Origin of the sequence: Cupriavidus alkaliphilus (genome assembly GCF_014191175.1) — a bacterium.
GTDB classification, from domain to species: domain Bacteria; phylum Pseudomonadota; class Gammaproteobacteria; order Burkholderiales; family Burkholderiaceae; genus Cupriavidus; species Cupriavidus alkaliphilus.
The window spans coordinates 168,851-281,703 of the sequence record NZ_JACHWE010000004.1 but is presented as its reverse complement, the minus strand read 5'-3'; the positions used below and the strand labels follow the sequence as shown (position 1 = coordinate 281,703).

Here is a 112,853-nt window from a genome sequence, read left to right as displayed (position 1 = left end):
TGGACCCACAGGATCGGCATCGCGATCCAGTCGGCCCGGTCCGGCAGCTTGATCCAGATGCGCGGCGTGGTCTCGTCCTCCAGCCGGATCTCGGTGCCTTGCGGCAGGCGGCTGATGAACTGCTCGACCAGCCGGCGCGAGCGCCCGCCCTTGGGCGCGGTGGCGTGCTCGTCGGCATCGGCGGTGTTGGCGGTTTCCACCAGGCTGGGCAGCCTGGCGGGCGGGCGCGCATCGAGCGCGCGCTCGATGCTGTCGAGCTGGAACAGCATCTGCTCCACCGAATAGTCGACCTGCTGCTGGCGCCGGTCCATGCGCAGGATGGCCAGCCACGAGAAATGGCTGATCACCAGCACCGCGGCGATCAGCAGCGCAATGCGGCCGAACAGGGTATCGATACGTCGCAACTTCATCGGAAAGCAGGTCCTCGCCGGGGGCTATTCGTGGCGCCGGCGCCGGGTTATTCGGGCAGGCCCGCGGGAATCTCTTCCGCTTCGTCGGGCACGAAGGTGTAGCCGCGGCCGCGCACGGTCTGGATGTAGCGCGGGCGCTGCGCGTCCTCGTCCAGCAGCCGGCGCAGGCGCCAGATCTGCACGTCGATGCCGCGGTCGCTGATGCCGCTGGCGCTGCCGTACATCAGCTCGACGATGCGCTCGCGCGACAGCACTTCGAGCGGATGCATCAGCAGCAGCTTGAGCAGCGCGAACTCGGTATCGCTGATCGACAGCGCCTGGCCGGCACGCGTCAGCATGCGCTGGCGGAAGTTGACGCGGAACGGCCCGAAGGCCACCGACTCGCGGTCCTCGGGCGCCGCCGCCGGGCGCGCCAGCTTGCGGCGCAGCACGGCGTTGATGCGCGCCAGCAGCTCGCGCGGCGAGAACGGCTTGCCGAGGTAGTCGTCGGCGCCGATCTCGAGGCCGACGATGCGGTCGATCTCGTCGCTGCGGGCGGTGAGCAGGATCACCGGGATATCGTCGTTCCGGGCGCGCAGGTTGCGCAGCGCGGTCAGGCCGTCGACCTTGGGCATCATCAGGTCCAGCACGATCAGCGCCGGCCGCTCGCGCTCCAGGCGCGCCTGCAGGCCGTCGCCGTCATGCATCACCGAGACCGCGAAGCCCTGCTGGGTCAGGTACTCGCGCAGCAGGTCGCGCAGTTCGGGATCGTCGTCGACGACAAGGATCTGGGTAGGCTGGTTCGTTCGCATAGGCACATGATAGTCAGCCCGGGCGGCGCACACGCCGGATCGGCCGGGCGGTATTGTTTCCGGAGGTTACACCCGGGCCGCTGGTAATCCTCTGTAATAAAAGCGCCGGGCGCCGAAATACGGGCGTCCGCGCCCGCACATTATCCTTGCCGCATGACTTGCCGTCAGCGCCGCCCGATGCGCGCCGCACGGCACGCGCCGGCACGCCGGCGGCCCTTGCGCGCGCTGCCCCGCCGGGCCGGCCGGCGCCCATGGCGATGCGGCATACTGCGGCATCGTCACTTGCCAGCAGAACACGACGGTGCGCCGCGCGCACCGTTTCCAGGATTGCGTACATGTCCAACCCCGAACCAGGCCAACCTAACCCCTCCCCCTCCCCGTCTTCGCGCCCGCCGCGCCGGAACCGGCGCCGGCTCTATGCCGGGCTGCTGGTGCTGTTGCTGGCCGGGGGCGGCTGGTACTGGTATGCGCACCGCGGCGACGCCCCCCGGGGCACTGCGGCGGGCCCCGGTGCCAGCGGGCCCGCGGCGGCAGGCCCCGGCGGTCGTGCCGGCATGCCGCGCTCGCCGGTGGTGGTCGCCACCGTGGCCCAGCGCGACATGGACGTGGTCCTGAACGGGCTCGGCAACGTCACCCCGGTCTCGAACGTGACCGTGCGGGCGCAGGTGTCCGGGCCGCTGCTCAAGGTGCTGTTCAGGGAAGGCCAGATGGTCAAGGCCGGCGACGTGCTGGCCGAGATCGACCCGCGCCCGTTCCAGGCCGCGCTCGACCAGGCCGTGGGCCAGCTGGCGCGCGACCAGGCGCTGCTGCAGAACGCACGGCTGGACCAGCAGCGCTACCGCACGCTGCTGGGCCAGGATTCGATCTCCAAGCAGCAGGTCGATACCCAGGACGCGCTGGTGCGCCAGTACGAGGGCGTGGTCAAGACCGACCAGGGCAATGTCGCCAACGCACGCCTGCAGCTTGGCTACACCCGGATCGTGGCGCCGGTGTCGGGCCGCATCGGCCTGCGCCAGGTCGATCCCGGCAATATCGTCAATACCAGCGACACCAACGGCATCGCGCTGATCACGCAGATCCAGCCGATCGCAGTGATGTACACCATCCCCGAGGACAACCTGCCCTCGGTGCTGAAAAAGCTCAACGCCGGCGAAAAGCTGCCGGTGCAGGCCTGGGACCGCCAGGTGCGCAACCAGCTCGGCGAAGGCGAGCTGCTGACCACCGACAACCAGATCGACACCACCACCGGCACGGTCAAGCTCAAGGCGGTGTTCCCCAACGCCGACGGCATGCTGTTCCCCAACCAGTTCGTCAACGTGCGCACGCGCGTCGATACGCTCCGGGATGCCACCGTGATCCCGGTGGCGGCGATCCAGCGCGGCCAGCAGGGCACCTTCGTCTACACCGTCGACCAAGCCAGCAAGGTCAAGGTGCAGGTGGTCGAGCTGGGTCCCGGCGACGGCACCCGTACCGCGGTGCTCAAGGGGCTCGAGCCGGGCCAGCGCGTGGTGGTCGACGGCGCCGACCGGCTCAAGGAAGGCATGACGGTCGAAACCGTCGACCCGGCGGCGCGTGCCGCCGCGGTGGTGCCGGCCAGCCAGCCGCGCGCGCGCGGGCGGCGCCATCGAGATGGTGCTGGCGGTGCCAGCGCTGCGCAGGCCGATGCCGGCGCGGCGGGCGCTTCGGCACCGCAAGGCGAACGCCGCCGCCAACGCGAAGCCGGCGCCAGCGCACCGGCCGCGCGCACGCCGCAGCAGTAAGGACGCCGCATGAACCCGTCCCGCCTCTTCATCGAGCGCCCGGTCGCCACGGCGCTGCTGATGCTGGCCATCCTGCTGTCCGGGCTGGTGGCCTACCGGCTGCTGCCGCTGTCGGCGCTGCCCGAGGTCGACTACCCTACCATCCAGGTCACCACGCTCTACCCCGGCGCCAGCCCGGACGTGATGACCTCGTCGGTGACCGCGCCGCTGGAACGCCAGTTCGGCCAGATGCCGGGCCTGAAGCAGATGTCGTCGTCCTCGTCGGGCGGCGCCTCGGTGATCACGCTGCAGTTCGAGCTGACGCTGCCGCTGGACGTGGCCGAGCAGGAGGTGCAGGCCGCCATCAATGCCGGCAGCAACCTGCTGCCGTCGGACCTGCCGATGCCGCCGGTCTACAGCAAGGTCAACCCGGCCGACGCGCCGATCATGACCATCGCCATGACCTCCGACACCATGCCGCTGCCCAAGCTGCAGGACATGGTCGACACGCGCGTGGCGCAGAAGATCTCGCAGATCCAGGGCGTGGGCCTGGTCACCATCAGCGGCGGCCAGCGCCCGGCGGTGCGGATCCAGGCCAACCCGGCCGCGCTGGCGTCGCTGGGCATGTCGATCGACGACCTGCGCACCGCGATCGGTTCCGCCAACGTCAACGGCGCCAAGGGCAGCTTCGACGGCCCGCAGCGCGCCTCCACCATCGACGCCAACGACCAGCTGCGCTCCGCCGACGAATACCGCCAGATCATCCTGGGCTACAAGAACGGCGCGCCGATCCGCATCACCGACGTGGCCGAGATCGTCGACGGCCCCGAGAACAGCCGCCTGGCCGCGTGGGCCAACGACAAGCCCGCGATCGTGCTGAACATCCAGCGCCAGCCCGGCGCCAACGTGATCGAGGTGGTCGACCGCATCAAGGCGCTGCTGCCGCAGCTGCAGAACGCGCTGCCGGCGTCGGTCCACGTGCAGCTGCTGACCGACCGCACCACCACCATCCGCGCCTCGGTCGAGGACGTGCAGTTCGAGCTGCTGCTGGCGATCGCGCTGGTGGTGCTGGTGATCTTCCTGTTCCTGCGCAATATCCCCGCCACCGTCATCCCGGGCGTGGCGGTGCCGCTGTCGCTGGTCGGCACCTTCGGCGTGATGTACCTGGCCGGCTTCTCGATCAACAACCTGACGCTGATGGCGCTGACCATCGCCACCGGCTTCGTGGTCGATGACGCGATCGTGATGATCGAGAACATCATGCGCTACATCGAGAAGGGCGACTCGCCGATGCAGGCGGCGCTGAAGGGCTCGAAGCAGATCGGCTTCACCATCATCTCGCTGACCTTCTCGCTGGTGGCGGTGCTGATCCCGCTGCTGTTCATGGGCGACGTGGTCGGCCGGCTGTTCCGCGAGTTCGCGATCACGCTGGCGGTGTCGATCCTGATCTCGGCGGTGGTGTCGCTGACGCTCACGCCGATGATGTGCGCACGGCTGCTGCACCATGTGCCGGAAGCAAAGCTGTCGCGCTTCCACCGCGCCACCGGCCGCTTCTTCGACAACGTGATCGAGCGCTACGGCCGCGGGCTGGAGTGGGTGCTCGAGCGCCAGAAGGCGACGCTGGTGGTGGCAGTGGCTACGCTGGCGCTGACCGTGCTGCTGTACCTGCTGGTGCCCAAGGGCTTCTTCCCGGTGCAGGACACCGGCGTGATCCAGGGCATCACCGAGGCCGCGCAGACCACCTCGTTCAGCGCCATGGCGCGCAAGCAGGAGGCGGTGGCCAAGGTGGTGATGCAGGACCCGGCGGTGGCAAGCCTGTCGTCGTTTATCGGCGTGGATGGCAGCAACACCACGCTCAACGCCGGGCGCATGCTGATCAACCTCAAGCCCAAGGGCGAGCGCGACCCGATCGACGTGGTCACGCAGCGCCTGCAGCAGTCGGTGCAGAGCCTCGGCGGCGTGTCGCTGTTCACGCAGCCGGTGCAGGACCTGACCATCGAGGACAAGGTCTCGCGCACGCAGTACCAGTTCACGGTGGAAGATCCCGATCCGGCGACGCTGGCGACGTGGGTGCCGAAGCTGGTCGAGCGCCTGCGCCAGGAGCCGGAGCTGCGCGATGTCACCAGCGACCAGCAGAACAACGGCCTGCGCGCTTATGTCGATATCGACCGCGACGCCGCGGCGCGCTTCGGCATCACCACCGCGGTGATCGACAGCGCGCTGTACAGCGCCTTCGGCCAGCGGCTGGTGTCGACCATCTTCACGCAGTCGAGCCAGTACCGCGTGGTGCTCGAGACCATGCCGGAATTCCGCACCAGCCCGCAATCGCTGGCCGAGCTGCGCCTGCCCTCCTCTTCCGGCGGACAGGTGCCGCTGGGCGCATTCGCGCGCATCACCGAGCGCACCGGGCCGCTGGTGATCAACCACCAGGGGCAGTTCCCGGCGGCGACGATCTCGTTCAACCTGGCGCCCGGCGAATCGCTGGGCGCGGCGGTCGACAAGATCACCAAGGTGGAACAGGAACTGGGCCTGCCGATCTCGATGCAGACCAGCTTTCAGGGCGCGGCGCTGGCGTTCCGCGCGTCGCTGTCGAACACGCTGTGGCTGATCCTGGCCGCGGTGGTGACCATGTATATCGTGCTGGGCGTGCTGTATGAAAGCACCATCCACCCGGTCACGATCCTGTCGACGCTGCCGTCGGCCGGCGTCGGCGCGCTGCTGGCGCTGCTGGTGGCGGGGATGGACCTGGGCATCATCGCCATCATCGGCATCATCCTGCTGATCGGCATCGTCAAGAAGAACGCGATCATGATGATCGACTTCGCGCTCGAGGCCGAGCGCGAGCAGGGCATGTCGCCGCGCGACGCGATCTTCCAGGCCTGCCTGCTGCGCTTCCGCCCGATCCTGATGACCACCATGGCCGCGCTGCTGGCGGCGCTGCCGCTGATGCTGGGCTCGGGCATCGGCAGCGAACTGCGCCGGCCGCTGGGCGTGACCATGGTCGGCGGCCTGCTGGTCAGCCAGGTGCTGACGCTGTTCACCACGCCGGTGATCTACCTGGCCTTCGACCGCGTGGCGACGCGCGTGAAGGGCTGGCGCAAGCGCCGCTTCGGCGATCCGGAGGAAGGCGGCACGGGCGAGGAGCCGGTCTGACCATGAATCTCTCGGCCGCCTTTATCCATCGCCCGGTCGCGACCGCGCTGCTGACGCTGGGCATCCTGCTGGCGGGGCTGGCCGCGCTGCGGCTGCTGCCGGTGTCGCCGCTGCCACAGGTGGACTTCCCCACCATCTCGGTCTCCGCGTCGCTGCCCGGCGCCAGCCCGGAAACCATGGCCGCCACCGTGGCCACGCCGCTGGAGCGCGCGCTCGGCACCATCGCCGGCGTGACCGAGATCACCTCGAGCAGCTCGCTGGGCTCGACCCGGGTGACGCTGCAGTTCGACCTGTCGCGCAATATCGACGGCGCCGCGCGCGACGTGCAGGCCGCCATCAACGCCTCGCGCGCGACGCTGCCGACCAGCCTGCCCAACAACCCGACCTACCGCAAGGTCAACCCGGCCGACGCGCCGATCATGATCATCGCGCTGACCTCGCCGACCATGACGCGCGGACAGCTCTACGACGCGGCCTCGACCATCCTGGCGCAGAAGCTGTCGCAGGTCGAAGGCGTGGGCCAGGTCACCATCGGCGGTGCCTCGCTGCCGGCGGTGCGGGTCGAACTGAACCCGACCGCGCTGAACAACTACGGCATCTCGCTCGAGGACGTGCGCAACACCATCAGCGCGACCAACGCCAACCGGCCGCTGGGCACGCTGGAAAACGCCCGCAACAACTGGCAGGTCTACGCCAACGACCAGGCCATGAAGGCGGAAGACTACATGCCGCTGATCATCCGCTACGCCACGCCGGGCACGTATTCGTCGGCGTCGGCGGGCGCGCTGATCGCCAGCACCGCCAACGCCACCGCCAGCGGCGGCGTCAGCACCAAGGTGGTCAACGGCGTCACCGTGACCACGCTGACCACCAGCAGCGGCACCACCACCATCACCAGCGGCGCCACCGGCGGCACCAGCGCCACCAGCGGCCCGAATTCGTTCGCGGTGCCGGTGCGGCTGCGCGATGTGGCCAACGTGGTGGATTCGGTGCAGGACATCCGCAATGCCGGCTCGGCCAACGGCAAGCCGTCGGTGCTGCTGGTGCTGAACCGCTCGCCCGGCGCCAACATCATCGAGACCGTCGACCGCGTCAACGAGATGCTGCCGCAGCTGCAGAAGATGATCCCGGCAGCGATCTCGATGGACGTGATGATGGACCGCACGCCCACCATCCGCGCCTCGCTGCGCGAGGTCGAGCACACGCTGATGATCTCGGTGGCGCTGGTGATCATGGTGGTGTTCGTGTTCCTGCGCAACGTGCGCGCCACCCTGATTCCTAGCGTGGCGGTGCCGGTATCGCTGATCGGCACGTTCTCGGTGATGTACCTGGCCGGGTTCTCGCTCAACAACCTGTCGCTGATGGCGCTGACCATCGCCACCGGCTTCGTCGTCGACGATGCCATCGTCGTGCTTGAGAACATCTCGCGCCATATCGAGGCAGGCATGAAGCCGCTGGCGGCGGCGCTGCGCGGCGCGCGCGAGGTCGGCTTCACGGTGCTGTCGATGAGCCTGTCGCTGATCGCGGTGTTTATCCCGCTGCTGATGATGGGCGGCATCGTCGGCCGGCTGTTCCAGGAATTCGCGATCACGCTGTCAGTGGCGATCCTGGTGTCGCTGGTGGTCTCGCTGACCACCACGCCGATGATGTGCGCGCGCATGCTGCGGCCGGTGGAGCCGGAACGGCAGGGACGCTTCTTCCGCGCCACCGAGCGCATGTTCCAGTGGCTGCATGACGGCTATGCGCGTTCGCTGTCCACGGCGCTGCGGCTCAGCCCGCTGGTATGGCTGGTGCTGCTCGCCACCATCGCGCTCAACGTCTACCTGTATGTGATCGTGCCCAAGGGCTTTTTCCCGCAGCAGGACACCGGGCGGCTGATCGGCTTTATCCGCGCCGACCAGGCCACCTCGTTCCAGGCCATGCGCGGCAAGCTCGACAACTTCATCAGGATCGTCCAGTCCGACCCGGCGGTGGTCAACGTGACCGGCTTTACCGGCGGCTCGCAGCGCAATACCGGGCAGATGTTCGTCACGCTCAAGCCGCTGTCGGAGCGCAAGGAATCGGCCGACGCCATCATTGCGCGGCTGCGCGGCAAGCTGGCCAAGGAGCCCGGCGCCAGCCTGTTCCTGCAGTCGGTGCAGGACATCCGCGTGGGCGGGCGCCAGAGCAGCTCGCAGTACCAGTTCACGCTGCAGTCCGACGACCTCGAGGTGCTGCGCGCGTGGGAGCCCAAGGTGCGCGCGGCGCTGTCCAACCTGAAGGGGCTGGAGGATATCGACACCGACACCAACGACAAGGGCCTGCAGACCTCGGTGATCATCGACCGCGACGCGGCCTCGCGCCTGGGCGTGACCGCGCAGCAGGTCGATGCGGTGCTGAACGATGCCTTCGGCCAGCGGCTGGTGTCGACCATCTACCATCCGCTGAACCAGTACCGCGTGGTGATGGAACTGAGCCAGGAATACCTGCAGGGGCCCGATGCGCTCAAGGACATCTATGTCGTCACCGGCAACGGCAACCGCGTGCCGCTGGCCGCGTTCGCGCGCGTGACGCCGAGCAGCACGCCGCTGGGCGTGAACCACCAGGGCCAGTTCGCGGCCTCGACGATCTCGTTCAACCTGGCCGAAGGGACTTCGCTGTCGCAGGCAACCGACGCCATCAACCGCGAGATGGCGCGCATCGGTGCGCCCGAGACCCTGCGCGCCAACTTCCAGGGCGGCGCCAAGGCGTTCCAGGACTCGCTCAAGAGCCAGCCGATCCTGATCCTGGCGGCGCTGATCACGATCTATATCGTGCTGGGCGTGCTGTATGAAAGCTATGTCCACCCGCTCACCATCCTGTCGACGCTGCCGTCGGCCGGCGTGGGCGCACTGCTGGCGCTGCTGGCCTCGAAGACCGACTTCAGCATCATCGCGCTGATCGGCGTGATCCTGCTGATCGGCATCGTCAAGAAGAACGCGATCATGATGATCGACTTCGCCATCGACGCCGAGCGGCGCGAGGGGCTGTCGCCGCGCGACGCCATCTACCGCGCCTGCCTGCTGCGCTTCCGCCCGATCCTGATGACCACCATGGCCGCCCTGCTGGGCGCGGTGCCGCTGGCACTGGGCCGCGGCGACGGCGCCGAGCTGCGCGCGCCGCTGGGCATTTCCATTGTCGGCGGGCTGGTGGTGAGCCAGCTGCTGACGCTGTACACCACGCCGGTGGTCTACCTGACGCTGGACCGCTGGCGCCTGAAGGTCAAGACCTGGCGCCAGCGCAGGCGTGGCACCGGCGGCGCCGGCACGCCCGACCAGCCGGCCGCCGTTTAGTAATGCAGAGATTCGCCATGATTGCCATTTCCCGCTTGCTGACCCATGCCCTGCCGGTACCCCTGGCGTGCGCGCTGCTGCTGGCCGGCTGCGCCGTGGGTCCCGACTACCAGCGCCCCGATGCACCGGTGTCCGAATCCTTCAAGGAAGCCGATGCCGCCACGCCCGCCTGGACCGGCGACTGGAAGCCCGCCGAGCCTCAGGATGCGCTGGCGCGTCCCGACTGGTGGACCGTGTTCGGCGATGCGCAGCTCGACGCGCTGATGGCCGAAGTGCAGATCTCGAACCAGAACATCAAGGCCGCCGAGGCCCAGTATCGCCAGGCAGTGGCATCGCTGCAGGCCGCGCGCGCCGGCTTCTTCCCGCTGGTCGATGCGCAGGCTGGCGCCTCGCGCGCACGCAATGCCAGCGGCAACACGCTCAACGGGCAGAACGCCACGCTGGGCGCGACCTGGGAGCTCGACGTCTGGGGCCGGGTGCGGCGCCAGGTCGAGAGCAGCGAGGCCAGCGCGCAGGCGAGCGAGGCCGACCTGGCCTCGACCCTGCTGTCGACGCAGGCCACGCTGGCGCAGAGCTACTTCCTGCTGCGCGTGGCCGATGCGCAGAAGGCGCTGCTGGACCGCACCGTGGCCGACTACCAGAAGTCGCTGCAGCTGGTGCAGAACCAGTACGCGGCGGGCACCGCGCAACGCTCCGACGTGCTGCAGTCCGAAACTCAGCTCAAGAGCGCGCAGGCGCAGCAGATCGACATCCAGATCACGCGCGCGCAGCTGGAACATGCCATCGCCGTGCTGGTGGGCAAGCCACCGGCGGCGCTGTCGCTGGCCGCCGGCGAGTTCCGTGCCGCGCCGCCACGCGTGCCGGCGGCGGTGCCGTCGCAACTGCTGGAGCGCCGCCCCGACATCGGCGCGGCCGAGCGACGCATGGCGTCGGCCAATGCGCAGATCGGCGTGGCGCAGGCGGCCTACTATCCGACCCTGTCGCTGTCGGCCAGCGGTGGGCTGACCGCCAGCACGCTGGCGCGCTGGATGTCGCTGCCGGACCGGATCTGGTCGATCGGCGGCGGCCTGGCCGGCACGCTGTTCGACGGCGGCGCGCGCCGCGCCGCCAAGGCGCAGGCGGTGGCCGCCTACGACCAGACCGTGGCCAACTACCGCCAGACCGTGCTGGGCGCGTTCCAGGAAGTCGAGGACAACCTCGCCGCGCAGCGGCTGCTGGAACAGGAGGCGGTGGTGCAGAACGACGCGCTGCGCTCGGCGCGCGAGGCGCTGGCGCTGGTGAACAACCGCTACCGCGCCGGCACCGCCGGCCTGCTCGACGTGCTGACGGCGCAGACCAGCGCCTACACCGCCGAGCGCACTGCGCTGTCGATCACCGGCCGCCAGTACACCGCGGCGGTGGTGCTGATCAAGGCGCTGGGCGGCGGCTGGCACGCGCAGCCGGCGGCGGATGGTGGCAGCGGCAGCGCCGGCGGGCCAGCCGCCACGCCCGCCACGCCCGCCACCGTCGGGCAACGCTAGGCGCCGCGCTGCGGCGCGCTTGGTAGCGACTGCGCGCAGATGCGCTCGCGCAGCCAGGTGGCGGCCTTGCCGAGCGGCCGCTGCTTGTGCCAGACCAGCTCCATCGCCACCGGCCAGTCCTGCTGCTGGAACGCCAGCGGCGGCGACACCAGCTGCGCCGCGGCCGGCGAATTGGCGACCACGTGCCAGGGCACGAAGGCCCAGCCCAGGCCGCGCTTGACCAGCTCGACGATCACCCACTGGCTTTCCACCCACCATACGTCGGCGGCCACGCGCAGGCGCATCTTTTCCTCGCTGTCGGTGCGGGTCGCGACCATCAGCTGGCGGTAGCGCTTGAGCTCTTCCCAGTCGACCCGCTGCGACGCCAGCGGATGGTCGGGCGCGCACAGGATCTGCATCGGCATCCAGCCGAGCGCATGGAAGCCCAGCTCTGGCGGCAGTACCTCCTGGCGCCACATGATGCCGAGGTCGGCACCCCCCGCCAGGACCAGCCGGCTGACGTCCTCCATCAGCGGGAACAGCAGTTCCAGCTCGACCGCCGGGAAGCGCCCGGAAAACTCCACCAGCAGCGCACCCAGCGTCTCTTCCGGATAGAGCTCGTCGACCGCCAGCACCAGCCGCGTCTCGACCCCCTCGCCCAGGCTCTTGGCCACGCCGCGAAAATGCTCGCAGCGCTCCAGGATCACGCGCGCCTCGGCCAGCAGGCGCTCGCCGGCCGGGGTCAGCACCGGGTAGCGGCCGCTGCGGTCGAACAGCGCGTTGCCGGCATCGATCTCGAGGTTGGACACGGCCGCGCTGACCACCGACTGGGCCTTGCCGAGCCGGCGCGCGGCGGCCGAGAACGAGCCCGTGTCAGCCGCCGCGACAAAGGCCTGCAATTGTTCCAGCGAGAGACTCATTGGTACCTCCGCCCCCATCATCTATCGGTCAAACCGATAGTATCCAACTTGGCAATCCCTGCCCAGCAGATAGACTAGGCCCCATCGTGTTTGCCCGCAAGGAGAAACCATGCGCAATACCTGGGACCGGATCCGCCATGCCGTTGGCTTCGAGGTGGTCGGCCTGCTGATCTTCGCCCCGCTGGCGAGCTGGGCCTTCGGCTATGAACTGCACCAGATGGGGCTGATCGGCGCGGTCGCCTCGCTGATCGCCACCGGCTGGAACTACCTGTACAACGTGCTGTTCGACAAGGGCATGCTGCGTTTCACCGGCCAGCTGCGCAAGTCGGTGCCGGTGCGGGTGCTGCACGCGCTGCTGTTCGAACTGGGCCTGCTGGTGGTGTTTTTGCCGTCGGTGGCGTGGTACCTCGATATCAGCCTGGTCGACGCGCTCATCATGGACATCGCCGTGGCCGGCTTCTACATGGTCTACGCGCTGGTGTACAACTGGCTCTACGACATCGTGTTCCCGGTGCCGTCGCTCAAGGCCCCGGCCAACTCCCAAGCCAAGCCGGAAAGCGCCGCGCTGGGCTGAGCGCGGGTTTTTCCCGACCCCGGACGCCAGTTGCCGGGGTCTTTCCCGTCTTGCCGCCACCGGTCGAATCGTTATACTCCATAACAAATTCGATCCGCCGGCGGTGGCGCCCTGCGCGCGGCCCCCGGCACGACCTGTACGCGGGGAGACACCAATGAAGATCGCAATCGCCGGGGGCGGCATCGGCGGCCTGACGCTGGCGCTGTTGTGCCACCGCCACGGCATCGAGGCCGAGGTCTGGGAGGCCAGCGAAACGCTGCGTCCGCTGGGTGTCGGCATCAACCTGCTGCCGCACGCGGTGCGCGTGCTGTCCGAGCTGGGCCTGCGCGATGCGCTCGCTGCGATCGCGGTCGAGACCTCGTCCCTGTCGTACTACAACAAGCTGGGCCAGCGCATCTGGCATGAGCCGCGCGGGCTGGCCGCCGGCTATGACTGGCCGCAGTTTTCGATCCATCGCGGCGAATTCCAGATGCTGCTGCACCGCACCGTGGTCGAGCGCCTGGGCCCCGCTGCGGTCCATACCGGCCACAGCTTCGAGTCCGTGCTGGACACCGGCGCGCAGGGACAGGCGCGCTTCGTGCTGCGCCGCCGCGGCGACAACGCCGAAGTCGAGTCCAGCGCCGACGTGCTAGTCGGCGCCGACGGCATCCATTCGGCGGTGCGCCGCCATTTCTATCCCGCCGGCGACCTGCCGCGCTTCTCGCGCCGGCTGCTGTGGCGCGCGGTGAGCGAGGCGCCGCCCTACCTGGATGGCCGCTCGATGTTCATGGCCGGGCACCAGGACCAGAAGTTCGTCGCCTACCCCATCTCCGAACCGCTGCGCCGCCAGGGCCGCTCGCTGGTCAACTGGATCGCCGAGCTGCGCGTGCCCGACAGCGTGCCCGACACCCCGCCGCGCAGCGACTGGAACAAGCAGGTCGATAAATCCGTGTTTCGCGCGCGGTTTGCCGGCTGGCAGTGGGACTGGATCGACATCCCCGCGCTGATCGACGGCGCCGAAGCCATCTACGAATTCCCGATGGTCGACAAGGACCCGCTGCCGCGCTGGACCTTCGACCGCGTCACGCTGCTGGGCGACGCCGCGCACCCGATGTACCCGATCGGCTCCAACGGCAGCGCGCAGGCCATCCTCGACGCGCGCTACCTGGTCGACAGCCTGCTCGGCACCCGCGACACCGGCTACGCGCTGCGCGAATACGAGGCCGAGCGCCTGCCGCGCACCGCCGGCATCGTGCTGCGCAACCGCATGAATGGGCCCGAGCAGGTGATGCAGCTGGCCGAGGAGCGCGCGCCACAGGGGTTCAGCGATATCGACCAGGTGATCCCGCGCGCGGAGCTGGAAGCGATCTCGCTACGGTACAAGCAGCTGGCGGGCTTCGACCGGCAGTCGATGCAGGGTAAGGCGTAACCCGAGGGATTACACCGACGGGGATTGAAAACACATAAGATCATTCAGCATCGAGGAGAACTCCCATGGCGTTTCACCCCCCCGCCAGGCTCACCCGCCTCGCACTCGGCATCGCCGTAGCCTTCGCCGCCGCCACCGCCCGCGCCGACATCACCGTCGGCGTCAGCCTGTCGACCACTGGCCCGTCCGCGTCGCTGGGCATCCCGCAGAAAAACTCGCTGGCCTACCTGCCGCAGCGGATCGGCGGCGAGCCGGTGCGCTACATCGTGCTGGACGACGCCTCCGATCCGACCCAGGGCGCCAGGGCGGCGCGCCGCTTCGTTGCCGAGGACAAGGTCGACATCATCCTGGGCTCGTCCGCGGTGGCGCCGTCGATCGCGATTGCCGAGGTCGCCGACGAAGCCCAGACCGTGCAGCTGGCGTTTTCGCCGATCGAGCTGAAGCCCGGACGCGGCGCCTGGACCTTCCGGCTGGCGCAGCCGGTGCGGCTGATGGCCAATGCCGTGGCCGCCACCGCCAAGACCCAGGGCGTCAAGACCATTGGCTTCATCGGCTTTGCCGATGCCTACGGCGAGACCTGGCTGAAGGATTTCACCGCCGCCGCCACCGCCAACGGCATCCGCCTGATCGCCACCGAGCGCTACGGCCGCGCCGACACCAGCGTGACCGCGCAGGCGCTCAAGCTGATCGCCGCCAAACCCGATGCGATCCTGATCGCCGGCGCCGGCACCGGCGCGGCGCTGCCGCACACCACGCTGCGCGAGCGCGGCTACGGCGGCACCCTCTACCAGACCCACGGCGCGGCCACCAAAGACCTGATCCGCATCGGCGGGCGCCTGGTCAACGGCGCGATCCTGCCCGCCGGCCCGGTGATCGTGCCGGAGCAGCTGCCCGCCGGCGATCCGGTGCGCAAGCCCGGGCTGGACTACGTCACCCGCTATGAAAAGCAGTACGGGGCCGAGACCCGCACGCAGTTCGGCGCCCACGCCTACGATGCCGGGCTGGTGCTGGAGCGCATCGTGCCGGTGGCGCTGAAGCAGGCCCGCCCCGGCACGCCGGCCTTCCGCCAGGCGCTGCGCCACGCGCTGGAAACCGAGCGCGACATCGTGGTCTCGCACGGGGTGCTGAACTTCAGTGCGCAAGACCACTATGGCTTTGACCAGCGTGGTCGGGTTATGGTGACAATAGAGAACGGCAACTGGAAACTGCTCAAATGATTCCCGACGCATCCGCCACATCGCCCGCCACCCCCGCGCGGCGGGCCCGCACCGCCGCAGCCCCCGCGCGGCGCAGGACGCGCGATGCGCTGGCGCCCGACCCGGCCGCCGGCGACGGTGCCGGGGGCGGCTTCGACCCGCATGTGCCGAACATCGACTACGGCGTGCTCGACAACCTGGTCGGCTACGCCATCCGCCGCGCGCAGATCCGCATCTACGAAGACTTCGTGCAGTCGCTGGCGCAGTGGCAGATCACCCCGCCGCGCTTCTCGGCACTGGTGATCATCTCGCGCAACCCGCACCTGAAGCTGACCGAGCTGGCGCAGATCCTGGGCATCGCGCGCTCCGGCGCGGTGCTGCTGGTGGATGCGCTTGAAGCCATGAAGCTGGTGGCGCGGCGCCCCGCAGCGGCCGACCGGCGCGCCTACAGCCTGGTGCTGACCCCGGCCGGACGCCGCACGCTGGAAGCCGCCACGCAGGCGGTGCTGGCGCACGATGCCCACGTCAGCTCGGCGCTCGGCGATGCCGAGCAGGCCACGCTGAAAGCCCTGCTGGCACGGCTGGCGCCGCCGCGCGCCGGCTGAACCGCCGCGCCGCCGTAACTGTCATCCGCTTGCGGACGGCCATGCGTTAACATGGCCGCCATGCCAAGAACCCTCGCCGCGCCCACCGCAGCGCGACCCGGCGCGCTGCTGCGCCGCCTGTCGCCACTGCTCTCGCCTCTCCTTGCCGCCGTGCTGCTGGCCGGCTGCCCGGCACTGACACCGGCCTACGCCAAGCCGCCTGCCAAGGCGACCAAGGCGACCAAAGCCACCAAGCCCGCCAAAGCGCCGAAAGCCGCCACCAAGGCCGCCGCCGATCCGGCGCTGGTCGGCGCCGGCGTGCCCGCCCCGGTGGCCGCGGCCCTGCGCCGCGCCGGCGTGCCGGCCGCGGCCGCCAGCTTCTACGTGGTGCGGCTGGGCGACACCACCGCGCGCGCCAGCTGGAACGCGCAGCAGCCGATGAATCCGGCCTCGACCATGAAGCTGGTCACCACCTTCGCCGGCCTGCAGCTGCTCGGGCCGGACTACCGCTGGCAGACCTCGCTCTACGCCGACGCGCAGCCAGGCTTCGACGGCACCGTCAACGGCAACGTCTACCTGCGCGGCCATGGCGATCCGAAGCTGGTGCCCGAGGAAATGGCCAAGCTGGTGGCGCGGGCGCGCGCCGCCGGCGCCGGCACCATCAACGGCGACCTGGTGCTCGACCGCAGCTACTTCGCCGATGGCCTGGACAGCAACGGCACCATCGACGGCGAGGTGCAGCGCGCCTACAACGTCGGCCCCGATGCGCTGCTGTACGCGTTCAAGACGCTGTCGTTCACGCTGACGCCGGACCCGGCCTCGCAGACCGTGGCGGTCAGCGTCACGCCGGAGCTGGCGCAGCTCAAGCTGGACAACCGCCTCACGCTGACCAACGGCCGCTGCGGCGACTGGCAGAGCAGCGCCAGCCCGACCGTGCTGCCGCAAGCCGACGGCACCGTGCTGGCCTCGTTCTCGGGCGACTATTCCAGCGACTGTGGCGAGCACGTGCTCAATATCGCCACGCTGTCGCACGCGGAATTCACCTGGGGCGGCTTTGTCGCCGAGTGGCAGCGCGCCGGCGGGCGCTTTGCCAGGCTGCCCGCGCTGCGCAGCGGCAAGGTGCCGCGCGGCGCGGTGCTGCTGGCGCGCCACTACGGCCTGCCGCTGGCCGATATCGTGCGCGACATCAACAAGTTCTCGAACAACGTGATGGCGCGGCAGCTGTTCCTGACCCTCGGCGCGGAGATGGACCGCGGCGGGCCCGCCAGCACCGGCCGCTCGATCCGCGTGGTGCAGCGCTGGCTGGCGCGTCAGGGGCTGGACATGCCGGGCCTGGTGCTCGACAACGGCTCGGGCCTGTCGCGCGCGGAACGCATCAGCGCCTATGACATGGCGCGGCTGCTGCAGCAGGCCGCGGCCAGCCAGGTCGGGCCGGTGCTGATCGACTCGCTGCCGGTGCTGGGCGTCGACGGCACGCTGCGCAATCGCCTGACCCGCGCCAGCGCAGCCGGCAGCGGCTACCTGAAGACCGGCACGCTGGCCGATGTGCGCGCGCTGGCCGGCTACGTCGACGCCGCCGAAGGCGGCCGCTACGTGGTGGTGAGCATGATCAACCATGCCAACGCCGCGCAGGCGCAGGAGGCACACGACGCGCTGCTGCAGTGGGTGTACCGCGGGGCGCACTGACGCCGCTGCGGCCGGGCCGCGGCGCGGCGCCGTGGCCTGCCGCCAACGCCGCGGCGGCATTTTGTTAAGCGCTCGCTTACCAGCCCGCCATCCCACCCTATAATGCCAGGGTGCCGGCCGCGTCCTGCGGCGGCAGCCTTCCGGGCCGGCCTTCGGCCCCGGGCCGCATCGCCCCCGCTTCCTCTGACATGACTTCCCGACAACCCCCGGTGTGGTTGCGCCTCTGGCATCGCTTCGCACCGGCCGAACGCGCCGGCTTTATCGACGGCGCGCGCCGCTTTGCCCCGTCCCTGCCCGCGGTATTTTCGTGGGGCCTGGTGACAGGCGTGGCCATGAGCAAATCCGTGCTGACCGTGCCCGAGGCCATCGGCATGTCGCTGCTGGTCTACGCCGGCTCGGCGCAGCTGGCGGTGCTGCCGCTGTTCGCCGCGGGGCTGCCGCTGTGGACCATCTGGCTGACCGCGGCCATGGTCAACCTGCGCTTCGTCATCTTCAGCGCCGGCATGCAGCCGCATTTCAGCTACCTGACGCTGGCGCGGCGCACGGTGCTGGGCTTCTTCAACGGCGACCTGCATTTCGTCTACTTCCTGCAGAAGTACAGCACGCCCGGCTATGAGCCCGGCAAGGAAGGCTACTTCTGGGGCATGGCGCTGACCAATTTCTGCATGTGGCAGGTGTCGTCGATCATCGGCATCGTGCTGGCCAGCCTGTTCCCCGACAGCTGGGGGCTGGGGCTGGCCGGCACCATGGCGCTGATCCCGGTGATGATCGCCACCATCAACTCGCGCTCGACGCTGATGGCGGTGGTGATTTCCGCGGTGCTGGCGCTGCTGTGCTTCGACCTGCCATACCGGCTCGGGCTGGTGGTGGCCGTGGTGGGCGCGATCGCCGCCGGCATGGCCAGCGACGAACTGGCCGCGCGCGCCGCGCTGCGCGGCATCCAGCGGCGCAGGGAGGCACCGCTCGCCAAGCCCGCGCCCAAGCCCAAGCCGGCACCGGGGCCTGCGGACGTACCCGGAGACCGCGCATGAGCCATACCGAAGTCTGGATCGCCCTCGTCGGCATGGCGGTCGTCACCGTGATCACCCGCGCGCTGTTCCTGATGGCCGGCGAGCACATCACCGTGCCGGACCGCATCCAGCGCGCGCTGCGCTATGCGCCGGCAGCAGCGCTGGCCGCCATCATCCTGCCGGACCTGATGACCTGGCAGGGGCATTTCACCGTGGCGTTTTCGAACTACAAGCTGATGGCAGGCGTGGCGGCGACGGTGTTCTACCTGCTGACGCGCAAGATGGTGGGGATGATCGTGGTGGGGATGGCGGTGTATACGGCGTTGCGGTTGTTGGGGGGGTAATGTCGACGGCAGCGTGCCTGGCATATGCCTGCCCTCACCCCGGCCCTCTCTCGCACGCGGGAGAGGGAGCACACAGGCGGTAAGCGAGAGCAACCGAACTGGCTGACCACTGGGGGAGTGCCGGCGTATCGACGAAGTGAGGCGAGCGGCAAGCCGCCGCCCGCCCTACCCGGCGAACGCTGCCGCCGCCCGCTCCAGCCGGTCGCGCACACCGGCCCAGTCCTGTCCCTCGGGCAGCACCTCGAACACCAGCTGCGTATAGCCCTTCTTGTCGAGCGTGCGCAGCAGCCGGTACAGCTCGCGCGCGTAGGCGCTGGCGTCGGCGGGAGCCTGCACCCAGGTGCAGCGCTGGTCCGCCAGCGGCGCGCGCCCGACCCAGGCCACGCGGGCATCCACCGGCAGCGCTTCCAGGCGCGCGGCGGCGGCCTGTGCATCGGCCAGCAGCAGCGGCGTGTGCGGGGCGTAATGGGCCTTGAGTGTGCCCGACGCGCGCGGTGCCGCGGCGTCCGGCGGCAGCGGGGCTTCGCCCAGCACCTGCGCGAGCATCCCCACCGTGACGGCACCGGGGCGCAGCAGCACCGGGCCGATGCCCTGGTCCAGCCGCGACAGGTCGACGATGGTCGATTCGATGCCGACCTCGACGCCATCGCCCTCCAGCACATAGACCGCATCGCCGAATTCATCGCGCACATGCTGCGCGGTGGTCGGGCTGACCTGGCCGAACTTGTTGGCGGAAGGCGCCGCAATGCCGCCGCGGCCGCGCTTGAAGCGCGACAGCAGCGCCTGCGCCACGGGATGCGACGGGCAGCGCAGGCCGATGCTGTCCTGCCCGCCGGCCACGGCGGCGTCGATATGCGCGGCGCGCTTCAGGATCAGCGTCAGCGGGCCGGGCCAGAAGGCATCGATCAGTTGCTGCGCGGCCGCGGGGACGTCGTCGGTCCAGTAGCCGATGTCGGCGCCGTCGACCACGTGCACGATCACCGGATGGTTCGACGGCCTGCCCTTGAGCGCGAAGATGCGGCCGACCGCCGCGGGGTTTTCTGCATCGGCGCCAAGGCCGTAGACGGTCTCGGTCGGGAAGGCGACCAGTTGCCCGGCCTCGAGCAGGCGGACGGCTTCATCCAGTTCGGCGGCCGTGGGCGTGCGCGGCGACATCGTGTTCCTTCAAAGGGTGGCGTGGCGGTCGACGGAAACTCAGAGCGGGATGTGCAGCGCCTGCGCGGCCGCCCGGAACGCGGCGTCGGCGGCTTCGGCATGCTCGCCGATGCAGTTGACGTGCCCCATCTTGCGCGACGGGCGCGCATCGCTCTTGCCGTACAGGTGCAGCTTGGCGCCGGGTTGCGCCACCACTTCGTCCCAGGCCGGGGTGCGCTCCAGCCCGAACTCGAACCACACGTCGCCCAGCAGGTTCAGCATCTTGCCGGCGGAATGCTGGCGCGTGCTGCCCAGCGGTAGCCGCGCCATGGCGCGTACCTGCTGTTCGAACTGGCTGGTCTCGCACGCGTCCATGGTGATGTGGCCGGAATTGTGCGGGCGCGGCGCCATTTCGTTGGCGACCAGCGAACCATCGGTCAGCACGAAGAACTCGATGCACAGCACGCCGACATAGCCCATTTCGGTGGCAATGGCGGCGGCGGCGGCGCGGGCGCGCTCGGCGATCTCGGGCGAGACGCTGGTCGACGGCATCTCGGTCGAGAACAGGATGCCGTCGCGGTGCACGTTCTCGGCCAGCGGCCAGGTCGCGGTGGCGCCGTCCGCGCCGCGCGCGGCCAGCACCGACACCTCGTACGCCAGCGGCAGCATCTGCTCCAGCACGCACGGCACGTGCTGCATCGCCTTCCACGCGGCGCGCACGTCGTCGCGCGTCTTCACGCGCGCCTGCCCCTTGCCGTCGTAGCCCATGCGCGCGGTCTTGAGGATGCCCGGCAGCACGTGGTCGGGCAGCTGGTCGACGTCGGCGTCGTGCTGGATCACCCAGTGCGGCGCTGTCGGCACGCCGGTGCGCTCGGCGCAGGCGGCAAAGAACTTCTTCTCGCCGATGCGGTTCTGCGCGATCGACACGCAGTAGCCGCGCGGCGCGACGAACGCGCCCAGCTGCTCGAGCCGGTCCAGCGACAGCGACGGCACGTTCTCGAACTCGGTGCTGACCGCCTGGCACAGCTTGCCCATCTCGGCCAGCGCGGCCTCGTCGGTGTATTGGGCGCAGATATGCTTGTCGGCGACCACGCCCGCCGGGCTGTCCTGGTCCGGATCGAGCACGCACACGCGATAGCCCATCGCCTGCGCCGCATGCGTGAACATGCGGCCGAGCTGGCCGCCGCCCAGCATGCCCAGCCACGCGCCAGGCAGGATGGGCGCGTCGGGACGGTCGACGCCGAACTCGGCGCGCGATTCCGGCGTGTGGGCTTCGGAGAGGTGGGGATGGATATCGGTAGGCATTGCTCGGTTCCGTGTGGGTCCGGAGAGTGGCAGGTTACAGCGGCAGCGTCATCGCGCGCGCGGCTTCGGTCTGCTTCGCGCGGAACGCTTCCAGCGCGCCGGCCAGCGCCTCGTCGGTCGTGGCCAGGGTGGCGATCGCGTGCAGCGCGGCGTTGGCCGCGCCCGCCTCGCCGATGGCGAAGGTGGCCACCGGCACGCCCTTGGGCATCTGCACGATCGACAGCAGCGAGTCCTCGCCGCGCAGGTACTTCGACGGCACCGGCACGCCGAACACCGGCACGATGGTCTTGGCGGCGATCATGCCGGGCAGGTGCGCGGCACCGCCGGCCCCGGCGATGATGGCGCGCAGGCCGCGGCCGCGCGCGCTCTCGGCATACTGGAACATGTCGTCGGCCATGCGGTGCGCGGACACCACCTGGGCTTCGAACGGCACGCCGAAATCCTTCAGCATGGCCACGGCGTGCTGCATCACGTCCCAGTCGGAACTGCTGCCCATGACGACGCCGACCAATGGCTTGTTTTGCTTGCTCACGTTTGATCCTTGCTTGTTTGCTCCCCTCTCCTCATGAGGAGAGAGGGGAGCAGCGCCGGCTTGCGGGAAGCCGGAGGAAAACTTACTTCAGTTCTTCACCCGTCAGGCGCGTCAGCGCCTCGCGGTACTTCGCCGCGGTCTTCTCGATCACGTCGTCCGGCAGCTGCGGCGCCGGCGCGGTCTTGGGCCACGGCTTGCCGTCGATGCGCACGGCTTCCAGCCAGTCGCGCACGAACTGCTTGTCGAACGACGGCGGGTTGGTGCCCACCTGGTACGAATCGGCCGGCCAGAAGCGCGAGGAGTCGGCGGTCAGCACTTCGTCCATCAGCGTCAGCACGCCGTTGTCGTCCAGGCCGAATTCGAACTTGGTGTCGGCGATGATGATGCCGCGCGTGGCCGCGAACTCGGCCGCTTCCTTGTACAGGCGGATCGAGATCTCGCGCATCTGGCGTGCCAGCGCGATGCCGATGCGGGCCTCGACCTCGGCGAACGAGATGTTCTCGTCGTGCTCGCCCATCTCGGCCTTGGCCGCGGGGGTGAAGATCGGCTCGGGCAGCTTCTGCGCATTCTGCAGGCCCGGCGGCAGCTCGATGCCGCACACCTTGCCGGTGGCCTGGTAGTCCTTCCAGCCGCTGCCGGCAAGGTAGCCGCGCACCACGGCCTCGACCAGGATCGGCTTCAGGCGCTTGACCACCACCGCGCGCCCCTTGACCTGCTCCACTTCATCCGCGGCCACCACGGTCTCGGGCGCGATGCCGGTCTCGTGGTTCGGCACGATGTGGGCGAGCTTGCGGAACCAGAAGTTCGCCATCTGGTTCAGCACGCGGCCCTTGTCGGGGATCGGCTCGCCCATGATGACGTCGAACGCCGACAGGCGGTCGGTGGTGACGATCAGCAGCTTGTCGTTGCCGACGGCGTAGTTGTCGCGCACCTTGCCGTGGCCCAGCAGCGGCAGCGAGTTGATGGAGGACTGGTAGAGAGCGTTGGACATGATGGTTCCGATAAAACGGCGAAGCCGCCGGGCGCTGGAAGCGTGCCGCGGCGGCCGGAACTGCAAGCCGCCTTCCCCTTGCGCGGAAGGCGGACACGGGACATTACTGCACGACCTGCGCCAGCTTGCCCGACTTGTACTGCTGCGCGATGTCGCTCAGCGCCATCGGCTTGATCTTGCCGGCCTGGCCTTCGCAGCCGAACGCGAGGTAGCGCGCCTTGCACACCTGCTTGGCGGCTTCGCGGGCCGGCTTCAGGTATTCGCGCGGGTCGAACTTGCTCGGGTTCTCGACGAAGAAGCGGCGGATCGCGCCGGTCATGGCCAGGCGGATGTCGGTGTCGATGTTGATCTTGCGCACGCCGTACTTGATCGCTTCCTGGATTTCCTCGACCGGCACGCCGTAGGTTTCCTTCATGTCGCCGCCGAACTTGCGGATCTCTTCCAGCAGTTCCTGCGGCACCGACGACGAGCCGTGCATCACCAGGTGGGTGTTGGGGATGCGGGCGTGGATTTCCTTGATGCGGTTGATCGCCAGGATATCGCCGGTGGGCTTGCGGGTGAACTTGTAGGCGCCGTGCGAGGTGCCGATGGCGATGGCCAGCGCGTCGAGCTGGGTGGCCTTGACGAAGTCGGCGGCCTGCTCGGGGTCGGTCAGCAGCATGGAGTGGTCCAGCTTGCCTTCGGCGCCGATGCCGTCTTCCTCGCCGGCTTCACCGGTCTCGAGCGAGCCCAGGCAGCCCAGTTCGCCCTCGACGGTCACGCCGATGGCGTGCGACAGCTGCACCACCTTGCGAGTCACGTCGACGTTGTATTCGTAGTCGGCCGGGGTCTTGCCGTCTTCGCGCAGCGAGCCGTCCATCATCACCGACGAGAAGCCCAGGTCGATCGCGGCCTGGCAGATCGCCGGCGACTGGCCGTGGTCCTGGTGCATCACCACGGGGATGTGCGGATAGGCTTCGACCGCGGCTTCGATCAGGTGGCGCAGGAAGTGCTCGCCGGCGTATTTGCGGGCGCCGGCCGAGGCTTGCATGATCACCGGAGCGTTGACCTCGTCGGCCGCCTGCATGATGGCCTGCACTTGCTCGAGGTTGTTCACGTTGAAGGCCGGCAGGCCGTAGCTGTTTTCGGCTGCGTGGTCCAGCAGCTGGCGCATCGAAACGAGTGGCATGTCTAACTCCTAAATGAAAATGGGATGTCTCGGTATTGTTCTGTCGGCGCTCAATGCCCCACCCTGACGATCTTCAGGGTGTTGGTACCGCCCGGCTGCCCCATCGGCTCGCCGATGGTCAGCACGATGAAATCGCCCCGCTGCACCACGCCCTGCGCCAGCAGCAGTTCCTCGGCCTGCTCCAGCGCGGTATCGCGGTCGGTGCTCGACTGCAGCGGCAGCGGCACCACGTTGCGGTAGAGCTGCATCTTGCGCTGCGACGCCAGGTTGGGCGTCATCGCGTAGATCGGTACATGGATGCGGTGCCGGCTCATCCACAGCGCGGTCGCGCCGGAATCGGTCAGCGCCGCGATCGCCTTCACCTGCAAATGATAGGCGGTGAACAACGCCCCCATCGCCACCGACTGGTCGATGCGCGAGAAGGTCTGGTTCAGGAAATCGGTGTCGAGCTGCACCACTTCGGACTTCTCGGCCTCGATGCAGACCGCGGCCATGGCCTCGACGGTTTCCACCGGATAGCGGCCCGCGGCGGTCTCGGCCGACAGCATCACGGCGTCGGTGCCGTCGAGCACGGCGTTGGCCACGTCCGAGACCTCGGCGCGGGTCGGCACCGGGTTGACGATCATGCTTTCCATCATCTGCGTGGCGGTGATGGTGAGCTTGTTGGCCTCGCGCGCCAGCCTGATCATGCGCTTCTGCAGCGCCGGCACGGCGGCGTTGCCGACTTCCACGGCAAGGTCGCCGCGCGCCACCATGATGCCGTCGGAGGCCTGCAGGATTTCTTCCAGCACGCCCGGATGGATGGCCTCGGCGCGCTCGATCTTGGCGATCATGCGCGCCCGGTGGCCGTGCGGCTGGCCGGCCACGGCCGCCAGCTGGCGCGCCATTTCCATGTCGGTGGCGTTCTTGGGGAAGCTGACCGCGAGGTAGTCCGCGCCCAGGGCCATGGCGGTCTTGATGTCTTCCATGTCCTTGGCCGTCAGCGCCGGCGCCGACAGCCCGCCGCCCTGGCGGTTGATGCCCTTGTTGTTGGACAGCTCGCCGCCCACGCGCACGGTGGTGAAGATCTCGTTGCCCAGCACGCGGTCGACCACCAGCACGATCAGGCCGTCGTTGAGCAGCAGCAGGTCGCCCGGGCCGACGTCGCGCGGCAGGTCCTGGTAATCCAGGCCGGCGCGCTCTTCATTGCCGAGCTTGCAGCTGGAATCGAGGATAAAGGGCTCGCCCGCCTTGAGCAGGACCTTGCCGTGCTCGAACTTGCCCACGCGGATCTTGGGACCCTGCAGGTCGGCCATGATGGCGACCTCGCGCCCGCATGCCTGCGCCGCCTCGCGCACCAGCCGGGCGCGGTCGAGATGGTCCTGGGCGGTGCCGTGCGAAAAGTTCAGCCGCACCACGTCGACCCCCGCCGCGATCATGCGCGTCAGGATCTCCAGCGAGCTGGAGGCGGGGCCGATGGTGGCGACGATCTTGGTGGAACGGGTCATGCGGGGTTTCCTGGTTTCAGCGCTCGATGGCCCGACGGCCGGTTGACGCGACCGGCGGGCCGACGGCTCCGCCAGGCGCGGGCGGATGCGTCAGCCTGCGGCGCGCTGCTCCAGCACTTCGAAGGCGGGCAGCGTCTTGCCTTCCAGGAATTCCAGGAACGCGCCGCCGCCGGTGGAGATATAGCCCACGCGGTCGGCGATGCCGTACTTGGCGATGGCGGCCAGCGTGTCGCCGCCGCCGGCGATCGAGAAGGCCTTCGATTCGGCGATGGCCGCGGCCAGCACCCTGGTGCCGTTGCCGAACTGGTCGAACTCGAACACGCCCACCGGGCCGTTCCAGACAATGGTGCCGGCGGCCTTCAGCTGATCGGCCAGCATCGCGGCGGTCTTCGGTCCGATGTCGAGGATCATGTCGTCGTCGGCCACATCCTTGACGTCCTTGACGGTGGCCGTGGCGGTCGCGCTGAATTCCTTGGCGCAGACCACATCGACGGGAATGGGCACCGAGGCGCCGCGCTGGGCCATGATGTCGATGATGGCCTTGGCGTCGCCGACCAGGTCGGCTTCGGCCAGCGACTTGCCGATCTTCAGGCCGGCGGCCAGCATGAAGGTGTTGGCGATGCCGCCGCCGACCACCAGGTTGTCGACCTTGTCGGCCAGCGACTTCAGGATGGTCAGCTTGGTAGAGACCTTGGAGCCGGCCACGATCGCCACCAGCGGGCGCGCCGGCTGGCCCAGGGCCTTGCCCAGCGCGTCGATCTCGGCGGCCAGCAGCGGGCCGGCGCAGGCGATGGGGGCGTACCTGGCGATGCCGTGGGTGGTGGCTTCGGCGCGGTGCGCGGTGCCGAAGGCGTCGTTGACGTAGACATCGCACAGCCGGGCCATCTTCTGCGCCAGTTCGTCGCTGTTCTTCTTCTCGCCTTTGTTGACGCGGCAGTTTTCCAGCAGCACCACCTGGCCGGGCGCCACTTCGACGCCGTCGACCCAGTTCTGGACCAGCTTGACCGGCTTGCCAAGCAGTTCGGACAGGCGCGCGGCGATCGGCGCCAGCGAGTCTTCAGGCTTGAACTCGCCCTCGGTCGGGCGGCCCAGGTGGGACGTGACCATCACCGCGGCGCCGGCGCCGAGGCAGGCCTCGATGGCAGGCACGGAGGCGCGGATGCGGGTGTCTTCGGTGATGTTGCCGGCGTCATCCTGCGGCACGTTCAGGTCGGCACGGATGAACACACGCTTGCCGGAGAGTTTGCCTTGGGAAATCAGATCGGAAAGACGCAGGACAGAGGTCATGACGGTGGATGGCGCGAGATTTCGCTGCGGACTCGGGGAAACCGGCATTTTACCTGAACGCGATCGGGGCTTTGCCGAATCCCGACCGGTGCCTGCCATGATGAGCACCGCAAGGCACAAACCGGCCCGCCAGCCAGCGCGGACAGGCGCCCCGCCTGACCTGACTCCCCACCAAAGAAGGGGCGCTCGCGTTTTCCGCGAGACCCCCAAGTGCGGTAATGTACGCAACGTCTGCTACATCAGACACGCAATCACGCCAGAGCCGGTCTACAAACGGCCAAGACAAGCGGCGGCCGACAAGAGGCTAACAATACGGCCCAATACCAGCAGCCAGAACAACAAAGCATGCCGGGGTGCGAGCGGACGCACCACCGGCGCCGCGCATTATTTTGTCGCGAATGCAAGAGGTAAGTCAGATGAATGAAGCCGACATGCACGGAGCCATCCGCGGCTTGTACGAGGGCATTCTGGATCCCGGGGCCTGGCAGGACAGCCTGCACGCCCTTACCGGGCTGGCGGGCACGGCGCACGCCTCGATGATGGTGTGGGACACGGTGCGCGACCAGGTCACGGTCAACGAGATCGTCAATCCGGTGGTCGAACTGTTCTCCGAATACGAAGCGGATTACCAGGCCATCGATCCGGCCAAGCAGTTCGCACCGCGCATGCAGCCGGGCGACTGGTACATCGACGCGCGCGAACTCGGCGAAGGCACCATGACGCGCCATCCGTTCTACCGCGACTTCTTCCACCGCTATGGCCTGCGTTCCTACGTTGCCTGCCTGGTGGAGCGGCAGCCCCATTACGAAGTCTATTTCTCGATGCAGCGCGCGCGCCGGCAGCCGCTGTTCTCGGCCGCCGACACCAGTGGCCTGGACTGGATCATCCCGCATATGCGCAGCGCCATGGCGATGCGCGACCGCACGCTCGGGCTGACCGTGCTGGCGCGGCTGTCGACGCAACTGGTGGAGCGGCTCGATTTCGCCCTGTTGGTGTTCTCGCCGCAGCGCCACGTGCTGTTGTGCAACCGCGCCGGCGAACGCTGGGCGCGGCGGCTGGACCCGGCCGGCAAGGTTTCGGAGTGGACCCTGTCGCGCTCGTTCGCCGACATGATCCAGGCCGCCTGCGACCCGCGCCACGCCGTGGCCGCGCAGGCGGCGCGCGCCACCAGCGGTGGCGCCTGCGCGCAGGTCATCGTGCTGCCGCTGCCGCCGTCGCATGCCTTTGCCGCGCAGTGGCAGGAACCGGCCGCGCTGGTGCTCGTGCACGAGCAGGACCGCGCGCCGCTGCTGCTCGGTCCCGTGCTGCGCGACCTCTACGGGCTGACGCCGGCCGAGACCCGGCTCAGCGTCCAGCTGGCGCACGGCCAGGGCCTGCCCGAAGCCAGCGCGCAGCTGGGCATCCGCCACGAAACCGCGCGCACGCAGCTCAAGGCGGTATTCCACAAGACCGGCTGCAACAGCCAGGCCCAGCTCACGCATCTGCTCTCGCGCCTGGGCGCGGCGCTGGAACAGGGCTGAACACGCAAGCCTTGCGACGTGCCGGCGCCGCGCCGGCGGCACGCGCGCTGCCACGCGAGTAAAGTGCTAAAAATACAAGAAGTAAAAAGAAGGGAAGCCATGAGCGACACACAGATGCACGACACCATTCGCGCGCTGTACGAGGGGATTTTCGACGCCGATGCCTGGCAGCGCAGCCTGAGCGCGCTGTGCCAGGCCAGCGGCAGCAGCCACGCCCACCTGCTCGTGCTCGACACCGTGCACGAGCGCGTGCTGGTGCACCAGGAGGTCAACCCGATGCCCGAGGCCGTGGCGGCCTACCGCGAGCAGTTCGCCGCGATCGATCCGGCCCTGCCGTTCGCGCGGCGCATGGCGGTGGGCAGCTGGTATATCGATTCGCGCGAGCTGGGGCCGCAGGTCATGCGGCAGTCGCCCTTCTACGGCGAGTTCCTGCGGCCGATCGAACAGTCGTCGGTGATGGCGTGCCTGATCGAGCGCCAGCCGCATTACGACGTGTTCCTGTCGCTGCAGCGCCCGCACGGCCACGACCATTACTCGCCCGAGGACGCGCGCGCGCTCGACTGGGCCATCCCGCACGTGCGTCAGGCTATGGCGCTGCGCGAGCGCACCCACCAGGTGTCGGCGCTGGCGCATGCGTCGTCGCAGCTGATGGAGCGGCTGCCGTTCGGCGTGATCGTGTTCCGCGACGATGGCAAGCCGCTGCTGGCCAACAGCATCGGCGAAACCTGGGTGCGCCGGCTGCTGCCGGCGGTGGCGATCGAAACCAGCGCCGCGGCGCCGCTTTCTGCGGCGCGCGACGATGGCGGCTGGACCCTGTCGCGTCCGTTCGCCGACGCGCTGCGCGCGGTGGGCAACCCGGCCAGCGCGCAGCCGGCGCAGGCCCTGCGCGCCGTCGACAGCGCCGGCCGGCAGGCGCAGGTGATCCTGCTCCCGCTGCCCCCGGCGCATCACCTGGCGCTGGACTGGCAGCGCCCCAGCGTGCTGGTGGCGATCCATGAACCCGGCGCCGCGCCGATGACGCTGCCGGCCGTACTGCGCGACCTCTACGGCCTGACGCCGGCGGAGATCCGGCTGGCGCTGCAATTGTCTTCGGGCATCGGCCTGCCCGAGGCCTGCGAGCTGATCGGCATCCGGCGCGAGACCGGGCGCACCCAGCTCAAGGCGATCTTCACCAAGACCGGCACCGGCACGCAGGCGCAACTGGCGCACCTGCTGACACGGCTGGGGGTTCGCGCCTAGCGGCGCAGGCAAGCTCCAGCCGCGCCGGGGCGGATCAGTCGATCGACGCGCCCACGGTTTTGACCACGCCCGCCCACTTCTGGCGGTCGGCCTTCACCGTGGCCTTGAACTGGTCCACGGTCTCGACCCGCGGCGTGTTGCCGGCATCGATCAGCTTCTGGCGGATCGCCGGCGTTTCCAGCGCCACCCTGACCGCGTCATTGACCTTGCGCGCGATCTTCGGGTCCAGCCCCTTCGGCCCGAACAGGCCGAACCAGATGGTGCTGTTGAAGCCGGGCAGGCCGCTTTCGGCAATGGTCGGCACGTCGGCGATCACCTGCACGCGCTGCCTGGTGGTCACGCCCAGCAGGCGCACCTTGCCGGCGCGGAACTGCGGCAGCACGCTCTGCACCTGGTTGAAGATGCAGCAGACCTCGCCCTTCACCACCGCCTGCAGCGCGTCCGGGCCACCCTTGTAGGGTACGTGCACCATGTCCAGCCCGGCGCGCGCATTGAACTCGGCGAACGCCAGGTGCGTGCCGGTGCCGTTGCCGGTGGAGGCAAAGTTGTACTTGCCCGGGTTGGCCTTGACCTTCTCGATGAATTCCTTGACCGACTTGACGTCGAGCACCGCCGGGTTGACGGTCAGCACGTTGGAGACCTCGACCAGCGGCGCGATCGGGGTGAAGTCGGCGTCGGCATCGAACGGCAGGGTCTTGTACAGCGCCGGGTTGATGCCGTGCGTGGCGGCGGTGCCGAGCAGCAGCGTGTAGCCGTCCGGCTTGGCATGCGCCACCACCTCGGAGGCAACGTTGCCGCCGGCGCCCGGCCGGTAGTCATAGACGATGGTGGTCTTGAGCGACTTCTGCAGCGATTCCTGCAGCGTGCGGCCGACGATGTCGACGCCGGAGCCGGCGGTGAAGCCCATCAGGATCGTCACCGGCTGCGTCGGCCATTCGCCCTGCGCGTGGGCGGGCAGGCTGGCCGTGCCGGCCACGGCGGCGCACAGCGCGGCCACGCGGGCGGCCAGACGGGCGGCGGAATGGAAGGACAAGCGCGGAAGCAGGCGGGACGAGTCAGTCATGGGGGCACCGTCGGTGAATGTCAGCAAAATGCGTCAGCAAGAAAGCGGCCCGGCGCGGCGGGTCGGCGCGATGGCCGGGGTCTGAGCCCCGGGCCAGCGCAACAAGATAGCAAGGTTCCTGCCAAATCCAAACGACTGAGTTTGCCTGAAGGTATGCCGTGCGGGCATATGGCAGCAACGCGGCGCGGTCTGCGCTTCAGCGCTTCAGCGCCGCAGCAGTCCCACCAGTTCATCGACATCCGGCAGCGGCGCGCCGGTGCCGGCGGTGTGGTCGTCGTCGGCCTCCAGCAGGCCGTCGGCGAGCGCGCGCTTGTCGCGGTGCAGCTCGACGATGCGCTCCTCGATGGTGCCCGCGTTGATCAGCCGGTACACCGTGACCGGGCGCTGCTGGCCGATGCGGTGCGCGCGGCCCATGGCCTGGTCTTCGGCGGCGGGGTTCCACCAAGGGTCGGCAATGATCACGTAGTCGGCCGCGGTCAGGTTCAGGCCGAAGCCGCCGGCCTTCAGGCTGATCAGGAAGACATCGCCCTCGCCCGCCTGGAACGCGGCCACGCGGCGCGTGCGCTCGGCCGCGGGGGTGGCGCCGTCCAGGTATTGCAGCGCCAGCCCGGCGCGCTCCAGCCCCTGGCGCAGCAACTGCAGGAAATCGACGAACTGGCTGAACACCAGGGTCTTGTGGCCGCTGGCGGCCAGTCCGCTGGCCAGCTCGACGAAGGCGCGCACCTTGGCGCCTTCGCTCAGTTGCCCACTCACTTCCGGCGTGACCAGGCGCGGGTCGCAGGCGGCGCGGCGCAGCCGCATCAGCTGCGCCAGCACGTGCAGGCGCGCCTGCGCCTGGTGCTGGGCCTGCGCCCGTGCCCTGGCGCCGGCGGGCGCCTCGCGGGTGGCCTTGCGCGCGGCTTCGACGCGTGCCAGCGCGGCCTCGGCCTCGGTCTGGGCCTGGCGGCGCAGCGCCTCGTAGTGCGCGGCTTCGACCGGCTCGGGCTCGACCCGGATCACCAGCTCGGTACGCGGCGGCAGTTCGTCGAGCACCTGCGCCTTGGTCCGGCGCAGCACGAACGGCGCGATCATGCGGCGCAGCCGCAGGCGCGCCTCGCGGCTGCCGGCGCGTTCGATCGGGTTGGCAAAATGCTCGTTGAAGCGCGCCAGCGAGCCCAGCAGGCCCGGATTGCAGAACCGCATCACCGACCACAGCTCGGCCAGCCGGTTTTCCACCGGGGTGCCGGTCAGCGCCATGCGAAAGTCCGACGGCAGCGCGAACATTGCCTGCGCCCGCCGCGTAACCGCGTTCTTGAAGGCCTGGGCCTCGTCGGCCACCACGGTATGCCAGGCGCGCGCGCAGAAATCGTCGCTGGCCTGCTGCAGCAGCGTGTACGAAACGATCACCAGGTCATGCGGGCCGGCCTGCGCCAGCAGCGCGTCGCGATCGCCCTCGGCATAGACGTGGACGTTGAGCGTGGGCGCGAAGCGCCGCGCCTCGGCGGCCCAGTTGCCGCACACCGAGGTCGGCGCGATCACCAGCGCCGCGCCGCCGGCGGCGCGGGCGACCAGCACGGCCAGCGCCTGCAGGGTCTTGCCCAGGCCCATGTCGTCGGCCAGGCAGGCACCCAGGCCGGAGGCGGCCAGCGTCATGGCCCAGCGGTAGCCGGCTTCCTGGTAGGGCCGCAGCTCGGCCGCCAGCGTGGCCGGCAGCGCGATCCCGGTCTCGCGCGCGGCGCGCAGCCGGGCGATACGCGCGCGGAAATGCGCGTCGGGATCAACGCCCGCGCCGGCCAGCACGTCGTCGAGCCACGGCGTCGCCATCTGCGGCACGCGGATGCCGTCGGGCACCCGCTCGCCCACGCCGGCGAGGTCGCGCAGCCGGCCGCGCAGCACCTGCGTCAGCGCCACGTAGACGCCCTGCCCCATCGGCACGAAGCGCCCGGCATGGCTGCCGGTCCAGTCGATCAGCTTGCCCAGTTCCAGCACCAGTCCCTCGGCCACGCGCAGCTCGCCCGCCAGCTTGTACCACGCGCCGCGGCTCTCGATCTGCACGCCCAGCTGCGGCAGGTCGGCGGGCAGCACGCGCAGTGCCTTGCCGCGCGGCCATTCGACCGCCTGCACCGCGGGCAGCGCCGGCAGCGCCTCGACCACCGCGAGCGCATCCTCGGGATCGTCCAGCGTCCAGGTGTATTCGCCGCCAGGCGGCGACAGCGCCACCAGCTGCGGCAGCGTGGCGAAGACTTCGGCCACGCTGGCCAGTTCGGCGTCGAGGTCGCGTTGGGTGGACAGGGTCTCGCCGCGCACCGTCGCCATCAGCCGTTCGCGCCCGGCGCCGGGCGCCAGCCGCGGCCCGAGCGGGCCCAGCGGCGTCACCACCAGCCGCAGCGAGATGCCGCGCCCCACCGGCGCCACTTCGGCGCGCAGCCGTGCCTCGGCCTCGACCGCACGCGTGCCGGCCGCGGCATCGGCCTGGATCTGGAACTGGCCGGCCAGCGCGCGCAGGGTCTGGTCGAGCCGGGCGTGGCCTTCCTCGGGAATCGCCAGGCCGTTGCCGATCAGCCGCGCGGCCTCGAACTGCGCCGGGGTATAGCGGATCAGCCGCAGCCGGTGCGGGCCGTCACGCAGCAGCGTAAGCTGGCGCAGCGCCTCGGCCTCCTGCCGCGCGGCGGCGGGCAGCAGCGCCTCCAGCGCGGGCGCCTCGCGCACCGGCGGGAACAGGCGCAGCACGTAGCGGCCGGCACTGCGCACCGCCTCCAGCGCGGGCGCGTCCTCGACCACCTCCAGCGTTTGCGTGGGCGCGTGGGCCAGCACCACGCCCGGGTGCCCGGCCAGCGCCATCAGCGCCATGGCGCGGTCGAGCACGTAGCGTCGGTTGTGCGAGGCATCGCGGCGGATGGCGCGCGCCACGCGTGCATCCCACGGCTCGAGCCGGTCGTCCTCGGCGATGCGCGCCAGCGGCACCGGCCGGGGCTTGCCCCAGCCCTTCGGGCCGCGCACCTGCTCGAGCGGCTCGATCGTGCCGGGCGCGCCGTCGGCGTCCAGCGTCAGCGCCCACAGCAGGCGCCGCGCAGGCCGGGCCGCGCCAGCCGCAGCGTCGGGAACAGCGCCGGCAAGGGCGCGCAGCGCATCCAGCGCCTGCTGCCAGTCAACCTCCGGCGCGCCAGGGGCGTCCGGTAGCGCGTCAGGCTGGCGGTCGGGGCTGGAATGTGGGCTCGGAGGCACGGCTTGCAAGAAGGTCGGCTGGCGGCATGCCGCCGCCAGCGCGGCGACAATGCCCGGAAAAAGCGCATTCTAGACCGCCGCGGCGCCCGCGCTGCGTTGTGACCCATGCCCCCGGGGCTTACAATATCGTTTTTGCTACTTTCACGGCGCAGGGAGAACAGACATGTCGATGGCGGATCGCGACGGCAAGATTTGGATGGACGGCAAGCTGATCGAGTGGCGCGATGCCAAGATCCACGTGCTGACGCATACGCTGCACTACGGCATGGGCGTGTTCGAGGGCGTGCGCGCCTACAAGACCCCTGAAGGTACCGCCATCTTCCGCCTGAAGGAGCACACCCGCCGCCTGTTCAACTCGGCCAAGATCTTCCAGATGGCGATGCCGTTCGACGAGGCCACGCTGGAAGCCGCCACGCGCGAAGTGGTGCGCGCCAACAACCTGGAATCCTGCTACATCCGCCCGATCGTGTGGATCGGCTCGGAAAAGCTGGGCGTCTCGGCCAAGGGCAACACCATCCACGTCGCCATCGCCGCGTGGCCGTGGGGCGCCTACCTGGGCGAGGAAGGCATGGAGCGCGGCATCCGCGTGAAGACCTCGTCGTTCACCCGCCATCACGTCAACGTGTCGCTGGTGCGCGCCAAGGCCAGCGGCTACTACATCAACTCGATCCTGGCCAACCAGGAAGCCACCGGGCTGGGCTACGACGAAGCGCTGCTGCTCGACACCGACGGCTACGTCAGCGAAGGCTCGGGCGAGAACGTCTTTATCGTGCGCAACGGCGTGATCTACACCCCGGACCTGGCCTCGTGCCTGGACGGCATCACCCGCGACGCCACCCTGACCATCGCGCGCGACCTGGGCATCGAAGTGCGCGAGAAGCGCATCACCCGCGACGAGATGTACTGCGCCGACGAAGCCTTCTTCACCGGCACCGCCGCCGAAGTCACGCCGATCCGCGAGCTGGACGACCGCATCATCGGCGAAGGCCGCCGCGGCCCGGTGACCAAGCAGATCCAGGACGCCTTCTTTGCCGCCGTCGGCGGCACCGACGAAAAGTACAAGAAATGGCTGACGCTGGTCTGAGCACCGGCCGGCAGCGCGCGTGCCAGCCGCCCGCCCGTGCGGGCGCGGCACGTCCCTTGTTTTGACGAACGATAAGTTTTATTCCCTGCAACACCATGACGCAAACCGCGACCATCATCGAAATCGGCGCCGAAGACATTCCGCTGCACTGCCCGACCGCCAACACCCCGGCCTGGAACTACCATCCGCGCGTGTTTCTCGACGTGGCCGACACCGGCGAAGCCAAGTGCCCGTACTGCGGTACCGTGTACAAGCTCAAGCCGGGCACCGTGCTGAAGGGCCACCACTGACCCGAGCCGCCTGCCATCGCACCACCCTGACGCTCCGGGCCGCCCACAGGCGCCCCGGAGCGTTGGCGTTGCCGGCGCCCGCGCCGCTGCGCCCGTGCCGGCTCCTTGCGCCCCTTCCATGAAGAAAGCCCTCGTCATCGCCCCCAACTGGATCGGCGACGCCCTGATGGCGCAGCCGCTGTTCGCGCTGCTCAAGGCGCGTCATCCGCGCCTGGTCATCGACGCCCTCGCGCCCAAGTGGGTCGCGCCGGTGCTCGCGCGCATGCCGGAAATCGGCCGCGTGTTCCCGTCGGACCTTGCGCACGGCAAGCTGCAGCTGTCGGCGCGGCTGATGTTCGCGCAGCAGCTGAAGAACGAAGGCTACGACCTCGCCTACGTGCTGCCGAACTCGCTCAAGTCGGCGCTGATCCCGTGGCTGGCCGGCATTCCGCTGCGCATCGGCTATCGCGGCGAAGCGCGCTTCGGCATGCTCAACGTGCGCCACGCCAATCCGCCGCGCGACCACCGCCCGCCGATGGTGGAGCACTACGCCCGCCTGGCGCTCAAGCCCGGCGCGCGCCTGCCCGAGAACCTGAGCGAGCCGCGCCTGCGCGTGGACCCGGCGCGCGTCGCCGCCACCGCCGAGCGCTTCGGCCTGGCGCCGCACACGCGCGTGATCGCGTTCTGCCCGGGCGCCGAGTTCGGCCCGGCCAAGCGCTGGCCCGCGGCCCATTTCGCGAAGCTGGCGCAGATGCTGCGGCGTTCCTACCCGTATGCGCAGATGATCACGCTGGGCTCGGCCAAGGACGCCGAGATCGCCGCCGAGATCGTCAGCGAGGCGCCGTTCGTGCGCAACCTGTGCGGCCAGACCTCGCTCGACGACGCGGTCGACCTGCTGGCGCTGTCCGAAGCCGCGGTCTGCAACGATTCGGGCCTGATGCACGTGACCGCGGCGCTGGGCCGGCCCCAGGTGGCGGTGTACGGCTCGAGCGATCCGCGCCACACGCCGCCGCTGTCAGAGGCAGCGAGTATCATGTGGCTGCAGCTGGAGTGCAGTCCGTGCTTCAAGCGCGAGTGCCCGCTGGGCCACCTGCGCTGCCTGAAAGAGATCGAACCGGAAATGGTGTTCGTCGAGTTGCGCAAGCTGCTGCACCGGCCCTGACATCCCCGCCCTAGCCACGTCCATTGCCAACATGCCTCGCTTTGCCCGCCTGTTCGATTCCGCCGAAGACATCGTCGACGCTTTCCGCGAAGCGCTGAAGCTGCGCGACGCCGAAGGCGCGCTGCGCCTGTGGCTGGACGAAGACTCGATCACCTGCGTGCTGCCCGACGGGCAGCGCCTGATCGGCCATGAGCAGCTGCGCCAGGCATTCTCGCAGCTGCTGGAAGAACAGCCGGTGCTGGTCGACGCCATCGAAACCAGCAGCCATGCGTCGATGGCCGTGTCGATCTTCGACGTGACCGAGGCGCTGCGCTTCGGCAGCGACCGCGTCGAGGCCGACCTGTACGTGCACACCACCTACGTGCTGATGCAGAACCACGAAGGCTGGCGCCTGGCCCACATCCACTGCAGCCCCGCCAACGCGGTGCAGGTGGCCGCGGTGGCCGCCACGCCGGGCCAGGCGCTGCACTGAACCCGCGGCCGCGCAGCGGCCTGCTGCAACACAAGCCGGCATGACGCAGCTTCCGCACCACCGACTGCCCTACCCCATCCAGGCAGATCCCGCCAGCGCGCATGGCTATGGCGAGGACACGCCGATGCCCTGGTGGCTGCGCGGCGGCCACGCCCAGACCATCATTCCCGCGCGTTTCACGCGCCGCCCGCCGCGCGTCGGCTTTCGCCGCGAACGCTGGGCCACGCCCGACCAGGACTTCATCGACCTCGACTGGACCACCCATGCGGTGCAGGCGCAGACGCCGCTGGTGGTGATGTTCCACGGCCTCGAGGGCGACTCCGGCAGCCACTACGCGCAGGCGCTGATGCATGCGCTGTCGCTGCGCGGCTGGCAGGGCGTGATCCCCCATTTCCGCGGCTGCTCGGGCGAACTCAACCTCGCGCCGCGCTTCTACCACTCGGGCGATTCGGCCGAGATCCGCTGGGTGCTGCAGCGCATGCGCCAGCACCACTGCGCCGGCGGGCGCAAGCTGCTGGTGGTGGGGATCTCGCTCGGCGGCAATGCGTTGCTGCGCATGCTGGGCGAAGACGGCAGCGGTGCCGGTTACGTGCACGCGGCCGCGGCGATTTCCGCGCCGCTGGATCTCGCCGCCGGCGGCGCGGCGCTGTCGGCCGGCTTCAACCTGGTCTACACGCGCATGTTCCTGCAGACGCTCAAGCGCAAGTCGCTGGCCAAGCTGGCGCAGTTCCCGGGCCTGTTCGACCGCGACACCATGCTGGCCAGCCGCGACCTGTACGCCTTCGACAACGTCGTCACCGCGCCGCTGCACGGCTTTGCCGATACCGACGACTACTGGCGCCGCGCCGCCAGCAAACCCGTGCTGCGCGACATCGCCGTGCCCACGCTGGTGCTCAACGCGCGCAACGATCCCTTCCTGCCGGCGCGGCATCTGCCCGGCCCGGCCGACGTCAGCCCGCAAGTCTGGCTGGAACAGCCCGAGCACGGCGGCCATGTCGGCTTCATGACCCCGCCCGCGGGCTGGCGCCGGCACCTGCCGCTGCAGGCCGACGGACGCTTCGGCGGCCACATCGAATGGCTGCCGGCGCGGATCCTGCAATTTTTCGACAGCATGATGTAAGGCGGGCACCGGTCCGCCGGGAGGCAATGATGGACGACATCGTCAGGCAGGCCATGGCACGCTGGCCCAACGTGCCCAATGCCTATGGCTGGCTCACGCTGGACCGCCGCGGGCAGTGGCGCCTGCGCAATGAATATGCGCAGCAGCACGGGCTCTCGGGCGACCCCATCCGCCATGAGGCGCTGATCGGCTTTATCGAGCGCAACTACCAGTGCGACGAGCGCGGCTGCTGGTACTTCCAGAACGGGCCGCAGCGGGTGTTCGTGTCGCTGGGCTATGCGCCGTGGATCGTGCGGCTGCATGCCGGCGCGTTGCGCACCACCACGCAGCAGGCCTTCACGCTGCACGCCTGCTACGCCGATGAGCATGGCAACGTGGTGCTGGCAGGTACCGTGGACGGCGTCGACGGCCTGCAGGCAGCCCTGCTGCATGACCACGACCTGGAGCAGTTCAGCGGCGCCAGCACCTGGCATGGCGAGGCCTGCGGCGCGGACCTGGGCGTGTTCCACCACGATGGCGTCGACCTTCCGATCGAGCCGATTGCCGAGAGCGAGGTGCCCAAGCGCTTCGGCTTCGCGCGCCAGCCGGCGGCGCCGGCCGACTGAGCCGCCCGCGTCAGTTCGGCATGCCCTTGTTGTCCTGCTTGTCCTCGCGGTACTGGCGCTCCAGCTGGTGCAGGCGCGCATCGACCTCGGACAGCGTATAGAAATCGCCGTCGCCGGCCTTGCGCGCGATCTGCAGCTGTTCGATCGCGGCCTGGTAGGCGCCGTCCATCGCATATTTCTCCGCCAGCGCCTGGTGTTGCTGCAGCCGCTTGCCCTGGCCGGCGTAGGCGCGCGCCAGCATCTCCCACCATTCGCTGCGGCCGGTCTCCTGGCGCGTGCGCTCGCGCAGGAAGCGCACGGCTTCGTCATGGCGGCCGGAACCGATCAGGGTCTCGGCGTAGACCACCGCCACGGCGTGCGACAGCGGGAAGGCCTTCATCGACGCGCTGGCCTGCGACAGCGCCTCGGGCACGCGGCCCTGCGCGCGCGCCAGTTCCACCGCCATCACGTCCAACATCGGGCTGCCCGAGCTGGCGCCGGGAATATTGCCGTACAGGCGGCGGGCTTCGGCCAGTTCCTGTTCGGCGGCCGGATAGCGGCGCAGGCGCTGCTCGACGAACGCCAGCGCGTAGTGCAGCGCCGGCGCGCGCAGCGCGGATGCCCCGGCCAGTTGCGTGCGCAGCGCCGCGCGCAGGTTCTGCAGTTCGCTCGGCGACGCTTCCTGGATCACGCGGGCGCGCATGCGCGCGAACTCGTACTCGGGCGTGTTGGGCACCTTGCGCTGGCTGGCATGGCTGACGCGGTCCTGCATGTCGGCGATGCGCTCGGAGGTCAGCGGGTGGGTGCGCACATAGGACGGCACCGAATTCTCGGCGGTGCCTGAAGCGCGCTGCAGCCGCATGAAGAAATCTGGCATGCCCTGCGGATCGAAGCCCGCCGCGGTCAGGATCTGGAAGCCGACCCGGTCGGCCTCGCGCTCCGCGCCGCGCGAGAACGACAGCTGGTTGGCGATGGCGGCGCCCTGTCCGCCCATGGCCAGCGCCGCCGCCGCATCCGGGCTGCGCGTCGCGGCCAGCCCCGCCAGCACCATCGACGCCAGCGCAATCCACATCGACTGGTCCTGCTGGGTGATGCCGCGCGCGATATGCCGCTGCATCACGTGGCCGATTTCATGGCCCAGCACCGAGGCCAGCTCGGACTCGGTATCAGACTGCACCAGCAGCCCGGTGTGCACGCCGATATAGCCGCCCGGCAGCGCAAAGGCGTTGATGCTGCGGTCGCGCACCGCGAACAGGTCGAAGCCGGTGGCGAAGGTGCCGGCGCCGGTCGAGCCGGAGATGCTCTGGCGCCGCGCCGCCTGCACCAGCCGGTAGCCAAGCGCGTTCAGGTAATCGGACAGCAGCGGATCGGGCACGTACAGCGGATCGCGCCGGATATCGCGCATGATGCGGTCGCCCAGGCGTTTTTCCATGTCGGGCGACAGCGACGCGGTGGACGGGTCCCCCAGGTCCGGCAGCTGCACGCCGCCGGCCTCCACCACCGCGTTGTTGGTGCGCAGGCCGAACTCGGATTTCTGGCCCGCCTTCACGCTGCGGTTCAGGTTGTCGTAGACCTGGTCCGCCGCCTCGGCCGTGGTGGCGGGCGCCGGCGCACGGGGTGCAGCCACCGGCGTCACTGGCGCCGCTGCCGTGCGCGGCGTACCCTGTGGCCAGGCCGGTGCCGCGAACGTCAGCGCCAGCAGCGCCGCCAGTGGCCGCCGCCAGGGCGCCCAGGCGCCGCCGGCGCGGCGGTGGCTGCCGGCTTCGCGATGTGACGCGGAACCCGCAGGAGCGGCATCTGCCACGGCGCCACGGCCATATGCGGCAGACCTGCGAAGCGATGGGTGTTTTGGCATGTTGCTATGATAGCGGCCTCCCGTGGCCGTTCCCATCGGACGCGTCTCCCGCACGCTCCCGGTGGCTCCATGCACGCAGTTCGCCCGAAGCTCTCGATCATGACCCAGCTCACCCATTTCGACACCGCCGGACAAGCCCACATGGTCGATGTCGGCGCCAAGGCCAGCACCCATCGCGTCGCGGTGGCCACCGGCACCATCACCATGCAGCCCGCCACCTTCGCGCTGGTGCGCGACGGCAGCGCCAAGAAAGGCGACGTGATCGGCATCGCCCGCGTGGCGGCGATCATGGCCACCAAACGCACCGCCGACCTGATCCCGCTGTGCCACCCGATCGGCCTGACCAAGGTGGCGGTCGAGTTCGCCCTGGACGAGGCCACCGCCACCGTCGCCTGCACCGTGCGCACCGAGACCCGCGGCCAGACCGGCGTGGAGATGGAGGCACTGACCGGTGTGCAGGTCGCGCTGCTGACGATCTACGACATGTGCAAGGCGGTGGACCGTGGCATGGTGATCGGCAACGTGAAGCTGCTGGAGAAGCATGGGGGCAAGTCCGGGGATTGGGTGGCGGCCGGTTGATACCTGCCCTCGCAGCACGGCTTACGTGATGCCCGCGGTACGCCCGGCGAAGGCGGACGCGGCCTCTTCTTACGCCATATTCGTTCCCTGGTAATAAAGGTAACGACGCATTTCCACACGCGCCGTCCCCGGCATCCGCGCGCGACAATTTGGTATTCAATATGATTGCGGGCCGCCGCGGGATCGCGGCCGGCTGACCCTGCCCGCGGCGCGCGCGGGGATGAGGGGGATACCATGAACGGGCGCATGCTCTGCCAGATCGCCCTGGCACTCGCGGCCACGGCCGCAAGCGGCGCCGCCCTGGCCGGGCGGGCCGATCTCCACGATGCCGCCTGGCATGGCGGCGACCTGCGCGACGGCATGGTCAGGACGCGCGCCAGCGTAGGCGTCGGCATCTATCTCGGGCCCGGCGCGTTCTACGGTGGCTATCCCTACGGCTACCCCGCTCCGTACTATTACCCGCCGGCCGTGGTGGCGGTACCTGCCGTGCCCGCGGCGCCGCCGCAATACATCGAGCAGGGACCCAATGGCCCGGTGCCCGCTCCCGGCCCCGACGGCGTCATGCCGCAGCAGGGCTGGTGGTACCACTGCAACCAGCCTGAAGGCTACTACCCCTACGTGGCGTCCTGCCCCGGCGGCTGGCAACGCATACCGGCACAGCCGCCGGCCAATTCCTGACACGGGGTGACACCATGCATGCCCTGATCCGCGCCACGCTGGCCGTGGCCACCCTCGCCCTCGGCGCCTGCGCCGTGCTGCCCTCCGGGCCCAGCGTGATGGCGCTGCCCGGCACCGGCAAGAATTTCGACCAGTTCCGTGCCGACGACTACAACTGCCGGCAATTCGCCTTCGGACGCGTCGGCGGCGTGTCTTCGGCACAGGCCGCCAACAATGCCGCGCTCGGCAGCGCCGCGGTGGGGACCGCGCTGGGCGCCGCCGCGGGGGCGGCATTCAACGGTGGCTCGGGTGCGGCGGTGGGCGCGGGCATCGGCCTGCTTACAGGCGCGGCGGTGGGCGCGGGCAATGCGCAATACGCGGGCTACGGCACGCAGCAGCAATACGACGCCGCCTACGTGCAGTGCATGTACGCCAGCGGCAATCGCGTGCCCGTGCCGGGCCGCGTGGCCGCAGTCCCGGCGCCGGCGCCGCGGTACTACTATCCGCCGCCCCCGCCGCCGGTCTACTACAGCCCGTACCCGTACTACTAGGTCAGTCCCGGCCCAGTTCCGCAAGGCGGCGCGAGCGATCGGCCACCCAGCCGCAGAACGCCTGCGGGCGCTGGTCCGCCTTCACGCCGCGGCATGCCTGCGCGATCGTCGCGTACTGCGCGGCCTCGTCGCCAAGGTAGTACCACCTCAGGCGCTCCATCCACAGCCGGCCTTGCGCGGCATCGCCCGTCAACGCCAGCAGCCATGCCGTGCGCGCGATCATGGCCGGCGTCGGCAGCAGGTGCACCGCCGCGACATGCGCGGGCAACAGTACCGCGGCATTCTCGGGCGTGATGGCGGCCTGTCCGGCCGCATCGGCCTGCGCATGCTGGCGGAACCAGAAGCGCGGCATCGGCAGGGCCTGGCGGCCTTCGCTGCTGGCATACTCGCGCGCTTCGGCACGGCGATAGTCCTGCCACATGGTGCCCAGCACCACCGCGGCTACCGCGGCCAACGCCAGCGCCAGCCCGCGCGCCACCGGCAACGGCACCCGCCAGCGCCCGAAGCCCGACGGCTCCAGCCAGCCCAGCATGAAGCAGAACGGCAGGAAGAAATACAGGTAATGCAGCGGGTATTCCAGCATCGAATGCGCGCACAGCATCGCCAGCCACGTCAGCACCAGCACGGTCTGCCTGCGTTCCTCCCCATCGCCATGCCACAAGCGCACCCGCACCACGCGCCACAGCCACGCCAGCAGGATCACACCCACGCCGGCGGTGCCGACGATGCCGGTCTTGGCCAGCAGGTCGAGAATCGCGTTGTGGGCGTGCAGGGACATCTCCACCTTCACGCCGACCTGATCCAGCTGCTGGAACTGCGCCCAGCCGAACTCGCCCCAGCCGACGCCGAACCACGGATGAGCGCGGAACATCGCGATGGCGTGCGCCCACAGCGCACCGCGCGCCGAAATCTGGTCTTCGGCTTCGAGTTGGGCGATGGTGTCGAACAGGCGCCAGTCAAAGGCCTGCCCCGCCGCCTTGATGGCGGGCTGCAGGGCCAGCAGCATTGCCACCATGGCAACGGCAGCCACCACAAGCCCCACCGGACGCTGCATGGGATCCGGACCGCGGCGATCGCCTCGCGCCAGCCACGCCGCAATCAACGCGTAGCACGCGGCAAGGCCGACATGCAACACGCCGGTGCGCGAGCCAGACAGCACGATGCCGCTTTCCAGCAAGGCCACCGCGGCCAGCCACATCGGAAAACGCAGACGGCCACGCGAGGCCAGCCACACTGATGCGGCCAGTGCGAGGCCGTGCACGGTGGCCTGGTGGTTGGGCTGGTTCAGGTTGCCCCAGAGGCGGCGGTTGGTGTCGTAGAAGTAGGTGGAGACCAGGCCGAAGGAGCGGGGTTCGAGTTGGAACAACTGCACCCATTGCGAAACGGTACCCAGCAGCCCCGCGATCAGGGCCGCAACGGCAAGGGCGTCGCCAGCATCCGATTCGCTGCCAGCCGACGTATGGCGGTACCACCATGCGGCAGAAGCCACGGCGGCGCCGAGCAGCAACGTGAGGACAGTCGTCAGGCGGCTGCCCGTAATATCGGAATGCCCGAGGCCCGCGACGATCAGGCTGACGATGACGAGCCAGAGGAACAACAGCGAGATTGACGGCAGGTACGCGGAAGGCGCCGATCTGCTGGTCGCCCGCATGGCAACCGCTGCGACCGCGGCAACGCTACAGAGCGCGGCGGCCCATTCGCCGTAAAACGTCGCTAGAGGCAGCGTGTGCCGGGAGACCAGCAGCGGGATGACGATTGCTGCGATGAGAACAGCCGAAGACAGGTTGGGCCGGGACGGCGGCATTGCGGCGCCTGGGTTGGGGAAAGGCGCATGATAGCTTGGACGCCAGATAAAGAAAAAGCGCCCGAAGGCGCTTTCTCATTCGTTCTAAAAACGATTAGGTACGGCAGCTAACCGGTGCGACGTTACCCGGGAGAGTCGCTGCTGCTGCGGGTGCCGGACCAGGAGCGGGCAGAGTAGAGGCCGCCTTTGCCGCCGAAAAGCACTCCCAATCCACAGAGCCGCCAGCAGGCGGAGTGCCTGCGACAAGTGCGGCGCCGCCAGACGACGGCACCAGCACGAGCGTACCGTTACCCGCACGGGCGGCATAAGTAATGGTGATTTGACCGTTTGCCGCAATTGCAATAGCCGTAACGTTTTGAGTGGCGGCAGGGGCCGCCCAACCGTTCGCAAGAGCGACACCGTTCGCGGCATTCTCGGTCACCGAAGTCTTCGCTGCGTCAGCCAGCGTCAAACCTTCCGTAACGCGAGCGCGAATCACGTAGTCTTGGTAAGCGGGAATCGCAATCGCCGCCAGGATACCAATGATCGCCACCACGATCATCAGTTCGATCAGCGTAAAGCCCTTCTGGACGCGGCGGCCCAGCTTCTTCAGTTGTTGTACCCGTTGCATGATTTGACCCCTCGAAGAGATTTTGGTTAAGCGTTGCACGTCTTCGGTTTCGTGACGCGGGGACGATTGAGCAGCAAGTGTGCCAGCGGCATCCCCCATCGGTAGGGGGTGGAAAGCGACAAATTTCGTCACCCGTCGGGGTGAAGCTCGCCGTTTGCGCCAAAAATTGTCACCTGGGACCGCCATCACAGGCAAGCGCGACAAAAAGTGCGATCACTCACATGAGTTAGTTGGCATGGACACCGACACGCCCGTCGTCGTGCCCAATGAAAAAGGGCGGCCAGTTGGCCGCCCTTCCGCATCCGGCAGATCGACGTCAGGCCGTCTGTGCCGACCGGCGGCTCAGCAGCTTGCCGAGGATCACCACCAAGATCGCACCGGCGGCGCCGAAGACCAGGTGGGCGTGCGGCACGTGGACTTCGAACCAGGCGGCGTCGACCGGGTCGCTGACCAGCATCTCACCGGCCAGGTAGCCGAGCAGCGCGGCGCCCAGCACGATGATGACCGGGAAGCGCTCCATGACCTTGAGCAGGATGGTGCTGCCGAACACGATCAGCGGGATCGACAGGCCCAGGCCGATGACCAGCAGCAGCAGCTGGCTGCCCTCGGGACCCTTCTGCGCGGCGGCGGCCACGGCGACCACGTTGTCCAGCGACATCACCAGGTCGGCGATCAGGATGGTGCGGATGGCGGCCCAGATATTGTCCTTGCCGTCGTGGCCTTCCTCGTCGTCATCGCCGGTCAGCAGTTGCACGCCGATATAGACCAGCAGCACGGCGCCGACGATCTTCAGGTACGGCAGGCTCAGCAGCTTGACCGCGGCCACGGTCAGCACCACGCGCATGATGATGGCGGCGGCGCTGCCCCAGAAGATGGCCTTTTTCTGCTGGGCGGGCGGCAGGTTGCGCGAGGCGAGCGCGATGACCACCGCGTTGTCGCCGGACAGGACGATATTGGTCAGGATGATCGATCCCAACGCAATCCAGAAAGTGGTGGAAGACAGCAGTTCCACGGGGAGGCTCCTCGAGTTTCTATGTGGTGGCGCGCCCCGTCATCCGACGGGATTTTGGATGTCTGAAAGCGCAGACATGACTGTTTAACGCATCAACCTTTCGATTAGATTTCAATTTTGTAATCTTCAGGTCAGGCGTAGCAGCCAGGCCACTTCGGGAGCCGGAAAAGACAATGCCCCCGCGGGGCGGGGGCATTTCAAGCCGGGGCCTTCTCCGCAACGGCGGAGCAAGGCTGGACTGCCTGTTACAGCATTGCCTTCAGCAGGCGGCCCATTTCCGACGGGTTCTTGGTCACCTTGATGCCGCAGGCTTCCATGATTTCCAGCTTGGCCTGGGCGGTGTCGGCACCGCCCGAGATCAGCGCGCCGGCGTGGCCCATGCGCTTGCCCGGAGGCGCGGTCACGCCAGCGATGAAGCCAACCACCGGCTTCTTCATGTTGTCCTTGATCCAGTGGGCCGCGTTGGCTTCGTCCGGGCCGCCGATCTCACCGATCATGACCACGGCGTCCGTGTCCGGATCGTCGTTGAACATCTTCATCACGTCGATGTGCTTCAGGCCGTTGATGGGGTCGCCACCGATGCCGACGGCCGACGACTGGCCCAGGCCCAGCGCGGACAGCTGGCCCACGGCTTCGTACGTCAGCGTGCCCGAGCGCGACACCACGCCGATGCGGCCCTTCTTGTGGATGTGGCCCGGCATGATGCCGATCTTGATTTCGTCCGGCGTGATCAGGCCCGGGCAGTTCGGCCCCAGCAGCAGGGTCTTCTTGTTCTCGCGGCGCATGCGGTCCTTGACTTCCATCATGTCGCGCACGGGAATGCCTTCGGTGATGCAGACCACCAGGTCCAGGTCGGCGTCAACGGCTTCCCAGATCGCGGCAGCGGCGCCTGCGGGCGGCACGTAGATGACCGACACGGTGGCGCCGGTCTGGGCCTTGGCGTCCTTGACGCTGGCGTAGATGGGAATGCCTTCGAAGTCTTCGCCGGCCTTCTTCGGGTTCACGCCGGCGACGAAGGCGTTCTTGCCGTTGGCGTAGTCGCGGCAGCCACGGGTGTGGAACTGGCCGGTCTTGCCGGTGATGCCCTGGGTAATGACTTTGGTGTCTTTGTTGATCAGAATCGACATGCTTTCGTCCTTTGCTTGACTCTGGCAGCGCGGGCAAAGGCCACGCGCGCTGCCGAAGTTCGCTTGTATTGGGTAACGGCGCCTCGGCTTACTTGCCGGCGGCGGCAGCCACGACCTTCTGGGCGGCTTCTTCCATCGTGTCGGCCGAAATGATCGGCAGGCCCGAGTCAGCCAGCATCTTGCGCCCCAGTTCTTCGTTGGTGCCCTTCATGCGCACGACCAGCGGCACCGTCAGGTGCACGGCCTTCGAGGCCGAGATCACGCCTTCGGCGATCACGTCGCAACGCATGATGCCGCCGAAGATGTTGACCAGGATGGCCTGCACGTTCGGGTTCTTCAGCATCAGCTTGAAGGCTTCGGTCACCTTCTCGGTGGTGGCACCGCCGCCCACGTCGAGGAAGTTGGCCGGCTCGCCGCCGAACAGCTTGATGGTGTCCATGGTGGCCATGGCCAGGCCGGCGCCGTTCACCAGGCAGCCGATGTTGCCGTCCAGCGAGATGTAGGCCAGGTCGAACTTCGAGGCTTCGATTTCGTTGGCGTCTTCTTCGTCCAGGTCGCGGTAGGCGACGATTTCCGGATGACGGAACAGCGCGTTCGAGTCGAAGTTGAACTTGGCGTCCAGCGCGATCACCTTGCCGTCGCCGGTCAGGATCAGCGGGTTGATTTCGGCCAGCGAGGCGTCGGTGTCATAGAACGCCTTGTACAGGCCTTGCAGGGCCTGGCGGGCTTGCGCCACGCTCGCGTCGGGCACGCCGATCTTGCGGGCGATGTCGTCGGCGTCAGCATCGGTCAGGCCGGTCGACGGCTCGACGATCAGGGTGTGGATCTTTTCCGGGCTGTGGGCAGCGACTTCTTCGATGTCCATGCCGCCTTCGCTCGACGCCATCAGGGCGATCTTCTGCGAGACGCGGTCCACCACCAGCGAAACGTACAGTTCCTTCTTGATGTCGGCACCTTCTTCGATCAGCAGGCGGTTGACCTTCTTGCCTTCCGGACCGGTCTGGTGCGTGACCAGCTGCATGCCCAGGATGTTGGACGCATAGGTCTTGACCTCGTCCATGCTCTTGGCAACCTTGACGCCGCCGCCCTTGCCGCGGCCACCCGCGTGGATCTGCGCCTTGACAACCCACACCGGGCCGCCGAGTTGTTCTGCGGCCTTCAGGGCCTCGTCAACCGAGAACGCGGGGATGCCGCGCGGAACCGGCACATTGTATTTGCGCAGGATTTCCTTGCCTTGATACTCATGGATATTCATGCGTGTTTCCTTTCGGGTAGGCGTAAAAGGTAGAAGGGAAGAATCTGAAAGAAAGACGAACTCTCTCGTCGGGCTGGCCGATCCTGAGAATCAGCCGGAGGTGCCGGTCGGCCGGTCGGCCGGGACAGCGTCGTTGCCGTCGATTGCGTGACCACCGCGGTCGCCATTGGCCGCGGGCTGCTGCGCCTGAGGCGCGGATGCGACGGCAGGCGCGGCCTCGGCCCGTACCTTGGGCGTCGGCTGGTGACCATACCAGCGCGGGTAAAACTGACGAACCACCTCGCCGTCGAAACGCAGGGCGTGGCAGCCGTTCAACTGATAGGGCGGCTCCGGATTCGGATCGTCCTCGCCGTTGTCGCGGATACTGATGACCTCGCCGGCAAAGGCCTGGATCGCGGTGCTCGGCAGCACGCCGGCGGCTTCGGTCAGGTGCGAGCAGCCGTGCATGCCGCCCAGGCGCTCGCGCACCGCCTTGCGAAAGCCCTTGCGCAGGTTCAGCCCGATCAGCTTGCGGTAGGCCGGGCCGATCGTGTCGCAATGGGACGGGTACGGCACCCAGTCCGAGCAGGCCTCGGCATCCAGCACCGTCATTTCCTGGTCGATCGTGATGCGCAGCCACAGGTCGTGCAGCGGCTGGCCTTGCGGGCGGATACGGTCGCCGGCCAGTTCGATGTCACGGGGCTTGGTGTCGGTCAGGCGCACCTCGATGTCCCACAGGCCGTCCTCCCTCTGGTACGCCTCGGCCGCAATGGCGCGACGGTGACGCAGGGAGCGGTTGACGGGCTGGGACAGAGGCATGGCCAGGCTGGGAAACGGACGAGAATACGGAGATACCGGGAATACGGGGGGCTGGGGCACCGTGGTGCCGCGGCACCGAATAACCCGGGGAGTTTAACATGCCATGCCGCGTTGGCCGGGAACATCCTTGTGCGGCAACTGTCGCGCCCGGATTGTCGGCCGACCATGGCACCGCGGCAGGCCGGGATGCCCTGCCGCAATGCACCAGCAGGCACCGGCTTGCCGGCCGCGACAAACGCCAGGCGCCGGCGGGGCGCGATGACGCAACGCAGCGAAATACACATGACGGCAGCACAGGTACTGTACTAGCCTGCCACGCGACGCCGGCTCAGTCCGCGTCGCCGTAGTCCTCGTCCGCGCCCTGGATGATCTTGCCGACCACCGCGCGCGAAAAGCCGCGTGCCACCATGAAACGGATCTGCTTCGCCCGCGCCTCGGGTGTGTCGGGCGGCGTGCCGAAGCGCTTGCGCCAGACCTCGCGCGCGCGCTCGGCTTCGGTGGCGCGCAGGCGCTCCTGCAGTTCGCCCAGCTGCTCGCTGTCGAGCTTGTGGGTCTTGGCCTCCTGCATCACGCGCGCGGTGCCGTAGCGGGCGCCGCGACGATGCACCAGGCTGTCGGCGAAGCGCTGGTTCGACAGCCAGTTCTCGCGCTCCAGCGCATCCAGCAATTGCTCCAGCTGCTCCGGCGACTCGGCATGCGGCGCCAGCTTGCGCGCCAGCTCGGCACGGCTGTGCTCGCGGCGCGAGAGGTAGCCGACGGCGCGGGCCTTCAGCGACAGCGGGGGACGGGTTGCCATGGGTGACCGGTATCAGCGGTTAGGAGGACGGCGCCTCGGGCCAAGTAAAAAGGCCGGAGCATCGGCGATGCCCCGGCCTTCGGGATGGCGCAGCGGCCGTCGGCGCGATCAGTCTTCGATCGTTGCGGCCGCGGCTGCGGCCGTCGGGTTCATGGCCACCACGCCCAGCGCCGCGCGCACCTTGTTTTCGATCTCGGCGGCAATGTCGGGATTCTCGCGCAGGTACTCACGGGCGTTGTCCTTGCCCTGGCCGATCTTCTCACCGTTGTAGCTGTACCAGGCGCCGGACTTCTCGACGATCTTGGCATCCACGCCCAGGTCGATGATCTCGCCCTGGCGCGAGATGCCCTGGCCGTAGAGGATGTCGAAGAAGGCCTCGCGGAACGGCGGCGATACCTTGTTCTTGACCACCTTGACCTTGGTCTCGTTGCCGATCACGTCGTCGCCCTTCTTGATCGAGCCGATGCGGCGGATGTCCAGGCGCACCGAGGCGTAGAACTTCAGCGCATTGCCGCCGGTGGTGGTTTCGGGCGAGCCGAACATCACGCCGATCTTCATGCGGATCTGGTTGATGAAGATCACCAGGCAGTTGGTGCGCTTGATGGTGCCGGTCAGCTTGCGCAGCGCCTGGCTCATCAGGCGGGCCTGCAGGCCGGGCAGCGAATCGCCCATTTCGCCTTCGATTTCGGCCTTCGGCACCAGTGCGGCGACCGAGTCGATGACGATAAGGTCGATCGAGCCCGAGCGCACCAGCGCGTCGGTGATTTCCAGGGCCTGCTCGCCGGTGTCGGGCTGCGAGATCAGCAGGTCGCCGACGCTGACGCCGAGCTTGGACGCATAGTTGACGTCCAGCGCGTGCTCGGCATCGATAAAGGCGCAGGTGCCGCCCAGCTTCTGCATCTCGGCCACGACCTGCAGCGTCAGCGTGGTCTTGCCCGAGGATTCCGGCCCGTAGATCTCGACCACGCGGCCGCGCGGCAGCCCACCGACGCCAAGCGCGATGTCCAGGCCGAGCGAACCGGTGGAAACCACCTGGATGTCCTTTTCGACCTCGCCGTCGCCCAGGCGCATGATCGAGCCCTTGCCGAACTGCTTCTCGATCTGGGAGAGCGCGGCGGCAAGCGCCTTCTGCTTCTCGGCGCTCACGCCGGCACCTGCCTTCTTGTCGTCCATGGTCGTCCTTGAATCAAATGGTGTATAAATAGGCCGCATGTGGCGCGGCACCGGCATTTGCCGGCATCAGCGCCGGCCCGGCTGTCTGCGCGGCCGCACTCCAGGGGGTCTCCCCGGGCGGCCCCAGCGGAACGTGCGGGTACTGTATAAAAAAACAGTATGCTTGGCAAGCCCCTTCGCGCCCCCGTGCCCGTTGCGCACCGGTGCCGGCTATGCCGGCCAGGGTGGAGACAACCATGCGCATTCTGATCGCCGAAGATGACGACGTGCTGGCCGACGGCCTGACCCGTTCGCTACGCCACTCGGGCTACGCCGTCGACCATGTCGCCAATGGCCTCGAAGCCGATTCGGCCCTGTCGACCCAGACCTTCGACCTGCTGATCCTCGACCTGGGCCTGCCGCGCATGTCGGGGCTGGAGGTGCTCAAGCGCCTGCGCGCGCGCGGCGCGATGCTGCCGGTGCTGATCCTGACCGCCGCCGACAGCGTCGACGAGCGCGTCAAGGGCCTGGACCTCGGCGCCGACGACTACATGGCCAAGCCCTTTGCCCTGACCGAGCTCGAGGCGCGCGTGCGCGCCCTGGTGCGACGCGGCGCCGGCGGCGGTGCCACGCTGATGCGCCACGGGCCGCTGGCCTACGACCAGGTCGGGCGCATCGCCTACCTGAACGACCAGATGCTGGACCTGTCCGCGCGCGAGATCGGTTTGCTGGAGATCCTGCTCACGCGCAGCGGCCGCCTGGTGTCGAAGGAACAACTGGTGGACCACCTGTGCGAATGGGGCGAGGAAGTCAGCAACAACGCCATCGAAGTCTATGTGCACCGCCTGCGCAAGAAGATCGAAGTGGGCGGCATCCGCATCGCCACCGTACGCGGGCTGGGCTACTGCCTGGAGAAATTCCAGCCGGCGGTGGCCGCGCCGCATTGATCCCGTGACCGCAGGCCATGCGACCGACCTGAGCGCAACCTCGCCGACATGAGCCTGCTGCGACTGCCCTGGCGGCGCGTGCCGCGCGCCACGCCCCCTTCCCCCTCCACGCCCGAGGCCACCGACCAGGACCTGGCCGACGCACTGCCGCACCTGGAGGAAAGCACCGCCCACCCCGCGCCGCGCTCGCTGTTCGGCGAGATCCTGGACTGGATGCTGGCACCGTTGCTGCTGCTCTGGCCGATGAGCATCGCGGTGACCTACCTGGTGGCCAAGTCGATCGCCAACGGTCCCTTCGACCGCGCGCTCGAAGCCAGCGCCATCGTGCTGTCGCAGCAGGTGCGCGAGGTCAACGGCCGCGTCACGTTGCAGCTGCCGCTGTCGGCGCGCGAGATCCTGCGCGCCGACGAGACCGACAACATCTACTACCAGGTGGTCGGCAAGCGCGGCGAATACATCGCCGGCGACCAGGACCTGCCCTTGCCTTCCGAGGAAGACCAGGGCCACGCCGGGCTGGTGTCGCTGCGCGATGACCGCGTGGCCGGCAATGACGTGCGCGTGGCCTACACCTATATCGAGCTCAAGCAGGTCAGCGGCACCCAGCCGGTGCTGGTGCAGGTGGCCGAAACCCTGGACAAGCGCGCCCGGCTGGCCAACGAGATCATCAAGGGCGTGATCCTGCCGCAGTTCGTGATCCTGCCGCTGGCGGTGGTGCTGGTGTGGTTCGGGCTGTCGCGCGGGCTGGCGCCGCTGACCGCGATCCAGCAGCGCATCCGCGCGCGCAACCCGGGCGATACCAGTCCCATCGACGAACGCGCCGCGCCGCAGGAAATCACGCCGCTGGTGGGCTCGTTCAACGACCTGCTGGCGCGGCTGGACCAGTCGGTGCAGACCCAGAAGCGCTTTATCGCCGATGCCGCGCACCAGATGAAGACGCCGCTGGCGGGCCTGCGCATGCAGGCCGAGCTGGCGCAGCGCGAGCAGTCGCCGGAAGAACTGCGGCGCTCGCTGGCGCAGATCGCGGGCAGCTCGGAACGCACCGCGCACCTGGTCACGCAGCTGCTGTCGCTGGCGCGCATGGAAAACCTGGCCGGCACCGGCGGCATGGCCGCGCTGGACCTGGCGGCGCTGGCGCGCGAAGTGGTCAAGGACTGGCTGCCGCAGGCGTGGGCGCGCGACATCGACCTGGGCCTCGATGCCGACGACCATCCGGTGATGGTCCAGGGCAACCGCCTGATGCTGACCGAGATGCTGAACAACCTGCTCGACAACGCCATCCGCTACACGCCGCGCGGCGGCCGCGCCACGGTGCGGGTCAGCGCCGACGCCTTCGAACCGTTCGCCTACCTCGACGTGGAAGACACCGGCCCGGGCATTGCACCGTCAGAGCGCGAGCGCGTGATGGAGCGCTTCTACCGCGTGCTGGGCACCAACACCGAAGGCAGCGGCCTGGGCCTGGCGATCGTGCGCGAAATCGTGCAGCAGCACGGCGGCGACGTCCAGATCTCGGACCACGTCTACCAGCAATCCCCACGACTGGCCGGCGCGCATTTCCGCGTGACGCTGCGCCGCCCCGAAAACTTTCCACCCGCATGAACGACACCCCTGCCCCCGGCAGCGCCGAGGCACGCCATCGCCTCGCCTGGCATCGCAACCTGCGCTGGATCGGCGGCCTGCTCGCGGTCTGGTTCACGGTCACCTTCGTGGTGGCGTGGTTTGCACGCGACCTGCGCTTCAACTTCTTTGGCTGGCCGTTCTCGTTCTGGGTCGGTGCGCAGGGCGCGCTGGTGGTCTATGTGCTGATGGCCGCGCTCTACGCCTGGCGCATGAATCAGGACGATGCCGAAACCGACCGCGCCGAGCCGCCGCCGGCGGCAATGCCATCGCAAGGCGCCTCGCGCGGGCCCGGCGCGGATGCTGCATAGCCGCACGCCCGCAACGCGCATAGCGGTGCGGCGCGCATGCGCCGAGGGCCCGCAGCGCAGCATCCACGTCCCTGCGCGCGCCTAGCGTATACCCCGACGTTTTTTGCTGCCGGTACGCAGGAATCTGTCAGAACGCAGTAAGTTTCGCCACCCACAATCCTCTGCAACTCTGGGCATAGCGGCCAGCTGCGCGGCGCTTTCCGCGCACCACGCCCGCCCCGGGATCCATTCCAGACGGAGGAGACAAATGGCAAACGTGCAAAACGTTGCGGTGCCCGGAGGGGGCGCGCAGAACGCACCGATGACTGCCGAAGAGCGCAAGGTGATCTTTGCCTCGTCGCTGGGCACGGTGTTCGAGTGGTACGACTTTTACCTGTATGGCTCGCTGGCGGCGATCATCGCCAAGCAGTTCTTTGCCGGGCTGGACCCGACCTCGGCCTTCATCTTCGCGCTGCTCGCGTTTGCCGCCGGCTTTATCGTGCGGCCGTTCGGCGCGCTGGTGTTCGGCCGCCTGGGCGACATGATCGGGCGCAAGTACACCTTCCTGGTGACGATCCTGATCATGGGCGTGTCGACCTTCATCGTCGGCCTGCTGCCCGGCTACGCCACCATCGGCTGGGCCGCGCCGATCATCCTGATCGCGCTGCGCATGCTGCAGGGCCTGGCGCTCGGCGGCGAGTACGGCGGTGCCGCGACCTACGTGGCCGAACACGCCCCGCACGGCAAGCGCGGTGCGTACACCTCGTGGATCCAGACCACCGCCACGCTCGGCCTGTTCCTGTCGCTGATCGTGATCCTGCTGTGCCGCGAGGCGACCGGCCCGAACTTCGAGGTCTGGGGCTGGCGCATCCCGTTCCTGCTGTCGATCCTGCTGCTGGGCGTGTCGGTGTATATCCGGCTGTCGATGAACGAATCGCCGGCGTTCCAGCGCATGAAGGCCGAGGGCAAGACCTCCAAGGCACCGCTGACCGAATCGTTCGGCCAATGGCGCAACCTGAAGATCGTGATCCTGGCGCTGCTGGGCCTGACCGCCGGCCAGGCCGTGGTCTGGTACACCGGCCAGTTCTACGCGCTGTTCTTCCTGACCCAGGTGCTCAAGGTCGATGCCAAGACGGCCAACCTGCTGATTGCCGGCGCACTGGTGATCGGCACGCCGTTCTTCATCTTCTTCGGCGCGCTGTCGGACAAGATCGGCCGCAAGTGGATCATCATGGCGGGCTGCGCGCTGGCCGTGCTGACCTACTTCCCGCTGTTCAAGGCCCTGACCCACTACGCCAACCCGGCGCTGGAGCGCGCCCAGCAAAGCGCCCAGATCGTGGTGACCGCGGATCCGAAGCAGTGCTCGTTCCAGGGCAGCCCGATCGCCCGCGAGATCGACTTCCGCAGCTCGTGCGACATCGCCAAGCGTACCCTGGCCCAGGCCTCGGCAAGCTATGAAGTGGTCGAGGCCCCGGCCGGCACCGTGGCCAGCGTCAAGATCGGCGACAAGGAGATCAAGGCCTTCGATGCCAAGCTGGTGAACGGCCACAGCTTCGACGATGCCAGCAAGCAGCAGATCGCGGCGTTCAAGAAGGAAGTGGGCAGCTCGATGGCCGCGGCCGGTTACCCGACCAAGGCCGACCCCGCGCAGATGAACACGATCATGGTGCTGGTGATCCTGGTCATCCTGGTGATCTACGTCACCATGGTGTACGGCCCGATTGCCGCCATGCTGGTGGAACTGTTCCCGACCCGCATCCGCTACACCTCGATGTCGCTGCCCTACCATATCGGCAACGGCTGGTTCGGCGGCCTGCTGCCCACCATCTCGTTTGCGCTGGTGGCGCAGAACGGCAACATCTACTACGGCCTCTGGTACCCGATCATCATCGCTGCCCTCACCTTCGTGATCGGCGCGCTGTTTATCCGCGAGACCAAGGACGTGAACATCTACGCCAACGACTGAGCGGTCGTGCGGCACTAAGCAGAACGGCAGGCCCGCGGGCCTGCCGTTTTTTTATGCACGGAAGCGCCGTGCAAAATCTTCGCCGGAAGGTGTTGACAGTCGCGAAAGCCCAGGTATAATCGCAGTCTTCGTTGGCGAATTAGCTCAGTCGGTTAGAGCGACGGAATCATAATCCGCAGGTCCGGGGTTCGAGTCCCTGATTCGCCACCATCTATTTGAAAAGCCGCGATCCCGCAAGGGTTCGCGGCTTTTTGCTTTGGTTCTCGCGGACAGATGTTCCGGGCCACGACACCAGGCCGTCCGTGACGGACGGCCCCGCCGGCAACGCTTACCAGTAGCGCACGCGCCCGGTGTCGATATGCACGAACTGGTCGGACTCGTAGTAGCCGACGCCTCCGCCCTGCAATGACTTGGCGGCATCGCGCACATCGGCCAGCGACACGCCGGCCAGCCGGATGTCGATGGCCTTGCCGTCCATGTGCAGGCTGTGCTTTGCCACCCCGCCGCTGCGCGAGTTGCGCAGGCGCGAATTGGTGGCCGGGCTGCGATAGCCGGAAATGACCTGGAACGGCTTGTCGGTGCCGAGCTCGCGCCGCACCTGGAACAGCAGGTCGAACAGCTGCGGATCGATGGCGCCGACCTTGCCGGAATAATGGTCGCGCAGGAAGCCGTTGAGCGTCGTCAGCGCCTCGGGCACGAAACGGTCGCCCACGGCATAGACCAGCGACACGCGCTCGCCGGTGTGGGTGTGATCGAACGCCAGCGTGCGGGCATCCGGCAGGCCGGCCAGCGCCTGGTTGGCGGGCAGGCTTGCCAAGGCGCGGCGCGGCGCGAGCGGCATCAGTCCGGCGGCGAGCGCCAGGGTTCCGGTGGTATGAAGAAAGCGGCGGCGTGCCTTGCGCGTCGCGTCAGTCATGGTACTTCCTCTGAATATGCGGGGTGCGTCGCTTCAATGGATGACGCCGGAGGCGCTTGCCACAGCGCGCTGCTGGGGGCGACCGTTGCGTTGCCGCAGCGCCTTGTCCAGCAATTTGTCGTGACCGTAGATGTCAGGCAGGAAGGATACACGACCATCGGCGCGCGCGATGACCGTGCCGTAAGCCAGCACCACCGGCAACGGCTGCTGCAAGCGCACCGTGTTCGACTTGCCACGTGCCATCGCCTCGCGAATCCGGTTCTCGTCCCAGTCCGGCATATCGTGCAACACGAACTGCGCCAGCGCTACTGGGGCTTCCACGCGGATGCAGCCGTGGCTGAAGTCGCGCCGGTCGCGCTTGAACAGCTGCGGCGACGGCGTGTGGTGCAGGTAGATGTTCTCGTTGTTGGGGAACACGAACTTGATGTCGCCCAGCGCGTTGAGCGGGCCGGGCCGCTGGCGGATGCGCAGGCTGCCGTTCAGCACCGCGTTCAGGTTTTCCTCGGACAGCGTGGTCACGGCCTTGCCGTCGCCGCCGACGAACTCCAGCCCCTGCCGGTTGAAATAGCCCGGATCGCGCTGCAGCCGCGGCACCGTCTCGCGGCGCGCGATCGACGGCGGGATGTTCCAGTACGGGCTGAATTCGATATAGCGCATGTCCTCCTCGAACAGCGGCGTGCGCGTATCGAGCGCCTTGCCGACGATCACCTTCATTTCCAGCTTGATGTCGAGCTTACCGTCGCGGATTTCATAGGCGCGCAGCATGAACTCCGGCACGTTGACCACGATCATGCGCGAGCCGTCCAGCGGGGTCCAGCGCAGGCGCTCCATGGTCAGTTCGATCTGCCGCACGCGCTCGGCGATGGGCAGGTTCAGCTGCGCCAGCGTGGCCGCGCCGATCACGCCATCGGGCTGCAGCCCATGGCGCGACTGGAAGGCCTTGACGCCATCGACCAGCGCGCCCTCATAGCGCGGCGGCGGCTGCGTGCCGGCGGGCAGGTCGCCCAGCGCCACCAGGCGCGCGGTCAGCGCGGCGGCGCCGGCCCAAGGTTGGCCCGGCGTCAGCTTGCTGGCCGGCAGTGGCGGCAGCGGCTGCTGCCACACCGGCTGCCGGGCGATGTCGCGGTAGCGGGCCAGGGCCTGGCGCAGCGTGCCGTACAGCGGGAACGTCGGCGCCGCCTGGCGGATGGCATCGGGCAGGCGGTGCTGGGCGACGGCATCGCGCAGCGAGGTGGCGGCATCGAAAGGCCGTTCGGCCGGCGGCGCGAAATTGGCATGGACCGCGCGCGGGTTGATGCGGCCGCCGTGCAGGTCGGACAGCATCCGCTCCATGGCGGCGCTCAGCGCCGCGTCGAGCCGGGCCGCGGCATCGGGCGGCAGCGCCGGGCCGTGGGCGGCCTGGGTCACCGCCTGGCGCAGGGCTTCGGCATCGTAGTCGCGCGGGTCCAGGCCATCGGCGGCCACGGCGGCCAGCGCGTCCACCGCCTGGCGCGCCTCCGGCACTGGTCGGCCCTGCACGAACCACATCGGCTCGTTGGCGAAGGCGGGAACGGCGAGCCATGTGGAGCAGGCAATGGCGACGGCGCCGAGGCGGCGCACGACAGCATTCAGGGTCTGGGGCATCGGGCGGATAGCTCGGATTCGTCACAGATGCCCACAGTCTACCCGCGATAGCCGACGGGCGCGGCAGCGCGCGCAAGCCGCGGCAAACCCGCCAGGTGACGTTCACCACACCAGCTGGTGACGGCGCGCGTAGTCCACCATCTCGACCAGCGAGCCCACGTGCAGCTTGGCCATGATATTGGCCTTGTGCGTGCTGACGGTCTTGCTGCTGATCAGCAGCTGCGCGGCGATCGCCTTGTTGGAATGCCCGCGCGCCAGGTATTGCAGGATGGTGATCTCGCGGTTGCTCAGCCGCGGCAGGCCGGTCTGCTGCTGCTCGCCGAGCTGGCGCACCGTCTCCAGCGTCTGCAGCGGAAACACCAGATAGCCGCTGAGCACGCCGCGCACGGCCTGCATCACTTCCTCGACGCCGCGCTGCTTGACCACGAACCCGTGCGCGCCGGCGCGCAGTGCCCGTACCGGCGCCTGGGCGGTGTCGTTGCCGGACAGCACCAGCAGCGGCATGCCGGGCAGCGTGGCGACCACCCTGCGGACGAAGTCGAGGCCGGGATTGCCGAAGCGTTCGACGTCGACCAGCACCAGGCCGGGCCGGTGCTCGCGGGCAAGGCGGTATCCCTCCCTGACTCCATCCGTTTCCAGGACCTCGTCGGTGTCAAACTCGGCGGCGAGTTCGGCGCATAACAAGGTGCGGAACCTCGAGGGTTCGTCGACGATCAGCGTTGGGGGCAATTCAGGGCTCCTTAACAACTGGCGGGGAATTGGCCAGGGGACTGGCTATGCCAAGGTTAAGGGCCCGAAGGGGCCTTGATGCGCCGAATTCTCACTGCGCGGACGCAGCAGATTCTGCACGAGAGTCAGGCTTTTCCGTCGATGACGCGGCTGGCGTCAAGTGGCTGCAGCGCCGGTCATTCCGTCCCGGCAGGCAGGAAGCGCGGCGCGGGCGCGGAGCGCGGCACCTCGCGCTCGCCCTGCTGATAGAGACGGTACGTGCCCCGCGCCTGGTTGTGCGGATGGCGCGCGGCCTCGTCCAGCGTCAGCACGCGCGCGAAGCACACGTCGGTGCCGCCCAGCACGGACTCCCAATGCGTGCTCGGCCTGGCGGCAATCGCCGCGGCGATGCGGGCCTTGACCGCCGGCCACTGGGAGCGGTCGTATTGCGCGGCCGGGTCGATATCGGTCAGTTCCAGGCGCTCGAGCAGTTCGCGGTAGAACTGCGGCTCCAGCGCACCGAGCGTGATGGCGCGCCCGTCCGCGCACGGGAACACGTCATAGAACGGCGAGTCATGGAACGGACTCGGTTGCGGGCCGCCCAGCGTGCCGGCCGCGCGCGACACCTGCACCAGCGAGCCGAGCATGGCGACGATGTCGGTGATGGCAGCATCGACCACGCAGCCCTCGCCGCTGGCGCGCGCGCTGAGGATGGCGCTGGTGATGCCGAACGCCAGCCCGAGCGCGCCGGTGGCATCGCCCATCACGGTCGGCGGCACCATCGGCAGGCTGCCTTCGCGCGCGGCCATCGACAGCAGGCCGGTCAGCGCGATGTAGTTGAGGTCATGTCCGGCGCTCTGCGACAGCGGACCGGTCTGGCCCCAGCCGGTCATGCGGCCGTAGACCAGGCGGGGATTGCGGGCATGGCAGGCCTTGGGGCCCAGTCCCAGGCGCTCCATCGCGCCGGGACGCAGGCCCTCGATCAGCGCGTCGGCGCCGGCCACCAGGTCGAGCGCGGCGGCCACGTCCGCGGGCGCCTTCAGGTTCAGCTGCACCACGCGCTTGCCGTGCTCCAGCTCCATCTCGGCCGGCACCGACTGGCCGCGCAGGATGCGCCGCGCGTCTGGCGCCACCGGGCGGGTCACCAGCGTAACCTCGGCGCCCAGGCCGGCCAGCATGGCGCCGCACATCGGGCCGGGGCCGATGCCTTCGAATTCCACGACCTTGATGCCGCGCAGGGGCTGCAGGTTGCCACGCTCACTCATGATGGTTGTCTCCGGTTCGCCGCCTGCGCGCGCCGTGGCGGGAGGAGGCTGGTATTTTGGTGGTTGGATCGTCTGCCCGTTGCCGCACGGGCGGGCCATGTGGGCCCTGGGGCTCGGGAGCATGCTACGCGCCGCCGCGTCGACGGGGCAATGGCCAAATGCATCAGCCGGAATGACGGAATAAATCAACGGACCGGCCAACCGGTTATCGCACCAGGAAATCGGACAATTCCGATCCGACTTGATCTGAATCGCATCCTGGCGGGACACTAGGGGGCATGATGGTTCCAGATGGCGTTGCGGCCACATGGCCGCGGCGCTTCCCTAAAGCCCCCATCCAGGAGATTCCGCCATGACCAATATCGTCCTCGCCACCGACGGCTCGGCCTTCAGCGACGCCGCGGCACGCTTTATCGCCGAAGGCAGGCTGCTGCAGAACGGCTTCACCGTGCATGTGGTCCATGTCGCCCCCGAAGTCAGCGGCCAGGTGCGCGCCTTCGTCAGCAAGGAAACCATCGACGACTGGCACAGGGAAGCCAGCGACAAGGCGATGGCGGCGGTCTGCGATATCCTCGCCGCGGCCAATGTGCCGTTCGAGCGGCACCCGCTGCACGGCTTCGCGCCCGAGCGCATCGTCGCCTACGCGAACTCGGTCGACGCCGCGGCCATCGTGATGGGCACGCACGGGCGCGGGTCGTTCTTCGATGCCGTGATCGGTTCGGTGGCGGGCCGGGTGCTGGCCCAGGCGGACTGTCCGGTGGTGCTGGTCAAGACCCCGGAAAAGAAGGGTTAAGCCCCCAGGTGACGGGCGGTGCCGCAACGGCGCCGCCTTGCGGCAGGCCTCAAGCGCCCCACAGGGGCGCTTCGTCCATCAGCGCGACCTGTTCGCGCAATTCCAGGATCCGGTCCTGCCAGTAGCGCGCGGTGCCGAACCACGGGAAGGCGGCCGGAAAGGCCGGGTCGGCCCAGCGGCTGGCGAGCCACGCGCTGTAGTGCAGCAGCCGCAGCGTGCGCAGCGCTTCCACCAGCCACAGCTCGCGGGTCTGGAACTCCGCAAAATCCTCATAGCCGGCGACGATGTCGGCAAGCTGGCCTTGCATCGCCGCGCGGTCGCCCTCGAGCAGCATCCAGATGTCCTGGATCGCGGGGGCCATGCGGCTGTCGTCGAAGTCGACAAAATGCGGGCCCGGCTCGCCATGGGCGCCGCCACGGGCATCGTCCTCGTCGATCCACAGCACATTGCCGCGATGGCAGTCGCCATGGACGCGCAGCAGCCGCACTTCGCCGGCGCGCTCATAGCAGCGCTGCACGCCGTCCAGCGCCAGCTGCGCCACCGACTGCCAGGCCGGCAGCAGATCGGCGGGAATGCAGCCGCTGGCGAGCAGCCAGTCGCGCGGGGCAATGCCGAAGGTGTCCAGGTCCAGCGCCGGGCGCGCCTGGTAGGGCTGGGCCGCGCCCAGGGCATGGATGCGGCCGATGAACCGGCCGAGCCAGGTCAGCGTATCGGCGCGGTCCAGCGCGGGCTCGCGTCCGCCGCAGCGGGGAAAGACGGCAAAGCGGAAGCCCGCATGATGCAGCAGCGTGCCGGCCTCGCCCGGCGCCAGCGCCATGGCCGGCACGGCGGGAATCTCGGCGTCGGCCAGCTGCTGCACGAACGCGTGTTCTTCCAGGATGGCCGCATCGGTCCAGCGGCCGGGGCGATAGAACTTGGCGATCACCGGCGCGGCGTCCTCGATACCCACCTGCCAGACCCGGTTCTCGTAACTGTTGAGCGCCAGCAGGCGCCCGTCGGGGCGCAGGCCGGCGCCTTCGAGCGCGTCCAGCATCAGCTCCGGCGTCAGGCCGGCATAGGGCACACCGGAGTCGGCGGGGGCGTCGGACGCGTGCATGGTGCCGGCCGGCTCCGCTTTAGCGCGCCGGCTTGCGGCTGCCGCCCAGCAGCGCCGCCTGCGGCGCCGGTCGGCGGTTGCGCGCCGGTGCCGGCGCGGCGTCATTGGGCTGGCGTACGGGCTGGGCCGCGGCGCGTGGCGGGCGCGCCGGGTCCTGGCCGTCGCGGCGCGGCGCAGGGTTGCGCGCGCCGGCGGGCTGGGCGGCACGATTGCCGTTGGCGGCGCCGTTGCCGCGCTGGCCCTGGCTTTGGCCCTGGCCCTGGCGCGGCGCGCCCTGCCCCTGGCGCGCCGGACGCTGGCGCTGCGCGCCCTCGCCGTCGCCGGCCGGACGGGCCTCGGCCCGTCCACGGCCCTGGCCCTGGCCGCCGCCACGTTGCTGGCGGCCCTTCTGGATCGGCTCGGGTGCGATGCTGGGGTCGACCTCGAAGCCCGGCAGCACGGTCTGTTCGAGCTTGCGCTTGATCAGGCGCTCGATATCGCGCAGCAGCGCCAGCTCGTCCACGCAAACCAGCGAGATCGCCTCGCCCTCGGCGCCGGCGCGGCCGGTGCGGCCGATGCGGTGGACGTAGTCCTCGGGCACGTTGGGCAGGTCGAAGTTGACCACGTGCGGCAACTGGTCGATGTCGATGCCGCGCGCGGCGATATCGGTCGCCACCAGCAGCCGCAGCGTGCCGGCCTTGAATTCCGTCAGTGCCCGGGTGCGTGCCGACTGGCTCTTGTTGCCGTGGATCGCCAGCGCCGACAGGCCGTCCTTGGTCAGCTGCTCGGCCAGGCGGTTGGCGCCATGCTTGGTGCGCGTGAACACCAGCACCTGGTGCCAGTCATGCTGGCGCACCAGGTGGGCCAGCAGTTCGCGCTTGCGTTCGCGATCGACCGGGTAGACGCGCTGGTCGACGGTCTCGGCGGTGGTATTGCGCCGCGCGACTTCGATCGACGCGGGATTGTTCAGCAGGCGGTCGGCCAGCGCGCGGATATCGTCCGAGAACGTCGCCGAGAACAGCAGGTTCTGGCGCTTGGCCGGCAGCACGTTGAGGATCTTGCGGATATCGTGGATGAAGCCCATGTCGAGCATGCGGTCGGCTTCATCGAGCACCAGCAGTTCCACCTGCGACAGGTCGATGGTGCGCTGTGACACATGGTCCAGCAGGCGGCCGGGCGTGGCCACGACGATCTCCACGCCGCGCTTGAGCTGCTCGATCTGCGGGTTGATGCCGACCCCGCCGAACATCACCATCGAGCGCAGGCGCAGGTACTTGCCGTAGTTGCGCACGCTCTCCTCGACCTGCGCCGCCAGTTCGCGCGTGGGCGTCAGCACCAGCGCGCGCACCGCCACGCGGCCGCTGCGCTGGGCGCCGCCGGCCTGGCGCGCCGCGGTTTCGGACAGCAGCTGCAGCATCGGCAGGGTAAAGCCGGCGGTCTTGCCGGTGCCGGTCTGGGCGCCGGCGAGCAGGTCGCCACCCTTGAGGATGGCGGGAATTGCCTGGGCCTGGATGGGAGTCGGGGTGGTGTAGCCCTGTTCGGCTACGGCACGCACAATCTTTTCGGACAAGCCGAGTTCAGAAAAAGACATGAATTGCTGCTTGGGCCATCGCTGCGCGCGCAGTGCGCCAGACGCCGGATGGCTCCTTGTAATCGATCGGAATCGGAACGCGGACGCCGGGAAGCCGGCGTGGCAGGCAACCGGCCCGCCCGCGAAGGAAAGAGCGGTAGTGTACCAGTCCGGCGCGGACGGGTTATGCACCCCGACCGGCAACCAACCAGCCACGGATGCGCGCCGGCGCACACAGGGTCGGCGCGGGTGGCGCTGCGCTATCATGACGGCCTCGGGCCGCCCGGCCGCCCCGCGCCGGCACGTCGCCCCGCCTGCCCGGAAAGCCGCCATGCGCTTGCGTTTCCTCGAAGACCAGGAAGTCACACTGCTCGCGGCCATCCCGGTCGGGATCGTCGCCGCCATCGCCACCACGCTGTTCGAGGAGGCGCTGGAGGGCGCGGGCGTCGTGCTGTTTTCCAGCCATGCCGACGTGGTCACGGTGTTCGCGACGCTGGCGCTGGCATGGCGCGTGGTGGTGCCGGCCGTCGGCGGCGCGCTCGCGGGCGGCCTGCTGGTGCTGTCCAACCGCCTGGCCAGCGCCCACCCCGGCGCCACCGACTATATGGAAGCGGTCGCCAGCGGCAGCGGCCGGCTGCCGGTGCGGATCACGCTGCTGCGCGCGCTGTCTTCTTTTTTCTCGATCGTCAGCGGCAGCTCGGTCGGCAAGGAGGGCGCGATGATCCAGCTGGCGGCGCTGTGCGGATCGCTGTTCCCGTCGACCCGGATCGAGCGCGGCGGCGGCTCCAACATGCGCCGCATGCTGACCGCCTGCGGCGCGGCGGCGGGCCTGGCCACCGTCTACCACACCCCTTTTTCCGCCGCCGTCTTTGTCGCCGAAGTCGTGTTCGGCGCGCTCGCGGTGCAGCGCCTGATGCCGCTGTTCCTGGCCTCGGTCGCCGGCGCCATGGTCAGCCAGTGGCACGGCGGGCTGCAGCCGCTCTACCCCGGCCTCGATATCGCCCCGGACCTGCGCCCGCAGATCCTGCTGGCCGCGGCGGCGCTGGGCGTGGCTGCCGGCATCGCGGGCGCGCTGTTCCTGCGCGCCGCCGGCTTCGCGCGCAGCCGCTTCGCGGCGCTGCCGGGCGGGCCGGTGGCACGGCTGACGCTGGGCGGTGCGCTGGTCGGCGTGCTGGCGATGGCGGTGCCGGAGGTGGTCGGCAACGGCTTTTCCACCATCCAGACCCTGCTGCAGGAGCAGCCGCTGAGCGTGCCGGTGGCGGTCGTGCTGCTGGCCAAGCTGGCGGCAACGGTGATCAGCATGGGCTCGGGCGCGGTCGGCGGCGTGTTCACGCCGTCGCTGTTCGTCGGCGCGGCGCTAGGCCAGCTGCTGGCGCTGGGCATGCAGGGCACGGCGGCGGGCGCGGCGCCGCTGCTGCCGCTGGTGGGCATGAGCGCGTTCCTGGCGGCCACCAGCCAGGCGCCGCTGATGTCGGTGCTGATGGTGTTCGAGATGACGCTGGCGCCGGCGCTGCTGCTGCCGTCGATGATCGGCGCGGTGGCGGCGTACTACACGGCGTCGCGCTGCCAGACGCTGTCGCTGTACAGCGTGATCGCCGAGCGCGCGCAGGCGTCGGCGGCCGCCGAGCATGCCCGCACGCTGACGCTGGCCGGCCTGTGCGACCCGACCGACACCGTGCTCGCCCCCAGCGCCACGCTGGCGGCCGCCGCCGACAAGTTCGCCGAGACCGGCACGCGCTACCTCTACCTGGTGCAGGCCGACGGCCGCCTGCTGGGCGCGCTGTCGATCCACGCCTTGCAGCGCGCGCAGCGCGAGGGCGGGCCCGACGACGTGCTGGCGCTGGCGGAGCGCGATTTCCCGGCGCTGACGCCGGACTCGCGGCTGCGCGACGCCCTGGCCGTGTTCGCCGAGCACGGCATCAACCGCATCCCGCTGGTGCGCGACCGGGCCGGGCGCGAGCTGATGGGCACGGTTTCCAAGCAGCGCGTGCTGCAGGAGGCATCCTGCCTGTTCTGACGCCGCTTGCGTGCCACACCGTCGGCCACACCAGGCAGGCGCCGGCGAGGTAAAATGCGCGGTTGCCCGCCTTTCGGCCACGGCCCGCGGGCCATCCACCCACCGCATCGCCCCATTTGCCGGAGTTCCCCATGCCAGCAGGTCGTGATACGCGCCGCCAGGCGCCGGAGTCCATGACGTCCAGCCGCCTGCGCAAGCGTTGGGCCGGACTGGCGTGCGGCGCGGCGCTGCTGCTGGGCACGGCGGTCGCCGCGGCCCAGCCGGTGCGCGTGCTTCCGGACGATGCCGCGGCGGCCAGGCTGGTCATCGCCGCGCCGTCGGCGGGCGCGCCGCAGACCGCCACGCTCGACGGCAAGCGCGTGGGCGTGGCGCCGGGCCTGCGCCTGTTCGGCACCGACAACCAGTTGCTGGCCAGCACCGCGGTGGCGGGCCAGAAGCTGCCGGTGCGGTACAAGCTGGACCTGTACGGCCAATTGCTGACAGCGTGGGTGCTGAGCGAGGCCGAACAGCAGGCGCTGAAAAAATAACCACCCCCGAAGTGCGACCGGTGCGCCCCACGCGCCGGCCGTGTTGTTGCCACACCCTGATGCCCCCAGGTCAACCACTGAGATCGGCATATGAAGAAAGTTTTCGTCAAGACGTACGGCTGCCAGATGAACGAGTACGACTCGGACAAGATGGTCGACGTCCTCAACGCCAGCCAGGGGCTGGAAGCCACCGACAACGTCGAGGACGCCGACGTGATCCTGTTCAACACCTGCTCGGTGCGCGAGAAGGCGCAGGAGAAGGTGTTCTCGGAACTGGGCCGGATGAAGGCGCTAAAGGCCGCCAAGCCCGACCTGGTGATCGGCGTGGGCGGCTGCGTGGCGAGCCAGGAAGGCGCCAGCATCGTCTCGCGCGCGCCCTATGTCGACGTGGTGTTCGGCCCGCAGACGCTGCACCGCCTGCCTGACCTGATCGCGCGCCGCCAGCGCACCGGCCAGTCGCAGGTGGACATCTCCTTCCCCGAGATCGAGAAGTTCGACCACCTGCCGCCCGCGCGCGTCGAGGGCCCGAGCGCGTTCGTGTCGATCATGGAGGGCTGCTCCAAGTACTGCAGCTACTGCGTGGTGCCGTACACGCGCGGCGAGGAAGTGTCGCGCCCGTTCGAGGACGTGCTGGCCGAAGTGGCGGGCCTGGCCGAACAGGGCGTGCGCGAAGTCACGCTGCTGGGCCAGAACGTCAACGCCTACCGCGGCAAGATGGGCGACACCAGCGAGATCGCCGACTTCGCGCTGCTGATCGAGTACGTGGCCGAGATCCCGGGCATCGAGCGCATCCGCTACACCACCAGCCATCCCAAGGAATTCACCTCGCGCCTGGTCGAGCTGTACGGCCGCTGCGACAAGCTGGTGAACCACTTGCACCTGCCCGTGCAGCATGCTTCGGACCGCATCCTGATGGCGATGAAGCGCGGCTACAGCGTGCTCGAATACAAGAGCATCATCCGCAGGCTGCGCGCGCTGCGCCCGGACATGTCGATGTCGTCGGACTTTATCGTCGGCTTCCCCGGCGAGACCGATGCCGATTTCGACAAGCTGATGGCAATGATCGAGGAAATCGGCTACGACACCTCGTTCTCGTTCATCTTCAGCCCGCGCCCCGGCACGCCCGCGGCCAACCTGCACGACGACACCCCGCGCGAGGTCAAGCTCCAGCGCCTGCAGCGCCTGCAGGCCACGATCGAGGAAAACGTGCAGCGCATCAGCCGGAATATGGTCGGCACGGTCCAGCGCATCCTGGTCGAGGGCCCGGCGCGCAAGGACCCGACCGAGCTGCATGGCCGCACCGAGAACAACCGCGTGGTCAACTTCGCCTTGCCCGGCGTGCCGCAGGCGGGGCGCGACCGGCTGGTCGGCCAGCTGGTCGATGTCAGCATCACGCAGGCGTTCCCGCACTCGCTGCGCGGCGAAATCGTGGTGCGCCAGTAAGGCTCCGACCCATCCACCCAGCAGCTTCCAGCGAGGCCATCGCCCAACGATGAAAATCCCTTCCGCAGAATTTGTCGCCCCGCGGGACGACAACACCCGGCTGCAGAACCTGTGCGGCCCGCTCGACGAGAACCTGCGCCAGATCGAGCAGGCGCTGGACGTGACCATCCAGCGCCGCGGCCACCGCATGACCATCCGCGGCACCTACGCGCAGGATGCCGCGCTGGCGCTCGAGCGCTTCTACAACCAGGCGCGCACGCCGCTGTCGATCGACGACGTGCAGCTGGGCCTGGTCGAGACGCGCCAGCTCAGCGCGCATGGCAGCTACCTGCCCGGCAACGGCAACGGCGATGACGACGAGGCCGAGCGCGAGGAAGGCGACGAATCGCCGGTGCTGCATACGCGCCGCACCGGCCTGCAGGGCCGCACCGTGGCGCAGCGCGACTACCTGCGCAATATCCTGTCGCACGACCTGACCATGGGCATCGGCCCGGCCGGCACCGGCAAGACCTACCTGGCGGTGGCGTGCGCGGTCGACGCGCTCGAGCGCGACGCGGTCAAGCGCATCGTGCTGACCCGCCCCGCGGTGGAAGCCGGCGAACGGCTCGGCTTCCTCCCCGGCGACCTGGCGCAGAAGGTCGACCCCTACCTGCGGCCGCTGTACGACGCACTGTACGACCTGCTCGGCTTCGATCGCACGCAGAAGATGTTCGAGCGGCAGATGATCGAGATCGCGCCGCTGGCGTACATGCGCGGGCGCACGCTGAACCATGCCTTCATCATCCTGGACGAGGCGCAGAACACCACGCCCGAGCAGATGAAGATGTTCCTGACGCGCATCGGCTTCGGCTCCAAGGCGGTGATCACCGGCGACACCACCCAGATCGACCTGCCCAAGGGCCAGAAGAGCGGCCTGGTCGAAGCGCAGCACGTGCTGCGCGACGTGCGCGGCATCGCCTGCACCCGCTTTACCAGCATCGACGTGGTGCGCCATCCGCTGGTGGCGCGCATCGTCGATGCCTATGACGAATACCACGCCCAGCACAAGGACGCTTAATTGAAATCGCAGAAACCCCAGTCTTCCGGCGTCAGCCTGACCCTGTTCGATGGCGAAGGCCGCGCGCGCAAGAGCGCCGCGCACGCGCTGCGCGTGCAGCTGCCCGACGGCCGCAGCCTGACGCTGGACCTGACGCAGGCCGCTGACGGCGTGATCGCGCTGCTGGCCGAGCACACCGATACCAACCAGCAGGCCGGCCTGCTGGTACGCCCGGACAACCATGACGCGCTGTCGGTGGCGGTGACCGCCGCGCCGCTGACCACCACCACCGGCACCCCGGCCACGCCGCCGGCGCTGGAGCTGGAGGTCCAGCACGGCGACGGCATCGCCAAGGGCAACGGCCTGCCGGCGCGGCGCAAGCTGGAGACCTGGGTCAAGTCGGCGCTGTACGCCGACGCCGCGCTGACCATCCGCTTTGTCGGCGAGGAAGAAGGCCGCACGCTGAACCGTACCTATCGCGGCAAGGACTACGCCACCAATGTGCTGACCTTCGCCTATGCCGAGCGCGAGGAAGACCCGGTCAGCGGCGACATCGTGCTGTGCTGCCCGGTGGTGGAAGCCGAGGCGCGCGCGCAGCGCAAGCCGCTCGAAGCGCACTACGCCCACCTGGTCGTGCATGGCGTGCTGCATGCGCAAGGCTACGAGCACGAGGACGACGCCGAGGCCGAGGAAATGGAAGCGATCGAGACCGAGACGCTGCAGGCGCTCGGCTATGCCGATCCTTACCGGGCGGAGAAGGCCGACCGAGCCGCGTGATGCGGCTGCCGCAGGCGGCGCCGGCGAGCGTCTCCTGCGGCACATCTTGAGTACGGCCGCGGCCCGCCGTCACGGGATCGACAGGCTTTTAGTGTATCCTTCAGACGATCTCCACCACGCGCTCGCCGCGAAATGAACGACCCCTATCCCAGTTCGAAGCCCGCTTGCCTGAAGCAGGCCGATCGGCCCAGATCGCTGCTCGAACGCCTGTCAGACCTGATCTCCCCCGAGCCGGACACCCGCGCGGAATTGCTTGAAGTGCTCCAGGAAGCGCATGAGCGCAGCCTGATCGATGCCGATTCCCTGTCGATGATCGAGGGCGTGTTCCAGGTTTCCGAACTGACCGCCGCCGACATCATGGTGCCGCGCGCGCAGATGGATCTGGTCAATATCGCCGACGCGCCGGAGACCTTCATCCCCTTCATGCAGCAGACCGCGCACTCGCGCTTCCCGGTCTACGAAGGCAGCCGCGACAACATCATCGGCATCCTGCTGGCCAAGGACCTGCTGCGCTACTACACCGATCCCGCCTTCGACCTGCGCGAGACCCTGCGCCCGGCCGTGTTCATCCCCGAATCCAAGCGCCTGAACATCCTGCTGCGCGACTTCCGCATCAACCGCAACCACATCGCCATGGTGGTCGACGAGTACGGCGGCGTGGCCGGGCTGGTGACGATCGAGGACGTGCTGGAACAGATCGTCGGCGATATCGAGGACGAATTCGACCTCGACGAAGACCAGGACAATATCCTGCCGATGCCCGACGGCAGCTGGCGCGTGCACGGCCTGACCGAGATCGCGCAGTTCAACGAAGCCTTCGGCACGGCCTTCTCCGACCACGATGTCGACACCGTCGGCGGGCTGCTGTCCAACCACGTGGGCCACGTGCCCCATCGCGGCGAAATCATCACGCTGCCGCCGATCCGCTTCGAGGTGCTGCGCGCCGACGCGCGCCAGGTGCACCTGCTGCAGGTGCACCGCGAAGCCAACACTGACAGCGCCAGCGCCACCAGCGCATGAAGCTCCCCGCCCCGCTCCCTGACGGCGCCGCTGCCGACGCCGGTGCCACCGGCGTGCCCGGCACGCGCGCGCCTTCGCGCGCCGCGACGCTGGCGCGGCTGCTGCTGGCCGGCGTGCTCGGCATCGCCCATACCCAGGCCTTCGCCCCGCACGACTGGTGGTGGCTACAGATCCTGTCGCTGGCCGGCCTGGCCGCGCTGATCGCCGATGCGCCGCGCACGCGAGTGGCCGGCGCCATCGGCTATGCCTTCGGGCTGGGCTGGTTCCTGTCCGGCATCTGGTGGCTCTATATCAGCATGCATGTGTACGGCGAGATGCCGTCTTGGATGGCCGCGCTGGCGGTGGTGCTGTTCTCGGGCTTCCTCTCGCTCTACCCCGCGCTGGCCGGCGCGCTTTGGCACCGGTTGACGGCACGCCTGCCCGCGGGCACGCTGCTGGCGCCGCTGGCGTTCGGCGCGGCGTGGGGCCTGAGTGAATGGCTGCGCGGCGTCGTGTTCACCGGCTTCCCGTGGCTGTCGGGCGGTTATGCGCACGCCGACGGCCCGCTGGCGGGCTTCGCGCCGGTGCTGGGCGTGTACGGCATCGGCGCGCTGGCCGCCGCGGTGGCGGCGCTGCTGGCGGCGTCGGTGCGCGGGCTGGGCCGGGGCGAACGGCGCCGCGCGCTGGTTGCGCTGGCGCTGGCCCTGCTGGTGCCCGCCGCCGGCGCGGCGCTGGCGCCGCTGGCCTGGACCACGCCCGCCGGCAAGCCGCTGACGGTGCGGCTGCTGCAAGGCAACGTGGCGCAGGACATCAAGTTCGAGCCCGCCGGCATCCAGCGCTCGATCGAGCTGTACCGCGACATGATCACCGCGGCGCCGGCCGACCTGGTGGTGACGCCCGAAACCGCGTTCCCGGTGATCCTGCAGGAATTGCCGGTCGACGTGGCCGTCGCCGTGCGCGATTTCGCGCTGGAGAGCGGCACCACGGTGCTGTTCGGTGCCGCCGGCGCCGATTCCCCGGTCGACTTCACCAACAGCGTGTTCGGCCTGGGTCCGGAAACCGAGCGCCTGTACCGCTACAACAAGCATCACCTGGTCCCGTTCGGCGAATTCATCCCGCTGGGGTTCCGCTGGTTCGTCGACATGATGAAGATGCCGCTGGGCGACTTCCGCCGCGGCGGGCTGGACCAGGCCTCGCTGCCGGTGCGGGGCGTGCGCGTGGCGCCGAACATCTGCTACGAGGATTTGTTTGGCGAAGAAATCGCGCAGACGCTGCGCCAGCAGCCGGCGCCGGCCAACCTGCTGGCCAACCTGACCAACCTGGCATGGTTCGGCGACACCATCGCGCTGGACCAGCACCTGCAGATCTCGCGCATGCGGGCGCTGGAAACGCGCCGGCCGATGCTGCGCTCGACCAATACCGGCATGACCGCGGTGGTACGCCCGGACGGCTCGGTGCAGCAACGCCTGCCGACCTTCACCGTGGGCGCGCTGACGGCCGAGGTGCAGGGCATGCAGGGGCTGACGCCCTATATCCGCTGGGGCAACGCGCCGGTGCTGGCGCTGATGGCGCTGGTGCTGGGCACAGCGGCGTGGCGCGCGCGCCTGGCGCGCAAGGCCGGCTGAAGGCGCAAGGCTGGCAGGCGCCGGGCGCAGCGGATTACCGCCGTGGGCCCGGCGCCGGTGGCGCGTCGGTGGCGCGCCGGCAGGTTCAGTTCACCAGTCCGGTCACCACGGACACGGTGGCCGCGGCGATCATGACCGCGATTGCGACCAGATAAGGTTTGCGAGAAAGAAGTGCCATGATCCGAATGTCCCCATCGATAATCAGTGTCTGACAGACGGCTGCCGCGGTATGGCCCGGCAGCCACCGTGCCTGCGTACCGGCACGGACTATCCATCGCAACGCTCTGAAACGGGTTGCTTACTCATACTGTATACAAAAACATTATCGGCAAGCAGCGGCGTGACTTGAAATCGGCGTCAGTATTTTCCCGATACGTTGCGCAGGGCCGACATCCGCACACCGCGCCGCAACGCGGCGCACCGGCCCGGCCATCGGTGCGTGCCCTATGCAGCCCCGCCAAACGGGGCGCCGCGCCAAAAAGCCGATAGAATTCAGGGTTTGGCAAAATCCGTATGCGGCGGCTCCGGCACGTGCTGCGCGGCCTCGGCTTGCCTCCGCTTGCCTCTACCTAGTCTTCCTATGCTGACCTTCCAACAAATGATTCTGACCCTGCAGGCCTACTGGGACCGGCAGGGCTGCGCGCTGTTGCAACCCATCGATCTGGAGGTCGGCGCCGGCACTTCCCACGTACACACCTTCCTGCGCGCGATCGGCCCCGAGCCCTGGCGGGCCGCCTACGTGCAGCCGTCGCGGCGGCCCAAGGACGGCCGCTACGGCGAGAACCCGAACCGGCTGCAGCACTACTACCAATACCAGGTGGTGCTCAAGCCCGCGCCGGAGAACATCCTGGAGCTGTACCTGGGCTCGCTCGAGGCGCTCGGCCTGGACCTGAAGCAGAACGACATCCGCTTCGTCGAGGACGACTGGGAAAACCCCACGCTGGGCGCGTGGGGCCTGGGCTGGGAAGTCTGGCTCAACGGCATGGAGGTGACCCAGTTCACCTACTTCCAGCAGGTGGGCGGCATCGACTGCAAGCCCATCACCGGCGAAATCACCTACGGCATCGAACGCCTGGCGATGTACCTGCAGAAGGTCGAGAACGTCTACGACCTGGTCTGGACCGAGTGGGTCGAGAACGGCGAGACGCGCCGCCTGACCTACGGCGACGTGTACCACCAGAACGAGGTGGAGCAATCCACCTACAACTTCGAGCACAGCAACACCGAAATCCTGTTCCGCCATTTCGCCGAGCACGAGGGCGAGGCCCGGCGGCTGATGGGCAACGGCGAAGATGCCGACGCCGCCAAGGAAGCCGGCACGCGCCTGGCGCTGCCGGCCTACGAACAGGTGCTCAAGGCCGCGCATACCTTCAACCTGCTCGATGCGCGCGGCGCGATCTCGGTCACCGAGCGCGCGGCGTATATCGGCCGCATCCGCAACCTGTCGCGCCAGGTGGCGCAGGCCTACTACGACTCGCGCGAAGCCCTCGGCTTCCCGATGTGCGGCCAGCGCGACGGAGCGCGGGCATGAGGCTGCTGGCGCGCAGCGCGCTGGGCTGCGCCCTGGCCCTCGCCACGCTGGCCGCGGCAGGCAATGCCGCCGGCGCGCGCGCGCAGGCCGCTCCCAGCGCGCAGGTGCTGATGCTGCCGGCCGAACTGAGCAACGTGTGCGAGGCCGACGCGCAGGCGCTGCAGCTGGCGATGGCGCGCCAGTGGCGGCCGTCGCTGAACGCGCTGGACCAGTGGACGCAGCTGGTGCGCTCGTTCTCGTGCGACCTGTCCGGCCAGCGCGACCTGGGCTGGCACCGGGTGCCGCTGCGCGCCTATGAAAGCGCGATCCGCTACCCGCTGACCTGGGTGGAAACCGAGACCCACAACGGCCGCACCCGACGCAAGGTCAAGACCTACTACTCGGCCTCGCAGCTGCCGCCGAAGATCGATTTCTGGGTGGGCGGGCGCATCGACGAGATCCGCTACGACAAGCGCCTGCGCCGCATCGACGCGCGCTTCCCGGCGGCGGGCAGCCGCGGCGGCAGCAATGGCGCCGCCAGTGCCGCGGCAGCCGCGCAATGCGCCTACACCACGCTGCAATTCCGGCAACAGAACGGCCTGTGGCTGCTGTCCGGAGTCGAACCTAATCTTTCGCCGCGCTGCTGAGCCAAGCGGCGCGCGCTACAACCTGTTGGATACGATTCATGTCGCAACCCATGACCGACTCGCTGCTGATCGAACTGTTCACCGAAGAGCTGCCCCCCAAGGCGCTGGCGCGCCTGGGCGACGCCTTCGCGCAGGGCCTGTTCGCCGGCCTGGGCGAGCGCGACCTGCTTGAGCCGGGCGCCACCGTGACGCCGTTCGCCACTCCGCGCCGCCTGGCGGCGCTGGTCAGCGGCGTGCGCCGCAACGCGCCGGACCGCGAGCAGCGCGAGAAGGTCCTGCCGCTGTCGGTGGCGCTGGACGCCAACGGCGAACCGACCGCCCCGCTGGCCAAGAAGCTGGCCGCGCTGGCCAAGTCGGTCGGCGCTGCCGAGATCGACTGGCAGTCGCTGGAGCGCGCCTCCGACGGCAAGGCCGAGGCCTTCTTCTACCGCTACACCGCGCGCGGCGCCGAGCTGGCCGCCGGCCTGCAGGCCACGCTGGAAGACACCGTGGCCAGGCTGCCGATCCCCAAGGTCATGAGCTACCAGCGCCCGGACGGCAGCACGGTGCATTTCGTGCGCCCGGCGCACAGCCTGATCGCCCTGTTCGGCGCCGAGATCCTGCCGGTGACGCTGCTGGGGCTGCAGGCCAGCAACCTGACCCAGGGCCACCGCTTCCTGTCGCATGGCGCGATCGAGATCCGCCACGCCAGCGACTATGCGCAGCAGCTGGAATCCGCCGGCCGCGTGGTGGCCAGCTATGCCGAGCGCCGCGAGCGCATGCGCAGCGCGCTGCTGCAGGAGGCCGGCGCCGACCAGGTCATCATGCCCGAGTCGCTGCTCGACGAAGTCAACTCGCTGGTGGAATGGCCGGTGGTGTACGCCTGCCATTTCGAGGAAGCCTTCCTGGCGGTGCCGCAGGAATGCCTGATCCTGACCATGCAGACCAACCAGAAGTACTTCGCGCTGACCGATGCCGACGGCCACCTGCGCAACCGCTTCCTGATCGTGTCGAACCTGGCCACCGAGACGCCGCAATCGATCATCAGCGGCAACGAGCGCGTGGTGCGCCCGCGCCTGGCCGACGCCAAGTTCTTCTTCGACCAGGACCGCAAGAAGACCCTGGCCTCGCGCGTGCCGCAACTGGCCAGCGTGGTCTACCACAACAAGATCGGCACGCAGCTGGACCGCGTGCAGCGCCTGCAGCAGATCGCCGGCCATATCGCCGATGCCCTCAACGCCGCCGGCGTGGCCACCGACAAGGCCGCCGCGATGCGCGGCGCCGAACTGGCCAAGGCCGACCTGCTGACCGACATGGTGGGCGAGTTCCCCGAGCTGCAAGGCACCATGGGCACCTACTACGCCCGCCACGACGACGAAGCCGAGGACGTGGCGCTGGCCTGCTCCGAGCACTACCGCCCGCGCTTCGCCGGCGATGCGCTGCCGGCAAGCGCGGTCAGCACCGCGGTGGCGCTGGCCGACAAGCTCGAGACCCTGGTCGGGATCTGGGGCATCGGCCTGCAGCCGACCGGCGAGAAAGACCCGTTCGCGCTGCGCCGCCACGCGCTGGGCATCCTGCGCATGCTGATCGAAAAGCCGCTGGCGCTGTCGCTGTCGTCGCTGCTGGCGCAGACCCAGCAAACCTTTGCCGGCATCGCCGCGGTCAAGCCGGCGCCCGAGGCCATCCTCGACTTCCTGTACGACCGCGTGCGCGGCTACCTGAAGGACAAGGGCTACACCACCAATGAAGTCGAGGCCGTGGTCAGCCTGCGCCCGGACCAGCTGCATGACATCCTGGGCCGGATGGAAGCGGTGCGCACCTTCGCCGCGCTGCCCGAGGCCGAGGCCCTGGCCGCCGCCAACAAGCGCATCACCAACATCCTGCGCAAGAACACCGAGCCGCTCGGCGCGGTGAACCCGGCGCTGTTCCAGGAAGACGCCGAAGGCGCGCTGCACGCCGCCATCGAGCGCGTGCGCCCGGCCGTCGAGGCCGCCTTCGCCAGCGGCGACTTCACCGCCGCGCTGCGCGACCTGGCCCAGCTGCGCGACGCCGTCGACCGGTTCTTCAACGACGTGATGGTGATGGCCGAGGATGCGCAGCTGCGCGCCAACCGGCTGGCGCTGCTGGCCTCGCTGCATGCGCTGGCCAACCGCGTGGCCGACATCTCCAAGCTGGCCGCCTGAGCGGTTGCCCCAGACCCCAGCAACCGCCGGAGCCGCACATGCCGCAGACACCTCCCAAGTTTGTCATCCTGGACCGCGACGGGGTGGTCAACCTCGACAGCGACCAGTTCATCAAGACCCCCGATGAATGGGTGCCGATCGATGGCAGCCTGGAAGCCATCGCCGCGCTCAACCAGGCGGGCTACCGCGTGGTCATCGCCAGCAACCAGTCCGGCATCGGCCGCGGCTTGTTCGAGATGAGCGCGCTCAACGCCATGCACGAGAAGATGCATACGGCGCTGGCACGGCTGGGCGGGCGCGTCGAGGCGGTGTTCTTCTGCCCCCATACCGCCGCGGACGGCTGCGAATGCCGCAAGCCGCGCTCGGGCATGCTGGAACAGATCAGCGAGCGCTTCGGCATCGAGCTGCGCGGCGTGCCGATCGTCGGCGATTCGCTGCGCGACCTCGAAGCCGGCGTGGCGGTCGGCTGCGCGCCGCACCTGGTGCGCAGCGGCAAGGGCCTGAAGACACTCGACAAGGGCGGGCTGCCGCCCGGGACGCAGGTGCACGACGACCTGCGCGCCTTTGCCCGCTGGCTGACCGGCAACGATGGCGGGCAGCGCCAGCCTGCCCCGACCCTGGCGAGCGCCCAGAGTGCCCAGAGCGGCCATGGCGCCGCCGGCTGACCAGGCCCGCGGCTGACCGCCCGCACCCATTCCCTATTTGCGCCCCCCCGCATGACGTTCCTTCGTTCCCTGTTGTTCGCGCTGTACCTGCTGGTGCTGACGCCGCCCTACGCCTGCGCCTGCTTCCTGGTGTTTCCGTTCATGAATGCCGACCAGCGCTTCCGCTTCGTGCGCGGCTGGCCGCGGCTGGTCATCGGCGCCGCGCGCATCATCTGCGGCATCCACTACCGCATCCAGGGCCATGAGCACATGGACGGCATGCTCGACAAGCCGGTGGTGCTGCTGTCCAAGCACCAGTCGGCCTGGGAAACCGTGGCCTACGTCGCGCTGATGCCCAAGCCGCTGTGCTTCGTGTTCAAGCGCGAGCTGCTGCTGGTGCCGTTCTTCGGCTGGGCGCTGGGCATGCTGAAGATGGTCCATATCAACCGCAAGGAAGGCACGCGCGCGTTCGCCTCGGCCGCGCGCCAGGGCCGCGAGCGGCTGGCCGAAGGCGCCTGGATCATCATGTTCCCGGAAGGCACGCGCACCCCTTCGGGCCTGGAAAAGACCCGCTACAAGAGCGGCGGCGCGCGCCTGGCGGTGGAGACCGGCGCCTGGGTGCTGCCGATGGCGGTCAACTCGGGTCGGGTCTGGCCGCGCAATTCCTTCCTGAAATATCCCGGCATGGTGACGATCTCGGTCGGCCCGCCGATCGCGTCGGCGAACAAGACCGCCGACCAGCTCAACCAGGAAGTGGCCGACTGGATCGAACGCGACATGCGCCGCATCGACCCGGACAGCTACCGGCCCGCGCAGCAGCGCAGCGAGTCGGCCGCATGAAGCTGCTGCGACCCGCTGCGGAGGCCGACGGCGCGCAGCTGGAGCTGCCGCTGGCGGAACCCGCCCACGCGCCGCAGCCGGCGGCGCCGCTGGCGCCGGAGCTGCCCCATCCGCAGCAACAAGCGCCCGTCTGGCCGGTGCCGCAGCCCAATGCGCGCCTGCTGCAGATCGGCGAGCGGCCGCTGCACTACACCCTCAAGCGCTCCGCGCGCCGCACCATCGGCTTCACCATCGACGACCGCGGCCTGTCGATCACGGCGCCGCGCTGGGTCACGCTGGCCGATGTCGAGGCGGCGATCCTGGAAAAGCAGCGCTGGATCTTCAACAAGCTGGGCGAGTGGCGCCACCGCGAAGCGCGCCGCGTGCTGCCGACGGTCCAGTGGCGCGAGGGCGCTGCCCTGCCCTTCCTCGGCCAGCCGCTGACGCTGGCGCTGGAGTCGCCGATCGGCGCGCTGCTGTTCGATGCCGACCGCCGCGTGCTGCACCTGGCGCTGCCGGCCCATGCCGACGAGCAGCAGATCAAGGACCGCGTGCAGGGCTGGCTGCAGCAGCAGGCGCGCCGCCTGCTGGCCGAGCGGCTGGACCTCTATGCCGCCAGGCTGGGCGTGCGCCACACCGGCTTCGCGCTGACCTCGGCCGCGACGCGCTGGGGCAGCTGCACCGCCGACGGCAAGATCCGGCTGAACTGGCGCCTGATGCATTTCCCGCTGTCGATGATCGACTACGTCGCCGCGCATGAACTGGCGCACCTGAAGGAAATGAACCACGGCCCGCGCTTCTGGGAGACCGTGGAGTCGATCTTTCCCGAGTTCCGCGACGCCCGCGCGCAATTGCGCGCGCACCCGCCCGAGCTGCTGCCGACATTCTGAGGGCCGGGAGCGGGCCCGGTGGGTTTCGGCCAAAGGCACTAAAATGGCGCCTTCCTATACCAATAACAGTTGAAGGCCCTCCCATGCGACTCCTCCACACCATGCTGCGCGTCGGCGACATGCAGCGCTCCATCGATTTCTACACCCGCGTGCTCGGCATGCAGCTGCTGCGCCAGAGCGACAACCCCGAGTACAAGTACCGCCTCGCCTTCGTCGGTTATGGTCCCGAGAGCGAAACCGCGGTGCTGGAGCTGACCTACAACTACGGCGTCGACAGCTACGACCTCGGCACCGCCTACGGCCACATCGCGCTGGAGACGGACGATGCCGCGGCCGCCTGCGACCGCATCCGCGCCGCGGGCGGCAAGGTTACGCGCGAGGCCGGCCCGGTCAAGGGCGGCACCACCGTGATTGCCTTCGTCGAAGACCCCGACGGCTACAAGATCGAGCTGATCGAGCGCCATTCCACCCGCGACGCCAGCCGTCCCTGAAGGCCCGGCCCGTGAGCACGCAAGGCGTCGCGCGCCAGCCGCTCGACGGCGTCGCCATCGGCCTGATGGTGGTGCTGTGCGCCGCCTGGGGACTGCAGCAGGTGGTGATCAAGGTGACCGCGCCGCTGATGGGCGCGGTGCTGCAGGCCGGCGTGCGCTCGGCGGTGGCGGCGCTGCTGGTATTCGGCTTCGCGGCGTGGCGCGGCACCCCGCTGTGGCGGCGCGACGGCACGCTGAACGCCGGCCTGCTGGCCGGGCTGTTGTTCGGGGCGGAGTTCTTCTGCATCTTTGTCGGCCTGGGCCACACCACCGCGTCGCGCATGGCGGTGTTCCTGTACACCGCGCCGATCTTCACCGCGCTGGGACTGCATTTCGCGGTGCCGGGAGAGCGGCTGCGCACCGGGCAATGGCTGGGCGTGGCACTGGCGTTCGCGGGCATGGCGCTGGCCTTTGCCGATGGCATCGCCGCGCCGTCGGCGCAGGGCAGCACGCTGCTGGGCGATGCGCTCGGCATCCTCGCCGGCGCGCTGTGGGCCGCCACCACCGTGGTGGTGCGCGCCAGCCCGCTGGCTGGCGCACCGGCCAGCAAGACGCTGCTGTACCAGCTGGCGGTGTCCGCGGTGATGCTGCTGGCGATGGCGGTGGCCGCAGGCCAGACCATGACGGTACAGCTCGACGGCGTGGTGCTGGCCAGCCTGTTCTACCAGTCGGTGCTGATCGCCTTTGCCAGCTACCTGGCGTGGTTCTGGCTGCTGCAGCGCTACCTGGCGTCGCGGCTGTCGGTGTTTTCCTTTCTGACGCCGCTGTTCGGGGTCGCCTTCGGCGTGGTGCTGATGCACGACGCCGTGGGCCCGCGCTTCGCCGTGGCGGCGGTGCTGGTGCTGGCGGGGATCGTGCTGGTGAATCGGCGGGCGTGAGGACTTGAAGCTCCCCTCTCCCGCGCGCGGGAGAGGGGAGCAAACCCTTAGCTTGCCAGCATGCTTAGCGGCGTGCCTCGAACGAGAACATGCCCAGCGCGTCGCGCACCTCTTCCAGCGTCTGCTGGGTGAGCGCGCGCGCCTTCGCGGTGCCCTGGCGCAGGATGTCGAAGACATAGTCCGGATCCTTGGCCAGCGCTTCGCGCCGCTCGCGGATCGGGGCCAGCATGTCCTGCAGCACGCCCTCGATGCGGCGCTTGAGCACCATGTCGCCGAGCCCGCCGCGCTGGTAGTGTTCCTTCAGCGCCTGGACTTCCTCGGTGTTCGGATCGAATGCATCCAGGTAGGTGAACACCACGTTGCCCTCGACCTGGCCGGGATCGGACACGCGCAGGTGGTTGGGATCGGTGTACATGCTGTGCACCGCGGCCTTGATCTGCTCGGGCGCGGCCCCCAGCGCGATCGCATTGCCCATCGACTTGCTCATCTTGGCCTTGCCGTCGACGCCAGGCAGGCGACCGAACTGCGGAATCATCGCCTTGCACTCGGGCAGCACGTCGCGGCCGACCTGGTGGTTGATGCGGCGCACGATTTCGTTGGTCTGCTCGATCAGCGGCGCCTGATCCTCGCCCACCGGCACCACCTCGGCCTTGAAGGCGGTGATGTCGGCGGCCTGCGAGGCCGGATAGCACAGGAAGCCGGCCGGGATGTCGCGGCCGAAGCCACGTGCCTGGATCTCTTCCTTGATGGTCGGGTTGCGCTCCAGCCGTGCCACCGTGACGAAGTTCAGGTACATCAGCGTCAGCTCGGCCAGCGCGGGCAGGTGCGACTGCACCGTGATGGTGGTCTTGGCCGGGTCGATGCCGACCGCCAGGTAGTCCAGCGCCACCTCCAGCACGTTGCGGCGCACCTTGTCGGGATCGTGCGCGTTGTCGGTCATGGCCTGGGTGTCGGCCAGCAGCAGGTACTGCTCGTGCGAATCCTGCAGCGCGACGCGGCTCTTGAGCGAGCCGACAAAGTGGCCGAGGTGCAGCGGGCCGGTGGGACGGTCGCCGGTCAGGATCACGGGACGCCGGTTGGTTTGGCTGGTTTGGGCTGTCATGGGACGGTCTTGCACGGAAATAGTCGCGGGAGAATCGGGATGCTTGGGAATGCGGGAAGCCGGCGCGCTCAGGCGGCCTGGCCGGGAGCCTTGTCGCCCAGGCGCCGGGCCAGTTCGACATACTCGCCGACCGGCACTTCCTCGGCGCGCCGGCCCAGGTCGAAGCCCATGGCATCGAAATCGACCTGGTCGCGCAGGAACGACAGCGTGTTGCGCAGCACCTTGCGCCGCTGCGAAAACGCCGCCGTGACCACGTCGCCGAGCACGGTGATGTCGCAATCGGCATGCGGCGAACGCAGCCGGCCGTCGCCGTGGCGCGGCCACGGGATCATGCGGACCACGGCGGAGTCGACCTTGGGCGGCGGATTAAAGGCGCCCGGCGGCACGTCCAGCACGTGCTCCATGTAGTAGCGCACCTGCAGCATGATCGACAGCCGGCCGAAGGCCTTGCTGCCAGGCTCGGCGACCATGCGCTCGACCACCTCCTTCTGCAGCATGAAGTGCTGGTCGTGCACGTGGTCGGCGAACTCCATCAGGTGGAACAGCAGCGGGCTCGAAATGTTGTACGGCAGGTTGCCGACGATGCGCAGCGGGCGGCCCGGCACGGCCAGCTTGTCGAAGTCGAAGTCGAGCGCGTCGCCGGCGTGGACCTGCAGGCGGTCGCCATAGCGGCGGCGCAGGCGCTCGACCAGGTCGCGGTCCAGCTCGACCACCTGCATCTGCGGAATCCGCTCGAGCAGCGGGTCGGTCAGCGCGCCCAGGCCCGGCCCGATCTCGACCAGCACGTCGCCGGCCTGCGGGCTGATGGCATTGACGATGCCGTGGATGATGGTGTCGTCGACCAGGAAGTTCTGCCCGAATCGTTTGCGGGCCACATGGCCCTGGTGCACGTTAGAACGCATGATGTATTAGTCCGGCGTCAGCATGGCGGCTGCGTGCCGGAAGGGGTATGGCCCGGGGCACCGGCGCCGGGCCGGCGGCCGTTGGCATGGCCAGACATGATAACCGCCGTGCGGATCGCCTCGATCATGCTGCCGTGCTCGGCCTGGCCGGTGCCGGCGAGGTCGAGCGCGGTGCCATGGTCCACCGACGTGCGGATGAAGGGCAGCCCCAGCGTGATATTCACACCGTGGCCGAAGGTGCCGTACTTGAGCGGCGCCAGCCCCTGGTCATGGTACATCGCCAGCACGCAGTCGGCATCGCGCAGGTGGCGCGGCTGGAACAGCGTGTCGGCCGGGAACGGTCCGCGCGCATCGATGCCGGCATCCTTGGCCTGCGCCAGCGCGGGCGCGATGATGTCGATCTCTTCGCGGCCCATATGGCCGCTTTCGCCGGCGTGCGGGTTCAGGCCCGTGACCAGGATGCGCGGCCGCGCGATGCCGAAGCAGCGTCGCAGGTCGGCATCGATGATGGCCAGGGTCTGCACCAGCAGCGGCACCGACAGCGCATCGGGCACCGCGCGCAGCGGCAGGTGGGTGGTGGCCAGCGCCACGCGCAGCATGGCGTCGTCGTGCGCCGGCTGCGGGCCGGCCAGCATCATCACCACGCGCGGCGCGCCGGCGCTGTCGGCCAGGTATTCGGTATGGCCGGTGAAGGGCACGCCGGCGTCGTTGATGGTGCTCTTCTGCACCGGCGCCGTGACCATCGCGGCATAGCGGGGCGCGGCGCCGCCCTGCGCACGGCAGCCGTCGATGGCGGCATCGAGCAGCTTCAGGACATAGCGGCCGTTGCGCGCGTCGAGCCGTCCGGCCTCGCACGCCACCGCCAGCGCGATGTCCTCGATCACCACGCCGCCGTCGGCAATGCGCCGCTCCCAGGCATGGGTGACGCCCAGCGCCTCGGCGCGTTCGGCCAGCATGCGGGCATCGCCCAGCACATGGAAGCGGCAGGCCCGAGCCTCGGCGCCATGGTTGGCGCCCGCCAGCTGCAGCAGGGCCCCGATGGTGATATCGGGGCCGATGCCGGCAGGTTCTCCGGTGGAAATGGCCAGGGCTAGCGGGTCGGGCATGTCGGCTTGGCGCTGAGGGGCTGAAGGCGGGCGGACGGGGGCCGGCGCGTCAGCGCTGCCGGTTGACCCGGTACTCCACGTACGCCTGCGAGCGCAGCTGGCGCACCCAGTCATCATAGGCGGCGCGCAGCTTCTGTTCGCGCACTTCGGCACGGGCGAAGTCGCGCTGCTTCTCCGGCGACAGCTCGGTCTCGCGGCGGTTCAGCACCTGGATCAGGTGCACGCCGAACTGCGTGACCACCGGCTCCGAGATCTCGTTCGGGCGCAGCCGGCTCATGGCCTGCTCGAACTCGGGCACCAGCTCGCCCGGCGACACCCAGCCGAGATCGCCGCCGTTCTGCGCCGAGCCGTCCTGCGAGAAGCGCTTGGCCGCGTCGGCAAAGTCGCCGCCATGGGTGATGCGGTCGCGCAGCGTGCCGAGCTGGCGGCGCGCCTCGGCCTCGGGCATGTTGGGGCCGGTGCGGATCAGGATGTGGCGCACCTGGGTCTGCGTGATCTTGCCGGCCGCGGCCGGGCCCGAGGCCGGCGCCGCGCGCTTGGCCACCAGCTTGATCACGTGGAAGCCGGCGGCGCTCTCGACCACCTGCGGCGCCACCGCGCCGGGCTGCAGGTCGACCACGGCATTGGCGAACAGCGCCGGCAGGCGGCCGATCTCGCGGAAGCCCATGGCGCCGCCCTGGGCCGCTTCCGGGCCTTCGGAGCTGGCCTGTGCCAGCTGCGCGAAGTCGGCGCCGTCCTGGGCCTGCTTGAGCAGCCCCTCGGCCTTGGTGCGCAGTGCCTGCTTCTGCGCGTCCGAGGCATTCTCGGGCACGCGCACGAGGATCTGCGCCATGTTGTATTCGGTCGGGCCGCCGGCCGCGCCCTGGCCGCCGCGCGCCGCCAGGTAGTTGTCGATCTCGCCGTCGTAGACCTGCACCTTGGAGTCGACCTCGCGCTCGCGCAGGCGGATCACCTGCACCTGCTTGCGCAGCTCATCGCGGTACTTGGTCCAGGTCATGCCGCTGCCCTCGACCCGGCGACGCAGCTCGGCCGCGTTCATCTGGTTCTGCTGCGCCACCGATTCGATGGCGCGGTCGACTTCCTGGTCGGTCACGCGGATGCCGGCGTCCTGCGCGGCCTGGGTCTGCACGCGTTCCATCACCAGCCGCTCGAGCACCTCGCCCAGCAGGTCGGCGCGCGCGGGCACCGGACGGCCGCCGGCACGCAGCTGGCTCTCGATCTCGTCGGCGCGGTCAAGCAGTTCGCGCCGCGTGATCACGCTGTTGTTGACCACCGCCACCACTTCGTCGATCAGCTGCGAGCGCTTCTGGCCGCCGGCCTGCGGCACGCCCAGCTTGGGCTGGCTGGACGGCGCGGTAACGTCGGACGCCTGCGGCACGAAGATGCCGCTGGCACGCGGCGTGCCGGGCGCCTTCAGTTGCGCGGCGGCGGGCACCGCCATCGCGGCCAGCACGGCCGGCAGCAGCAGCCGGTGCCAGGACGTCAGCAAAAAGGAAAACACGGCGAATTCTTGACGTTTCATCGTAATCCGTCATTCATAGTGATCGAACTGGGTCGTCGGCACCGGCTTGGCCGAGACCGGCTCGTAGCCCGGCACGTTCAGGCGCAGGATGTTCAACGGGTTGGACCCGATCTTGGAAAGGCCACGGAACTCCACCTGCAGGAAGACCCGCCCGGTGTAGCCCTGGGTAGTGTTGCGGAAACGCTGGTAGACCACGCGGCCGACCCAGCAGTCCGCGGCGTACTCGACGCCGGCGAGCGCATCGACCATCTGGCTGGCGGTCAGGTCGAAGGCGAAGCGCGCGATGCCGTAGGCCCGGCGCGTGATCGGCCACTGGCTCGACAGCTCGAACTGGTCGATCGCGGTGTTGTCGGTCACCGAGGTGGGCCGGCGGTAGCGGTAGCCGGCGTTGAACACCTTGCGCGACTCGGGGCGGTACGTGAACGCCACGTTGCCGTAGTTGACCCGGTCCGAATCGGGGTTGTACTGCACCCCCGCATCCAGATAGTAGCCGCGGAACAGCTGGATGGTGGTGGCGGCGAGCAGGTCCGACGAGCCCGACTTGGGATCGGCCAGCGTGCCGTTGAGCTGCACGCGCTGCCCGGTGAAGTCATAGCGCTGGGCAATGGTGCCGCGGAAGCGCTCGATGCCGGTATCGGATTCGATCAGGCGCGTGGTCACGCCGCCGGTCAGCTTGTTGTTGTCGGCGATGCGGTCGTAGCCGGTGAACGGGTTTTCGCTGAAGATCTGCCCGTAGCCGAAGTCGGACTGCACCGTGTCGAACAGCGGGAACTGGCTCTGGTCGCGGAACGGCGTGTAGACGTAGAACAGGCGCGGCTCCAGCGTCTGCACGTAGTTGACCCCGAACAGGCGGCTGATGGTCGGCGCATCGCGCTCGAAGGTCATGCCCGAATCCAGGCTGACGGTCGGGATCGCGCGCGACAGGTTGTTCTGCGCGGTCGGCGTGTTGGTGGCCGCTTCCATCTGGTACTGCGCGGCGTTGAACGACACCTTGGGCGTCACGTACCAGCCGGCGCGCACGATCGGGTAGCTGATGCTGGGCTGGAAATACATGCGCTCGCCCTGCGGCTGCTGGAAGCCGGTGGACGTCAGCGGGATGCGGAAGCGGGTGTAGTCGGCTTCCATCTGCACGTCGAAGCCGCCCAGGTCGTAGCGGATGTACTTGCCGTTGAGCTGCGGCACGCGCTCGTACGAGGGCTCGCTCGGGCGCAGCGTCTGGAACTTCTGCACCCGCGCCAGCAGGGTGAAGTCCTGCCAGTTGTAGGTGACGCCGCCCTCCTGCGTGTACTGCCGCAGCGTCGATTGCGACACGCTGCGGTTGAAGTCGTCCGGGTAGCGGTCATCGGACACCCGGTTCAGGTTCAGGTACGCGGCCAGACCCGGCGCCAGCCGCTGGGTATGCTGCAGCGAATAGGCCCAGCGGTTCGAGTTGGTCTTCCTGTCGTCCGGCAGGAACTCGGCGCGCACGCGCCCGGAGTAGGTCTCGCTCAGGTAGCGGTATTCGCCGCCGAGCTGCAGGCCGCGCTCGGTCATCAGCCGCGGGTAGATGGTCAGGTCGCGGTTGGGCGCGATATTGACGTAGTACGGCGCGGTGACATCGAAACCCGATTTCGAGCTGTAGCCCATCAGCGGCGGCAGGAAGCCGCTGCGGCGATCGTCGTTCAGCGGGAAGCTGAACGCGGGCGCGGCCGCGACCGGCACGCCGAAGAAGTTCAGCACGCCGCCGTAGGCCACGCCAACCTGACGGTCGCTGTCCAGGTCGATCCGGTTCGCGCTGAAATACCAGTCGGCATTGTCGGGCGAACAGGTGGTGTACGACGCCTGTCGGGCCGTGCTGCGGTTCTGGTCGAGGAAGTCGATGCGCTCGGCCTTGCCGGTGCCGCCGGTCTGCTGGAAGTAGTAGTCCGGCGACAGCATGTAGCCTTCGTTGGCCTCGACCCTGAGCCGCGCTTCCGGGCCAACCGCCAGCGTGCCGCCGCGCGACATGCGCACATTGCCCTGCGCGAAGGCCTCGTCGGTGTCCTGGTCGTAGCTCAGCTTGTCGCCCTTGATCACGCCGCCATCGCGGCGCAGCTCGGCATGGCCTTCCAGTTCGACGCCGCGTTCGCTGTAGCCGGTCATGCGGTCGGCTTCGATGAAGGTGGGGGCGTCGGGATCGGACTCGCCCCTGGCGGCCGGCTCGGCCAGGCGCGGCACCAGTTCGCCGGACTCCACCGGCAGCGGCGGCGCCGGCGGCGCGGCTTCGAACACCGGCTCGACCTGGTCGAGGTCGGGGATCGCCGAGCCGGTCATCTGCGCATGGGCGCCGGCCGACAGGCCGGCCATGGCCAGCACCAGCGGGCGCAGCGCGCCCGCGTGCAGGCCGCCGGCGCGCCTGGCACGGGCCGGGGCGCGGGGGGAAGCAGGCGCAGGCAAGGCCCTGTTGTTCGGTGATCGTTGTGGTTCGGTCATTCGCACGGGTGGTCAGTCTCGGCACGGGCAGCGGCTCGCCTGCAGGCCGCCAGGCCCCCGCCGGGGCAGGCTGCGGGGCAACGCGGCCCCTCCCGGAGGCCACCGGCGCCCCGGTCTGGTCGGGTATTATACGGGGCAACCCGGGGGGCTCTTGCCGCTTACTTCCGGTTTCATTTCCGGTGTCATCGAGGGCTTTCACTTTCGTCCCGCCCCCGCGCCCCATCCCCACACGTACCTCCGACAAGTACCTGTATGGCAGCTCTTCCCCACGACCCGCGCCTGGACCAGCTCAAGGCCTGGGTGGCCGGACTCGGACCGGCATGGTCCGCCGATCCCGAATCCTGCGTCCCGGCCTCGGCCGATGCCAGCTTCCGGCGCTATTTCCGCGTCCGCACCGACCATCCCGCGCACCCCACCGCGATCGTGATGGACGCCCCGCCCGCGCATGAAGACTGCCGCCCGTTCATCCATGTCTGCCAACTGTTCGGCGCCGCCGGCGTGACCGTGCCGACGGTGCTGGCGCAAGACCTTGACCAGGGCTTCCTGCTGCTGGCCGACCTTGGCAGCCAGACCTACCTGTCGAAGCTGGACGATTCCTCCGCGCACGGCCTGTACACCGACGCCGCCGCCGCGCTGGTCAGCATCCAGGCGGCGACGCGCCCCGGCGAACTGCCCGCCTACGACCGCGCGCTGCTGCAGCGCGAGCTCGACCTGTTCCCGCAGTGGTACGTGGCCAGGCATCTCGGCGCCACCCTGACCGGGGCCCAGCAGGCCGACTGGCACGAAGTGACCGAGGCGCTGCTTGCCAACAACCTCGCCCAGCCCCAGGTCTACGTGCACCGCGACTTCCACTCGCGCAACCTGATGGTGCTCGAAGGCGCCGCCAACCCGGGCGTGCTCGACTTCCAGGACGCGGTGGCCGGCCCGATCACCTACGATGCGGTGTCGCTGTGGCGCGACGCCTATATCGAATGGGAGGAAGAGCAGCAGCTCGACTGGCTGATCCGCTACTGGGAACGCGCGCGCAAGGCAGCGCTGCCGGTCAACCCCGACTTCGGCGAGTTCTACCGCGACTTCGAGTGGATGGGACTGCAGCGCCACCTCAAGGTGCTGGGGATCTTCGCCCGCCTGTACCACCGCGACGGCAAGGACGGCTACCTCGCCAACCTGCCGCTGGTGATGAAATACACGCGCCAGGTGGCCGGGCGCTATACCGAACTGCGCAAGCTGATCCGCCTGCTGGACGCGCTCGAAGGCGTGGCCAGCCCGGCCGGCTATACGTTCTGACGCCATGCGCGCCGACCCATCCGGTCCGCACGACAGTGCCGCGCCCGCCATCACCGCCGCCGGCGAATGGCTGGCCGGCGCGCGCGCGCTTGCGCCGATGCTGCTGGGCGTGGTGCCGTTCGGGCTGATCTACGGCGTGCTGGCGGTCGGCGCCGGCATGCCCGCCTGGCTGGCCTGCGCGATGAGCGCGATCGTGTTCGGCGGCGCCTCGCAGATGATCCTGACCCAGCTGTGGACCGCCGGCACCCCGGCGGTAGTGATCACGCTGACGGTGGCCATGGTCAACCTGCGCCACGCGCTGTACTCGGCCACCATCGCGCCGACCCTGGCGCACCTGCCGCGGCGCTGGAAGGCGCTGATCGCCTACCTGCTGACCGACGAGGCCTTTGCCGCGATGACGCACCGGCTGGGCGACACCGGCCCGCGCGCCCGCTACCGCCACTGGTATTACTTTGGCGGCGGCTTCGCGCTGTGGGCCAGCTGGCAGCTCTCGACCCTGGCCGGCGTGCTGGTCGGCGCCCAGGTGCCGCGCCACTGGCCGCTGGATTTCTTCCTGCCGCTGACCTTTATCGGCATCATCGTGCCGGGCCTCAAACACCGCTCGCATGTCGCCGCGGCGCTGGCGGCCAGCGCGCTGGCGGTGGCCTGCTACAGCCTGCCGCACAAGCTTGGCCTGATGGTGGCGGCGCTAGGCGGCATCACCGTCGGCATGCTGGTGCTGGGACGCGGCAACCGCCCCGGGCCCCGTGCCGCCAGCCACGCCGCGGATGCCAGCACTGCCGGCACTGCCGGCACCGCTGGCAAGGAGGCCGCATGAGCGCGCTGACGCTGCTGTGGGTGTTCCTGGCCGCGGGCCTGGCCACCTTCCTGATCCGCCTGTCGTTCATCGCCGTCGAAGGGCGGGTGCGGCTGCCGTCGTGGTTTCGCACCGCGCTGCAGTTCGTGCCGGCCGCGATGCTGTCGGCGCTGATCGCCCCCGACCTGCTGATGCAGCAGGGCGAGCTCGCCCTGACCCCGACCAACGCCAGGCTGGCGGCCGGCGTGGTCGCCATCCTGATTGCCGCACGTACCCGCAGCGTGGGCTGGACCATTGCCGGCGGCATGGCCACGCTGCTTGCCCTGGAGGCCCTGTTCCGATGAAGGTGATGATCTTTGCCGCCGGCCGCGGCGACCGCATGCGTCCGCTGACCGATGCCTGCCCCAAGCCGCTGCTGACGGTGGGCGGCAAGCCGCTGATCGTCTGGAAGATCGAGGCGCTGGCGCGCGCGGGACTGCGCGACATCGTCATCAACCACGCCTGGCTGGGCGCGCAGATCGAAGCGGCGCTGGGCGACGGCAGCCGCTTCGGCGTGCGCATCGCCTACTCGGCCGAGGGCGAGGCGCTGGAAACCGCCGGCGGCATCGCCAAGGCCCTGCCGCTGCTGTCGCACGACCCGGTCCGCGGCGAGATCTTCCTGGCCGTGTCCGGCGACATTTTCTGCGACTACGATTTCCGCGCGCTGCTGCCGCGCGCGCAGGCGCTGGCGGGCGCGGCCGCACCGCACATGCATCTGGTGATGGTGCCGAACCCGCCGTTCCATCCGCGCGGGGATTTCGCGCTGGACGATCATGGCCGGCTCTCGCTGGACGAGACCGGCGCGCGTCTCACCTTCGGCAATATCGGGCTGTATGACACGCGGCTGTTCACCGGTATCGCTGCGGGCACCCGGATGGCGATGACGCCGATATACCATGCCGCCATCGCCGCCGGCACCGCAAGCGGGGAACGGTTTGACGGGCGCTGGGAGAATGTGGGGACGCCGGAGCAACTGGCTGAACTGGATGCGTCGATGAATGGGAGGGTGGTGGCGGCGCCTGTTGCTTATCGGTCTTGACTGGCATGGGCTGTTTGGGTTGGCGCCATGCGGGTGGTATTCGTCCTTGGCGGGCGTGGCTGTTTGGTTTGGCGCCATGCGGTTGGTATTCGTCCTTGGCGGGCGTGGCTGTTTCGCCGGCGTAGCCGGCGAGTCACTTTTGTCCGAGCGACAAAAGTAACCAAAAACGCGTCGCCTATGCGGCTGGCAATCAATTCCGCGGCGTTGGGTAGTTCGGGCGGTGGTGATTTCCGTTCGATGTGGGTGCCCGTTCGAACCTGCTACGCCATGTGAGTCAGGGGCGGTGCCTGCGATAACCGACTATTGAACGATCCCCATGCAGGGTGTAGGCCGCCTGCTGCGTGCGGCACCGTAGGAACGCCTACGGCTGCGCTGCGCGCGAGTCCAAGTTGGCAAATTTGAGGACCGGAGGCTGGCTCGCTCGCCAAAGGCGTTCATGATTCGGTCGCCTGACTTCGTGGATGCGCCGGCCCTCTCCCCCGCCCCTCTCCCGCACGCGGGAGAGGGGAGCAAACCAGCGGGAAAGAAAGGCCTTTGAGCTCGTCCGCGACAATGCGTGCGAGCGCAGCGACGCACTCCGTGCCAGAACCCAGGACCTGAGATAGGGAGTGCGCGCAGCGCAGCCGAAGGCGTCCCGCCAATAACGTGATAAGCAGGCTGCCACCGACCTAAAGTCGGGTTCGTCCATCCGACGCCGAACGCCAGGCACATCCAGGTAGCGTCAGCAGGTTGGAACCACCAACCGCCGTACCGCAAGTCACCATCGCTGGAACCGCCAACGCCGCCTTAGCCAGCCGCTCAGGCGACGCGCTTTTGGTTACTTTTGTCGCTCGGACAAAAGTGACTCGCCGGCTACGCCGGCGAAACAGCCACGCCAGCCAAGATCGACACCCAACCGCATGGCGCCACGCCCAATCATCCCACGCCAGTCAAGACCGACAACCCACCACATAGCGGTAGAATCCCCCTGATCCCCATATCCCACCCCTACCATGTCCGCACCAGACACCGCCCTCCTCGCCGCTTGCCGCGAACGCCGCGCCCGTGTGCTGCAGCACCTGCGCGCCGGCGGCGGCGGCGTGGCGATCCTGCCCACGGCGCCGGAAGCCATGCGCAACCGTGACAGCGACTATCCGTACCGGCATGACAGCTATTTCTATTACCTGAGCGGCTTCACCGAGCCCGAAGCGGTGCTGGTGCTGGTGGCCGGCGCGCCCGGCGAGCCGGCCGAGGCCGACCGCAGCATCCTGTTCTGTCGCCCCAAGCATGAAGAGCGCGAGATCTGGGACGGCTTCCGCTTCGGCCCGGAAGGCGCGCGCGCCGCGTTCGGCTTCGACGAAGCGCATTCGGTCGAAGAGATCGACGCCACGCTGCCGCCGCTGCTGGCCAACCGCGCGCAGCTGGCCTACCCGCTGGCCGATTCGATCCGCACCGACATGCAGATGCGCCGCTGGCTCGACGCGGTGCGCATGCAGGGCCGCGCCGGCGTGGCCGCCCCGTCGGTGGCGCTCGACATCCGCACGCTGCTCGACGAAATGCGGCTGTTCAAGGATGCCGGCGAGCTGGCCGTCATGCGCCGCGCCGCGGCGATTTCCGCCGGCGCCCATGTGCGCGCGATGCAGGCCACCCGCGCCGGCCTGCGCGAATACCACCTCGAGGCCGAGCTGCTCTATGAATTCCGCCGCCATGGCGCGCAGAGCGTGGCCTACAACTCGATCGTCGCCGCCGGCCCGAACGCCTGCGTGCTGCACTACCGCGCCGGCCCGGCCGAACTGAAGGATGGCGACCTGTGCCTGATCGACGCCGGCTGCGAGCTGGATGGCTACGCCTCGGACATCACCCGCACCTTCCCGGTCTCGGGCCGCTTCTCGCCGGCGCAGCGCGAGCTGTATGACCTGGTAGTGGCCGCGCAACAGGCCGCCATCGACGAGACCCGCGCCGGCGTGCCCTACAACGTCCCGCATGACGCCGCCGTGCGCGTGCTGGCCCAGGGCATGCTCGACACCGGCCTGCTCGACCGCAACAAGGAAGGCACGCTCGACGACGTGCTGGCCAGCGGCAGCTACCGCCGCTTCTACATGCACCGCACCGGCCACTGGCTGGGCATGGATGTCCATGACGTGGGCGAATACCGCGTGGCCAGCCACAGCGGCGAGGGCGAGCGGCCGTGGCGGCCGCTGCAGCCCGGCATGGTGCTGACCATCGAGCCCGGCATCTACGTGCGCCCGGCCGAGGACGTGCCCGAGCGCTACTGGCATATCGGCATCCGCATCGAGGACGACGCCGTGGTCACCGAGGGCGACTGCGAGCTGATCACGCGCGGCGTGCCGGTGCTGGCCGACGAGATCGAAGCGCTGATGCGCGACCGCGCCGCCGCCGGAGGCCAGCGATGATCGGCTGGCTGCGCAGGATCCTGCCGGGCCAGGGCGGCGCCCGCGACCAGGCCGGCGGTGCCCGGCGACCCGATCCGTCCGAACCGTTCATCGTCAACCTGTACGACGACCGCGTGGTGGTGCACCGCCCCGACGGCCAGCGCGAAGAGCTCGCCTGGAACGTGCTCGAGCGCGTGGTGGTGCGGGTCTCCGACCGCGCGCCCTGGGCCGGCAGGGCCTGGCTGATCCTGATCGGCGCGCCGGACTCGGGCCAGGGCTGCGTGGTGCCGTTCGATGCCGCCAACCATGCCGCGCTGCTGGAACAACTGCGCGCGCTGCCGGGCTTCAACCAGCAAAAGCTCGATAACGCGCTGCGCGACGTCGCGGCCGGCAAGTCGCGCTCGGACGCGATTTGCTGGAAGCGCGGCAACGAAGCCCAGTCCGGAACCGACGCAGACCAGGCAGGAGACCGTGACAATGGCGGCCCCGCAGCCTGATTTCGACGGCCCGGCCGATATCGCCATCGTCGGCGGCGGCCCGGTCGGGCTGGCGCTGGCTTGCCAGCTGTTGCGCACCACCGGCTGGCGCATCGTGCTGGTCGACGCCGCCACGCCGGCGCGCGCGGCGCGCGACCCGCGCGCGATCGCGCTGTCGCACGGCAGCCGCCAGCTGCTCGAGCAGATCGGCGCGTGGCCGGTGCAGGGCAGCCCGATCGAGCATATCCATGTGTCGCAGCGCGGCCGCTTCGGCCATGTCCGCCTGCACCATGACGACTACGGCGTGCCCGCCCTCGGCTACGTGGTGCGCTACGGCGAGCTGTGCAACGTGCTCGAGCGGGCGCTGGCGCAAGCCGCGCAGGCGGCCGGCGCAGGCCAGCTTCGGCGGGTCTTCGAAACCCGCATCGAGCGGATCGAGCAGGACCCGGTGCCGCGCGCCGCGGACGTGGCGGACGCCGGCATCGTGCATCTGGAGGGCACGGGCCACGACGGCCAGGCGGCGCGGTTTGCCGCGCGCGTGGCGGTGCAGGCCGAGGGCGGGCTGTTCCATGAACAGGCCGCGCACCAGGGCCGCGGCGCGCGCACGCGCGACTACCGCCAGACCGCGGTGATCGCCCATGTGACCTGCTCGCGCCCGCAGCCCGGCTGGGCCTGGGAGCGCTTTACCGAGGAAGGCCCGCTGGCGCTGCTGCCGCACGAGGAACACGGCACGCCCGGGTTCGCGCTGGTGTGGTGCTGCCCGCCGGAACAGGCCGCGCGCCGCATCGCGCTGCCGGACGCGCAGTTTGCCGCGGAGCTGGGCCGCGTCTTCGGCGACCGCATGGGCCAGTTCACGCTGGCGGGCAAGCGCCATGCCTTCCCGCTGGGGCTGAACGCCGCGCCGGTCACGGTGAACGGGCGCGTGGTCGCGGTCGGCAATGCCGCGCAGACGCTGCACCCGGTGGCCGGACAGGGGCTGAACCTGGGCCTGCGCGATGCCTTTGCGCTGGCCGACTCGCTGCGCGGCGGCTGCACCCCGCAAGCGCTGCAGGCGTTTGCCGCCCGCCACCGCCTCGACCGCGCCGTCACCATCGGCGTCACCGACTTGCTGCCGCGCGTCTTCGGCGTGGCCTACCCGCTCGCGGCCCATGCACGGGGCGCGTCGCTGGCGGCGCTGGCATGCCTGCCGCCGCTGCGGCATGCGCTGGCGCGCCACATGATGTTCGGCATGCGCCGTTGAACGGCCGGCCGCGCACCGCCAGTGGCGCTTGCGCCACTGGCGGTGCGGCAGAGCACCACGGTCACCGGCGCCCTGCGCCGTGGATGCTCAAATCTTGGGCAACGGCGACCGATTGGCGGTAGAATCCTGCCCTCGCACATGTCCCGATCCACCGCCGGCAGCAGTTTCGGCAGGGGCATGTTTTTCCGTTTCGTCTCTGTTTCCCTCCGGCCTCAGGGCAGGCTGTCCCGGTCCGTCGCGGCGCATGGCGTGCCGCGCGCAGCCGGGGTTGCCGGGACGGGTCGCCAGGACCGCCCCTTTCACCGCCACAACCGCCACAACCGCCACAACCGCCGTGCAGATCGGACCTCACCAACTCCGCAACAACCTGTTTGTCGCCCCGATGGCGGGCGTGACGGACCGGCCCTTCCGCCAGCTGTGCAAGCAGCTGGGCGCGGGCTACGCGGTGTCGGAAATGGTTGCCTCGAACGCCCAGCTGTGGAAGAGCGAGAAGACCATGCGCCGCGCCAACCATGCCGGCGAGGTCGAACCGATCGCGGTGCAGATCGCCGGCGCCGAGCCGTCGATGATGGCCGAGGCGGCGCGCTACAACGTCGACCGCGGCGCGCAGATCATCGACATCAATATGGGCTGCCCGGCCAAGAAGGTGTGCAACGTCGCCGCCGGCTCGGCCCTGCTGCAGAACGAGCCGCTGGTGGTGCGCATCGTCGAGGCGGTGGTCGCCGCCGTAGGCGAGCGCGTGCCGGTCACGCTGAAGATCCGCACCGGCTGGAACCGCGAAAACCGCAATGCGCTGCGCATCGCGCGCATGGTCGAGGACGCCGGCATCAGCATGCTGACCATCCACGGCCGCACGCGCGCCGACCTGTACCACGGCGACGCCGAGTACGAGACCATTGCCGCGGTCAAGGCTGAGCTGTCGATCCCGGTGGTCGCCAACGGCGACATCACCACGCCGCAGAAGGCCAGGGAGGTGCTGGCGCTGACCGGCGCCGACGCGCTCATGATCGGCCGCGCGGCGCAGGGCCGGCCCTGGCTGTTCCGCGAGATCGAGCATTTCCTGAAGACCGGCGAGATGCTGCCGTCGCCGGAAGTCGCCGAGATCCGCGCCATCATGAACGCGCACCTGGAAGACCACTACGCCTTCTACGGCGAGTTCACCGGCGTGCGCACCGCGCGCAAGCACATTGCCTGGTACACGCGCGGGCTGCGCGGCGCCAACCTGTTCCGCCACCGCATGAACACGCTGGAAAGCACCGCCGAGCAGCTGGCCGCGGTCAATGCTTTCTTTGACGAGCAGGCGCAGATTTCCGACCGGCTGGTGTATGTCGACGACGCGGCGCAAGACAAAGACGAAGCGAACAACAACAAAAACGGGGAGTTGCTTGCCGCATGAGCCGCAACGCTATCGACCAGTGCATCCGGGAAAGCCTGGATACGTACTTTCGCGACCTGGACGGCGAAGAGCCGTCGAACATGTACAACATGGTGCTCGAGGCGGTCGAACGGCCGCTGCTGGAAGCCGTGATGGTGCGCGCCGAGCGCAACCAGTCGCTGGCGGCCGCCTACCTGGGCATCAATCGCAATACGCTGCGCAAGAAGCTGCAGCAGCACGGTTTACTTTGAATTTGAAGCGTTTCCCACTGCCATGATCAAGCAAGCCCTACTCTCCGTTTCCGACAAGACCGGCATCGTCGAATTCGCGCGCGAACTGAACGCGCTCGGCGTGACGCTGCTTTCCACCGGCGGCACCGCCAAGCTGCTGGCCGACAGCGGCCTGCCCGTGACGGAGGTGGCCGACTACACCGGCTTCCCGGAAATGCTCGACGGCCGCGTCAAGACGCTGCACCCCAAGGTCCACGGCGGCATCCTGGCGCGCCGCGACCTGCCCGAGCACATGGCCGCGCTGGCCGAACACAATATCCCCACCATCGACCTGCTGGTGGTGAACCTGTACCCGTTCCAGCAGACCGTGGCCAAGGATGACTGCACGCTGCCGGACGCGATCGAGAACATCGACATCGGCGGCCCGACCATGCTGCGCTCGGCGGCCAAGAACCACCGCGACGTGACCGTGATCGTCGACCCGGCCGACTACGCCGTGGTGCTCGATGAAATGCGCGCCAACGGCAACAGCGTCGGCTACGACACCAACTTCCGCCTGGCCACCAAGGTGTTCGCGCACACCGCGCAGTACGACGGCGCCATCACCAACTACCTGACCAGCCTCGGTGCCGACAAGTCGCACCAGGCCCGCAGCGCCTACCCGCAGACGCTGAACCTGGCCTTCGACAAGGTCCAGGAAATGCGCTACGGCGAGAACCCGCACCAGTCGGCGGCGTTCTACCGCGACCTGAAGGCCGTGGACGGCGCGCTGGCCAACTACGTGCAGCTGCAGGGCAAGGAGCTGTCGTACAACAACATCGCCGACGCCGATGCCGCGTGGGAATGCGTGAAGTCGTTCGACGCCGCCGCGGGCGCCGCCTGCGTCATCATCAAGCACGCCAACCCGTGCGGCGTGGCGCTGGGCGCGAGCGCGCTGGAAGCGTATGACAAGGCCTTCAAGACCGACTCGACCTCGGCCTTCGGCGGCATCATCGCCTTCAACGTCGAGCTGGACGAAGCCGCCGCGCAGGCCGTGGCCAAGCAGTTCGTCGAAGTGCTGATCGCGCCGTCGTTCAGCGCCGCAGCGCGCGCCGTGTTCGCTGCCAAGCAGAACGTGCGCCTGCTCGAGATCCCGCTGGGCAAGGGCATCAACCAGTTTGACTTCAAGCGCGTCGGCGGCGGCCTGCTGGTGCAGAGCCCGGACGCCAAGAACGTGCAGCCGTCCGAGCTGCGCGTGGTGACGCGCCGCCACCCGACGCCGAAGGAAATGGACGACCTGATGTTCGCCTGGCGCGTGGCCAAGTTCGTCAAGTCCAACGCCATCGTGTTCTGCGGCGGCGGCATGACGCTGGGCGTGGGCGCCGGCCAGATGAGCCGCGTCGATTCGGCCCGCATCGCCAGCATCAAGGCGCAGAACGCCGGCCTGACCCTGGCCGGCTCGGCCGTGGCATCGGACGCGTTCTTCCCGTTCCGCGACGGCCTCGACGTGGTGGTCGATGCGGGCGCGACCTGCGTGATCCAGCCGGGCGGCTCGGTGCGCGACGATGAAGTGATCGCCGCCGCCGACGAGCGCGGCATTGCGATGGTGCTGACGGGCACGCGGCATTTCCGCCATTAAGCAGGCCGGCATCCCGCCGGTTTGCTCCCCTCTCCCGCCTGCGGGAGAGGGAGCCTGCAACAGGTCGTTCGAGGGCCCTCTCAGACTTTTGCCCCGCCTCAAGGGCTACGCCGCCGCAACCCTCCGCGCAAAAAGCAATACACTAGTCGGCGTCTTCCCTACCCCATCCCCATGCGAATCCTAGGCATCGACCCCGGCCTGCGCACCACCGGCTTCGGCGTGATCGAGAAGCAGGGCAACAAGCTTGCCTACATCGCCTCGGGCACGATCAAGAGCGACGGCAATGCCAACCTGCCGGAGCGGCTGAAGACGCTGTACGACGGCATCAGCGAAGTGTCGCGGACCTATGCGCCCGACTGCGCGGCGATCGAGAAGGTCTTCGTCAACGTCAACCCGCAGTCCACGCTGCTGCTCGGCCAGGCCCGCGGCGCGGCGATCTGCGGGCTGGTCGGCTACGGCCTGCCGGTGTTCGAGTACACCGCGCTGCAGCTCAAGGTGGCGGTAGTCGGCTATGGCCGCGCCAACAAGGCGCAGGTGCAGGAAATGGTGACGCGGCTGCTGATGCTGCCCGGCCAGCCCGGCAGCGATGCGGCCGATGCGCTGGGCGTGGCAATCTGCCACGCCAACGGCGGCGATACCCTGGGCACGCTCGCAGGCCTGGCGCCCGAGCTGGTGCGCAAGGGCATGCGGGTGCGGCGCGGGCGCCTGGTCGGCTGAACACGCCGGCCGCAGCTGCCGTTGCCGCCTGCACGCTTGCGCGTCTTTTACAATCGGGGCTTGGTCCCACCACAGGAACGCTGCATGCCTAGCCAGTCCCGACTGCGCGCGCCGCGCCCGCGCGCCAGCCTCGCCCGTGTCGTTGCCGCCTGCCGCCGCTGGCTGTTGCCGACCGTCGCCGCCGCGGCATGCGCGGCGCTGGCCGCCGGTTGCGCCACGGCGCCGCGCCCCAAGCGCGCCGCACCGCCGGCTGGGCCGGCGCCGGCGCCCGCCGCGAGCGCTCCGGCCGCGGTGGCGGCGCCGCCGCCCAAGCCGCTGGTGATCGCGCACCGCGGTGCCAGCGCGCTGCGTCCGGAACATACGCTGGCCGCCTATGCCAAGGCGATCGAGGACGGCGCCGACGCGATCGAGCCCGACCTCGTCATGACGCGCGACGGCGTGCTGGTGGCGCGCCACGAGAACGACATCACCGGCACCACCAACGTGGCCGAACTGCCGCAGTTCGCCGAGCGCAAGCGCACCAAGGTGATCGACGGCGAGCGCCTGACGGGCTGGTTCACCGAGGACTTTACGCTGGCCGAGCTGAAGACGCTGCGCGCGCGCGAGCGCATCCCGCGCCTGCGCCCGGCCAATGCGCGCCTGAACGACCAGTTCGAGGTGCCGTCCTTCGACGAGATCGTGCGCCTGGCCGAGCAGGCCGCGCTGCGCACCGGCAAACCCGTCGGCATCTATGCAGAGCTGAAGCATCCCAGCTACTTCCGCGGCATCGGCCTGCCGCTCGAGGACAAGCTCGCCGCGGCGGTACGGGCGCAGCCCTACCTGCGCAGCGCGCCGGTGTTCATCCAGTGTTTCGAGAGCGGCAGCCTGCGCGCGCTGCGGCGCACGCTGGGCAACGGCTTGCCCAACGTCAGGCTGGTCCAGCTGATCGGCAACCCGCGCAAGGGCCCGGCCGACTGGAAGCTGGCCGGCGACGGCCGCACCTTCGGCGACATGCTGAGCCCGACCGGCCTGCGCGAAGTCGCGGCCTACGCCGACGGCATCGGCCCCGAGAAAAGCAGCGTCGTACCCCGCGATACGCAGGGTGCCCTGGGCGCGCCGACCGCGGTGGTACAGCAGGCCCATGCCGCCGGGCTCTTTGTCCACCCATACACCTTCCGCCCGGAAAACAACTTCCTGCCCAAGGCGCTGCAGAGCGGCGGCGATGAGGCCACGCGCAGCCCGGCGGGCATGGAGCGCGAAGTGCAGGCCTTCGTCGCGGCCGGCATCGATGGCTTCTTCACCGACGACCCGGCGCTGGGCCGGCGCGCCGTCGATACGGCGCGCTGAGCTGGCCGGGCGGCCGCCGCGCTACACTGGCGGCCGCCTCTTTCCTGACCTCCTGTTCCCGCACCATGATCGGACGCATCGCCGGCACCCTTATCGAGAAGAATCCCCCGCACCTGCTGGTCGACTGCCACGGCGTCGGCTACGAGGTCGACGTGCCGATGAGCACCTTCTACAACCTGCCCGCGGTGGGCCAGCCAGTGACCCTGCTGACGCAGTTGATCGTGCGCGAGGATGCGCACCTGCTGTACGGCTTCGGCAGCGCGGCCGAGCGCAACACCTTTCGCGAGCTGATCAAGATCACCGGCATCGGCGCGCGCATGGCGCTGGCGGTGCTGTCGGGCATGTCCGTGCCCGAGCTGGCGCAGGCGATCACGCTGCAGGAAGCCGGGCGTCTGACGCGCATCCCCGGCATCGGCAAGAAGACCGCCGAGCGGCTGCTGCTGGAGCTCAAGGGCAAGCTGGGCGCGGAACTGGGCCACGCGCCCGGCGCGCCGGCGGTGCCCGACAGTGCCGTCGACGTGCTCAATGCGCTGCTGGCGCTGGGCTACTCGGAGAAGGAGGCCGCGGCCGCGATCAAGCAGGTGCCGGCCGGCACCGGGGTGTCCGAGGGCATCAAGCTGGCGCTGAAGGCGCTGTCGAAGGGCTGAGCCCGGGGTTGCGCCGCAAAATGGCGCGTAGAATGGCGCATTGTTGCCGCTGTCCGGGCCCCTGACCACCATGATCGAAACAGACAAGCTTGCCGCCCCCTCCCGCGTGATCGCCGCCACCCCTGCCTCGTCGCAGGAGGAGGCGTTCGAGCGCGCACTGCGGCCCAAGCTGCTGGACGAGTATGTCGGCCAGGAAAAGGTGCGCGGACAGCTGGACATCTTCATGCACGCGGCGCGCAAGCGCCGCGAGGCGCTCGACCACGTGCTGCTGTTCGGCCCGCCCGGGCTGGGCAAGACCACGCTGGCCCACATCATCGCGCGCGAGATGGGGGTCAACCTGCGCCAGACCTCGGGCCCGGTGCTCGAGCGCCCCGGCGACCTCGCCGCGCTGCTGACCAACCTGGAAGCCAACGACGTCCTCTTCATCGACGAGATCCACCGGCTCTCGCCGGTAGTCGAGGAAATCCTGTACCCGGCGCTCGAGGACTACCAGATCGACATCATGATCGGCGAAGGCCCGGCGGCGCGCTCGGTCAAGCTGGACCTGCAGCCGTTCACGCTGGTGGGCGCCACCACGCGCGCCGGCATGCTGACCAACCCGCTGCGCGACCGCTTCGGCATCGTTGCGCGGCTGGAGTTCTACACCGCCGAGGAGCTGGCCCGCATCGTCAGCCGCTCGGCGCAGTTGCTGCACGCCCGCATCGATCCGCAAGGCGCGCTGGAAATCGCCCGGCGCGCGCGCGGCACGCCCCGCATCGCCAACCGGCTGCTGCGCCGGGTGCGCGACTACGCCGAGGTCAAGGGCGACGGCACCATCACGCGCCAGATGGCCGATGCCGCACTGGCCATGCTCGATGTCGACCGCGTCGGCTTCGACCTGATGGACCGCAAGCTGCTCGAGGCGGTGCTGCACAAGTTCGGCGGCGGCCCGGTCGGGGTGGACAACCTTGCCGCCGCCATTGGGGAAGAGCGCGACACCATCGAGGACGTGCTCGAGCCCTACCTGATCCAGCAGGGCTATCTGCAGCGCACCCCGCGCGGGCGCGTCGCCACCGCGGCGGCCTACCGGCATTTCGGCCTGGCCGGCCCGCAAGGCATGGCTGGCGACGGCGGCGAACTGTTCGGCGACGCCTGAACCGGCCGGCGGGGACGTGTGCCATGGCGCACATGTCGCGATCAATTAAACGTTTTAAATTCGCACCCCAAATTTTTTCGAAGTGGATTGCTGGCCGGTGGCCGATTGTCCACAATGGCTTCATCGGCGCCCGCCCGGTGCCATGACGGCTGTGTCCGCCCGAGGCACGGCTCCTTTGCAAACCTGTCAAGGAAAGCCATGATCCGCCAGTGTTCCAGCCTGCTCGCCGCCCTTATCGCCGTGACCGCATTCAGCGCCGGCACGGCCAACGCCCAGCGCCCGCCGGCGCCGGTCGGCGTGGCGGAAGAAGCGGTCATCAGCGGCAAGATCGTCGATATCGATCCCGAAACCAAGGCGGTGCTGGTGCAAGGCCCGCGCGGCAACGTGGTGGAACTGGTAGGCGGCGACGAAGTCCGCAATTTCGGCCAGATCCGCAAGGGTGACATCCTCACCGTGGCGCGCGGCGCCGCGCTGGTCGCTGCGCTCGAGCCGGTCGACAGCAAGGCGACGGCACTGGCGGAATCGGTCGACCGCACCACGCGCGCGGCCGAGGGCGGCAAGCCCGGCGTCATGCGCGAGATCACCACCACGGTGACCGCCCAGATCACCAAGATCGACCCGGCCAAGCGCCTGCTCACCTTCCGCGGCCCGCGCGAGACGCTGCGCACGGTCAAGGTGCAAGACCCGGCCATCGACCTGAAGGGCATCAAGCAGGGCCAGATGGCCAAGATCGTCTACCGTGAAGTCGTGGCCATTACGGTCAGGGCGCCAGCGGCAGCCGCAGCAAACTGAGCCACTGAATCAGGCGCGGTACTTTTCCCATCAGGAGGTTACCTATGAATCGTCGCCACTTTGTCACCCGGGTTGCCGGATCGGGCCTGCTCGTCGCCACCGTGATGGCCGCGGGCTGCACCACCACCGGCACCAGCGCCTCGAACGATCCGGCCGCCAAGCGCAAGGAAATCGATGCCGGCGTCGATGGCGCCCTGAACCGGCTGTACTCGTCGGTCAACGGCTCGCGCGAGCTGGCCCAGCGCGCGCAGGGCATCCTGGTGTTCCCGCGCGTGATCGCGGCCGGCCTGGTGGTCGGCGGCGAGTATGGCGAAGGCGCGCTGCGCTCGCGGGGTTCGACGGTGGGTTACTACAGCACCGCGCAGGCCTCGGTCGGCCTGACCGCCGGTGGCCAGTCCAAGACGATGGTGATCATGTTCATGACGCCCGAGGCGTACAACAAGTTTGTCAGCAGCAGCGGCTGGACCGCCGGGGTCGACGCCAACGTGGCGCTGGCCAAGGTGGGCGCCAACGGCCAGCTCGATACGCTGACCACGCAGCAGCCGGTGGTGGGCTTCGTGCAGACCAACGCCGGGCTGATGTTCGACGTCTCGGTGAACGGCTCCAAGATCACCAAGCTGAATATCTGACGCGGCCACGGCACGGCTCCGCGCCCTCCACTCCTCCCATGCCCGGCCCCGGCCGGGCATTCTCCTTCTGGGTTCCCGGCTTAGACCGCAAGCATTGTTTCGGGCTGCCGTCGCCACGACAAGGCGCGGCGGATTGCGTGGCCCGCTGGCATAATCGCGCCCAAACATGGCGCGCCAGCGCCTCCGACCGGGAGCCCCCATGTCCGCAGTCACCGCCAGCACGTCCCAACCGGGCCGCGTCTACCGCTACTACGACTTCGTCATGGTGGCCTTCGTCACCGTGCTGCTGTGCTCGAACCTGATCGGCGCGGCCAAGGCGGCGCAGGTCACGCTGCCGCTGGTTGGCACGGTCACCTTCGGCGCGGGCGTGCTGTTTTTCCCGGTCTCATACATCTTCGGCGACGTGCTCACCGAGGTCTACGGCTACGGGCGCGACCGCCGCGTGGTCTGGGCAGGCTTTGCCGCGCTGGCCTTCGCCACCTTCATGAGCGTGGTGGTGCTGAACATGCCGGTCGCGCCGTTCATGGCGGACTACCAGAAGAGCCTGCAGGACGTGTTCGGCAACACCTGGCGCATCGCGCTCGGTTCGCTGATTGCGTTCTGCTGCGGCAGCTTTACCAACAGCTACGTGCTGGCCAAGATGAAACTGTGGACCGGCGGCCGCTGGCTGTGGACGCGCACCATCGGCTCGACGCTGGCCGGCGAGCTGGTGGACTCGTCGCTGTTCTATGTGATCGCCTTCTACGGCATCTGGCCGCTGGAGCAGGTGGTCCAGGTGGCGGTGGCGCAGTACGTGCTGAAGACCGGCTGGGAAGTGGTGATGACACCGGTGACGTACAAGGTGGTGGGCTTCTTGAAGCGGGCCGAGAACGAAGATTATTTCGACCGGCATACCAACTTCACGCCGTTCCGCGTCAGGGTCTAGCGCCGCGGCTACGGCACGCGCCGGTCCACCTCGTCCAGCGCCAGGTTCTCGAGGTGGCTGACGTCGCCCCACTGGGCCAGGGTCAGGTGGGTGCTGTCGCTGCGCAGGCGGTTGACGCTGGCATTGAGCAGCTCGTGCTGGCGTGGCGCTTCCAGCGTCATGCCGGTGGCCTCGCGGTAGAGGCAGTCGAGCACGCCGCCGTGCGCGACCAGCGCGATGCGCTCGCCCGGGTGCCGGCGCGACAGCGCCAGCACCGCATCGACCGCGCGTTCGTGGAAGCCCAGCAGCGACTCGCCCTCGGGCGGCGCGTAATCAGGGACGCGCGCCTGCCAGCGGGCAAAGTCTTCCGGCAGGTGCTCGGCCACCTCGGCGTAGGTCTTGCCCTGCAGCGCGCCGTAGCTGCGCTCGCGCAGGCGCGCATCGGCACGCACCTGCAGCCCCAGCGCCTCGGCCAGCGGCGCGGCGGTTTCCATCGCGCGCGACAGGTCGCTGGCATACACCGCATCGATCGGCTCGCCCGCCAGCGCAGTTGCCAGCGCCCGTGCCTGCGCATGGCCGGTGTCGTTCAGCGGAATATCGAGCTGGCCTTGCAGCCGGCGCTCCCGGTTCCAGGCCGTTTCGCCGTGGCGGATCACGATCAGGTGGGTAAAGGCCAGCGAATGCGGCCCGGGGCTTTGCGACATGCCGTTTCCTTCGGGGTTGCTGCGGGTGCTTGCTTGGGGCCATGCCGGCCCGGCACCGCGCGGGACGCGGCACCGGCCCGGCTTCAGGCCGCCGATGACTTTGCCAGCTTCGGGTTCAGCGTATAGGTGCCGGTCAGGCTGGCCTGCGCCAGCACGTGGCCCTGGATCGCCTCGCGCACCTGGGTGCCGGTAAAGGTGCCTTCCAGCGGCAGCCGGTCGAGGTCGAGCGCATACAGCGTGAACACGTAGTGGTGCAGCAGCGCGTCGTTCCACGGCGGGCACGGGCCGTCATAGCCGTAGTAGTCGCCCTTCATGTCGGCATCGCCGGCAAACCAGCCGGTATAGTCGTTGATGCCGTGGCGCAGGCCGCCCGCGGTGGCGGTGCCGCCGGCGGCTTCCGGGCCCGGCTTGCCGCGCGCGATCACGCCGTCGCTGTGCGAGCCCGCGGCGATCGAGGTCAGCCCGGGCGGGATGTCGACCAGCACCCAATGGAAGAAGTCCACGCGCGGCAGCGAGGCCGGCACTTCGCGGCCTTCCTGGTTGACGTCGTCGCCCTTGCTGGGGACGTCGCGGTCGTGGCAGATCAGCACGAACGAGCGCGTCTCGGCCGGCGCGTCTTCCCAGTGCAGGTCGGGATTGCGGTTGTTCGACAGGGCCACGTGGGCGGCGGCGTCGGGCACGCAGAAGGCGAACTCGCCGGGGATCGGCGCGTTGTCGTTGAAGGACTTGCTCCAGAGTTTCATTTGTCTCTCCTGTCTTGATGCCGCGCCGTAGACGCGGCAGCTTCGAATCGGTTCAGGCCGGTGCCACGCGCAGCCAGAACGTGACCGGACCGTCGTTGACCAGGCTGACCTGCATCATCGCGCCGAACTCGCCGGTCTGCACCTGCGGATGCGCTGCGCGCGCCCGCGCCACGAAATGCTCGTACAGGCGCCGGCCGTCCTCGGGCGAGGCCGCGGGGGTAAAGCTGGGCCGCGTGCCGCTGTTGGTATCGGCCGCCAGCGTGAACTGCGATACCACCAGCAGCCCGCCCGGATTGCCGTTGCCGTCCATGTTCTGCACCGGCAGGTTCATCTTGCCGTCCGCATCGGAAAACACCCGGTACGACAGCAACTTGGCCAGCAGCCGCTCTGCCTGCGCCTCGGTGTCGCCGCGCTCGGCGCAGACCAGCGCCAGCAGGCCGGCGCCGATCTCGCCGGTGGTGCGGCCTGCGACCGTTACGCGGGCCTGGGCTACCCGCTGGATCAGCGCGATCATCGCCGCCTCAGGCCAGCGTTACGCGCGCGAAGCGGCGCTTGCCGACCTGCACGACGTAGGTGCCCGCGGCCACCTTGGTGGCCTTGTCGCTCACGGTGGCGCCGTCGATCTTGACGCCGCCCTGTTCGATATTGCGGTTGGCTTCCGAGGTCGACGGCACCAGGTTGGCCTGCTTGAGCAGCTGCGCGATGCCCAGCGGCGCGCCGGCCAGGCTCACCGCCGGGATATCGTCCGGCACGCCGCCGCGGGCGCGGTGGTTGAAGTCTTCCAGCGCCTTCTCGGCATCGGCCTGGCTGTGGAAGCGCGCCACGATCTCCTGCGCCAGCAGCACCTTGCAGTCGCGCGGGTTGCGCCCGGCGGCGATCTCCTGCTTCATCAGGTCGATCTCGCTCATCGGGCGGAACGACAGCAGCGTGAAGTACTGCCACATCAGGTCGTCCGAGATGCTCATCAGCTTGCCGAACATCTCGTTGGGGGCTTCGGTCACCCCCACGTAGTTGCCCTTGGACTTGGACATCTTCTCGACACCGTCCAGGCCCACCAGCAGCGGCATGGTCAGGATGCACTGCGGCTCCTGGCCGTATTCCTTCTGCAGCTCGCGCCCCACCAGCAGGTTGAACTTCTGGTCGGTGCCGCCCAGCTCCAGGTCGGACTTCAGCGCCACCGAGTCGTAGCCCTGCATCAGCGGGTAGAGGAACTCGTGCACGGAAATCGGAATCCCGGAGCGGAAGCGCTTGGTGAAGTCGTCGCGCTCCATCATGCGCGCCACGGTGTACTTGGCGGCGAGCTGGATCATGCCGCGCGCGCCGAGCGGATCGCACCATTCGCTGTTGTAGCGGATCTCGGTGCGGGCCGGGTCGAGCACCAGGCTGGCCTGGCGGTAGTAGGTCTGGGCATTGGCCTCGATCTGCTCGCGTGTGAGCGGCGGGCGCGTGCTGTTGCGGCCCGACGGGTCGCCGATGGTCGAGGTGAAGTCGCCGATCAGGAAGATCACCTGGTGGCCGAGGTCCTGCAGCTGGCGCAGCTTGTTCAGCACCACGGTGTGGCCGATATGGATGTCGGGCGCGGTCGGGTCCAGGCCCAGCTTGATGCGCAGCGGCACGCCGGTGGCCTCGCTGCGCGCCAGCTTCTGCGCCCACTCCGCTTCGATCAGCAACTCGTCGCAGCCGCGCCTGGAGATTTCCAGGGCCTGCATCACCGAGGGCGTCAGGGGGTATTTGGCCGGTGCGGCCGAGGCAACTTCAGTCATCACGTAAGTCTTTGAAATACTTGAAATTTTAGGAAATCTGCCGACAGCCGCCAGGGCCGGATTTTGGTATAATCCGCGTTTCCGGGCGCCTGCGGAAGCCTTTCCGGTGCGCCACCCGTCACTTTGCACAGCAAGGCAGGCGGCCAAGATTACTGAATACTGACAGCACGCGCCGCACCTCGGGGGAGGAAGGCAGACGAGACACATCGTCCCCGGCAGCGGGCTCAGACCAAGGTTGAATTTTACGTGATGTGGTCCAGACTCCGCGAAGTTTTCGCGCGTGAGCTGGTGGTGCTGGTCGATCCGACCAACCCCCAGCATGCGCGGCGGCGCAAACAACTGACGGCCTCGGTCGGTGCGATCTTCACGCTCGGCATGGCCGCGGCCATGGGTGTCGCACCCCGCAGCGCCTACGACGATCCGCGCGCGCCCCGCACCCAGCAGGCCCTGCGCATGCCGGACGTGCGCGAACAGCTCGAACAGCTCACCGATACCCAGGCCGTGTACGTGCGCGAAGAGCGCATGCAGCGCGGCGACACCATTGCCAGCCTGCTCAAGCGCCTGGGCGTGGACGATGCCGACGCGCAGGCGTTCATCGTCAAGAACCCCACCGCGCGCGGCCTGTTCAACCTGAACCCGGGCCAGGCAGTGCAGGCGGAAATCGACGAGAGCAACACGCTGGTGTCGCTGCAGGCCAACCTCGGCGGCGACGCCGCGGCCTCGCGCGAGCTGGTGATCGAGCGCGTGCGCGCCGCCAGCGGCGACACCGCCGCCGCCTACAAGGCCAAGGTGCAGCGCGTCGACAACGACGTGCACTACGAGATGGCCTCGGGCGCGATTTCCTCCGGCGGCTTCTTCAAGGCCATGGACGCGGCCAACGTGCCCGACGAAGTCGTGCAGCAGATGCTGTCGATCTTCTCCGGCGTGATCGACTTCCACCATGACATCGCCGCCGGCGACCGCTTCCGCATCATCTATGAGGCGGGCTTCCGCGACGGCACCTTCGTGCGCAACGGCCGCGTGGTCGCGCTCGAACTGATCAACCGCAACCAGCTGCACCAGGCGCTGTGGTTCGCTCCCGAGGGCAGCAAGGACGGCGGGGCCTACTACACCTTCGACGGGCGCAGCATGAAGCGGCCGTTCCTGCGCTCGCCGGTGGAGTTCTCGCGCGTGTCGTCGGGCTTCGGCGGCCGCGAGCATCCGCTGCATCACGACTGGGCCCAGCACAAGGGCGTCGACTTCGCCGCCCCCACCGGCACCAAGGTGCTGGCGACCGGCGACGGCGTGGTCGAGTTCGTCGGCCAGCAGAACGGCTACGGCAACATCATCATCCTGTCGCATCCCAACGGCTACTCCACCTACTACGCGCACCTGTCCGGCTTTGCCGGCATGCGCCAGGGGCAGACGGTGCGCCAGGGCCAGCTGATCGGCTATGTCGGCGCGACCGGCTGGGCCACCGGCCCGCACCTGCACTACGAGTTCCGCTTCAACGACGTGCCGCAGAACCCGCTGACCATCACGCTGATGGAATCGCCCGCGCTGACCGGCAAGTCGCGCCAGGAATTCCTGACCTACACCAGCGGGCTGCTCAGCCGCATCAACGCGCTGCGCACCTACAACGTGCTGACCGCCGCCAACTGAGCGCGTCCACCGTGATCCCCGTGCCCGGCAGCGAACGCTATATCGGCATCATGTCCGGCACCAGCATGGACGGTGCCGATGCTGTGCTGGTCGATTTCAGCGGCGCGCGCCCCGCGGTGCTGGCGGCCGCCAGCCAGCCCTTCCCCGACACGCTGCGCGCCGCCTTCGGCGCCCTGCAGCAGCCGGGCGAGGACGAGATCCACCGCGAGGCCCTGGCGGCCAACGCGCTGGCGCAGGTGTACGCCGACTGCGTCGCCGCGCTGTTGCGCGAGGCGCGCATCGATGCCGCCTCGGTCGCCGCCATCGGCGCCCACGGCCAGACCATCCGCCACCGGCCCGGCCTCTACGACGGCATCGGCTATACCCGCCAGAGCCAGCATCCGGCGCGGCTGGCCGAGCTGGCCGGCATCGACGTGGTGGCGGACTTCCGCAGCCGCGACCTCGCTGCCGGCGGACAGGGGGCACCGCTGGTGCCGGCGCTGCACCACGCGCTGTTCGGCAGCGACGCCGAGACCCGCGTGGCCTGCAATATCGGCGGCATCTCCAACATCAGCATCCTGCCGGCAGCGGACGGCCCCGTCAGCGGCTTCGACTGCGGGCCGGGCAATGCGCTGCTCGACTACTGGATCGGCCGCCACCGCGGACTCGCCTTCGACCGCAACGGCGACTGGGCCGCCAGCGGGCGCGTCGACGCCGCGCTGCTGGCGCAGTGCCTGGCCGAGCCCTATTTCAGCGCGGCGCCGCCCAAGAGCACCGGTCGCGACCTGTTTCATCCCGGCTGGCTGGAGGCACGGCTTGCGGCGTTTGCGCAGCTCGCGCCGGCCGACGTGCAGGCCACCCTGGCGGCACTGACCGCCGAGGCCATCGCGCGCGACGTGCGCGCCAGCGCGCCCGCCGCGCGGCGGCTGATCGTCTGCGGCGGCGGCGCGCGCAATGCCTTCGTGATGGCGCGGCTGGCGCAGGCCCTGCCTGGCGTGGCCATCGAGACCTCCGACGACTACGGCGTGCCGGTGTCGCAGGTCGAAGCCATCGCCTTTGCCTGGCTGGCGCGCCAGTGCCTGCTGCGCCTGCCCGGCAACGTCCCCACCGTGACCGGCGCCGCCGGGCCGCGCGTGCTGGGCGCGATCTACCCGCGCTGAACCCCGGCGCCGCCCTCCCCTGCATCGACCCAATCCATGAACGCCTGCGCCAGCGGCGACGCCCGCATGGCCGGCGAGTGCGCCAGCACCACACGCTGCGGCGTCACCGGCTCGCGCAGCGGCAGGCAGGCGATCGGCACGCCGTCGTAGCTGTGGTCGCCCGCGGGCCGCGTGCACGACAGCGCCACGCCATAGCCATGCGCCACCAGCCCGCGCTGCATCTCGAAGGTCTGCGTGTACTGGTGCAGCGCCGGGCGCAACCCATGCGCCCAGAACAATGACAGGAAGTACTCGCGGGTCTGGGGGATGTCTTCGAGGATGAGCCGCTCGCCGACCAGGTCGGCCAGGCTGACATCGGCGCCGCTTGCCAGCGGATGGGTGGCCGGGATCAACGCGTAGGGCGCCAGCTCTGCCAGCGTACGGCGCTCGGTGCGGGCGTCGAGTCCCAGTTCATAGGTCAGCGCCAGCTCAGCCTTGCCGGCGTGCAAGGTGCGATGGACGGTGGCGAGGTCGGCCTCGAACAGGGTCACCGAGATGCCGGGGTGGCGTTCGCGCAGCCCGGCCAGCAGGCGTGGCACGAAGTACGGGCCCAGGTCCTGGAAGCAGGTCAGCGACAGCTGGCCGCTCAGGCCGCGGCCGGCGCCATCGTCGGCGGCAAGCCCCGCGGCCAGCGCCAGCACGTCGCGGGCCTTGCCCAGCAGGCGCTGCCCGGCCGGGGTCAGCGACAGCCCGCGGCTGACCTGCCGCCTGAACAGCGGCTCGCCCAGCGTGTCCTCCAGCTGGGCGATCGCGGTCGATACCGACGGCTGCGACACATGGCGCGCCCGGGCTGCCGCGCTGATGCTGCCGTGCTCGGCGGCGGCGACAAAGTACTCGAGCTGCCGGAATGAAAAAGGGATCATGTTTTCCTATATCGCAACATAGGAAATATATGCTTTTCCTATCCCACGCGCATGGCGATACTGGGCCCATCGCCCCCCACACTATCGCCATGGACATCACCCCGGAACAGATCGACACCTACCAGCGCGACGGCGTGCTGGTCTTGCGCGGCGCCTTTACCGACTGGGTCGAGCGCCTGCGCGAAGGCTTCGCGCAGAACCTGGCCGAGCCCGGCCCCTTTGCCATCGAGAACGTGCGCGCCGGCGAGGGTGGGCGCTTCTTCGAGGACTATTGCAACTGGCAGCGCATCGGCCCGTTCGCCGCCTTTATCCGCGAGTCGGCCGCAGCCGGCATCGCCGGACGGATCATGCAGTCGCAGGTGGTGCAGGTGTTCCACGAGCACATCCTGGTCAAGGAGCCCGGCACCGCCAAGCCGACCCCATGGCACCAGGACCTGCCCTACTACTGCGTCGACGGCACCCAGACCGCGAGCTACTGGATTCCTCTGGACCCCGTCACGCAGGCCAACACACTGCGCGTGGTGGCCGGCTCGCACCGCTGGCCGCGGCTGGTGCGGCCCAAGCGCTGGGCCAGCAACGAGAACTTCTACGGCGGCGATGACGCGTTCATGGAGATGCCGGACGTGGAGGACGGCAGCCACACGCTGCTGGCTCCGGAACTGGAACCGGGCGATGCGGTGGTGTTCGACTTCCGCACCGTGCACGGTGCCGCCGGCAATACCGGCACCGGGCGGCGGCGGGCGTTCTCTGCCCGTTTCCTCGGCGACGACGTGCGCTTCATGCAGCGCCCCGGACGCACCTCGCCGCCGTTCCCCGGCATCGGCCAGCAAACCGGCGAGCGCATGCGCGAAGACTGGTTCCCGGTGGTCTGGCGCGCGCCGCGCTAAGCCGGCGCGGACAACAAAAAACGCACCCGAAGGTGCGTTTTTTGTTGAGACCGGGATCGCTCAGACCGAGAACGACGAGCCGCAACCGCAGGTGGTCGAAGCATTCGGGTTCTTGATCACGAACTGCGCGCCGTTGATGTCTTCCTTGTAGTCGATCTCGGCGCCGACCAGATACTGGTAGCTCATCGAGTCGATCAGCAGGGTGACGCCGTTCTTGACCATGGTGGTGTCGTCTTCGTTGACTTCCTCGTCGAAGGTAAAGCCATACTGGAAGCCGGAGCAGCCGCCGCCCTGCACGAACACGCGCAGTTTCAGCTCGGCATTGCCCTCTTCCTCGATCAACTGCTTGACCTTGTCGGCGGCGCTGTCGGTAAAGACGAACGGTGCCGGCACGTCCTCGGTAACGGGTGCCTCTGCGACTGCGTTCATGGGGTGTTCTCCTGTTTAGATACGCCTGTATTCTAAGCGCTACTGGGAAATCGTGCCGAAACCTTGTGTTTTCAAGGGGTTCCGGGCAACGAAGTCGCCGCTATGCGGCCTTTTCAGTGGGACTGGCCTCGACCGCGGGAGTTTCGTCTGCGGCGGCCGGTTCGTTATCGGCCGCTTCGGCCGCTTCCGTCACTTGGTCCGCAGGCGCGGCCTCCATCAAGTTCGGCAACGCCCTGACCTCGCCCTGCACCATCGGCATCAGGCGGCCTTCGACCAGCGCACCCTGGTGCATTTCGAGCGCAGCATAGCGCACGTCCCCGAGCACCCGCGCCTGCGGCTGCAGCTCCAGCAGGTCGGCGGCCTGCACCGGGCCCTTGACGGTGCCGTTCAGCACCAGGTGGCCGACGCTGATTTCGCCCTCGACCATGCCCTTCTCGCTCACCACCAGCATGCTGGGCTTGCCCGGCGCCGCGGTCACGTTGCCGCGCACCCGCCCGTCCAGGCGCAGGCCGCCGGCAAACACCAGGTCGCCGTCGATGGCGGTGTCCTCGCCAATCAGCGTGTCGATCGAAAGGCCCTTCTTCTTGGAAAACAGCATGACTCTCACTCCTCTCTCGTTCGTGCCAGGCTGGCCTGCCCATGGCGCAACCGCGCCGGCAAGCCGGACTTGCCGTCGGCGACAGGGCGTGATTGTAGCCGCGTGCGGCCGGATACCCCACAAAAGTATGGCGGCCTGCTCACTATGACGGCAGCACGGGGCCGGTTCCGTAGCCAGCGGGCGAAAAAAAACCGCACGGCCAGCGTGCGGTTTTTCTGGTTTCGCAAGATCCGGCAGGCCGGATCCGCGAAAACGCATCAGCGCTTCGAGAACTGCTTGCGACGACGCGCCTTGTGGAAGCCGACCTTCTTACGCTCGACTTCACGTGCATCGCGCGTGACGTAGCCAGCCTTCGACAGGGCCGACTTCAGGGTCGCGTCGTAGTCGATCAGGGCGCGGGTGATGCCGTGGCGCACTGCGCCGGCCTGGCCGGTTTCGCCGCCGCCGGTGACGTTGACCTTGATGTCGAACGTTTCAGCGTGAGCGGTCAGTTCCAGCGGCTGGCGCACGATCATCAGCGAGGTTTCGCGAGCGAAATACTCTTTGATGGGCTTGCCGTTGACGACGATGTCGCCCTTGCCCGACTTGATGAAGACACGTGCCACAGCGCTCTTGCGGCGGCCAGTACC

General features: G+C 69.0%; 102 protein-coding genes and 1 tRNA gene (2 of these 103 running past the window's edge). 63 read left to right on the top strand and 40 right to left on the bottom strand.

What is annotated here, in order from left to right; all coding sequences use genetic code 11:
- Both FHX60_RS16140 and FHX60_RS16135 read right to left on the bottom strand, forming a co-directional pair.
- On the bottom strand, window positions 1–410 hold the 5' portion of the coding sequence (locus FHX60_RS16140; protein ID WP_183283905.1) for an ATP-binding protein. It extends 862 nt beyond the left edge of the window; only the first 410 of its 1,272 coding nucleotides appear in the window; its start codon is at window positions 408–410; the stop codon falls past the left edge of the window.
- Window positions 411–457: 47 nt separating this feature from the next.
- Window positions 458–1,201, bottom strand: a complete 744-nt coding sequence (locus tag FHX60_RS16135) for a response regulator (protein WP_092307873.1) — start codon at window positions 1,199–1,201, stop codon at window positions 458–460.
- A gap of 335 nt (window positions 1,202–1,536) precedes the next feature.
- Here FHX60_RS16135 and FHX60_RS16130 point away from each other — a divergent pair, with 335 nt between their 5' ends.
- The 4 genes from FHX60_RS16130 to FHX60_RS16115 are packed head-to-tail and all read left to right on the top strand — an operon-like array spanning window position 1,537 to window position 10,924.
- A complete protein-coding gene (locus tag FHX60_RS16130; protein ID WP_183283904.1) occupies window positions 1,537–2,961 on the top strand; it encodes an MdtA/MuxA family multidrug efflux RND transporter periplasmic adaptor subunit in 1,425 nt (474 codons plus the stop codon).
- 9 nt (window positions 2,962–2,970) lie between these two features.
- On the top strand, window positions 2,971–6,093 hold the full coding sequence (locus tag FHX60_RS16125) for an MdtB/MuxB family multidrug efflux RND transporter permease subunit (RefSeq protein WP_183283903.1): 3,123 nt from the start codon (window positions 2,971–2,973) through the stop codon (window positions 6,091–6,093).
- Window positions 6,094–6,095: 2 nt separating this feature from the next.
- Window positions 6,096–9,404 carry an efflux RND transporter permease subunit gene (locus FHX60_RS16120; RefSeq protein ID WP_183283902.1) on the top strand — a complete coding sequence of 1,103 codons (3,309 nt, stop codon included), beginning with the start codon at window positions 6,096–6,098 and terminating at the stop codon, window positions 9,402–9,404.
- Window positions 9,405–9,421: 17 nt separating this feature from the next.
- Window positions 9,422–10,924, top strand: a complete 1,503-nt coding sequence (locus FHX60_RS16115; protein WP_183283901.1) for an efflux transporter outer membrane subunit — start codon at window positions 9,422–9,424, stop codon at window positions 10,922–10,924.
- On the opposite strand, the gene FHX60_RS16110 is transcribed toward FHX60_RS16115, so the two are convergent.
- Window positions 10,921–11,823 carry a LysR family transcriptional regulator gene (locus tag FHX60_RS16110; protein ID WP_092307863.1) on the bottom strand — a complete coding sequence of 301 codons (903 nt, stop codon included), beginning with the start codon at window positions 11,821–11,823 and terminating at the stop codon, window positions 10,921–10,923. The two genes, FHX60_RS16115 and FHX60_RS16110, sit on opposite strands and share 4 nt — an antisense overlap.
- 109 nt (window positions 11,824–11,932) lie before the next feature.
- On the opposite strand from FHX60_RS16110, the gene FHX60_RS16105 reads away from it, so the two are divergent.
- From FHX60_RS16105 to FHX60_RS16075, 7 genes are all read left to right on the top strand, one after another.
- Window positions 11,933–12,397, top strand: coding sequence for a PACE efflux transporter (locus FHX60_RS16105; RefSeq protein WP_112773683.1), 465 nt, complete (start codon window positions 11,933–11,935; stop codon window positions 12,395–12,397).
- 154 nt (window positions 12,398–12,551) lie between these two features.
- Window positions 12,552–13,805 carry a flavin-dependent oxidoreductase gene (locus FHX60_RS16100; RefSeq protein ID WP_112773684.1) on the top strand — a complete coding sequence of 418 codons (1,254 nt, stop codon included), beginning with the start codon at window positions 12,552–12,554 and terminating at the stop codon, window positions 13,803–13,805.
- Between the two features lie 65 nt (window positions 13,806–13,870).
- Entirely contained in the window at window positions 13,871–15,022 is a 1,152-nt protein-coding gene (locus FHX60_RS16095) for an ABC transporter substrate-binding protein (RefSeq protein ID WP_112773685.1), read from the top strand.
- Window positions 15,019–15,606 (top strand): MarR family winged helix-turn-helix transcriptional regulator, encoded by a 588-nt coding sequence (locus FHX60_RS16090; protein WP_112773686.1) that lies wholly within the window; start codon window positions 15,019–15,021, stop codon window positions 15,604–15,606. Before FHX60_RS16095 ends, FHX60_RS16090 begins: the two co-directional genes overlap by 4 nt.
- A gap of 51 nt (window positions 15,607–15,657) precedes the next feature.
- Entirely contained in the window at window positions 15,658–17,271 is a 1,614-nt protein-coding gene (gene dacB / locus FHX60_RS16085; protein ID WP_183283900.1) for a D-alanyl-D-alanine carboxypeptidase/D-alanyl-D-alanine endopeptidase, read from the top strand.
- Between the two features lie 188 nt (window positions 17,272–17,459).
- Window positions 17,460–18,302 carry an AzlC family ABC transporter permease gene (locus FHX60_RS16080; RefSeq protein WP_183283899.1) on the top strand — a complete coding sequence of 281 codons (843 nt, stop codon included), beginning with the start codon at window positions 17,460–17,462 and terminating at the stop codon, window positions 18,300–18,302.
- Window positions 18,299–18,625 (top strand): branched-chain amino acid transport AzlD family protein, encoded by a 327-nt coding sequence (locus tag FHX60_RS16075; RefSeq protein WP_092307849.1) that lies wholly within the window; start codon window positions 18,299–18,301, stop codon window positions 18,623–18,625. The genes FHX60_RS16080 and FHX60_RS16075 overlap by 4 nt, the downstream gene beginning before the upstream one ends.
- A gap of 165 nt (window positions 18,626–18,790) precedes the next feature.
- Here FHX60_RS16075 and FHX60_RS16070 read toward each other — a convergent pair whose 3' ends face one another.
- The 7 genes from FHX60_RS16070 to FHX60_RS16040 form a co-directional block, all read right to left on the bottom strand.
- The gene (locus FHX60_RS16070) at window positions 18,791–19,780 is read right to left on the bottom strand and encodes an L-threonylcarbamoyladenylate synthase (protein ID WP_112773699.1); all 990 of its coding nucleotides are present in this window, start codon (window positions 19,778–19,780) and stop codon (window positions 18,791–18,793) included.
- A gap of 39 nt (window positions 19,781–19,819) precedes the next feature.
- Entirely contained in the window at window positions 19,820–21,064 is a 1,245-nt protein-coding gene (locus FHX60_RS16065; RefSeq protein ID WP_112773700.1) for a 5-(carboxyamino)imidazole ribonucleotide synthase, read from the bottom strand.
- Window positions 21,065–21,098: 34 nt separating this feature from the next.
- The gene (gene purE, locus FHX60_RS16060) at window positions 21,099–21,596 is read right to left on the bottom strand and encodes a 5-(carboxyamino)imidazole ribonucleotide mutase (protein WP_183283898.1); all 498 of its coding nucleotides are present in this window, start codon (window positions 21,594–21,596) and stop codon (window positions 21,099–21,101) included.
- Between the two features lie 82 nt (window positions 21,597–21,678).
- Window positions 21,679–22,587, bottom strand: coding sequence for a phosphoribosylaminoimidazolesuccinocarboxamide synthase (locus FHX60_RS16055; protein ID WP_112773701.1), 909 nt, complete (start codon window positions 22,585–22,587; stop codon window positions 21,679–21,681).
- Window positions 22,588–22,690: 103 nt separating this feature from the next.
- Window positions 22,691–23,755 carry a class II fructose-bisphosphate aldolase gene (gene fba / locus FHX60_RS16050; RefSeq protein ID WP_183283897.1) on the bottom strand — a complete coding sequence of 355 codons (1,065 nt, stop codon included), beginning with the start codon at window positions 23,753–23,755 and terminating at the stop codon, window positions 22,691–22,693.
- A 50-nt stretch (window positions 23,756–23,805) separates the two neighbouring features.
- Window positions 23,806–25,242 (bottom strand): pyruvate kinase, encoded by a 1,437-nt coding sequence (gene pyk / locus FHX60_RS16045; protein ID WP_112773703.1) that lies wholly within the window; start codon window positions 25,240–25,242, stop codon window positions 23,806–23,808.
- 90 nt (window positions 25,243–25,332) lie between these two features.
- Window positions 25,333–26,529: a phosphoglycerate kinase gene (locus FHX60_RS16040; RefSeq protein ID WP_112773704.1), complete on the bottom strand. Its 1,197-nt coding sequence runs from the start codon at window positions 26,527–26,529 to the stop codon at window positions 25,333–25,335.
- Window positions 26,530–26,945: 416 nt separating this feature from the next.
- Between FHX60_RS16040 and FHX60_RS16035 the strand changes: the two genes are divergently transcribed.
- A complete protein-coding gene (locus tag FHX60_RS16035; protein ID WP_183283896.1) occupies window positions 26,946–28,049 on the top strand; it encodes a helix-turn-helix transcriptional regulator in 1,104 nt (367 codons plus the stop codon).
- Window positions 28,050–28,148: 99 nt separating this feature from the next.
- A complete protein-coding gene (locus FHX60_RS16030; protein WP_112773706.1) occupies window positions 28,149–29,288 on the top strand; it encodes a helix-turn-helix transcriptional regulator in 1,140 nt (379 codons plus the stop codon).
- A gap of 34 nt (window positions 29,289–29,322) precedes the next feature.
- On the opposite strand, the gene FHX60_RS16025 is transcribed toward FHX60_RS16030, so the two are convergent.
- Window positions 29,323–30,351 (bottom strand): Bug family tripartite tricarboxylate transporter substrate binding protein, encoded by a 1,029-nt coding sequence (locus FHX60_RS16025; RefSeq protein WP_183283895.1) that lies wholly within the window; start codon window positions 30,349–30,351, stop codon window positions 29,323–29,325.
- 204 nt (window positions 30,352–30,555) lie between these two features.
- Window positions 30,556–33,555 carry a DEAD/DEAH box helicase gene (locus tag FHX60_RS16020; protein WP_183284048.1) on the bottom strand — a complete coding sequence of 1,000 codons (3,000 nt, stop codon included), beginning with the start codon at window positions 33,553–33,555 and terminating at the stop codon, window positions 30,556–30,558.
- A 163-nt stretch (window positions 33,556–33,718) separates the two neighbouring features.
- Here FHX60_RS16020 and FHX60_RS16015 point away from each other — a divergent pair, with 163 nt between their 5' ends.
- The 6 genes from FHX60_RS16015 (at window position 33,719) to FHX60_RS15990 (ending at window position 38,267) form a co-directional block, all read left to right on the top strand.
- Entirely contained in the window at window positions 33,719–34,639 is a 921-nt protein-coding gene (locus FHX60_RS16015) for a branched-chain amino acid transaminase (RefSeq protein ID WP_062796961.1), read from the top strand.
- 95 nt (window positions 34,640–34,734) lie between these two features.
- Window positions 34,735–34,929 (top strand): zinc-finger domain-containing protein, encoded by a 195-nt coding sequence (locus tag FHX60_RS16010; RefSeq protein WP_010812205.1) that lies wholly within the window; start codon window positions 34,735–34,737, stop codon window positions 34,927–34,929.
- A gap of 118 nt (window positions 34,930–35,047) precedes the next feature.
- Window positions 35,048–36,070, top strand: a complete 1,023-nt coding sequence (gene waaF, locus FHX60_RS16005; RefSeq protein WP_183283894.1) for a lipopolysaccharide heptosyltransferase II — start codon at window positions 35,048–35,050, stop codon at window positions 36,068–36,070.
- A 31-nt stretch (window positions 36,071–36,101) separates the two neighbouring features.
- Window positions 36,102–36,542 carry a YybH family protein gene (locus FHX60_RS16000; RefSeq protein ID WP_012351840.1) on the top strand — a complete coding sequence of 147 codons (441 nt, stop codon included), beginning with the start codon at window positions 36,102–36,104 and terminating at the stop codon, window positions 36,540–36,542.
- Between the two features lie 40 nt (window positions 36,543–36,582).
- A complete protein-coding gene (locus tag FHX60_RS15995; protein WP_183283893.1) occupies window positions 36,583–37,662 on the top strand; it encodes a YheT family hydrolase in 1,080 nt (359 codons plus the stop codon).
- Window positions 37,663–37,691: 29 nt separating this feature from the next.
- Window positions 37,692–38,267, top strand: coding sequence for a DUF2946 family protein (locus FHX60_RS15990; RefSeq protein ID WP_112773711.1), 576 nt, complete (start codon window positions 37,692–37,694; stop codon window positions 38,265–38,267).
- 10 nt (window positions 38,268–38,277) lie between these two features.
- Here FHX60_RS15990 and FHX60_RS15985 read toward each other — a convergent pair whose 3' ends face one another.
- The gene (locus tag FHX60_RS15985; RefSeq protein WP_183283892.1) at window positions 38,278–40,101 is read right to left on the bottom strand and encodes a beta-barrel assembly-enhancing protease; all 1,824 of its coding nucleotides are present in this window, start codon (window positions 40,099–40,101) and stop codon (window positions 38,278–38,280) included.
- A gap of 99 nt (window positions 40,102–40,200) precedes the next feature.
- Between FHX60_RS15985 and moaC the strand changes: the two genes are divergently transcribed.
- The 3 genes from moaC (at window position 40,201) to FHX60_RS15970 (ending at window position 41,888) form a co-directional block, all read left to right on the top strand.
- The gene (gene moaC / locus FHX60_RS15980; protein WP_183283891.1) at window positions 40,201–40,680 is read left to right on the top strand and encodes a cyclic pyranopterin monophosphate synthase MoaC; all 480 of its coding nucleotides are present in this window, start codon (window positions 40,201–40,203) and stop codon (window positions 40,678–40,680) included.
- Window positions 40,681–40,914: 234 nt separating this feature from the next.
- Window positions 40,915–41,358, top strand: a complete 444-nt coding sequence (locus FHX60_RS15975) for a hypothetical protein (protein WP_112773714.1) — start codon at window positions 40,915–40,917, stop codon at window positions 41,356–41,358.
- A 14-nt stretch (window positions 41,359–41,372) separates the two neighbouring features.
- Window positions 41,373–41,888, top strand: coding sequence for a hypothetical protein (locus tag FHX60_RS15970; protein WP_092307818.1), 516 nt, complete (start codon window positions 41,373–41,375; stop codon window positions 41,886–41,888).
- 1 nt (window position 41,889) lies between these two features.
- Here the strand turns inward: FHX60_RS15970 and FHX60_RS15965 are convergent, their stop codons facing one another.
- The 8 genes from FHX60_RS15965 to recA form a co-directional block, all read right to left on the bottom strand.
- Window positions 41,890–43,692, bottom strand: a complete 1,803-nt coding sequence (locus FHX60_RS15965; RefSeq protein ID WP_183283890.1) for a PglL family O-oligosaccharyltransferase — start codon at window positions 43,690–43,692, stop codon at window positions 41,890–41,892.
- Window positions 43,693–43,786: 94 nt separating this feature from the next.
- On the bottom strand, window positions 43,787–44,302 hold the full coding sequence (locus FHX60_RS15960) for a pilin (protein ID WP_183283889.1): 516 nt from the start codon (window positions 44,300–44,302) through the stop codon (window positions 43,787–43,789).
- A 316-nt stretch (window positions 44,303–44,618) separates the two neighbouring features.
- A complete protein-coding gene (locus tag FHX60_RS15955; protein WP_112773718.1) occupies window positions 44,619–45,314 on the bottom strand; it encodes a TerC family protein in 696 nt (231 codons plus the stop codon).
- 245 nt (window positions 45,315–45,559) lie between these two features.
- On the bottom strand, window positions 45,560–46,441 hold the full coding sequence (gene sucD / locus FHX60_RS15950; protein ID WP_092307811.1) for a succinate--CoA ligase subunit alpha: 882 nt from the start codon (window positions 46,439–46,441) through the stop codon (window positions 45,560–45,562).
- Between the two features lie 88 nt (window positions 46,442–46,529).
- On the bottom strand, window positions 46,530–47,696 hold the full coding sequence (sucC, locus tag FHX60_RS15945; RefSeq protein ID WP_112773719.1) for an ADP-forming succinate--CoA ligase subunit beta: 1,167 nt from the start codon (window positions 47,694–47,696) through the stop codon (window positions 46,530–46,532).
- A gap of 90 nt (window positions 47,697–47,786) precedes the next feature.
- Window positions 47,787–48,494: a DUF2889 domain-containing protein gene (locus tag FHX60_RS15940; RefSeq protein WP_183283888.1), complete on the bottom strand. Its 708-nt coding sequence runs from the start codon at window positions 48,492–48,494 to the stop codon at window positions 47,787–47,789.
- Window positions 48,495–48,822: 328 nt separating this feature from the next.
- Window positions 48,823–49,290 carry a recombination regulator RecX gene (gene recX / locus FHX60_RS15935; RefSeq protein ID WP_112773721.1) on the bottom strand — a complete coding sequence of 156 codons (468 nt, stop codon included), beginning with the start codon at window positions 49,288–49,290 and terminating at the stop codon, window positions 48,823–48,825.
- 108 nt (window positions 49,291–49,398) lie between these two features.
- On the bottom strand, window positions 49,399–50,463 hold the full coding sequence (gene recA / locus FHX60_RS15930; protein ID WP_092307804.1) for a recombinase RecA: 1,065 nt from the start codon (window positions 50,461–50,463) through the stop codon (window positions 49,399–49,401).
- 236 nt (window positions 50,464–50,699) lie between these two features.
- Here recA and FHX60_RS15925 point away from each other — a divergent pair, with 236 nt between their 5' ends.
- The 5 genes from FHX60_RS15925 (at window position 50,700) to FHX60_RS15905 (ending at window position 55,469) form a co-directional block, all read left to right on the top strand.
- A complete protein-coding gene (locus tag FHX60_RS15925) occupies window positions 50,700–51,389 on the top strand; it encodes a response regulator (protein ID WP_092307802.1) in 690 nt (229 codons plus the stop codon).
- A gap of 48 nt (window positions 51,390–51,437) precedes the next feature.
- Complete coding sequence (locus FHX60_RS15920) at window positions 51,438–52,985, top strand: sensor histidine kinase (RefSeq protein WP_112773723.1); 1,548 nt, start codon at window positions 51,438–51,440, stop codon at window positions 52,983–52,985.
- Complete coding sequence (locus FHX60_RS15915) at window positions 52,982–53,314, top strand: DUF4212 domain-containing protein (protein ID WP_112773724.1); 333 nt, start codon at window positions 52,982–52,984, stop codon at window positions 53,312–53,314. The genes FHX60_RS15920 and FHX60_RS15915 overlap by 4 nt, the downstream gene beginning before the upstream one ends.
- A gap of 247 nt (window positions 53,315–53,561) precedes the next feature.
- Complete coding sequence (locus FHX60_RS15910) at window positions 53,562–55,259, top strand: MFS transporter (protein ID WP_092307796.1); 1,698 nt, start codon at window positions 53,562–53,564, stop codon at window positions 55,257–55,259.
- A gap of 133 nt (window positions 55,260–55,392) precedes the next feature.
- Window positions 55,393–55,469, top strand: a tRNA-Met gene (locus FHX60_RS15905).
- 118 nt (window positions 55,470–55,587) lie between these two features.
- Here the strand turns inward: FHX60_RS15905 and mepK are convergent.
- The 4 genes from mepK to FHX60_RS15885 all read right to left on the bottom strand — a co-directional run bounded on the left by mepK (window position 55,588) and on the right by FHX60_RS15885 (window position 59,771).
- Complete coding sequence (gene mepK, locus FHX60_RS15900) at window positions 55,588–56,175, bottom strand: peptidoglycan L,D-endopeptidase MepK (RefSeq protein ID WP_092307794.1); 588 nt, start codon at window positions 56,173–56,175, stop codon at window positions 55,588–55,590.
- Window positions 56,176–56,208: 33 nt separating this feature from the next.
- Entirely contained in the window at window positions 56,209–57,798 is a 1,590-nt protein-coding gene (locus tag FHX60_RS15895; RefSeq protein WP_183283887.1) for a L,D-transpeptidase family protein, read from the bottom strand.
- A 102-nt stretch (window positions 57,799–57,900) separates the two neighbouring features.
- The gene (locus FHX60_RS15890) at window positions 57,901–58,527 is read right to left on the bottom strand and encodes a response regulator transcription factor (RefSeq protein ID WP_112773726.1); all 627 of its coding nucleotides are present in this window, start codon (window positions 58,525–58,527) and stop codon (window positions 57,901–57,903) included.
- Between the two features lie 176 nt (window positions 58,528–58,703).
- A complete protein-coding gene (locus FHX60_RS15885; RefSeq protein ID WP_183283886.1) occupies window positions 58,704–59,771 on the bottom strand; it encodes a CaiB/BaiF CoA transferase family protein in 1,068 nt (355 codons plus the stop codon).
- A gap of 352 nt (window positions 59,772–60,123) precedes the next feature.
- On the opposite strand from FHX60_RS15885, the gene FHX60_RS15880 reads away from it, so the two are divergent.
- Complete coding sequence (locus FHX60_RS15880) at window positions 60,124–60,564, top strand: universal stress protein (RefSeq protein ID WP_112773728.1); 441 nt, start codon at window positions 60,124–60,126, stop codon at window positions 60,562–60,564.
- Between the two features lie 49 nt (window positions 60,565–60,613).
- On the opposite strand, the gene FHX60_RS15875 is transcribed toward FHX60_RS15880, so the two are convergent.
- Window positions 60,614–61,660 (bottom strand): serine/threonine protein kinase, encoded by a 1,047-nt coding sequence (locus FHX60_RS15875; RefSeq protein WP_112773729.1) that lies wholly within the window; start codon window positions 61,658–61,660, stop codon window positions 60,614–60,616.
- 19 nt (window positions 61,661–61,679) lie between these two features.
- Entirely contained in the window at window positions 61,680–63,230 is a 1,551-nt protein-coding gene (locus FHX60_RS15870; protein ID WP_112773730.1) for a DEAD/DEAH box helicase, read from the bottom strand.
- A gap of 310 nt (window positions 63,231–63,540) precedes the next feature.
- On the opposite strand from FHX60_RS15870, the gene FHX60_RS15865 reads away from it, so the two are divergent.
- The 15 genes from FHX60_RS15865 (at window position 63,541) to FHX60_RS15795 (ending at window position 79,713) form a co-directional block, all read left to right on the top strand.
- Complete coding sequence (locus FHX60_RS15865) at window positions 63,541–65,226, top strand: ClcB-like voltage-gated chloride channel protein (protein WP_183283885.1); 1,686 nt, start codon at window positions 63,541–63,543, stop codon at window positions 65,224–65,226.
- A 131-nt stretch (window positions 65,227–65,357) separates the two neighbouring features.
- Window positions 65,358–65,753, top strand: coding sequence for a hypothetical protein (locus FHX60_RS15860; protein ID WP_092307778.1), 396 nt, complete (start codon window positions 65,358–65,360; stop codon window positions 65,751–65,753).
- Between the two features lie 90 nt (window positions 65,754–65,843).
- Complete coding sequence (gene miaB, locus FHX60_RS15855) at window positions 65,844–67,196, top strand: tRNA (N6-isopentenyl adenosine(37)-C2)-methylthiotransferase MiaB (protein ID WP_092307776.1); 1,353 nt, start codon at window positions 65,844–65,846, stop codon at window positions 67,194–67,196.
- A 49-nt stretch (window positions 67,197–67,245) separates the two neighbouring features.
- Window positions 67,246–68,253, top strand: coding sequence for a PhoH family protein (locus FHX60_RS15850; RefSeq protein WP_092307774.1), 1,008 nt, complete (start codon window positions 67,246–67,248; stop codon window positions 68,251–68,253).
- Complete coding sequence (gene ybeY, locus FHX60_RS15845) at window positions 68,254–69,009, top strand: rRNA maturation RNase YbeY (protein WP_092307772.1); 756 nt, start codon at window positions 68,254–68,256, stop codon at window positions 69,007–69,009.
- A gap of 132 nt (window positions 69,010–69,141) precedes the next feature.
- Window positions 69,142–70,029 carry a CorC family transporter gene (locus tag FHX60_RS15840; RefSeq protein WP_183283884.1) on the top strand — a complete coding sequence of 296 codons (888 nt, stop codon included), beginning with the start codon at window positions 69,142–69,144 and terminating at the stop codon, window positions 70,027–70,029.
- Window positions 70,026–71,633, top strand: coding sequence for an apolipoprotein N-acyltransferase (gene lnt, locus FHX60_RS15835; protein WP_183283883.1), 1,608 nt, complete (start codon window positions 70,026–70,028; stop codon window positions 71,631–71,633). The genes FHX60_RS15840 and lnt overlap by 4 nt, the downstream gene beginning before the upstream one ends.
- A 580-nt stretch (window positions 71,634–72,213) precedes the next feature.
- Complete coding sequence (gene glyQ, locus FHX60_RS15830) at window positions 72,214–73,164, top strand: glycine--tRNA ligase subunit alpha (protein ID WP_112773736.1); 951 nt, start codon at window positions 72,214–72,216, stop codon at window positions 73,162–73,164.
- Entirely contained in the window at window positions 73,161–73,790 is a 630-nt protein-coding gene (locus FHX60_RS15825; RefSeq protein WP_183283882.1) for a hypothetical protein, read from the top strand. The genes glyQ and FHX60_RS15825 overlap by 4 nt, the downstream gene beginning before the upstream one ends.
- A 38-nt stretch (window positions 73,791–73,828) precedes the next feature.
- Window positions 73,829–75,952: a glycine--tRNA ligase subunit beta gene (gene glyS / locus FHX60_RS15820; RefSeq protein WP_183283881.1), complete on the top strand. Its 2,124-nt coding sequence runs from the start codon at window positions 73,829–73,831 to the stop codon at window positions 75,950–75,952.
- Between the two features lie 38 nt (window positions 75,953–75,990).
- Complete coding sequence (gene gmhB, locus FHX60_RS15815; protein ID WP_112773738.1) at window positions 75,991–76,617, top strand: D-glycero-beta-D-manno-heptose 1,7-bisphosphate 7-phosphatase; 627 nt, start codon at window positions 75,991–75,993, stop codon at window positions 76,615–76,617.
- Window positions 76,618–76,668: 51 nt separating this feature from the next.
- Window positions 76,669–77,436 (top strand): lysophospholipid acyltransferase family protein, encoded by a 768-nt coding sequence (locus tag FHX60_RS15810; protein ID WP_112773739.1) that lies wholly within the window; start codon window positions 76,669–76,671, stop codon window positions 77,434–77,436.
- On the top strand, window positions 77,433–78,305 hold the full coding sequence (locus FHX60_RS15805) for a M48 family metallopeptidase (protein ID WP_092307756.1): 873 nt from the start codon (window positions 77,433–77,435) through the stop codon (window positions 78,303–78,305). The genes FHX60_RS15810 and FHX60_RS15805 overlap by 4 nt, the downstream gene beginning before the upstream one ends.
- An 83-nt stretch (window positions 78,306–78,388) precedes the next feature.
- Entirely contained in the window at window positions 78,389–78,796 is a 408-nt protein-coding gene (gene gloA / locus FHX60_RS15800; RefSeq protein WP_112773740.1) for a lactoylglutathione lyase, read from the top strand.
- Between the two features lie 65 nt (window positions 78,797–78,861).
- On the top strand, window positions 78,862–79,713 hold the full coding sequence (locus tag FHX60_RS15795) for a DMT family transporter (RefSeq protein ID WP_167355478.1): 852 nt from the start codon (window positions 78,862–78,864) through the stop codon (window positions 79,711–79,713).
- Between the two features lie 64 nt (window positions 79,714–79,777).
- Here the strand turns inward: FHX60_RS15795 and trpS are convergent, their stop codons facing one another.
- The 5 genes from trpS to FHX60_RS15770 all read right to left on the bottom strand — a co-directional run bounded on the left by trpS (window position 79,778) and on the right by FHX60_RS15770 (window position 86,796).
- A complete protein-coding gene (gene trpS / locus FHX60_RS15790) occupies window positions 79,778–80,815 on the bottom strand; it encodes a tryptophan--tRNA ligase (protein WP_183283880.1) in 1,038 nt (345 codons plus the stop codon).
- A gap of 68 nt (window positions 80,816–80,883) precedes the next feature.
- Window positions 80,884–81,717 carry a 16S rRNA (adenine(1518)-N(6)/adenine(1519)-N(6))-dimethyltransferase RsmA gene (gene rsmA / locus FHX60_RS15785; RefSeq protein ID WP_092307748.1) on the bottom strand — a complete coding sequence of 278 codons (834 nt, stop codon included), beginning with the start codon at window positions 81,715–81,717 and terminating at the stop codon, window positions 80,884–80,886.
- A 17-nt stretch (window positions 81,718–81,734) separates the two neighbouring features.
- A complete protein-coding gene (pdxA, locus tag FHX60_RS15780; RefSeq protein WP_112773743.1) occupies window positions 81,735–82,823 on the bottom strand; it encodes a 4-hydroxythreonine-4-phosphate dehydrogenase PdxA in 1,089 nt (362 codons plus the stop codon).
- Window positions 82,824–82,872: 49 nt separating this feature from the next.
- Window positions 82,873–84,345: a peptidylprolyl isomerase gene (locus FHX60_RS15775; RefSeq protein WP_112773744.1), complete on the bottom strand. Its 1,473-nt coding sequence runs from the start codon at window positions 84,343–84,345 to the stop codon at window positions 82,873–82,875.
- A gap of 9 nt (window positions 84,346–84,354) precedes the next feature.
- Window positions 84,355–86,796: an LPS-assembly protein LptD gene (locus tag FHX60_RS15770; protein ID WP_112773745.1), complete on the bottom strand. Its 2,442-nt coding sequence runs from the start codon at window positions 86,794–86,796 to the stop codon at window positions 84,355–84,357.
- A 252-nt stretch (window positions 86,797–87,048) separates the two neighbouring features.
- Between FHX60_RS15770 and FHX60_RS15765 the strand changes: the two genes are divergently transcribed.
- From FHX60_RS15765 to FHX60_RS15685, 17 genes are all read left to right on the top strand, one after another.
- On the top strand, window positions 87,049–88,083 hold the full coding sequence (locus tag FHX60_RS15765; protein WP_183283879.1) for an aminoglycoside phosphotransferase family protein: 1,035 nt from the start codon (window positions 87,049–87,051) through the stop codon (window positions 88,081–88,083).
- A 4-nt stretch (window positions 88,084–88,087) separates the two neighbouring features.
- On the top strand, window positions 88,088–88,900 hold the full coding sequence (locus FHX60_RS15760; RefSeq protein ID WP_183283878.1) for an AzlC family ABC transporter permease: 813 nt from the start codon (window positions 88,088–88,090) through the stop codon (window positions 88,898–88,900).
- Window positions 88,897–89,223, top strand: a complete 327-nt coding sequence (locus FHX60_RS15755) for a branched-chain amino acid transport AzlD family protein (RefSeq protein ID WP_183283877.1) — start codon at window positions 88,897–88,899, stop codon at window positions 89,221–89,223. The genes FHX60_RS15760 and FHX60_RS15755 overlap by 4 nt, the downstream gene beginning before the upstream one ends.
- Window positions 89,220–89,957, top strand: coding sequence for an N-acetylmuramate alpha-1-phosphate uridylyltransferase MurU (murU, locus tag FHX60_RS15750; protein ID WP_112773748.1), 738 nt, complete (start codon window positions 89,220–89,222; stop codon window positions 89,955–89,957). Before FHX60_RS15755 ends, murU begins: the two co-directional genes overlap by 4 nt.
- 992 nt (window positions 89,958–90,949) lie before the next feature.
- On the top strand, window positions 90,950–92,350 hold the full coding sequence (locus FHX60_RS15745; protein ID WP_183283876.1) for an aminopeptidase P N-terminal domain-containing protein: 1,401 nt from the start codon (window positions 90,950–90,952) through the stop codon (window positions 92,348–92,350).
- Window positions 92,347–92,826: a hypothetical protein gene (locus tag FHX60_RS15740; protein ID WP_112773751.1), complete on the top strand. Its 480-nt coding sequence runs from the start codon at window positions 92,347–92,349 to the stop codon at window positions 92,824–92,826. Before FHX60_RS15745 ends, FHX60_RS15740 begins: the two co-directional genes overlap by 4 nt.
- Complete coding sequence (locus tag FHX60_RS15735) at window positions 92,807–94,045, top strand: UbiH/UbiF/VisC/COQ6 family ubiquinone biosynthesis hydroxylase (protein WP_112773752.1); 1,239 nt, start codon at window positions 92,807–92,809, stop codon at window positions 94,043–94,045. Before FHX60_RS15740 ends, FHX60_RS15735 begins: the two co-directional genes overlap by 20 nt.
- A 334-nt stretch (window positions 94,046–94,379) precedes the next feature.
- Window positions 94,380–95,441, top strand: a complete 1,062-nt coding sequence (gene dusB, locus FHX60_RS15730; protein ID WP_116383886.1) for a tRNA dihydrouridine synthase DusB — start codon at window positions 94,380–94,382, stop codon at window positions 95,439–95,441.
- On the top strand, window positions 95,438–95,671 hold the full coding sequence (locus FHX60_RS15725) for a Fis family transcriptional regulator (protein WP_010813887.1): 234 nt from the start codon (window positions 95,438–95,440) through the stop codon (window positions 95,669–95,671). The genes dusB and FHX60_RS15725 overlap by 4 nt, the downstream gene beginning before the upstream one ends.
- Window positions 95,672–95,693: 22 nt before the next feature.
- The gene (gene purH, locus FHX60_RS15720; protein ID WP_112773754.1) at window positions 95,694–97,268 is read left to right on the top strand and encodes a bifunctional phosphoribosylaminoimidazolecarboxamide formyltransferase/IMP cyclohydrolase; all 1,575 of its coding nucleotides are present in this window, start codon (window positions 95,694–95,696) and stop codon (window positions 97,266–97,268) included.
- Between the two features lie 171 nt (window positions 97,269–97,439).
- A complete protein-coding gene (gene ruvC / locus FHX60_RS15715; RefSeq protein ID WP_018008809.1) occupies window positions 97,440–97,985 on the top strand; it encodes a crossover junction endodeoxyribonuclease RuvC in 546 nt (181 codons plus the stop codon).
- A gap of 84 nt (window positions 97,986–98,069) precedes the next feature.
- A complete protein-coding gene (locus FHX60_RS15710) occupies window positions 98,070–99,311 on the top strand; it encodes a glycerophosphodiester phosphodiesterase (RefSeq protein ID WP_183283875.1) in 1,242 nt (413 codons plus the stop codon).
- Between the two features lie 65 nt (window positions 99,312–99,376).
- Window positions 99,377–99,958: a Holliday junction branch migration protein RuvA gene (ruvA, locus tag FHX60_RS15705; protein ID WP_018008807.1), complete on the top strand. Its 582-nt coding sequence runs from the start codon at window positions 99,377–99,379 to the stop codon at window positions 99,956–99,958.
- A 70-nt stretch (window positions 99,959–100,028) separates the two neighbouring features.
- Window positions 100,029–101,093: a Holliday junction branch migration DNA helicase RuvB gene (gene ruvB, locus FHX60_RS15700; RefSeq protein ID WP_112773913.1), complete on the top strand. Its 1,065-nt coding sequence runs from the start codon at window positions 100,029–100,031 to the stop codon at window positions 101,091–101,093.
- 198 nt (window positions 101,094–101,291) lie between these two features.
- Window positions 101,292–101,885: a hypothetical protein gene (locus FHX60_RS15695; RefSeq protein ID WP_112773756.1), complete on the top strand. Its 594-nt coding sequence runs from the start codon at window positions 101,292–101,294 to the stop codon at window positions 101,883–101,885.
- Between the two features lie 44 nt (window positions 101,886–101,929).
- Window positions 101,930–102,514 carry a BPSL1445 family SYLF domain-containing lipoprotein gene (locus FHX60_RS15690; RefSeq protein ID WP_112773757.1) on the top strand — a complete coding sequence of 195 codons (585 nt, stop codon included), beginning with the start codon at window positions 101,930–101,932 and terminating at the stop codon, window positions 102,512–102,514.
- A gap of 199 nt (window positions 102,515–102,713) precedes the next feature.
- Window positions 102,714–103,439: a queuosine precursor transporter gene (locus FHX60_RS15685; protein ID WP_183283874.1), complete on the top strand. Its 726-nt coding sequence runs from the start codon at window positions 102,714–102,716 to the stop codon at window positions 103,437–103,439.
- 8 nt (window positions 103,440–103,447) lie between these two features.
- Here FHX60_RS15685 and FHX60_RS15680 read toward each other — a convergent pair whose 3' ends face one another.
- The 4 genes from FHX60_RS15680 to tyrS form a co-directional block, all read right to left on the bottom strand.
- A complete protein-coding gene (locus tag FHX60_RS15680) occupies window positions 103,448–104,122 on the bottom strand; it encodes a histidine phosphatase family protein (protein ID WP_112773759.1) in 675 nt (224 codons plus the stop codon).
- An 83-nt stretch (window positions 104,123–104,205) separates the two neighbouring features.
- Window positions 104,206–104,865: a YbhB/YbcL family Raf kinase inhibitor-like protein gene (locus tag FHX60_RS15675; protein ID WP_112773760.1), complete on the bottom strand. Its 660-nt coding sequence runs from the start codon at window positions 104,863–104,865 to the stop codon at window positions 104,206–104,208.
- Window positions 104,866–104,917: 52 nt separating this feature from the next.
- On the bottom strand, window positions 104,918–105,379 hold the full coding sequence (dtd, locus tag FHX60_RS15670) for a D-aminoacyl-tRNA deacylase (RefSeq protein ID WP_112773761.1): 462 nt from the start codon (window positions 105,377–105,379) through the stop codon (window positions 104,918–104,920).
- 7 nt (window positions 105,380–105,386) lie between these two features.
- A complete protein-coding gene (gene tyrS, locus FHX60_RS15665) occupies window positions 105,387–106,628 on the bottom strand; it encodes a tyrosine--tRNA ligase (protein WP_092307709.1) in 1,242 nt (413 codons plus the stop codon).
- A 249-nt stretch (window positions 106,629–106,877) separates the two neighbouring features.
- Here tyrS and FHX60_RS15660 point away from each other — a divergent pair, with 249 nt between their 5' ends.
- Both FHX60_RS15660 and FHX60_RS15655 read left to right on the top strand, forming a co-directional pair.
- Entirely contained in the window at window positions 106,878–108,269 is a 1,392-nt protein-coding gene (locus FHX60_RS15660; RefSeq protein ID WP_092307707.1) for a M23 family metallopeptidase, read from the top strand.
- Between the two features lie 50 nt (window positions 108,270–108,319).
- The gene (locus FHX60_RS15655) at window positions 108,320–109,408 is read left to right on the top strand and encodes an anhydro-N-acetylmuramic acid kinase (RefSeq protein ID WP_221210041.1); all 1,089 of its coding nucleotides are present in this window, start codon (window positions 108,320–108,322) and stop codon (window positions 109,406–109,408) included.
- Here FHX60_RS15655 and FHX60_RS15650 read toward each other — a convergent pair.
- The gene (locus tag FHX60_RS15650; RefSeq protein WP_183283872.1) at window positions 109,396–110,310 is read right to left on the bottom strand and encodes a LysR substrate-binding domain-containing protein; all 915 of its coding nucleotides are present in this window, start codon (window positions 110,308–110,310) and stop codon (window positions 109,396–109,398) included. The two genes, FHX60_RS15655 and FHX60_RS15650, sit on opposite strands and share 13 nt — an antisense overlap.
- Window positions 110,311–110,399: 89 nt before the next feature.
- Here FHX60_RS15650 and FHX60_RS15645 point away from each other — a divergent pair, with 89 nt between their 5' ends.
- Window positions 110,400–111,197: a phytanoyl-CoA dioxygenase family protein gene (locus tag FHX60_RS15645; protein ID WP_183283871.1), complete on the top strand. Its 798-nt coding sequence runs from the start codon at window positions 110,400–110,402 to the stop codon at window positions 111,195–111,197.
- A 60-nt stretch (window positions 111,198–111,257) separates the two neighbouring features.
- Here the strand turns inward: FHX60_RS15645 and erpA are convergent, their stop codons facing one another.
- The 3 genes from erpA to rpsI form a co-directional block, all read right to left on the bottom strand.
- A complete protein-coding gene (erpA, locus tag FHX60_RS15640; RefSeq protein ID WP_010813904.1) occupies window positions 111,258–111,626 on the bottom strand; it encodes an iron-sulfur cluster insertion protein ErpA in 369 nt (122 codons plus the stop codon).
- 100 nt (window positions 111,627–111,726) lie between these two features.
- Window positions 111,727–112,224 (bottom strand): bactofilin family protein, encoded by a 498-nt coding sequence (locus FHX60_RS15635; RefSeq protein ID WP_183283870.1) that lies wholly within the window; start codon window positions 112,222–112,224, stop codon window positions 111,727–111,729.
- Between the two features lie 257 nt (window positions 112,225–112,481).
- Window positions 112,482–112,853: the 3' portion of a 30S ribosomal protein S9 gene (rpsI, locus tag FHX60_RS15630; RefSeq protein ID WP_012351769.1), read on the bottom strand. It continues 21 nt past the right edge of the window; only the last 372 of its 393 coding nucleotides appear in the window; its start codon lies off the right edge, out of view; it ends in the stop codon at window positions 112,482–112,484.

What these genes read in the sequence shown, in the direction of transcription:
- FHX60_RS16135 (WP_092307873.1), bottom strand. Translation starts at nt 1,201, where the DNA reads ATGCGAACGAACCAGCCTACCCAGATCCTTGTCGTCGACGACGATCCC.
- FHX60_RS16130 (WP_183283904.1), top strand. Translation starts at nt 1,537, where the DNA reads ATGTCCAACCCCGAACCAGGCCAACCTAACCCCTCCCCCTCCCCGTCT.
- FHX60_RS16125 (WP_183283903.1), top strand. Translation starts at nt 2,971, where the DNA reads ATGAACCCGTCCCGCCTCTTCATCGAGCGCCCGGTCGCCACGGCGCTG.
- FHX60_RS16120 (WP_183283902.1), top strand. Translation starts at nt 6,096, where the DNA reads ATGAATCTCTCGGCCGCCTTTATCCATCGCCCGGTCGCGACCGCGCTG.
- FHX60_RS16115 (WP_183283901.1), top strand. Translation starts at nt 9,422, where the DNA reads ATGATTGCCATTTCCCGCTTGCTGACCCATGCCCTGCCGGTACCCCTG.
- FHX60_RS16110 (WP_092307863.1), bottom strand. Translation starts at nt 11,823, where the DNA reads ATGAGTCTCTCGCTGGAACAATTGCAGGCCTTTGTCGCGGCGGCTGAC.
- FHX60_RS16105 (WP_112773683.1), top strand. Translation starts at nt 11,933, where the DNA reads ATGCGCAATACCTGGGACCGGATCCGCCATGCCGTTGGCTTCGAGGTG.
- FHX60_RS16100 (WP_112773684.1), top strand. Translation starts at nt 12,552, where the DNA reads ATGAAGATCGCAATCGCCGGGGGCGGCATCGGCGGCCTGACGCTGGCG.
- FHX60_RS16095 (WP_112773685.1), top strand. Translation starts at nt 13,871, where the DNA reads ATGGCGTTTCACCCCCCCGCCAGGCTCACCCGCCTCGCACTCGGCATC.
- FHX60_RS16090 (WP_112773686.1), top strand. Translation starts at nt 15,019, where the DNA reads ATGATTCCCGACGCATCCGCCACATCGCCCGCCACCCCCGCGCGGCGG.
- dacB (WP_183283900.1), top strand. Translation starts at nt 15,658, where the DNA reads ATGGCCGCCATGCCAAGAACCCTCGCCGCGCCCACCGCAGCGCGACCC.
- FHX60_RS16080 (WP_183283899.1), top strand. Translation starts at nt 17,460, where the DNA reads ATGACTTCCCGACAACCCCCGGTGTGGTTGCGCCTCTGGCATCGCTTC.
- FHX60_RS16075 (WP_092307849.1), top strand. Translation starts at nt 18,299, where the DNA reads ATGAGCCATACCGAAGTCTGGATCGCCCTCGTCGGCATGGCGGTCGTC.
- FHX60_RS16070 (WP_112773699.1), bottom strand. Translation starts at nt 19,780, where the DNA reads ATGTCGCCGCGCACGCCCACGGCCGCCGAACTGGATGAAGCCGTCCGC.
- FHX60_RS16065 (WP_112773700.1), bottom strand. Translation starts at nt 21,064, where the DNA reads ATGCCTACCGATATCCATCCCCACCTCTCCGAAGCCCACACGCCGGAA.
- FHX60_RS16055 (WP_112773701.1), bottom strand. Translation starts at nt 22,587, where the DNA reads ATGTCCAACGCTCTCTACCAGTCCTCCATCAACTCGCTGCCGCTGCTG.
- fba (WP_183283897.1), bottom strand. Translation starts at nt 23,755, where the DNA reads ATGCCACTCGTTTCGATGCGCCAGCTGCTGGACCACGCAGCCGAAAAC.
- pyk (WP_112773703.1), bottom strand. Translation starts at nt 25,242, where the DNA reads ATGACCCGTTCCACCAAGATCGTCGCCACCATCGGCCCCGCCTCCAGC.
- FHX60_RS16040 (WP_112773704.1), bottom strand. Translation starts at nt 26,529, where the DNA reads ATGACCTCTGTCCTGCGTCTTTCCGATCTGATTTCCCAAGGCAAACTC.
- FHX60_RS16035 (WP_183283896.1), top strand. Translation starts at nt 26,946, where the DNA reads ATGAATGAAGCCGACATGCACGGAGCCATCCGCGGCTTGTACGAGGGC.
- FHX60_RS16030 (WP_112773706.1), top strand. Translation starts at nt 28,149, where the DNA reads ATGAGCGACACACAGATGCACGACACCATTCGCGCGCTGTACGAGGGG.
- FHX60_RS16025 (WP_183283895.1), bottom strand. Translation starts at nt 30,351, where the DNA reads ATGACTGACTCGTCCCGCCTGCTTCCGCGCTTGTCCTTCCATTCCGCC.
- FHX60_RS16015 (WP_062796961.1), top strand. Translation starts at nt 33,719, where the DNA reads ATGTCGATGGCGGATCGCGACGGCAAGATTTGGATGGACGGCAAGCTG.
- FHX60_RS16010 (WP_010812205.1), top strand. Translation starts at nt 34,735, where the DNA reads ATGACGCAAACCGCGACCATCATCGAAATCGGCGCCGAAGACATTCCG.
- waaF (WP_183283894.1), top strand. Translation starts at nt 35,048, where the DNA reads ATGAAGAAAGCCCTCGTCATCGCCCCCAACTGGATCGGCGACGCCCTG.
- FHX60_RS16000 (WP_012351840.1), top strand. Translation starts at nt 36,102, where the DNA reads ATGCCTCGCTTTGCCCGCCTGTTCGATTCCGCCGAAGACATCGTCGAC.
- FHX60_RS15995 (WP_183283893.1), top strand. Translation starts at nt 36,583, where the DNA reads ATGACGCAGCTTCCGCACCACCGACTGCCCTACCCCATCCAGGCAGAT.
- FHX60_RS15990 (WP_112773711.1), top strand. Translation starts at nt 37,692, where the DNA reads ATGGACGACATCGTCAGGCAGGCCATGGCACGCTGGCCCAACGTGCCC.
- FHX60_RS15985 (WP_183283892.1), bottom strand. Translation starts at nt 40,101, where the DNA reads ATGCCAAAACACCCATCGCTTCGCAGGTCTGCCGCATATGGCCGTGGC.
- moaC (WP_183283891.1), top strand. Translation starts at nt 40,201, where the DNA reads ATGACCCAGCTCACCCATTTCGACACCGCCGGACAAGCCCACATGGTC.
- FHX60_RS15975 (WP_112773714.1), top strand. Translation starts at nt 40,915, where the DNA reads ATGAACGGGCGCATGCTCTGCCAGATCGCCCTGGCACTCGCGGCCACG.
- FHX60_RS15970 (WP_092307818.1), top strand. Translation starts at nt 41,373, where the DNA reads ATGCATGCCCTGATCCGCGCCACGCTGGCCGTGGCCACCCTCGCCCTC.
- FHX60_RS15965 (WP_183283890.1), bottom strand. Translation starts at nt 43,692, where the DNA reads ATGCCGCCGTCCCGGCCCAACCTGTCTTCGGCTGTTCTCATCGCAGCA.
- FHX60_RS15960 (WP_183283889.1), bottom strand. Translation starts at nt 44,302, where the DNA reads ATGCAACGGGTACAACAACTGAAGAAGCTGGGCCGCCGCGTCCAGAAG.
- sucD (WP_092307811.1), bottom strand. Translation starts at nt 46,441, where the DNA reads ATGTCGATTCTGATCAACAAAGACACCAAAGTCATTACCCAGGGCATC.
- sucC (WP_112773719.1), bottom strand. Translation starts at nt 47,696, where the DNA reads ATGAATATCCATGAGTATCAAGGCAAGGAAATCCTGCGCAAATACAAT.
- FHX60_RS15940 (WP_183283888.1), bottom strand. Translation starts at nt 48,494, where the DNA reads ATGCCTCTGTCCCAGCCCGTCAACCGCTCCCTGCGTCACCGTCGCGCC.
- recX (WP_112773721.1), bottom strand. Translation starts at nt 49,290, where the DNA reads ATGGCAACCCGTCCCCCGCTGTCGCTGAAGGCCCGCGCCGTCGGCTAC.
- recA (WP_092307804.1), bottom strand. Translation starts at nt 50,463, where the DNA reads ATGGACGACAAGAAGGCAGGTGCCGGCGTGAGCGCCGAGAAGCAGAAG.
- FHX60_RS15925 (WP_092307802.1), top strand. Translation starts at nt 50,700, where the DNA reads ATGCGCATTCTGATCGCCGAAGATGACGACGTGCTGGCCGACGGCCTG.
- FHX60_RS15920 (WP_112773723.1), top strand. Translation starts at nt 51,438, where the DNA reads ATGAGCCTGCTGCGACTGCCCTGGCGGCGCGTGCCGCGCGCCACGCCC.
- FHX60_RS15915 (WP_112773724.1), top strand. Translation starts at nt 52,982, where the DNA reads ATGAACGACACCCCTGCCCCCGGCAGCGCCGAGGCACGCCATCGCCTC.
- FHX60_RS15910 (WP_092307796.1), top strand. Translation starts at nt 53,562, where the DNA reads ATGGCAAACGTGCAAAACGTTGCGGTGCCCGGAGGGGGCGCGCAGAAC.
- mepK (WP_092307794.1), bottom strand. Translation starts at nt 56,175, where the DNA reads ATGACTGACGCGACGCGCAAGGCACGCCGCCGCTTTCTTCATACCACC.
- FHX60_RS15895 (WP_183283887.1), bottom strand. Translation starts at nt 57,798, where the DNA reads ATGCCCCAGACCCTGAATGCTGTCGTGCGCCGCCTCGGCGCCGTCGCC.
- FHX60_RS15885 (WP_183283886.1), bottom strand. Translation starts at nt 59,771, where the DNA reads ATGAGTGAGCGTGGCAACCTGCAGCCCCTGCGCGGCATCAAGGTCGTG.
- FHX60_RS15880 (WP_112773728.1), top strand. Translation starts at nt 60,124, where the DNA reads ATGACCAATATCGTCCTCGCCACCGACGGCTCGGCCTTCAGCGACGCC.
- FHX60_RS15875 (WP_112773729.1), bottom strand. Translation starts at nt 61,660, where the DNA reads ATGCACGCGTCCGACGCCCCCGCCGACTCCGGTGTGCCCTATGCCGGC.
- FHX60_RS15870 (WP_112773730.1), bottom strand. Translation starts at nt 63,230, where the DNA reads ATGTCTTTTTCTGAACTCGGCTTGTCCGAAAAGATTGTGCGTGCCGTA.
- FHX60_RS15865 (WP_183283885.1), top strand. Translation starts at nt 63,541, where the DNA reads ATGCGCTTGCGTTTCCTCGAAGACCAGGAAGTCACACTGCTCGCGGCC.
- FHX60_RS15860 (WP_092307778.1), top strand. Translation starts at nt 65,358, where the DNA reads ATGCCAGCAGGTCGTGATACGCGCCGCCAGGCGCCGGAGTCCATGACG.
- miaB (WP_092307776.1), top strand. Translation starts at nt 65,844, where the DNA reads ATGAAGAAAGTTTTCGTCAAGACGTACGGCTGCCAGATGAACGAGTAC.
- FHX60_RS15850 (WP_092307774.1), top strand. Translation starts at nt 67,246, where the DNA reads ATGAAAATCCCTTCCGCAGAATTTGTCGCCCCGCGGGACGACAACACC.
- FHX60_RS15840 (WP_183283884.1), top strand. Translation starts at nt 69,142, where the DNA reads ATGAACGACCCCTATCCCAGTTCGAAGCCCGCTTGCCTGAAGCAGGCC.
- lnt (WP_183283883.1), top strand. Translation starts at nt 70,026, where the DNA reads ATGAAGCTCCCCGCCCCGCTCCCTGACGGCGCCGCTGCCGACGCCGGT.
- glyQ (WP_112773736.1), top strand. Translation starts at nt 72,214, where the DNA reads ATGCTGACCTTCCAACAAATGATTCTGACCCTGCAGGCCTACTGGGAC.
- FHX60_RS15825 (WP_183283882.1), top strand. Translation starts at nt 73,161, where the DNA reads ATGAGGCTGCTGGCGCGCAGCGCGCTGGGCTGCGCCCTGGCCCTCGCC.
- glyS (WP_183283881.1), top strand. Translation starts at nt 73,829, where the DNA reads ATGTCGCAACCCATGACCGACTCGCTGCTGATCGAACTGTTCACCGAA.
- gmhB (WP_112773738.1), top strand. Translation starts at nt 75,991, where the DNA reads ATGCCGCAGACACCTCCCAAGTTTGTCATCCTGGACCGCGACGGGGTG.
- FHX60_RS15810 (WP_112773739.1), top strand. Translation starts at nt 76,669, where the DNA reads ATGACGTTCCTTCGTTCCCTGTTGTTCGCGCTGTACCTGCTGGTGCTG.
- FHX60_RS15805 (WP_092307756.1), top strand. Translation starts at nt 77,433, where the DNA reads ATGAAGCTGCTGCGACCCGCTGCGGAGGCCGACGGCGCGCAGCTGGAG.
- gloA (WP_112773740.1), top strand. Translation starts at nt 78,389, where the DNA reads ATGCGACTCCTCCACACCATGCTGCGCGTCGGCGACATGCAGCGCTCC.
- FHX60_RS15795 (WP_167355478.1), top strand. Translation starts at nt 78,862, where the DNA reads ATGGTGGTGCTGTGCGCCGCCTGGGGACTGCAGCAGGTGGTGATCAAG.
- trpS (WP_183283880.1), bottom strand. Translation starts at nt 80,815, where the DNA reads ATGACAGCCCAAACCAGCCAAACCAACCGGCGTCCCGTGATCCTGACC.
- rsmA (WP_092307748.1), bottom strand. Translation starts at nt 81,717, where the DNA reads ATGCGTTCTAACGTGCACCAGGGCCATGTGGCCCGCAAACGATTCGGG.
- pdxA (WP_112773743.1), bottom strand. Translation starts at nt 82,823, where the DNA reads ATGCCCGACCCGCTAGCCCTGGCCATTTCCACCGGAGAACCTGCCGGC.
- FHX60_RS15775 (WP_112773744.1), bottom strand. Translation starts at nt 84,345, where the DNA reads ATGAAACGTCAAGAATTCGCCGTGTTTTCCTTTTTGCTGACGTCCTGG.
- FHX60_RS15770 (WP_112773745.1), bottom strand. Translation starts at nt 86,796, where the DNA reads ATGACCGAACCACAACGATCACCGAACAACAGGGCCTTGCCTGCGCCT.
- FHX60_RS15765 (WP_183283879.1), top strand. Translation starts at nt 87,049, where the DNA reads ATGGCAGCTCTTCCCCACGACCCGCGCCTGGACCAGCTCAAGGCCTGG.
- FHX60_RS15760 (WP_183283878.1), top strand. Translation starts at nt 88,088, where the DNA reads ATGCGCGCCGACCCATCCGGTCCGCACGACAGTGCCGCGCCCGCCATC.
- FHX60_RS15755 (WP_183283877.1), top strand. Translation starts at nt 88,897, where the DNA reads ATGAGCGCGCTGACGCTGCTGTGGGTGTTCCTGGCCGCGGGCCTGGCC.
- murU (WP_112773748.1), top strand. Translation starts at nt 89,220, where the DNA reads ATGAAGGTGATGATCTTTGCCGCCGGCCGCGGCGACCGCATGCGTCCG.
- FHX60_RS15745 (WP_183283876.1), top strand. Translation starts at nt 90,950, where the DNA reads ATGTCCGCACCAGACACCGCCCTCCTCGCCGCTTGCCGCGAACGCCGC.
- FHX60_RS15740 (WP_112773751.1), top strand. Translation starts at nt 92,347, where the DNA reads ATGATCGGCTGGCTGCGCAGGATCCTGCCGGGCCAGGGCGGCGCCCGC.
- FHX60_RS15735 (WP_112773752.1), top strand. Translation starts at nt 92,807, where the DNA reads ATGGCGGCCCCGCAGCCTGATTTCGACGGCCCGGCCGATATCGCCATC.
- FHX60_RS15725 (WP_010813887.1), top strand. Translation starts at nt 95,438, where the DNA reads ATGAGCCGCAACGCTATCGACCAGTGCATCCGGGAAAGCCTGGATACG.
- purH (WP_112773754.1), top strand. Translation starts at nt 95,694, where the DNA reads ATGATCAAGCAAGCCCTACTCTCCGTTTCCGACAAGACCGGCATCGTC.
- ruvC (WP_018008809.1), top strand. Translation starts at nt 97,440, where the DNA reads ATGCGAATCCTAGGCATCGACCCCGGCCTGCGCACCACCGGCTTCGGC.
- FHX60_RS15710 (WP_183283875.1), top strand. Translation starts at nt 98,070, where the DNA reads ATGCCTAGCCAGTCCCGACTGCGCGCGCCGCGCCCGCGCGCCAGCCTC.
- ruvA (WP_018008807.1), top strand. Translation starts at nt 99,377, where the DNA reads ATGATCGGACGCATCGCCGGCACCCTTATCGAGAAGAATCCCCCGCAC.
- ruvB (WP_112773913.1), top strand. Translation starts at nt 100,029, where the DNA reads ATGATCGAAACAGACAAGCTTGCCGCCCCCTCCCGCGTGATCGCCGCC.
- FHX60_RS15695 (WP_112773756.1), top strand. Translation starts at nt 101,292, where the DNA reads ATGATCCGCCAGTGTTCCAGCCTGCTCGCCGCCCTTATCGCCGTGACC.
- FHX60_RS15690 (WP_112773757.1), top strand. Translation starts at nt 101,930, where the DNA reads ATGAATCGTCGCCACTTTGTCACCCGGGTTGCCGGATCGGGCCTGCTC.
- FHX60_RS15685 (WP_183283874.1), top strand. Translation starts at nt 102,714, where the DNA reads ATGTCCGCAGTCACCGCCAGCACGTCCCAACCGGGCCGCGTCTACCGC.
- FHX60_RS15680 (WP_112773759.1), bottom strand. Translation starts at nt 104,122, where the DNA reads ATGTCGCAAAGCCCCGGGCCGCATTCGCTGGCCTTTACCCACCTGATC.
- FHX60_RS15675 (WP_112773760.1), bottom strand. Translation starts at nt 104,865, where the DNA reads ATGAAACTCTGGAGCAAGTCCTTCAACGACAACGCGCCGATCCCCGGC.
- dtd (WP_112773761.1), bottom strand. Translation starts at nt 105,379, where the DNA reads ATGATCGCGCTGATCCAGCGGGTAGCCCAGGCCCGCGTAACGGTCGCA.
- tyrS (WP_092307709.1), bottom strand. Translation starts at nt 106,628, where the DNA reads ATGACTGAAGTTGCCTCGGCCGCACCGGCCAAATACCCCCTGACGCCC.
- FHX60_RS15660 (WP_092307707.1), top strand. Translation starts at nt 106,878, where the DNA reads ATGTGGTCCAGACTCCGCGAAGTTTTCGCGCGTGAGCTGGTGGTGCTG.
- FHX60_RS15655 (WP_221210041.1), top strand. Translation starts at nt 108,320, where the DNA reads ATGTCCGGCACCAGCATGGACGGTGCCGATGCTGTGCTGGTCGATTTC.
- FHX60_RS15650 (WP_183283872.1), bottom strand. Translation starts at nt 110,310, where the DNA reads ATGATCCCTTTTTCATTCCGGCAGCTCGAGTACTTTGTCGCCGCCGCC.
- FHX60_RS15645 (WP_183283871.1), top strand. Translation starts at nt 110,400, where the DNA reads ATGGACATCACCCCGGAACAGATCGACACCTACCAGCGCGACGGCGTG.
- erpA (WP_010813904.1), bottom strand. Translation starts at nt 111,626, where the DNA reads ATGAACGCAGTCGCAGAGGCACCCGTTACCGAGGACGTGCCGGCACCG.
- FHX60_RS15635 (WP_183283870.1), bottom strand. Translation starts at nt 112,224, where the DNA reads ATGCTGTTTTCCAAGAAGAAGGGCCTTTCGATCGACACGCTGATTGGC.